Genomic DNA, 115,343 nt, shown 5'->3' with positions numbered 1-115,343 from the left:
GATGAAGATAAGCAATATCGTGTTATTTAAATGTAGGATGGGGGAGATAATTCATATCAAAAATATAAATTTGAGAGTAACCACCAGCACTTTTTAACTTTTTATACAAGAAATTTTAGTGTTTTGTGCTTGTCGGAAGTATTTTGAGTACTAATTATGTCACTTAAGAAAGAAGAGTGCATGAAATGAAAGAGTTAGATGATATAAAGCTAACGATTCTTCCGTTAATTATTTTGCTAATTCTTATACTTTTTTGGAAACTGACCGAGTCTGTTGGTGCAGGGATGATGGTCATTATTTTCTGGATAGGCTGGCGCCGCCTTGTAAGAAAATTAAAATAAATTGAAAGCGAGATATCTTTCTAGCTTTACGTAGACCCAGTTCTGACGCTCCTCATAAATGCCTGATTTATCTATAAAACTCCCATACAGCTTTATGAAAAACATAACGTTTATCTACTGTCAGACTGTAGCTTTGTAATAATTTTTGATTAAATTAACGATACCAACCTTGATATAAGGACAAATTCAAAGAGCCTGTTTTGAAAAAAAGATTGATCAAAACAGGCTCTTATTTTATGTGGCAGATAAAATTCATTATAAAAAAGTTTGATTATTTTTGACACCTTTGTTGCAGTAAAGACTCTGTTAATTAATGGGAAATTAAAACAATTTTTATGTGTTCATACAATTTAATCGTACCCTGAAAAATTTAAGTATGTTTATACTACACACAATTTAGTCGAAGTGATTTTTATATAAATTTTTTGCAGATTAACAATCTTTTTTAAAAGCTACACGGACATCGATAATGGAATCAAACGATGTTTTTATTGCTTTCCTGATGTGATTGAAAAGGCGATATTCCATAATTAAAGATCTAAATATATTCAAGACATATATATAATGAAATTTTTGTTAAATGACTATGTACTAATAATTATAATTTTGTTACGATTTATTAATTAATGATACAACAAGGAGATACAGCATGTGGCGTAATCGGAATGTATGGATAATTTTATTAGGAGAATTTGTTGTAGGTCTTGGGTTGTGGGCTGGTATTATAGGAAATCTAGCTTTTATGCAAAAGGTCGTTCCCTCTGACTTTCACAAATCATTAATTATTTCTAGCGGTATATTGGCTGGTTTAGTTGTAGGTCCGTTGGCAGGGCGTATTATTGACAAGTCATTGAAAAAAACAGTTGTACAGTGGGCTAGTGTAGGGCGCATTTTAAGTGTTTTATTTATGTTTATGGCGCTTTATACAAATTCGGTTATTTGGATGATTCTTTTTTTAATTACGTTGCAAATAGCAGCCGCGTTTTATATGCCTGCTCTACAATCTATTATTCCAATGATCGTTAAGGATAAGGATTTAATTACATTAAATGCTTGGCAAATGAATGCTCGAACGATTTCAAGGATAATTGGAACTGCTGCAGCTGGATTCATGCTGAGTTTCTTTGAGCTGAAATGGTTGTACATCATTTCATTTATTGTCTATATGATGATGTTTGTTATTACGAACTTCCTACAATTAGATGAAATGGCAAATCAATCGTCAGCAACAAAAGAAAAGGGGGACTTTAAAGAAGTGTTACCGATGGTTAGAGAGCACCCTGTAGTTTTAATGACACTTGTCTTAATGTTAATTCCAACATTATTTTTAGGTTCCTTTAATTTAGTTATTATGAAAATTTCTGAGATTCATCATTCAACGACAATATCAGGATTATTATATACAGTTGAGGGAATAGGTTTTATGCTAGGTGCAGCTGGTTTGAAGTTTATTACAGAACGGCTGAACACTGGAACACTACTTTTTATATTAGCGTTTATAATTGGTTCGATGGAGCTAATGCTAATATTCTCGGATATTAAATTTTTGGCATTAGTAGCTTTTGGAGTTTTTGGTTTTTCAGTAGGCTGCTTTTTCCCGACGACAATGGTGATTTTTCAAAAGCAAGTGCCAAAAGACTTTCATGGGCGATTTTTCTCATTCCGTAATATGATCGATTCTGTCATCTTTCAAGTCGTCTTATTGTCAACAGGCATGATGCTAGATGTAGTTGGTTTAAGTGGGTTGGGACTTGTTTTTGGTATTATTAGCTTAAGTTTAACCATCATTTTTTTACTCTATTCAAAGAAAAAGAATGTTGTTATGCATGCTCATTAAATATAAACAAAAAAGAACTGTCAAATTTGTAAACTGTATTTGGCAGTTCTTATTTCTTAATTAAGTCTACATTTTTATTGGTTTTCTGAACGGGAAAGCCCAATCCTTCAGGTGTGGAATGAGCGTGAACTTGGAAAGGAAGTGTCACTAAAACCCGAAAGATTTGTGATGCATCAAGTATCCGAAAATTCCACTCTTTTTGTATGTATGTTGCGGTTTTAAAAAAACTGATACATTGTGTATATGAACGAATATAGACGAACAAACACAATCGTATCATTAATTAACTATCATTTCGTTATTTGTCCCCGGTACAGAAGAAAGATTTTTCTTCATGCAGATGTAGGGGAAAGTAGAAAGAAGGTGTTGAAAGATGCTTGGAAAAGCACAAGAAATCACAGACAGTTATATTGAGTCACCCGAAAAGCTAAAGAGCTTATATAAGCGAGTGCTAATCGTAGTTAGTCTCTCACAAGTTTTTGGTGGCGCGGGGCTAGCAGCAGGTATTACGGTAGGGGCTCTTTTAGCCCAACAAATGCTAGGAACGGATGCTTATGCAGGAGTACCGTCCGCTTTATTTACTTTAGGGTCGGCAGGAGCGGCTTTAATTGTAGGAAAACTATCACAACGTTATGGGCGTCGCACAGGTTTATCAACAGGTTTTATTGTCGGTGGACTCGGTGCAATTGGTGTAGTAATTGCTGCCATGATGAATAGTGTTATTTTATTATTCGCTTCTCTAGTAATCTATGGTGCAGGGACTGCAACAAATTTACAGGCTCGGTATGCAGGGACAGATTTAGCCAATAATAAGCAACGAGCAACGGCTATCAGCACAACAATGATGATGACAACGTTCGGGGCTGTGGCAGGGCCAAATTTAGTAGATATTATGGGGAAATTTGCAGTTTCCATTGGTGTTCCAGCGCTTGCGGGTCCATTTATCTTATCTGCAACAGCATTTATTTTAGCAGGTCTTGTCCTTTTCGTTATGCTGCGTCCTGATCCGTTAGAAATAGCAAAAATGATAGAAGCGAACAGACGAGAGAATGAATATGGAAATAAGATGGAATCTCTTAGTGAAAAAGCTATCAATAAAAGAGGTCTTACAGTCGGTGCAGCGGTTATGGTTCTTACTCAGATCGTAATGGTTGCTATAATGACGATGACACCAGTACATATGAAACATCATGGTCATGGTTTATCGGAAGTAGGAATTGTTATAGGATTTCATGTAGGTTCCATGTATCTTCCGTCGCTCGTAACAGGCGTTCTTGTTGATAAAATTGGACGAACAGCCATGAGTATTGCTTCAGGAGTGACTTTGTTACTTGCTGGTTTATTGGCGGCATTCGCACCAAGCGATTCTATGATTCTACTAATCGTAGCTCTTTCTTTACTTGGGTTAGGGTGGAACTTTGGTTTAATTAGTGGGACTGCCCAAATAGTTGATTCGACTGAGCCTTCTACTAGAGCAAAAACACAAGGGAAAATAGATGTTTTAGTTGCATTAGCAGGGGCTTCTGGTGGTGCTCTCTCAGGCATGGTAGTAGCTAATGCAAGCTATGCGACATTATCTTTAGCTGGAGGTCTATTATCTTTAATCCTTATTCCAGTTGTCATTTGGTCAAGAAAATCTTGAGATAAATTATTGATACTAAAAATGGTTACTAAAATAGTTTCAAAGTAACCAATGCAATCTTTTTTTAAACAGGCAGTAAAATCAAGAATTTAGGGTGAATTTAAATAAAATTTTATTCAAAAATAACTTAATTTAAGGTTCTTTTGTGGGCATTCGGTACTCCGAGATGTAAATCAAAAGAACCTTTTCCTCTTAATAAAGGTTCTATAAAATTGGACTTGTGAATATCGTCTGCAAGTTTTATTAGCTGCTAGAGTTAAAATTGAAGGCTATAATGTTGAACGGTTAAATACTGCTTTTAATATGCAAGTGGAAAATGCAGCTCCTACTGACCAGATTGGAAAGGGGGAGTTGAAAAATACTCTGACGTTTTTCAAGGAGTAATTAAAAAAGGATTACAAAACCAAAATAACATAACATTGACATTCACTTGACCGTATAGTAAGATTTTCATTCTTACTTGTTGCGAGAAGGGGGGAATTGACTTTGTTAATTGAAGGTGTAATAGACCACATATCTAGCCTTAAAGGGTATTCATCTATAAAAAAAGTCGAAAAAGGATACTCACCAGATGAAAAATACATAGTTACCGTTGATCAAAATCAATACTTTATACGATTATCTGACATACAATATCACGAAAAGCGAACCATCGAATTTTCATTGCTTCAAGCATTAGAAAAACAAGGTGTACAAACACATAAAGCCATAGAATGTACTTTATTGATTGAGGCTAATCTTTCTGTCATGGTATTAAGCTATATTGAAGGATACCCTGCTGATGAATTCATGATGAATCTTTCTGAGGTGGCACAATTTAATATAGGTTTTGCTGCTGGGAAAGAATTAAGAAAAATTCATCAACTACATGACTATGCCCCGCAAACGATACATTGGGAAGAAGCCCAAAGAAAGAAATTCAGCTTTTACTTAAATGAATATAAAAAAGGTAGCTATCAACTGCCAAAAGAGCATAAAATATTAAACTTTATTGAGAATAATTTCCACCTTCTTAAAGATCGACCTATAACCTTACTCCATGATGATTTTCATCTGGGCCATATCATCGTTTTAAATAACTCGTACAATGGTGTAATTGATTTTAATGGCTATGATTTTGGTGACCCCTATCATGATTTTTATAATCTTTCTTTATTTAGCAGAAGACATAGTATTCTATTTTGTATTGGACAAATAAATGGTTATTTTTCAGAAACTCCAGACGATACATTTTGGCGAATATATGCCCTTTATGCAGCGATGAATATCGTCTCTACAATTGTGTGGACTAAAAAATATGATGAACAATCTTTTGATGATGCATTGGAAAGAATCCATCTCATTTTAGCGGATCATGACTATTTTAATTTGGATCAACCATTATGGTATAAGTCCATACCTATTGATAATGTTACAGGTTTATAAACGGGGATATGTCTGCTATTGAGTATTTTTAAACTGAACTAATATTTATTAAATTTAGTTCAGTTTTTATTTATGAGCAAAATCTACTCTTAAGTTATTCAACTAACGACGTAGGATTGTTAAAAATGGAATGAAATCTATAATAGTGATTTATTAAAGGGAAGTGAAAGTAACAATGAACTACATAATAAGATTAGCGAATGAAAATGACTTATCGGGTTTATGTGATATTAGAAATAATAAAGATTTATTCACGAATTATTTAAAGCAATTTGCAAAAAGGGAGGTATATTTGGCAATCGCTGAACAAGACTCGCTTATATTGGGTTTTGGAGTTCTTAAATTAAAAGGCACTTTGCTTCCTAAATTAAGTGACCTATATGTAAAAGAAAATTATCGGGGTAATGGTATAGGTTCAGATTTAATTAGATATAGAGAAAATATTGCAAAGAGTTTAGGTCATTCTGAGATATTTGTGAGTGTTGACCCAATAGAAAATCCCAAAATGATAAAGTTAATTAGCAAACACGGTTACCAACCTGTCTCCGATCCATATTTAAAAAAAGCCATATTTTATAATGATAATGGTACGACCTATAATAAAACTTACACAAGAATTGATTTAAAGAAGTTGTTGAACTAACAGGTGTGATTGTTTAATAGAGCAGTCATGGAATTGATTCTTCTTCAACTATCTTTGCAGTTTAATGCAAGAAGGGACATGTTTTATGAAAGAAATTAAATCGACATCTATTCAACCTAATGTAAGAGAACTTTTATCCTTCGCGACCTCTGAAAAGAATGTCGATAAAGAATATGAATTATATATGCAATCTCCAGTAAGAGCGTTATATGGATATGACCTTGAATCTGAGGTTGCTGGTTGTATTGGAATAGAATTTTTAAGTCCGAAGCATTGTGAAATAAAACATATCGCAGTATCTCCAAATCATAGAGGAAAAGGTATTGGGAGTAAAATGATTAGCTTTATCTTGGAAGAATATTCTTTATCTTTTATGTTTGCTGAAACCGATAAAGATGCTGTGAATTTTTATAAAAATTATGGATTTAAGATAACAAGTTTAGGTGAAAAATATCCAGGTGTGGAACGATTTCAATGTATTTTAAAAAGTTAATAGGATTAAGTATTCTTCAACTATGGGGTGCTATATTTGAAGATCATTGAGTTGTATAGGAGCTTTTGAATTAAAGGTGCAGGGTGGTTGAAGAAAGGTCAAATTTATTTTAAGGTTATTTTTGGGAGGAGATTAGCAATGAGGGCACCTTATCAAGTTTTGGTATTTCCTTATATAATCACTGACAATTCTATTGAATATGCAATTTTTAAGAGAAGTGATTTTGGATATTGGCAGGGATTAGCTGGTGGTGGAGAAGAGGGTGAGACTCCTATTGAATCAGCTAAACGAGAAGCATTTGAAGAGGCTGGTATTACAAGAGATTATCCATATATTGAATTAGATTCTATGTCTTCACTACCAGTAGAAGATGTAGTTGGGAATTTCCTTTGGGGAGAAGACGTTTATGTATTAAAAGAATTTTCTTTTGGTGTTAAAGTTCCTACAAAAGATATATCTTTATCAAAAGAGCACCTCAACTACAAATGGTTATGTTTTGAAGAGGCAGTAACGCTTTTGAAATGGGATAGCAATAAAACGGCGTTATGGGAATTGAACAAAAGGTTATTAAATCGGACTAACACCAAGCAAAAGTTTGTGAAAGAAAATACTTAAGCTAACGGGTGCGTTCGTATTATAAGGTTAACCAGTTTTTTAAAATGTACCCTTTGTAAATGACATTTAAAAATAGGTTAGGCAACTATTTGAAGCTGCTCTGTTAAGGGGTAGAGCCTTTTTCTACTTAAACTAAAGACGCAGTTTAGTTGAATAAGAAGGACATATATATGGTAATATTTGTTTAATTATATGGAGGGAATTATGAGTAATTTTATTAATTATAAAATGTGGACTGTTTGTATGATTCAAAAAGAAGACAAGGTTTTACTACTTGATAGACAACACGATAATTTCAAAGGGTTTATTCCACCTGGTGGCAAAGTTGAATTTCCTGAAAGTATAGTTGAGAGTGCAATTAGAGAAGTAAAAGAAGAAACTGGATTAGAAGTAAGCAACCTTATTTTTAAAGGTCTCTATGAATATGTAAATCCAGTTGCTATGGATAGATACATGATTTTTAACTACATCACAAAAGATTTCAAAGGAGAATTACTTGAAGATGCACCAGAAGGAAAGGCAGTTTGGGTAAATATAAGAGAAGCATATAACCTTCCGATGCAGGAATCTATTCGAAGAAGATTCCCTTTATTCTTTAAAGAAGGGACATTTGAAATACAAGTTGAATGGAATCATGAAGAAAATAAAGAGGGAAAAGTTACTATAAAGAAGACTTAACTCCCATGAAAGAACTTAATCATCTTTCATTTTCTGTGGTGAAGTGCTGATTTTGGTGCTTCATGGATGGCTAACGGGTGCTTTAATTGAAGAAGATAGCAAAACCAGAAGCAACAAATTTTGAGAAAACAGCCTATTAAATTAACGAAGCAGTTTAGTTTTATACTTTTTGGATTTAAAAGATATAAGGGGGAAAAGGCATGCAAATACTATTAATTCGCCACGGAGAATCTGAAGCAGATATTTTAAACGTACATGAAGGAAGAGCTGATTTTGAATTAACGGAAAGAGGTAGAAAGCAAGTGGGAAGTTTATCCCAAAAAGTAAAAAATGATTTCCCACCAGATTTTATATGGGCAAGTACGTTAAAAAGAGCACGTGAAACTGCTGAAATATTAGGAGAAACTATTGGGTGCCCAGTGCAATTGGAAGAAGAATTAATGGAGTTTAATAATGGTGTACAAGCTGGATTATCCTTTGAAGAAGCGAAAAAGTTTCCAGAGCCAAAATTTTTTCATGAACGTTTTGAAAATGGAGAATCATTTATAGAATTTCGAATGAGGATTGAAACGATATTTTCTAAGATTGTGACAGGAAATACATATGAACGAATTGCGATTGTTGCTCATGGTGGGGTAATTAATAATATATTACGTGCTTTTTACCAAATGCCAATCAACATGGATTATTATTTTAAAATTGGAGATACAGGAATTAGTTTAATTGAACTTACTGATAAGGAAAAGGTAATTCACTTTATAAATGATACGAATCATTTAGGGAATATATAGGATAAACTTTGATAAAAATTTTGTCCAGCCTTTAAAAAAACACGCTATTAGATCAATAATATCCCACCGTTTAGATCAATCTTTTTTTCAAAACGGTGGTTTTTTTATAACGAAAATCAACGTTTGCAGCATATTTTTAATCAAATTTTATTTCAAAGCTACGAGGAGGACATTTATATGAGGACAGATATAGATAATTGGGAATCAATCACCGTAACAGAAATATATAAGCTCTTTTCTACTATTCCAATTAAATGGGGTATTGCAGGGGGATGGGCTTTAGATTTACATTTAGGCAAACAGTCAAGGGTACATGATGATATAGATGTAATAATACTTCGAGAGGAACAATTGACTGCCTATAATCATTTGTCAGGTGATTGGATGTTATACAAAGCAGAGAATGGAAAACTTGTTCCTTGGCAAGAAGGCGAGTTTTTAAAAACCACAAATGACATCTGGGCTACTAAAAGCAGTAGTTCTCCCTGGGCTTTTCAAATTATGTTAGTAGAGACAGAGCAACAATCCTGGATATACAGGAGAGAAAAATCTATTCGAAGAAGATTAGAGGATATATTTTTAAGAACAGATGATGAGATACCTTACCTGAGACCCGAGATCCAACTCCTTTATAAAGGTGGCAGCTCAAAGGTTAGAGAAAAAGATTTTAAAGATTTACAAACTATGCTTCCATATTTACTGCCTGAACAAAGGGATTGGTTAAAAATGACTTTGAAAAGACAATTTCCAACTGGTCATTCGTGGCTTGATTATATCTAAGTGTGAAATATGATTCAAAACATAAATTGAACCAAATGTTAAGTGAGCTGTGTGGTAACAAACAACAATATATAAAGATACTTTAATGTAATCTTGAGAGATTTAGTAAATAAGGTAATCAACTACTTAACTCTAAGGAGATATAAAATTGTACCTACTAATAAAAAAAGCACTTGAACCATACTCATTAGGGAACAAATCACTAATTATAGAAAAAGAGCTACACATAGGAAGTTGGAATAATGACCTGCATTATAAAATAGTTGCTGATGGAAAAAAATTTCTGCAAGGTTCATTAAAAAGGAGCGTTCCCCAACACTGTATTTGGAGAAATCTCAAATAATATTTTATTTGAACAAACCAAAATTTGCCGCTTTCTTATAAATAATCAAGTTCCGTTTATGCATTTATTCCCCGTTTCAGTAGATTTACCGTTCACAACAATTGAAATAGAAAATGAAAGTTATCGTTTTATACTATTTGAATGGATTGAAGGAGAACATATTACTCATTGTGATAAGTACATTGCAGAGGAATTTGGTAAAATGGCAAGAAAGTTTCATGATATTTCAAGCTTATATAAAAGTTCTGCCTTTTCGAAACAATCTCAACTTGTTGGCTACTCCCAATTTGTTGATAATCTTCGAAAAAAAGTTGAGACGTCTTACATATTATTAGAAAATTTCGAAATGGTAGATAATTATCTTGAAACAACTGAATATCACATAGAAAATGCAAAAACGAAGCAATTTGATTTTATTATACAATCAGATTTAAATCCACTTAATATTATCTGGGATAAAAATAGAAAAATAAAGGGAATTGTTGACTTTGAATCAATTGGCTACAGTGATAGGATAGAGGATTTAGCTTGGCTAATCAAATGGTATTCCCGAACAAACCGGAATATCTTCAAATGAAATGTCTCCTATTGTCGCTAATGCCTTTATAAAAGGTTACAAAATAGATGATTTTCTTTGTGAAAATGATTTTGACCGTCTATCTTCACTAATATGGTTAGCTGGTTGCATAAATTGGAACTTCGTAAGAAAAACAATTAACTTTTTAGAAACTAATAATGAAGAAATATTAAAAAATCATTTGGATGCTTATAAACAGCGTGGTGAAAAATTACTGAAATTAATTCCGAATAAATAGGATCATTATAAAAAATAACAGGGAGGAAAACTATTTGAGATTTACAGAAAGAACGCTAAGAATTCTAAAATATGCAGAAACAGAAGCTGAAAGGACAACCAAGGTTGTTTATCCTGTACACTTACTTTTGGGGTTATTGCTCGAAAGAACAGGTGTGTGTGCTGAGTTATATATTAATTATCCAAATCTTACAGAGATACTAAACGAACGAGTCAGGGACATGCAATTTGAAATGGAAGATGAAGGTATTAGTTACGGACCTTTTCAATCAAATATTACGCAAACCACGAAAACGGTAATATTGAACGCAAATAATCGTATGAAACGTTTCAAACAAAATTTTATAAATGAAGGTCATATAGTAGATGCAATTTTTAAAATTGATGACCCTTTAACAAAAGCAATACTTTCTGGACTCGATATTTCTCGTATACTTGAAATCGTGTCTTATCCCAGGGATATGATTGTTTCTTTAAAAGATTATTCGTTTTCTCCTATTCCAGCAAGCAATATCAATTTTAGAAAAGCAGAGCAAAGTGATAATGCCTCCTTGAAAGCTTTTGTAGAAAAAGAATTTGGAGAAGGATGGTTAGACTCTATTGAAAATGGTTTTTTACAAGTAGATATTCCTATTTTTATCGCTTTAGAAGACCAAGATATTGTAGGTTTCTCTTGCTTTGATGTTGTTCGAGGAAAAAAAGGATTATTCGGTCCAATGGGTACATCTTTTTCAAATAGAATAAATGGGATAGGAAATACTCTGCTGCATTTATGTTTAGTTGAGATGAGGGAAAGAGACTATGAATACGCTATTATTGGAGAAGCTGGTCCCGTTGAGTTTTATGAAAAATCTTGTAATGCCGTTGTTATTTCTAAAAACTTTTTAAACTCTGAAGGGAAATAAGAAATGGATATAAAAAATTATGACCAATTTTATTCAAATGCAGAATACCACTTTGGTATAGAGCCAAACAAACTTGTGATTAAAATGCTTGATTTCCTACCTTCCGATTCCTTTAAAGATAAAGTTGTCCTTGACTTAGGATGTGGTGAAGGCAGAGATAGTGTCTTTCTCGCTAAAAAGGGTTTTAAGGTAATAGGGGGTAGAAATCTTAAGAAGTGGATTACTTAAGGCCGAAAAACGGGCAAAAGAAAATGGATTGAATATTAATTTAGTTGAGGGAAATGTAAACGATTTAGTTATTTCTGAAAAAGTGGATGTCCTTCTTGGTATGGGCATTTTACAATACCTTAAACCTGAGAATAGGTTAAAACAAATTCAGCGTTTTAGAGAGGTGACTAACTCTGGTGGAGTACACGTTTTATTTGCCTTTACGGAACATCCAGAGATTGAGGAAGCTCCTGATTGGGGCGAAGAAGAGTGTGTTTATAAACAAGGGAACTCCTCAGTTACTATGACGATTGGGAGCTGTTATTAAAAAAAGAATATATAATGAAGGATATTACGTTCGATAAAATTCCACACTCGCATTATAAAACCGTTTTAATTGTTAGGAAACCCTGATGCTGTAAATTTATAAAAAATTGTACTTAAGCTAACGGTGTAATTGTTCAGTGTGCCGACGGTCCAGGTTAGCTATAATAACTATTATTTGTATAGATGGTGAAATAATGAAACAATTGCTAAAGGAAATTCTGTCTCCAAGTAATCAATATAAAGTTCAAATTATTGATCGTAAGGATGGTCTCTACACCCCAGAAGTATATATGTGGAAAGAAGAGTACGGATATGAGTATTGGAGTCCAATAAAAAAGAATTGACTTTGGCTCAGACATACACAAAACGTCTCTATTATAAAATGAAACGCTTTTTTCAACGGAACTGGATTGTTGAATAAGGAATTGAATATTTATAATAGTGATTTATTGAAGAATAGGGAAGTGGAAATAACAATGAACTACATAATTAGATTAGCGAATGAAAACGACTTATCGGGTTTATGTGATATTAGAAATAATAAAGATTTATTTACCAATTATTTAAAGTAATTTGCAAAAAGGGAATTATATTTGGCAATCGCTGAACAAGACTCACTTATATTTGGTTTTGGAGTTCTTAAATTAAAAGGCACATTGCTTCCTAAATTAAGTGACCTATATGTAAAAGAGGATTATCGGGGTAATGGTATAGGTTCAGATTTGATTAGGTATAGAGAAAATATTGCAAAAAGTTTAGGTCGTTCTGAGATATTTGTTAGTGTTGACCCAATAGAAAATCCCAGAATGATAAAGTTAATTAGCAAACACGGTTACGAAACTATCTCTGACCCATATTTTAAAAAAGCCATATTTTATAATGCTAATGGTACGCCCTATAATAAAACCTACACAAGAATTGATTTAAAGAAGTTGTTGAACTAACAGGGCTTTACTTCAAGATGGGATTCCACATCCCATCTTTTTTTTATTAAACTAACGGAGCAGTTTAGTGGAAGAAGGATTTTTTTAATATATTAGCGAATAACAAGTTAAAAAAGGGAAATATGGATATAAGGGAGGACTATATGAGTATATACAAAACACAATCCGGAAGAGAAATGTCACTAAAGCTTTATGATGCTCAATTAAAGAAATTGGATTATTCATGTAAGGATGTTTACGTTCATACTCGTTTTGGAAGAACTCATATCATTGAAACTGGCAATCTATTGGGTGAACCATTGTTAGTATTTCGTGGTGGTAATAGTACGACTGCCTATAATTTACTAACGTACAGATTCCTGCTTATGGATTTTCATATCTATGCGGTTGATATTATTGGCCATCCCGGAAAAAGTGATGAAGTTACTCTCTCTCCTAGCAATTATGATTATGGAAAGTGGGCCAGTGACGTTATTTCAGGGCTTGGATTTGATAAAATAGCTTGTTTTGGGGTTTCGTTTGGAGGCGGAGTTTTGGCAAAACTGATGTGCATTGCACCGGAAAAAGTAAAAAAATCCGTATAAATTGTGCCATCAGGTATTAATAATGCCTTTCCAATCAGTACTGTGGAGATGATGATGCCATTACTCAAATATAAACTAACAAAGATAGAAAAATATATAAAAGAAACGGCTTTATTTATGGCCATTAACGAAGAAATTCTTGATAAAGATACTTTGGATATGGTGAAAGATAGTTTTGATCATGTAAAAACAAAAGTAGGGATGCCCTCCAATGTGAGTGAAAAATTAATGCAACAGTGTAAAGCACCCACACTTATTATGGCAGCAGAAAAAGATTGTTTGTTTCCAGCGAAAAAAGTATTACCAAGAGCAAATAGAATCATACCAAACAACACGACTCATATGCTAAAAGGATGCGGACACATACATATGTTGCCAGAGCGTGAAAAGAAAATGATAGTTGATTTCTTAAGTGTTTAGAACTTCAAAGTTCTATAATTTACATTATCAAGACCTAAATTAAAAAAAGTCATAAAAAATAAGGAGTAATATATATTAGTCATAACTAATATATATTACTCCTTTACTTCTTCTTCAACAATAGCCCCCGTTTTGTTAGCTTGTTATTTACTTTTTTTATTTGGATACACTCTTTTGTATTATTGATTTAAAATTATTTTGACTAAGAAAAGTAAAACAACCCCCAAACGAATAAAGTTTGAGGGTTGTTTTATATGAAAAATAAATCATTCATCGTATTGCTGGAAAAAAGATGCAATAGTGTGTAAAGAAATTTGTTCAATAGCATTCGCTTCAATTTGCTCATTGGAACAGCAAGCTATAGAATACTGCTGTTCAACACTGGTAGTCAAAAAATATAGAGAATCCAATTGGTTTGTAGCATATAAATGAATGCCGCCACCATTAATTTTAAAAAAGAAGGATTGGAGTGGCAAAGACAAGCCTACACCACAATATTTAATATAGGCTTCCTTCAATGTCCATAGTTTATAAAAATAATCAAATTGATGTTTGTCAGATAAAGCTATTAAATCTTGATATTCCTCGGGAGCAAAAATATGTTGAGCGAGGTTGAGATCCAGTATTTTTTGCTTTTCAATATCGACACCCAATTCCATATTACTGATACCACAAAGAACATAATTTCCTGAATGTGAAATATTAAAAAACGCGTAAGGTAGATTTTTTACATATGGTTTACCATATGGATTATTGTCAAATTCAATAGCTGATGGAGCTATATTAAAAGTCGTTGAAATTAAATATCTAGCCAATATGTCAGCTAATAAACCGCGCTTATAGTCATCTTTAAAATGGAATTGCTGAAGTTTGTTCTGTTTGTCATTTGAAATGAAAGCTGTGAATTTTGAATGGTATTTATCGAAATGTGAATCTGTAATGGAAAGTAGAGCAAGTTTTATGATGGTCAGTAACCCCCTATTATGTTTAACCTCTAAATATTTGCTGCCTATATTCTTTCGGTGTTAAATCGGCATAGCGTTTAAATAACTCTGAAAATCTACCTGCACTTTGATAGCCTACTGTTCGAGCAATTTCGTTAATAGGGAGCTCTGTATGAGCTAGTAATTTCTCAGCCTGATGAACACGTTGTTTTTGAATATATTCCGTAATTGTGCAATGATACACTTCTTTAAATAATTTTTTTAATTTTGTAGCACCCATACAAGAAATTTTAGTTAAATGATCTAAAGTTAGTTGTAGGGCGTAGTACTTTTCTATATGAGTGGCTACATGCTCAATTTGGTGAATATCTTCTTTAGAAATTTGTGAGCAATGACAAGTTTCATTGAAAAGTACACGTTCCATTATAAGGGCTAATGCTTCATATACTTTCCCTTCATAAAAAAGTGCAGAGGTCAGATCAGCACCACGATAAGCCGCTATTTGTCGAAGCAGGATTACCATTTCCGGAAAAGTAGTTGTGGCTTTTAGTGTTGTTAATGCTTGACGTGGATTCACATATTTTTCACCATATTTATGTGCTAGAAATTGATCACAAAAAATAGGGGTAAACTCAATACCGATTGATTGTACTGGAATATTTTTATGAATAATAGCGCTATATTTTTCTCCTTTTCCCCAATAACTCCTTATATAACCTGGCTTTAATTGCTGATAAGGGTTAAGCTCCTCACCTGAAATAGATTCATAGTATGAGACGGTTAAAAGTTCAGGCATTGTTAATTCTAACTGATAATCCTCAAAAAAATAAAAATCATGAATAAGAATAGAAAACATTTCCTTGTAATGATATATCCAATAATAACCTTTACCTAAAGTTGGATCGATTGTATATGTAGTACCCACTGAGTTATATTTGCTCATTTGGTCAAATTTTGAAAAACCATTCTCTAATAATAGAGGTTTAAAATGATGAGACGTCATCTGTTTTCTCCTTTCCTCAATTAGACTTTCCTCTTCCTTGATTAGACGTAAACATAGTGTAGTTATTTTTTTATGTACTACTATTCATTATAATGGTAAATGATAATCATTATCAATAGAATAAAGTAAATATAGTAATAATTACTAGAGGAAGGAAGAGAAGTATAAAAATGTATTCGCAAACAATACAACAAAAAACTTTAAGTATTAAAGATTTAATTACAGTCGGTATTTTCTCAGCACTGTTCTTTATATTCATGATGATTGGATCAGCCCTTTTTGCCCCCAATCCTGTATTAACGTTTTTAATGCCAGCTGGTGCAGCTCTATTAACGGGACCTATTTATTTATTAATGATTGCTAAAGTACCAAAATTTGGTCCTATTCTTATTTTAGGAATATTGTTAGCGATTATTACATTTGTTACAGGGATGTACTGGTTATGGTCATTAGCTTGTATAGGAGTAGCTATAATTGGTGAATTAATAGCAGCGATTGGTAAGTATAAAAATATTTCAATAAATATTTTAAGCTATATTGTTTTTGCACTTCATCCAATGGGTTCTTACGTAATGTTGTGGCTTAATCAACAAGCGTATAAGGAGTATTTGGTAGGTCAAGGAACAGAACAAGCTTATATGGATACGATGTTAACAACTGCCCAAAATTGGATGTTACCAACAATGTTTGTTGGCACAATGCTATGCGCTTTGATCAGCGGTTTATTGGGAAAAAAATTATTGAGAAAACAGTTTAAAAAATCAGGAGTGCTTGCATAGGTAGGGCGGTGAAATTATGAATAAGGGAGAAGAATTGCAGGGCAATATGCATATGCATGTTTACACCGTCAAACTTGATCCAAGAACGAAAATATATCTACTACTGTTAGTAAATGCAGCGGTTTTTTTGTCACCTTCTTTTCAATTTGAACTCATATTAATGGCCATAATATTTAGTCTTTGCTTTCTAATGGGAATGTTTTCCTTTTCGTTGAAAATGATGCTTGGTTACGGGTTAATTCTAGGAGTTCGCTTAGTAAGTGAAATGTTTTTGTCAGGTGCGTGGGAGCTAATGTTTGTATCATTTACAATGTTTATTAGGAAAATATTCCCTTGCGTTGTAATGGGTGGATTGTTAGTTGGAACAACAAAAATAAATGAATTTATGACGGCTTTAGGAAAAATAAGAATTTCCAAAAAGGTAATTATTCCATTAGCTGTAATGTTGCGCTATTTTCCAATGATTGGTGAGGATTGGCGATATATAAAGGATGCTATGAAGTTAAGAGGTATCTCACCCTCCATAATAGGTTTTCTAAAAAATCCTGTGCAAACGGTTGAATGTATTTACGTTCCTTTATTGATGGCAGCCTCAAAAATTGCTGATGAATTATCTGCTGCAAGCATAGCGAGAGGGATTGAAAACCCGAAAGAGCGTTCTTGCTTTCAACATGTGTCATTCCAATTCAGTGATAGTATTGTAATGTTTATATTTACATTTTTTGTGTTTGGAGGAGTGTTAATATGTTGAAAATCGAGCAATATTCATTTCATTATACAGATGAGAAAAGTGAAGGTATAGAAAATATAAATATTCATGTCAAAAAAGGACAGTGCATTTTACTGTGTGGTAAAAGCGGCTGTGGTAAAACAACTATTATCCGAGCAATTAACGGTTTAATTCCTTATTTTTATTCTGGAAAGCTAAAAGGACAAGTGTTGTTAAATAATCAACCTGTAGAAAATAGGAAAATGTATGAATTAAGCGAACAGGTTGGGACGGTGTTCCAAAATCCGAGGTCACAATTCTTTAATGTGGATACTGATAGTGAGATTGTATTTGGAATGGAAAATATGGCATATCCAAAAGAAATGATGGAAGAACGAATGCAGCAAATTACGTCTGAGCTTCGATTAGAAAATCTTCGTCGACGCAATATTTTTCATTTATCGGGGGGAGAAAAGCAAAAGATTGCTTTTGCAAGTGTGTATGCTGTAGCACCCGATATTTTTGTATTAGATGAGCCTTCCTCTAATTTAGATGCGGCTGCTATTGAGGATTTAAAAGACATGATTGCATTACTAAAAATGCAAGGTAAAACAATTATTGTATCGGAGCATAGACTTTACTATTTAAAAGAATTAATTGATAGAGCCATTGTATTAAATAAGGGACAAATTGTATCAGTTTACTCACAAAAGGATTTTTTACAACTTTCAGATCTTCAACTGAGGCAATTAGGACTCCGCACACTTTATTTAGACAATGTACAGTTTCAACATAAATCGCTACCTGCTGAACAAAAAGTTCATGAGCTTGTTGTGAAGGATGTCACTATATCGCACAAAAAAAGAAAGGTATTAGAAAATATTCAATTCACAGCAAAAAGCGGAGAAATAATTGCAATCACAGGACATAATGGTGCAGGAAAAACGACATTTGCTAGAGCGATATGTGGTCTACATAAACTATCATCAGGAAATATTTATTTTAATAAACAAAAACTAACATTGAAAAAACAGGCTCAGCTTTCCTATATGGTAATGCAAGATGTCAATTATCAGTTATTCGCAGAAACGGTTGAAAAAGAATGTGTATTTGGGGTGAAAAATCCCAATCCGAATTTAGTACGAAAAGCATTGGAGGAAATGGATTTATTAGAACTGGTCAATCGACACCCGAATACATTATCAGGAGGACAAAAACAGAGACTTGCTGTAGCTGCAAGTTTAATAAGTGAAAAAGAAATTATAGTGTTTGATGAACCGACAAGTGGATTAGATTTTGACAGTATGCAAAAGGTTTCTAGTATTTTACAGAATTTAGCGGAGGCTAATAAAATTATTTTTGTCATTACACATGACTTAGAATTTATAGCATCTTGCTGTCATCGTATACTTCGCTTCGGAGATGGAAAGAAGCAAGATGATTATAAGTTAAATAAAGAAAATCATCAGTATACAATTGAAACTTTCACTAGATAGCAGGGAATGGATCTAACGTAACTGACCTGCAATGTGCAGAGAAATGTACGATACAAAATTACGATGCAAGGGAAGGGCTGAACGATAATGGGGAAAGTTGTAAAACAAAATAAAAATCCGATCTTTATGCTTCTTTCTTGGGCTGGAAAGGATAAAAAATATTTATATTCGTCTGTTTTATGTTCTTTAATTAGTGGTCTTTCGACAATTGTACCTTATTTCATTATTTATCAAATAATTGAGCAAGTCTATCACAATAATTTAACAGAAGCTTTGTTAATTCAAAATTTATTGATTTTGGCTATTTCGATAATTGTTCGATTTGGGCTCTTTGCTATTTCTGGTACCTTATCGCATAAGGGTGCCTATCGAACATTATTTAAAGTGCGTTGTCAAGTAACAGAGCATATGGCACAAGTTTCACTAGGTTCTTTAAATGAACGAAATACAGGAGAAATTAAAACACTATTAAATGAAGAGATTGAAAAGCTAGAGTTATTTTTAGCACATCATTTACCAGAGTTAGTGTTTTACTTGAGTGGTCCAATTGCTGTCTTCATCTATTTATGTACAGTTAACGTACCGTTAGCGCTTATTTCGTTTATTCCATTAATTGTTGCAGTGGCAGTAATGGCAATAATGTTTCGGGGGACGAATCAATTAATGGATCGAGGAGCACGTTCCATAGCCAATCTAAATGCAATCATTATCGAATATATTCAAGGAATGCGTTTAATTAAGGCATATAACATGAGTAGTTCATCATTTAAAAAGTTTACAAACGCAGTAGATGATGAATTTAATATCTGGAAAGAAATGTCTTTAAAAATGGGTCCACCATATGCGAGCTTTGTCATTATTATAGAATGTGGCTTACTCCTTATGGTACCTATTGGTGGAATGTGGTTTTTAAATGGTAGTTTAACAGGAAGTGTCTTTATTCTTTTTGCATTTGTAGGCTCATTGTATTTAACAGAATTACGACCTTTACAGGAATTAGGTTCAAACTTTGCACAGGTTTTAAATGCTGTAAAGAAATGCGTAGCCTTTTTAGAAACACCTGTTTTTGGGCAAGGGCAAGCATTTCCGAAGAATTACAATATCGAACTAAGTAATGTCAATTACTCTTATGATGGGCAAAAAGAACATTTAAAGAATGTGAATCTGTCTATTGCTGAAAATGAAAAAATAGCTATTGTAGGTGACTCAGGTTCTGGGAAAAGCACCATTGTACAGTTAATTTCACGCTTTAATGATGTTCAGCAAGGAGAAGTTTTGATTGGTAATCAAAATGTGAAGGATATTGATTATGAGGAATTATTAAAAAATATAACAACAGTTTTCCAAAAGACCTTTTTAACAAGTGGTACAGTGTTTGAAAACATTGTCATGGGTTCTAATGCCACACTCGATGAGGTAAGAACTGCGGCGAAAAAAGCACAAATAGATAATTTTATTATTTCATTACCTGATGGTTACGATACAAGGGTAGGGAGTTTTGGAACTAGATTTTCTGGTGGAGAAAAGCAGCGAATTGCTATTGCACGTGCCATTTTAAAAGATGCACCGATTTTAATATTAGATGAAGCAACATCCGCAGCAGACCCAGAAAATCAGGCCGAGATTGATCAAGCCATTGCTGAACTTTGTGTTGGTAAAACAGTAATTATCATTGCACACCGTCTTGGTATTATTAAGCATTGTGATCGAGTGGCAATTGTAGAAAATCAAACACTACAAGCATGTGGAACGCATCAAGAAATGCTAGAAGAAAACCCTTCATATAAAAAGACTTGGCAGGATTATAGTAAAGCTAGAGAAATTACGTATGAATTTTAACGATGTTGTACTTGTAGAAAAAGAAGGGTCTTTCAAGGGAAAGCCTATTTATGAAGGAGACTTAAGTATGGACAAAAAAAATGCATTTACAAAAAATGCTTCTTTTTATCTTTCTATTGTTTTCAATGTCATCGAGGGTATGCTAGCTGGTTTTAATTTTATCGTACTATATTACATGATTAATGCTTTAATAACAGAGCAATTAACGATGAACTTGTTAACTCGAAGTCTGTCATTGTTAGGCACTGTGTTTGTTATTCGTTTAATCATCTACGCGTTTGGTTATACGAGAGGGCAAATCGGAGGTGCCCAGATTAGTAGAATTCTTCGCTTGACAATGGGCGATAAAATGAAAAAAATACCGCTTTCCTCCTTTACGAAGGCACAAACAGGAGAGTACATTAATGCGACGACAACAAGTGTCAATAATTATGAAAATATTTTGACTCATAAAATAGGTGATATTATAAAAAATTCTTCATTTACTTTACTGCTAATTGGCTTTATTTCGACTATTTATATACCTGCTGGAGTAGTTCTGTTATTTTCAGGTTTATTGTTAATACCAACTCTTTACTTGTCCTTTTTAATGGTAAAAAAATACGGAAATCAAAAGAAAAATATTATGACAAGTAACACAAGTGCTGTAGTTGAGTATATAAATGGTATTCAAACGTTGCGATCATTTGGTTTGGGTGGTGTTAAAAATAAAGCAACAACCTCATCAATGAAGGACTATAGTGATGTTAGTTATTTATATGAGATTAAAGTAATTCCAATTGGTACAACGTTTAGTATTTTGTGTTGGCTAAGTTTACCGATTGTTCTTTATTTAGCAGGACATCAATGGCTGGAAGGGGATTTAGATGCGTCTTCTTTCTTTCTAATTAGCATTTCCCCTTTATTTACATGCAAATTATTTGGCACACTTTTTATTGATTTAACCTCTTATAAAAACTTAATGATTGCAAAAAGACAAATTGAGTGTGTCATAGAAGAGGTGGAGGAGTTATCAAATGAGACTTCTTTTGAACCTGAACAGTATAGTATAGCTTTTCAAAATGTGAATTTCGCTTATAACCAAGGGGAACCTATACTACGAAATGTCAATTTTGAAATTGATTCTTCACAGTTTGTGGCGATTGTTGGACCATCGGGTTCGGGAAAATCAACTATTTTAAATTTAATAACAAAATACTATGAGCCTGAACGCGGTGATATATTAATCGGTCAGCAAGTTATTCAATCGATTGCTTCTGAAAAAGTATTACAGAAAATTTCACTAGTCGACCAAGATATATTTTTGTTTAATGATACGATTTTAAATAATATTCGCTATGCAAAGCCAGAAGCGACAGAACAAGAAATTATTAATGCTGCGAAAGAAGCAAACTGCCATGATTTTATTGAGAAATTAGAGTATGGCTATGACACAATTGTTGGAGAAAATGGTAATAAGCTATCGGGCGGTGAAAGACAACGTATATCCATTGCACGTGCTATTTTAAAGGACAGTCCAATACTTTTATTAGATGAAGCAACAGCGTCGTTAGATATCGAGAATGAGCTGGCTGTAAAAGAAGCGATTAAAAATCTTTTGAAAAAGAAAAAAACGGTTGTGATGATTGCCCATACGCTTTCCATTATAAAAAATGCAGACAAAATCCTAGTTGTTAATGAAGGACAAATCGTAGAAGAAGGTTCACATGAAAAGCTCATTGCTAAAGAAGGCAAATATGCAGCAATGTGGAGAAAGGAACATCAATTAAGTAGCGTATAACAAAATGTATTTTGTAGATAAGAGGATGGGAGCGAAAAGCATGTCTTCACAAATGGATTGGTATTTACATGAGGTTGAACGATATGAGCAATTGGGTTTCTTAAGAAAGAAAACATTAATGGAAGAGCTAGAAATTATCGCTGAACAATTTCCTCATAACATAGCAGTTGTGGAAGGAAATCGACGCCTAACTTATCAAGACTTGCTTCAAGAAATTGAGCAATTATCGACAGGCTTTTTGTCATTAGGTTGGCGGCAGGGTGATCGGGTTTTATTACAATTACCAAATACAATTGAGTTTATTACTGTATTATTTAGTCTACTAAAAATAGGTGTGCAGCCTGTTCTGATGTTACCTTCTCATAGAGAAATAGAAATTGATACAATCGCAAAGATGGTACAGCCAACAGCTTATATATGTTGCAACGCTCATCTTGGTATTCAGTATGAGTGCATGGCTGCACAAATCATCCCTCTGCATAAAAGTATTCGATATATTGTGACGGTTGGTAAATCTACCGTACAGTGGCCAGCAACTTTTACACATGTAACATTAGATCAGCTTAAAGAAAGTAGCTATTCATTAGTGGTTAGTGATTTACCACATTATAGAGATACTGCGTTATATTTATTGTCTGGTGGCACTACAGGTATTCCGAAAATTATTCCGAAAATCCATGAGGCGTATGCTTACAATGCACTAGCCTCTGCTGAAAAATGTGGGATGGCTCCTGAAACTGTATACATGGCAGTACTATCTATTTCACATGATTATCCGTTATGCTCTCCAGGCATATTAGGCACTCTTTTTACAGGAGGCAAAGTGGTATTATGTCAAACTTCTAGCTTTGATGAAGCATTTCAAGAAATAGAAAAGGAACGTGTGACACATACCTCAATTGTACCAACAATAGCTAGCTTATGGTTAGAAGCTTTTGAATGGTATGAAGAATTGGATATGTCGAGTTTAGAGGTTGTTTTAATTGGTGCTGCTCACATAGAGCAAAAAACAGCTGTTCATTTTATGGATAAATTTCAATGTAAAATACAACAAGGATATGGATTAGGGGAAGGAATAACTTGCTTCACAGCATTAAATGATCCTTTAGAAACTGTTACGAGCTGTCAAGGGCGAGCAATTTCTTTAGGTGATGAAATAAAGATTATAGATGAGCTAGGAAGAGAAGTTCCTCAGGGTGAGCTTGGGGAATTGGTGGCAAAAGGACCGTATACATTTGGGGGCTACTATCAAGCACCTGCTTTAAATGCTGATATTTTCACAATAAATTATTTTTTACGTACTGGTGATAAAGCACGTATAACACCAGAGGGGAATATACAAATTGTTGGTAGAGTAAGGGAACAAATTAATCGTGCAGGTGAAAATATTATACCCTCTGAAATCGAAAGCTTTCTACAAGCACATCCAATTATTAAAGATGTAGCTGTTATCGGTTTGCCAGATAAAGAGTTAGGAGAGAACATTTGTGCATTTTTAGTTACGGATGGACAAAGAATTGAACGAGATGAGATATGTAGTTTTCTAATCCAACTAGGCGTTGCTCAATATAAACTTCCAGATCAAATCATATATGTAGAGCGGTTACCATTTATAAATGTAGGGAAGGTTGATAAGAACAAATTAAAACAGATTACTATAGAAAGAGAGGCGTCAAAGTATTGAGATTAAAGAATGATCTAGATAATATCCAAAGTCTAGCGTTGGAAGTCAATCATCTACTCGGTATACAGAAAGAAATACATGAGGATCAAAATTTATTAGAATTAGGCTTAAACTCCTTACAAGTGATGAAATTAGTTGGCAAACTAAAAAAAGTTGGGGTAACAATTACCTTTAAAGAATTAATATCCGAGCCGTATTTAAGTGCTTGGAATAAATTAATAAATAGAGATTATGTATATACAATTAATAATGATAACGAACTATTAGAAAATCAAGATAAGACAGTAGCTAATATGTATGAACCTTTTCCATTAACAGATGTACAGTATGCTTATTGGGTTGGACGACAAAGCGGTCAATATTTAGGTGGAAATGGCTGTCATGGTTATATGGAAATTGATGGGCGGAATATTGATATAGAGCGGCTTAAAGCAGCATGGGCATTAATAATTCAGCATCATCCTATGCTCCGTGTCAAATATACAGAAGATGGTCAACAGCAAATTTTAAAAGAATCACCTTTTACAACTATTGATGTCCACGATTTTACAACTTGCCCGCAAGTCGAGATTAGCAAAAAGCTAGAAACTATTCGCGCTAATACCTCACACCGGCTATTGGCAATTGATCAAGGGGAAGTAGCTTGCTTACAGTTATCTCTATTACCAAATGGTAAAACTCGTCTCCATTTTGATATAGACTTACTTGTAGCTGATGTTCAAAGTTTCCAAATCATTTTAAGAGATTTAGCGGCAGCTTATTCTAGACAGCAAAAACCGAAGGCACCTGAAAATTGGAACTTTGCAAAATATCTACATGATAAAGCACTAGCAATTGCCAATGAAGAAAGCAACGCAGAGGCTTATTGGAAAAACAGGTTAACTACTTTGCCATTAGGTCCAAAACTACCGTTATCAAACAATGCTGAGTTGATACAACACACCCCTAAATTTACAAGAAGGGAGCATTTTTTAGAAGAACAATCTTGGAGTGAGCTTAAATTGACTGCCTCACACCATAACGTCACACCTGCAATGGTATTGTTAGCAGCTTATGCCTATACATTAAGTAAATGGAGCAGTGAATCTCGTTTTATTATTAATATTCCATTGTTTAACCGAGATACTTTGTCTGAAGAGATAGAGCAAGTTGTAGCTGATTTTACTACGCTACTATTATTGGAAGTCGATAGTGAATATCGACAACATTTTTTAGCATTTACGAAAAGTTTACAACAGCAATTTCATCAAGATTTAAACTATACCGCTTATTCAGGTGTGAAAATTCAACGGGATATGGCTAAGTATTTCCCAGATGAAAAAGTGTTTGCTCCGATAGTTTTTTCATGTAATTTAGGCGTACCACTTATAAATGAGGAGTTTAAAGATGCATTTGGTACTATTCATTATATGATTTCACAAACGCCACAAGTTTGGTTGGATTTCCAAATGTTTGATATGGATGATGGTTTGTTATGTATTTGGGATGGTTTAGATGAATTATTCCCTTCAGGTTTGTTGGATGACATGTTTGAACTGTTTATCAAAACTATTGATTGGTTAATTGAAGATGAACAGCATTGGCTTCAACAGCCAGCTATCGAAACAAAAGCACAAGAAGTAAGACGTCAATTAATTGATAATGCCACAATAGAAGATCATGCTCAAGGCTTGCACACGTCTTTCTTCGAAAAAGCAAAGCAACAACCACAAGTTATAGCGCTTATAGATGGAATAAGTCATAAAGAAGTTAGTTATGAGACGCTGTCATTACAAGCGGAAAAGGTTGCTGCGGCCCTGTTACATAATGGTTTTAAACAAGGTGATCGAGTAGCTATTTCATTGCCAAGAGGATTAGAGCAAATACAAGCGATTTTAGGAGTACTAGCTATTGGAGGCTGTTATGTTCCTGTACATGTGACACAGCCGATTGAACGTTATAAAAAAATTATTGAGAAGGCAAATGTTTCGTTTATTCTAACAACGGCCTCCTACGAAGAAAAGTACCAAGATATTGAACAAGTACAAGTTATTATGATTATGATGGAACAGATACATCAATTTGGTCATGTGAAGTTTCCTAAAGTAGATGTAAACAGTTCTGCTTATATTATTTTCACATCAGGTTCAACGGGAGAACCAAAAGGTGTAGAAATTAGTCATAAGGCCGCTTGGAATACAATTGCAGATATTAATAAAAAATATGATATTAGCAAAGAAGATCGTATTCTAGCATTATCATCATTAGATTTTGATTTATCTATATATGATATATTTGGTCTTTTAAGTGTTGGTGGTAGCCTTGTCCTTATATCAGACGATACGGCTCGAAACGCAGATATTTGGTTAAAGTTAATATGTAATTACCGTATTACATTATGGAATTCAGTACCTGCTTTATTGAAGATGTTATTAATAGAAGCCGAGAGCGTAAAAATGATTTGTCAAAATTTACGTATTGTGATGTTGTCAGGAGATTGGATTAGTTTAGATATTCCTGAGAGACTGTTAAAAGTAGCACCGAAAGGGCTATTAGTAGCAATGGGCGGTGCGACAGAAGCGGCAATTTGGTCCAATTATTATGATGTCAATCATCCAATACCAGCAAGTTGGCGTTCAATCCCTTATGGAAGACCCCTGAAAAATCAGTTTTATAGAATTATTGATACAAGTGGGGAAGACTGTCCGAGTTGGAAAGCAGGTGAGCTGTGGATAGGAGGTGCCGGTGTAGCCAAAGGATACGTAGGAGAGCCACAATTAACTACTGAACGCTTTATTGAAGAGAAAGGTATTCGTTGGTATAAGACAGGGGATATCGGTCGATTTTGGAACAACGGCCTTATCGAGTTTTTTGGAAGAAATGATTCACAGGTAAAGGTACGGGGTCACCGTATTGAATTAGGTGAAATCGAAAGTGCTATTAGAAGTTATGAAATAGTTGAGGATGCTGCTGTCACGGTCAGAGGAGAGGAAAACCAATATTTAGCCGCTTATATTGTAAGTAGTTCTGAAAAAGAGCAAGCACAAACTATTAAATATAATAAACCAATGATTGATTGGTCTTATATTGTTCAATTAAAAGCGAATGGGGATTTTACTAAAACTTACAATGAGAATGAAAATCGTTATCGGTTGTTAAAGGATTATTGTGAATATCTTACTGTGGAAATGATTGGTAAAATAATTTCCAAATTAGGATTTCCGCTAGAAAAAGATGTTCGTTACAATATTTTAAAAATAATAGAGCGAGAAAAAATTAACAGCAGATATCAAAGTTTAATATATCAATGGTTTAGTTTTTTAGAAAAAAACAATTTAGTTTCTTGTGAAGGATCTACTATTCATAATAAACAATGCTTAATCGTTAATAGTGACGAACAGTTTAGTAGTTTAGAGAAAATGCAAACAACATATATAAGGGCGTTTGTTTCTGACTTTTTTGAAAAAAGCTATGCACTTTTAACGGGTGAACTAGAGCCTTTAGAATTATTGCTTCATCATAACATACATCCTTTAGAACAATTGACTGAAAACATGTCTGATGGAAAAAAACAGCAGGATTTAATAGCGACTCTGATTCAAACTGTTTTAAGTAATCGAACAGAACGCCAAGCACCACTCAAAATATTAGAGGTTGGGGTGCGTCATACGAACACACTTCGTATGCTAGCAGAGACTTTTTCAAAAGATGAGATTCATTATACTGCTACAGATGAGTCCAACTACTTTATAAATCGTGTTCAAAAAATAGTAGGTTTACAGCCCAATATCCATTTTAAAGTACTTGATATAAATAAATGTCCAATTTCTCAAGGCTTTATAGATGGTGAATATGATTTGATTGTGGCGTCGCACTCTTTGCATAGAGCAGTCCATATTAGAAATTCACTTAAAGATTTAAAGAAGTTATTAAAGCATGGTGGGCTATTCGTTAATTTAGAAATGACGGAGAATAATCCTCTGCAATTAGTCAGTACAGCATTTTTAGAAGATGGTTTTACACATTATAAGGATGAACGGGAAAAGACATGTCTTCCATTACTATCGGAAGATCGTTGGCTCTCTATTTTTAAAGAAGAGGGCTTCACAAATATTACGCTTCAGTCTATTGATACAGCCTTTACTCAGTATTTATTTGTAGCTCAAGTTGAAAGACAATCATTTTCAGAATTCCAGCTAGAGCCACTTAAACATTATTTAGAAAAACGATTACCAAGTTATATGATTCCTCATGTAATTATTCCATTAGAGGAGTTACCTATTACGGCCAATGGCAAAGTGAATCGAGCAGCATTACCAATCCCTGAAATTGAGCAAGTCAATTTAGCTACAAAAGAATTTATTGCACCAGCAACCCCAATCGAAATAAGGTTAGCAGAAATATGGACCGAAGTATTAGGGGTAGATGCAATTGGCATACGTGATCATTACTTTGAGCTAGGCGGGGATTCATTATTAGCTACTCAGCTTAGTGCAAAAATAAAAGAGCAATTTGCTGTCAAAATTAGCTTAGAAGCAATCTTCAATCAACCTGTTTTTCAACAGATGGCACTGTTATTAGGGGAATTAGTGCTACAAAAGACAAACGAAGAAACGGAGAAAAAGCTACCAACTATAGTGCCTAATGAGCGGGATCGTTTCGAGCCATTTCCATTAACAGAAGTTCAACAAGCGTATTGGCTAGGTCGTAGTGGTATTTATGCATACGGTGATGTATCCACTCACTGCTATTTTGAAATGGATTGCCCAGCTCTAAATCATGTAAGAGTGGAACAAATATGGAATCGTCTCATACAACATCATGATATGATGAGGGCCGTCATTTTAAATGATGGACAACACCAACAGGTTCAAGAGTTTGTAGAGTACTATTCTATTGCATCGTACAATCTTACAAATCTTTCAACAGAACAGCAAAAAGAACAGCTTACAATAGTGCGAAGTGAGATGGAGCATCAAACATTTAATCCAAGTGAGTGGCCATTGTTTGATATTCGAATGTCGACTATAAATGAACATAAAACAAGACTACATATTAGTTTTGACAATATTATTTTTGATGGTTTTAGTATGTTCTATTTATTTAAAGAGTGGAAGCGCCTATATGATGATTCTTCTGCAAAACTACAAGTGCTTCAAACTACATTCAGAGATTATATATTGGCTTATGAAAAAATTCGGGAAACAGAAATGTATGAGCAGGATATGCAATATTGGAATCAACGCATTGATAATATGTACCCTGCACCAGATTTACCACTACTTGATTATAAAGGAGATTTATCTAACTGTAAGTTTACGAGATATGAAGAGAAACTATCTTCACAGCAATGGCTAGCCTTAAAGCAATTAGCTACCAAAATGAACTTGTCTCCAGCATCCTTGTTAATCGCTGCTTATGCTGAAACTTTAGCAAGATGGAGTAGTCAACCAAAATTTACAATAAATCTTACTCGTTTCCATCGTGTGCTATTTGAACCGGATGTAGAACAGCTTATAGGTGACTTTACATCGCTTAATCTTTTATCTATTGATATGTCAAAAGGAGAATCTTTTTTAGAACGTGCTAGAAATGTTCAAAAGCAACTATTGCAGGATTTAGAGCATCCTTATGTGGGTGGTGTATATGTAGAGCGTGCAATAGCTAAAAAGTGGAATCGTCAAATGGGCATTATGATGCCATTTGTCTTTACGAGTGGATTAGGGCTTGAAAAAAATAATGGGGCAACAACAATGGGTGGCTATTTAGGAGATATTGTATATGGATTATCTCAAACTCCTCAAGTTTGGCTTGATCATCAAGTTTCAGAGCAAAAAGGTGAACTATGGCTAAGCTGGGATGCAATAGAGGAGATTTTCCCACAGCATTTAGTCATTGGCATGTTTGAGGCATACATCAGTATTTTAAAAGAGCTTTCTACGAAGGAAGATTTATGGAAAAAAAGAATTGGAAGTCTTGTGCGTTTACCATCTCAAGAGCAAGTAGGAAAAATTAAAGGGCAGGACACAGAAATATCAAATGAGACGTTGTTAAGTCTTGTTGAAAAACAAATAGCTGAAAATCCTACTAATATCGCAGTGTTCTCAGAAGAAAAAACTATTACGTATCAACAGTTATGTCATTTAAAAAATCATACTGCTCAATCATTACTTGAACGGGATAGTACTAAAGGGAAATTAGTTGCTATTGTTATGGAAAAAGGATGGGAACAAATAGTTGCTGCATTGGGGATTATTAAAGCAGGGAAGGCATATTTACCGATTGATTGTACAATGCCTATTGAACGAATGGAATTTCTTTTAAAAGAAGGAGAAGTTCAATCCATAGTAACACAAGCACATATACTCACACAGCTACCCTTCCTAAATGATTATCATGTGACGGTCGTTGATGCTAAATGTGCACATCAAGAATGTCTAGTCGATAGTCCTGACTTGTTGCCTTCAGATTTAGCGTATGTCATTTATACTTCGGGTTCTACTGGTAAGCCGAAGGGTGTCATGATTGATCATAGAGGTGCAGTAAATACAGTATTAGATATTAATCATCGACTTGCTGTTTGTACGGAGGATCGTATTCTTGCGTTATCTAACCTAACGTTTGATTTATCCGTATACGATATTTTTGGCATACTTGCTGCTGGTGGTGGAATTGTTATACCAAAAGCGGAGCATGTAAAAGAACCTGCATATTGGAAAAAATTAATACAAAATCATCACATCTCCATTTGGAATACAGTGCCGGCCTTTATGCAAATGTTAACAGAATATAGTAGGAATATAGAGTCTGCTCAGTATCCAACACTAAGGGCTGTGTTATTGAGTGGTGACTGGATTTCATTAAGCTTGCCTACAGATGTTTGGGAAATTGCGCCAAAGACTCGAATATTGGGATTAGGTGGTGCGACGGAGGCGTCTATATGGTCAAATAGTTTCGATATACAAACAGTAAATAGGGATTGGAAGAGCATACCTTATGGCAAACCTTTAGCCAATCAATATTACTATATACTAAATGATCAAATGGCAGCTTGTCCTGTGAATGTACCAGGGAAATTGTATATCGGAGGATTAGGACTTGCTATGGGGTATTGGAAAAATGAAGAGCGGACAAATGACCAATTTTTACTTCACCCAATTACAAAAGAACGTCTATATGATACAGGAGATTTAGGACGATATTTACCTGATGGCAATATTGAATTTTTAGGGAGAGCAGATTCACAAATTAAACTAAATGGCTATCGGGTTGAAATAGGTGAAATAGATTATCACCTAGCTAAATTGCCTACTGTGAATGAAGCGGCAACAATTGTTCATAAACGTAATGGAGCAACAATATTAGTGGCATATGTAGTATTAGAAGATGAACAAAATGGTCTAACTATTGAACAAACCAAAAATTTATTGGCACAAAAATTACCTAATTATTTGTTACCTACTGTGTACAAATATATTGATAAAATGCCACTGTCAGAGAACGGAAAAGTTAACCGTAAACTTTTACAACAGTTACCTCTAGAGCAAGAGGAGTCATCTGAATATAGAGAGCCTTTTACAGAGATGCAAAAAGAAATAGCGAAAATTTGGGAAGAAATATTGTCTTATTCACATCCTGGAATTGATGATGATTTCTTCGCATGTGGAGGTAATTCTTTAATGGCCATTCAAATCATCGGAAAAATAAAGGAGAAATTTAATATATCGCTTTCTATTCAAACATTATTCACTCATTCACGTCTTGAACAACTAGCAGCATTCGTTGAGGAAAACAGTGTCACTATGGAGGAAGGTGCTCTATGAGACAATATCACCTTTCTCGAATAATTTTTATGATTGTCATTTTGGCTTGCATAAGTGGGTGTAGTGAAGATACAAAAATGACCAAGCATTCTTCACTAAAAATAGGTGTGTTGCGTATCGATGATAGTCTGCCTCTTTATGTTGCAGAGAAGGATCAGCTTTTCCAAAAATATGGTGCCGATGTTGAGCTTATAGAGTTTGGCAGTGCCTCTGATCAATCGAAGGCGATGGAGGCTGGTGAGCTAGATGGCATGATGACTGATATGATCGTTCAAAATTTAATAAAAAAGGGGGGCATTGATGTTAAAACGATTGCATTAGCATTAGGTGCGACGGAGAAGGAAGGAAGATTTTTAGTCGTTTCTTCTCCACATAGCTCTATTGTTGAACCGAAGCAGCTAGTAGGGCAATCTGTCATGATCTCTGAGAATACAATGATGGATTATTTAATGGAGCAATATGAACGACATTTGAAACTAGATTCTTCTGAAATAACGAAAATTCATCTTCCGAATCTTTCATTACGTGTAGATACAGTATTAGCTGGAAAAGAAGCGCAAGCAGCTATATTACCTGAGCCATTGGCAAGCTATGCTGTTGCACAAGGTGCAAATATTGTCATTGATGATACAACACTTGGAGAGAACTTTTCCCAATCAGTCATCGTTATGATACAAAAAAACATAACAGAAAATAGAGCTGTGATTGAAAACTTCCTAAGAGCTTACAACGAAGCGATTAAACAGTTAAATCAGCACCCAGAAAAATACTTTGAACTTGCTCTAAAAGTGGCAAACGTACCGGAAATTTTAAAAGGGCATTATGCAGTTCCAGTTTTTACTCCTAATTGTGTGCCAGTACAAGAAAATGTCGAGCGTATATCTGATTGGTTAGTTTCTAGAGGATTATTGGACAAAGCTTTTCCATATGAAGATCTAGTAGAAACGTCATTGGAAGAACAATAAAAAGGGGGATATGTCGTGTATAGAATTCAGCATGTAGACTTAGCGTACAAGACAGCCTCAGGTAAGGTTAATGTTCTGCAAAACATTAACCTTCAAATATCTTCTGGTGAATGTGTAGCTATTGTTGGTGTTTCTGGTAGTGGGAAATCCTCTTTATTAAAAATTGTAGCTGGTTTGGAAAAACCGAGTAATGGAACCGTTTATTTTGATGGAAAAGAATTGAAAGGACCACAGCAGGAGATAGCGATTATTTTTCAAAATTACGGCCTGTTCCCATGGAAAAGGGTGAAAGATAATATAGCTCTCCCTTTAAAGCTTGCCAAACGACCTAAGCAGGAACGGGAAAAAGAGACACAATTTATTTTATCACAATTGAATATTCACAATCAGCAGTACAGTTATCCTTTTCAACTATCCGGGGGACAGCAGCAAAGGGTTGCAATAGGGAGAGCTTTAATCCAAAAGCCAAAAGTTTTGTTAATGGACGAGCCATTTTCAGCGTTAGATATTTTAACGAAGGAGCAATTAATACTAACATTGCAGAAAATACGTCATGAAAGAAATTTAACGCTCCTATTTGTGACACATAACATTGATGAAGCGTTGATGATGAGCGATCGCATCGTCGTCTTTCACGCGAATGGAAAAACAATTGCAGGCACCATTGAGAATGATTATCAGATAGAGGAGCGACGTAATCCTGCTTTCATGTATCGTCAACAACAACGAATTAAACAATTACTAAAGGGAGAGCCATGTGAAGAAGACATATAGTATAGTCATCGCTACCATTATCATTATTTTATTATGGCATCTATCTAGCATCTCATTGAATAAAGCTTTTTTACCTACACCTTTTGAAGCGGGACAATCATTTTTAACAGTAGTAACTAGTGGTGAATTAACACAGCATTTTTTCATAAGTAGTTATCGAGTAGGTATCGGTATAATCTGTGCTCTCTTTTTCGCGATTCCTACAGGTTTACTTATGGGGTGGAATAAAAAGATAGATCTTTTATTAAGTCCTTTATTATATGTGCTTTATCCTATCCCAAAAGTTGTTTTTTTACCAATTATTCTCGTGCTATTTGGATTAGGGGATGTCCCAAAAATCATGTTAATTGCCTTTGTTCTTTATTTTCAATTGGTAGTAGTAATTCGTGATGCCGCAAAAGGAATTCCTTATGCTCAGAAACAAGTTATTCAATCATTGAACGCTACAAAACTACAAACACTGTGCCATTTGACACTACCCTATTGCTTACCGAGCGTAATGACTTCCTTGCGAGCTTCATTAGGAACAGCATTAGCAATCCTATTTATAGCTGAAACCTTTGCATCATTTAGTGGATTAGGTTATTACATTTTAAATCGAATGGATAGTAGAGATTACTTAGCTATGTATGCAGGTGTAATAGGGCTAGCTTTATTAGGAGGAGGGCTATATGCCCTTATTAATATCGTAGAAAATACTATTTGTAGATGGTATAAATTGATGGCAGATAGCAGCAGTAATTAATAAGGAGATTAACTATGGATATACAAGAAAGTATGATACGTTCAACTATTCAAGGCTTTTCTACTTCTTATTTGCTATATACAGCTTGTGAATTAGGAATATTTGATGCCTTATTCGATGAACGAAAGCATGTAACGTTATTGGCACAGGAATTAGCGCTTGACGAAGAAATGCTCTTTCGTTTTATGCGACCATTAGTAGCTTTGAAATATATGGAGGAAGAAAATAATTATTTTAAATTACTTCCTTTAGGAGAGAAATTATCAGGACAAGCAAGTGATTCATTAAAGGATTTTTTATTATTCACAGGCAGACAGGCAATGCCTTATTGGTCGAAGCTTTATGAATCGATGAAAACGAAGAAAATCCCTTATCAATTAGTAGAACAACAGTCTTATTTTCAAGCGCAAGTACAGCAAAATGAAAAATTTGAAGTGTTTAATAAGATGATGAGTAAAACAAGTGAACGGCTTCAACTAGAAGCATATTTTGCAGAAAAAAAAGATTGGTACTGTATCAAAAAAATTATCGATGTTGGTGGAGGATCTGGAGAGATAATTGCGAAATTTTTGGGATTTTACCGCAATGCTCAAGGGATTGTAATAGATCTGCAACATGTACAACAAAAGGCAGAAGGAAAATTGGAGCTTTACGGCATCAACAGTCGATGTACATTTCAGGCAGGAGACTTTTTTCAAGAGGTACCTAAATTGGGTGATCTTTATATTTTATCTCGAATCCTTCATGATTGGGAGGATGAAACAGCAATTACAATTTTACGTAATATCGCTCAAAGTATGGGTGAAAATTCTACACTAACTATCATTGAAAAATTATTACCAGAGGTTATTGAAGGAAATGCCTCGCATTTATATATGACTGATTTAAATATTTGGACGATGTGTGGAGGTAAGGAAAGAACACAATCCCAATTTGAGGCGCTATTTCATCAAAGTGGATTAACGATCAAAGCACTTTATTTATTAAAAGAAGATGACTATCTAATAGAAGTTGTGAAAAAGGACTTCGAATATCAGGAGGGAATATTATAACATGAAAAAATTATTAGAGGAGTATAGCGAGCTGGGAGTGAACCTTTGGGTAGAAGATGGAAAATTACATTTTAAGGCTCCAACTGGTGTACTTACAAATGAACGTAAAGAGCGATTGAAAGAATATAAAGAGCAACTCCTTGATTATTTACAGAAGGAACAACAATCAATTATTCATGATACTGAAAAACGCTATGATACCTTTCCGCTTACTGATATTCAATCAGCCTATTTAGTAGGTAGAAGCAACAATTATCGTTATGGAGGAGTAGGTTGTAAAGTATATGCAGAACTAGTTGGCACTACTTTTGATCCTACACGGCTTGAAAAGGCATGGCACCAAGTCATAAAGCGACATGATATGCTCCGTGCGATAGTGTATCAGGAGGGTTATCAGCAAGTATTAAAAAACGTAGAGCCCCCAACTATACAAGTTATTGATTTATCAGATGAAGTACCTGAAGTAGCCAATCAACGATTATTACATGTAAGAAATGAGTTATCTGTTAAGCAATATGCTCCTGATAAATGGCCGTTGTATGACCTAGTTCTTACACAGCAAAAAAATCAAAGTGTTATTCATCTATCTATTGATATGTTAATTGCTGATTTTGTCAGTATCAATGTATTAATAGCAGAATTAGAACACTATTACTATACAGAAAATACTCCATTACCAGCTTTAGAAATTCAATTTAGAGATGTCATGATACAACAATATGAACAACATGATCGCTCGATTGCCAATGAAAAAGCTAAAAATTATTGGACTAGTCGTTTAGAGACTTTCCCAGAGGCGCCAGAGTTACCCGTTCAAAGCGACAAAATTGATAGCAATACAAATCGTTTTGAACAATTTAATTTCCTGTTACCTAATCATAAATGGCAATTTTTAAGTCAGAAGGCACAAGATCATCGGCTAACTCCTTCCAGTATTATTTTAACAGCTTTTGCTGAAATTATTGGCTTATGGTCAAAACAATCTCACTTTTGTATGAATATAACGATGCTTAATCGACCTAATATTCATGCTCAAATTCATGATGTAATTGGAGATTTTACGACCATCAATCTGTTAGAAATACATGCAAAAAGAGATAGAGCATTTTATGAGCATGCGGCTGAAATACAACAGCAGCTATGGACAGACTTAGAGTATCGTGATTTTTCAGGAATTGAAGTATTGCGTGAATTAAAGCGACATCGTAATCGTGATGTTATTATACCGGTAGTTTATACAAGTACATTAGGTGCAGACGCGAATAGTCATATGTCTGAAAATGAGCCTAAGTTGAAATTAGCATATAAAATTAGTCAAACACCTCAAGTATGGATTGATTGTCAAGTATCTGAACAACCGGATGGAATATTAATAAATTGGGATGTACGTGAAGGTATTTTTCCAAGTGGGCTAATCGATTCAGCCTTTCAATTTTTTGTAGATCACTTAACAAAACTTGCAACTAACGAAACAGCATGGACAGAACGTCAATTATTAGGTTTACCTGAAGCAATGCAAAAGATTAGAAATGAAGTAAATAAAACAACGATTGATTTACCTAAGGGGTTACTCTATGACAATGTGCTAGATGCTATTGCACAATATGCTAAAAATATAGCTATTTACGCAGATGGTAAATATTTTACATATGAGGAGCTCGGTCGTTATGTTTATGCCATTCAACAGGCATTGATTAATAAAGGTGTTCGGCAAGGAGATTTTGTAGCAATTGACTTACAGAAGGGTATTTGGCAAATTGCTGCTGTAATAGGAACATTAACAGCAGGTGGCGTGTATTTACCTTTAGATATTGAGCAACCGATTGCTCGTAAAAAAAATATTATAAGTGAATCACAAACCACTTTTATTTTAGGTCATGCTAGCCATAGTGATTTATACGAACAAGAATCTCTTTCCTTTATTGAAGTCGAGCAATTAAACACTGCTTTAGAAGCACAGTTAATTCCTGTACGTGTAGATGTAGAACAGCCAGCTTATATTATTCATACGTCTGGCAGTACAGGAAAAGCGAAAGGCGTTATTGTTAGTCATAGGGCAGTACTGAATACAATAATGGATATGAATCATCGTTTCCAAGTAACAGAGCATGATCGAGTTTTAGCAATTGCCAATTTAGCTTTTGATTTATCGGTATACGATATTTTTGGATTATTAAGTGTTGGTGGTAGCGTTATATTACCAGAGCATAAACGTCTTAAAGATCCAAAACATTGGTTGGAGCTTTTAACATCTCATCAAGCCACTATTTGGAATTCAGTACCAGCCCAATTGCAACTTCTTCATGCATACATGCAGGATACGACAACAACTCTTCATAAAAAATTACGTTTAGTATTTTTATCTGGAGATTGGATACCTGTTACATTACCAAAACAAATGGCACATTATTTTGAACAAGCGAAATTTATCAGCCTTGGTGGAGCAACAGAAGCAGCAATCTGGTCTATTTATTATCCAATAGATATAAATACTACCTATAAGAACAGTATTCCTTATGGTAAGCCATTAGCAAATCAATATTTTTATGTGTTGAATAAGGAGCTAGAGTCATGCCCTGATTGGACAATTGGTGATTTATATATTGGGGGAGAGGGGCTTGCCACCGGCTACCTACAGGATGAAAAAAATACTACAGCGAAATTTATTGTCCATCCTTACACTGGAGAGCGTTTATATGCAACTGGAGATATAGGGAGATTCCTACCAGATGGTGTGATTGAGTTTTTAGGGAGAGAGGATACTCAAGTAAAAATTAATGGGCATCGCATTGAGTTAAGTGAAATTGAAAGTTCTATGCAACGTATGCAGCAGATAGAGCATGCAGCGGTTATTGCAAGTAAAGATTTGGCAAGTAAAGAATTTAACATTTCAGCATTCGTGCAATCAAGGAAAAATGCAAATCAAATAAAAACATTGGTTTCTTCAGAAAGATTAACAACTGTAGTTAAAAACGCTGGAGATCAAGCGACCCATAATGTAGATCGAGAGTTATTTGCACAATGGTCTACAATTTCAAATTGGACAGCCGTACTAGATATTATGAAAACATTCCAAGACTTAGATATTTTTATAGATGATCGAGAATTTTCTATAAGTGAAATTCAGCAAATAGTCAAAGTACATCCATACTACCATCAGCTACTAAGAAGATGGCTGAATGTTTTATGTAAAGAAAATCTTATAAAGCAAAATCCAGCAACGTCAAACTATTATCTAGTCAATAAAGATTTACCACACAATGCATCAGAAATCTCTTGGCTAAAATGGAGAGACATTGAAGAAAAAATGCAGTATGGAAAAAAACTTGTGGATTACTTTGAAGATTCAAGTAAGCATCTTTTAGGTTTACTTCGCGGGGATATTGATTCATTAGATTTATTTTTCCCTAAAGGAAGCTTTGATATTGCTTTAGCGGCATATAAAGACAACCTAATTAGTCGTTCATTAAATCAAGTTACAATTCAAGCTGTCCATACAATTGTAGATGAATTTAGAAAGGCTTATCCAGAGAAAACGTTCCGAATTTTAGAGGTAGGAGCTGGCGTAGGCGGTGTAAGTTTAGAGTTAATACCAACATTAAATCATAAAAATGTAGAATATGTTTTTACAGATTTATCACAATTCTTTTTAAATGAAGCGCGAAAATCGTTTGAACCTTATAAGTGGGTTACATATGGTTTGTATGATATCAATCAATCCTATTGGTCTCAAGGAATTCAAGCATCTTCCTTTGATTTGATTTTATGTAATAATGTTTTACACAACGCTAAGAAAGCTCCACAAGTGTTACAAACATTTAAGGAAATGACAGTTGAAGGAGGAGCGTTAATAGTAGCAGATACGACTGGGGAAAACTATTCACTTCTTACATCAATGGAATTTCATGCTGGTCTAAATGATTTTGAAGACTTTAGAAAAAACAATGATCAAGTATTTTTCAATCGTGAACAGTGGCATGAGTTATTTGCAGCAACAGAGGTGGAGATAGCCGGTGTATATCCTACAAAAAATGATCCATTATCCGCTGCAAATCAGGCAGTATTTGTCGGTCAATTTATAGGTGAACGTAAGAGACTTTATGCGAGTGAGGTTCAGCAACATTTAGAAAGACAACTACCAAAATATATGATACCAGCGCATATTGAAGTGCTTCGTGAACTACCGTTATCTGAAAACGGCAAGGTGGATCGAGGTGCATTACAAAGTCGACTAGAAGCATCCAATCCATTTATTGCACAATCCGGTGAATCTCCGCAAGGTGACTTAGAGAAAAGAATTGCAGAAATTTGGGCGAAAGCACTAAATAGAGAAAGTATTTGGCGCAATGAAAACTTCTATCAAGCAGGTGGCGATTCATTACTAGTTGCACAAGTTGTGGCAGCAATGAGAGATACAATTTCAGAAGTGGAGCATTGGGAGTGGGATCAATTAATGGTAGAGATTTTACAAACACCGACTATTGCAGAAATTGCAGAAAAGATAAGTCACTCGCTTGAAAATCATCAAACAATGCAGGATGAAACTGCCTCAGATACGAAAACATCTTTCGTTATATTAGCTGAAGGAGAGGTTGGCGGAAAAATTAAAGTACTATTCCACGATGGAACGGGAACACTTACACCTTACAATCAATTGCTCCCTTATTTAATAGATGAACCTAACCGCAAAGACACGATAGCAGGATTTATTTTTGGTGATGAAGCAGATTATTTAGCCTATACACCTGAAACACTTATTCAAAATTTAGGGCAAAAATATGCGCAACAATTGTTAAAGCTAAACGCTTCAAACTTTGTATTAATAGGGTACTGTATGGGAGGGCTTATTGCTGTTGAAACGGCAAAGGTGTTACTTGCAGAAGGTGTTCAAGTTGAACCAGTCATTACAATAGATACTACGCCTTGTGATGCAAAGCTTCGAAATGATCTATTAATGGAAAGAACATTTGGTTTATTAATAGGCGCTGATCTTGTAAAAAGTGGTCACGATGTCGAGGATGAATTACTTAAAAAAGCACTACATGATTTAATCAAAAAAGAAGCGAATACCATTACAATTGAAGATTTATGCAATCTAACCGGAGAGTTTGCACCAATTGCACAATGTTATCAAAAGCTTGCTAGCAAGTCTCCTAAACAGAGATTAGTAGATTTATATACTACCGTCCCAGCTTTGCAAGGTGATATTTCAGCTTTTCAAAAGCAACGAATGGTAACGCTATATCAAATCTTCTGTCAAAGCTTTAAAGGTGTTGTATCGTATGGAACCGAGCCTTTCATGGGAGACGTAGTTGCATTTAGTTGTATTGATAAAATATCATCCTTTTTACCGGTAATTGGTACAAGAAACGAAGAATTTTGGAGAGATATTACATTTGGTCATTTAAATATCATTCCTATAAATGGTAATCATATTACGTGTTTGCAGGAGCCTAATGTGAAAGAGACTGCTCAATTACTGCTTAAAGGAGTAAGCCATGAACCATCAATTTAAAATAGGAATTATTGGCTACAATGGGGCTGTTGGACAAGCGGTTGTAAGATATTTAAAAGATAAATATCCATTACGCTGTGGGAGTAGAAGTGAGCATAAAGAACATTCTCAATTAGACAAATTTATGGAATATATGCAGGTAGATATATATGACCAAATAGCGCTAGAGACATTTTGTGCAGGTTGTACAATCGTGTTAAATTGTGCAGGCCCCTCGTATAGCATTATTGATAGAGTGGCTCAAGCTGCCATAAAAGCTGGGGCCCATTATGTCGATGCATTTGGGGCAGATTTGTTGGAGAAGAAATTTATACAACAGGAGCTAACAAATATAATGATTCTTTCAGCAGGAAGTTTTCCCGGTTTATCGGGGATTCTTCCTCGCCTATTAGCTCAAGAAGGATTTGATCAAATAGATAAAATAAGCGGCTATGCAGGAGGAGAAGAAGCATATAGTAAAGGCGCAGCAGCTGATATAATGCTTAGCTCCATCTATGGTTTTGGTACTGCGAATGCCTTTTATAAGGATGGAAAAATAGTACGTGATATAGCACAGACAGAAAAAATAAATGTGACAATTAATGGTGAGGAAAATACAGTCTATGCTCAAAGGTATATAACAAATGAAACAATTCACCTTGCAAAAAAGCTACATATAGCCGAAGCACATTGGCATAATATTTATCCAAATAAAGATGTTTTTTCATTATTACAACAAGCATGTATACAATTAGCAATGAAAAATACGCCTGAACATTTACATCAAATTGTAGATGACCTGATGGAAAAACTTATCATTTTCCCTGTTCGACAAACATGGTACACACTCGTCATAGAGATGATTGGAAAATTTAAGGGACAATCGATACGACGACAAGCTCAATTACTTTGTCAAAATAGCTTTACGATTAGTGGAATTATTTGTGCGTTATCTGTAGAAGCCATTATAGAAGGGATAATTCAGGAAAATGGAGTTTATTGGGCTTGCGACATATTGAATCCAAATAATGTCATGCGAGAATTGCATGAACAGAGTGTGATAGAAGATTTTATCATTACTTCACAGACAGAAAATCACCTAGACTTGGAGGAAGGGATATTATGATGCCATTAAGAGTAGTCGTTTGTGGTACGAAGTTCGGTGCTTATTATTTGCAGGCAATCTTAAATTTACCATCTCTTTATAAGCTTGTAGGTATTTTATCTAAGGGTAGTAAACAGTCGCAAGAACTCGCCAATACATTGAATGTTCCACTTTACACAACAGTAGAAGATATAACAAATGAGCAGGTGGATGTTGCGTGCGTTGTTGTTAAATCAACGATCGTGGGTGGAGAAGGGACAAATATAGCACAAGCATTTTTAGAGAAAGGTATACATGTTATACAGGAGCATCCTGTTCATGAGGATGACTATGTAAAACTAATTAAAAGTGCGAAAGTAGGTAATTGTAAATATCACTTAAATAGTTTTTATCCAAATGTCGATGCTGTACATTCCTTTATACAAACGGCGAAAACATTAAGAGAAGTTAGTGATATTATTTATTTAGAGGCGGCTTGTAGTATCCAAGTATTATTTCCAATGCTAGATATTATAGGGCAAGCCCTTGGTAATTTACAATCCTGTATATTTGAACCAGTTAATGACCCTACAGAGCATAATCCTTTCTATATGCTATCTGGACAAATACGGGACACCCCTGTGACATTACGTATTTTCAATCAAATGGATTTAGCTAATCCAGAAAGTAACATTTATTTATTGCACAGAGTGACTTTAGGAACGAATAGAGGAACATTGTATTTACCGGACACGCACGGTTCAGTGCATTGGATGCCGTGTATGAGTTCGTCATTAAACGAATCTCCTATATTAAATAAGAGAATAGACAATAAATTTCTAAGCTATCCAGTAGAGGAGATTGTCTTTACTGCACAAAACAATAGCTTCGAAGATCACTATAAAAAAGTATGGCCTAAAAGCGTTGAACGTTCTCTTCTAACATTTTATGAAGATATTTGGAATCGTTCTTACTTTAATCAAACAACACAATATTATTTAACAGCTTGTAAATTATGGAATGATATTGGCAGAAAAATAGGACCCTCTCATAAAGTTTACATACGGGAACGAGAACCATTAAGAATGAAGGATATCAAGGAGGATGAAGAATGGGTGTGGTAGACGTTAAAAAGTGGTTTCCTTTTGTGGACGAGTTAGATTACGAAAATAGTAATAAGCTTTTCTGCTTCCATCATGCTGGAGGCAGTGCCGCCGCTTTTAGAAATTGGAAAACATGGGAGCAGAACTTAGCTGTATTTCCGATAGAGCTACCTGGTAAATCAACAAGAATAAAAGAACAGTATATTACAGATTATCTTCATGTGATGCCACAAATTGCAGAAGCAATTAACAGAGTAACAAACCAAACGCGAATATATTTTTATGGTCATAGCATGGGAGCTATTCTTGCTTTTAAAACAGCCTGTTTACTAGAAGAAAAATATAAAAAAAAAGTGAATTTATTAATAGTAGCAGGTCGCCATGCACCCCAAGATCATTTCCCTGATGACTATCAAACATATATGGATGATAGTGAATTAGTTAAAGAATTAATACGAGTAGGAGGTACACCGAAAGAGTTATTGGAAAATAAAGAAGTTTTACAACATATTTTACCAATAGTGAAAAATGATTATCGTTTGAATGAGTCTTTTGATTATCGTAATGAATTATTTCATGGTCCGATTGTTGCTCATTGCGGAACTAATGATCCAGATGCACCAGCAAGTAGTATGAAAAATTGGGGAAATGTCACGACAAATTCTTTTAATTTGAAAGAGTTTTCGGGAAGTCACTTTTTCCCATATGAAAATAAACAGGATTATTATAAGAGTTTGGAGCAGAACTGTACACAGAGTTCTTCTAAGATTTGTATTAAGTAAAAAAATTTTAAAATGAGGGTATCTTAAAATTAGAGATACCCCCGTTTTGTATTCATATAAAGTATTTATTGAACCTGTAAAAGCTGTAATATATCCTTACCAATTTGCTCAGGGTTTGTCTACATCTACCCATTTAACTACCTCAATATTTTTCTTAGCAAGCACACGTTTTTTGTTATAAAAATCGTTTCTTAAGTCTTTAAATAAACCATCTACAACATTTAAATAGACCTTCGACATTTTTAAATTTTCAAGCGATGAATAGTCTTGTTGTAATGACTGAATGGCCATGTCTAATTTTATATAGTCGTATAAGATTGGTCGATCTTCGTGATTAATCATCAGTGTCCATCAGCTTTGCATCTTGTATATCATTAAATGCAATACGTTTTACTGATATATCTGTATCCAGTAATAGCTCCCTAAACAGGGTTAAATGTTGAATTAGAGGGAGTTCTTTTTTATAATAATTTCATACTTAGTTAGAACGATTGACACCATTTTAGTCATCGAATACTTCTTGAAGTGGGAGACTGCAACTGAATAAATATAAATATCTATTGGATTACTGTTGACAATTTAATTGATAATGATTATCATTATCGTATAAAGAATATTCCTTGACTACAATACAATGTAGAGAGGATGTACTTTAGCTACTTTTCTCCAGAGATTGGCTAGTTCATGATTACGAACCTGAAACCCCCCTTATATTTCGGGAACGTGAAAATTTCAGACGACTCACCTATGATAGGTAAGTCGTTTTTTTATGTACTTGAGCGCTCGAAATCTAACAAATTTAAAAGAAATAGATTGGTTATCAACTGAAGATTTAAGATCCTTAAAAGGAGTAGCTGGCTCAAAGGTTTTAGCTAATGAAATATTAAATTGTTTAAAAATCTAAAAAATGAATCTGCTGGAATGTCAATTATTATGAGTAATCCAGTACTAAAAATTTACCGGAATCGTAATAAAAAATATCTTTTTATATTAGAAATGCCCTTCTTAAAAATAGAAGGGTATTTTATTTGAGTATATTAACTTATTGGAATAATGATGTTTAATTTTTACCCCATGTAACTCCTAAAATAGTAATAGACAATATTACTTTTTTTGTACACAACTTAAATAATCATTGAGATTTTTAACTATCTTTGATAACATAATTGATATTGAAAATCATTATCAATTAAACGGAGGAACATTAATATGAAAAAAATGGCTCACTGTCAGTACTTTGGCATTATCACTAGTTTTAGTTGGCTGTGCAGATAAGGAAGAGAAAAGTGCTGACAAAGAAATTAAGGAAGAAAAAACAACACAACAACAAAAAACAGCAGATGCATCTGCTGCACAAAAGGATGAGTTTCAGGATGGGGTAGATGAAGAGGCCTTTCAAAAAGCATTAGCAAGTTTCCCTCCGACAGTACCAGAAAAAATTGTTACAACATCGGTTCCTTTAACAGAAATGTTACATCTTATTGGGATAACACCGGTTGGGGTACCAACATCAACAAATCCAATACCCACAGACTTTGATTCAATTACTAAAATCGGCTCACCAATGTCGCCTGATTTAGAGGTCATTTCAAGCTTACAAACAGATCTAATACTTGGAGCTTCTTCTCTTAAAAGCTCGCTAGATCAAGCACTTCAGGGAATGAATCTACCAACAGCTTATTTACCAACAGATTCATATGATGACTTGAAGTTAAGCTTTAAAGTGCTAGGTACGTACTTTGGTAAAGAAGAAAAAACGAATGAGATCTTACAAAATCTTGTAACAAAAGAAAAAGAGCTAGAAGCAAAAGCGAAAGGAAAGGAATTACCATCTGTGATGCTTGTCATCGGTACATCTGATTCCTTTATGGTAATGAACGACAAATCGTACTTAGGAAGCTTAGTCGAACGATTAGGTGCAGATAATATTGCAAAATCGGTATTAAAAGCGGAATCAACATATTCACCGATGAATCTAGAAGATATTGTTGTAGCCGATCCAGATAATATCTTTGTATTAGCATCAGGTGATCATGGGGCTAATGAAGATAAATTCAAGCAAGAAATTAAAAAGAATAGTGCATGGCAACAATTATCGGCTTATAAAAATGACAAAATCTATATGCTTGATTACAGTACATTCGGTGTTACATCGATTACAAATGCTGAGACAGCACTGACAACAATTTCAGATTATTTCTATAAATAAATTCGTGAGGTAGAGGTATGATTCATACAGCAAGAAGTCGCATGATTATTATCACGACCTTTGTGGTAACCATCTTAGCTGCAATTATAGCGATTGGTTTAGGCAGTGTTCATATTTCCATTCCTGATATTTTATCCACCCTAATCAATGGCCGTGATAAAGAGGGGGTTTATACAACCATTATATGGGATATACGCCTTCCTCGCGTGTTGTTGGCATTAATCATTGGTGCTAGTATTGCCATTTCGGGTGCTTTATTACAGGCTGTTATGGGTAATCCATTAGCCGATCCAGGCTTAACAGGGGTAACGAGCGGTGCAGCTGCCTTCGTTTTGCTAATTCTTTTAGCGAACCCTGAATTAACACATTTGATTCCATTTGCTGCCTTTATTGGTGGTTTGATTGCGGCTGCAATAGTGTATGCCCTAGCTTGGAGGCGTACAGGCATTACGCCAATCACCATTATTTTATCAGGGGTTGCTGTGAATGCATTGTGTGGTGGTGTCATTGGATTCTTGTCGATCCTTTATAGTGACCGTCTACCATCAGCGGTGCAATGGATGAATGGTAGTCTCGCCGCAAAAGGGAATGCATCTTTGCATATGATTTATGTGTATGCCATCATAGGTTGGATACTCTCTATTTTTGCGATCCGCAAAGCCAATATTATTCGTTTAGGCGATCAGGTCGCAACCAATTTAGGGGAAAGTGTAACCCGTATTCGGATTATGTTATCAATTTTAGCTGTCTTTCTTGCAGCGATTTCAGTTGCAGCAGTGGGCATGATTAGCTTTATTGGATTAATCGTCCCACATATGGCTAGATTACTAGTTGGCTCAGATTATAAGTACATGCTACCCATGAGTATGGCTATGGGGGCGATTGTCTTATTGATTGCCGATACTGGTGGGCGTACATTATTTGCACCACTAGATATTCCAGCAGGTATTTTAATGGCGGTGATTGGTGGACCTTACTTCTTATATCTAATGAGAAAGAGGGCGTTCTAATGTTAAAAATTGATCAGCTATCCATCAGCTATGAACAAAAGGAAGTTGTCCATAATTTTTCATTTGAAGTTAAACAAGGCGAGATTCTATCGATTATTGGTCCGAATGGCTCTGGTAAATCGACGATATTAAAGGCGATTGCACGAATGCAGCCGTACAATACTGGAGATATCCTGTTTGAGGGAGAAAATATGCGTCGACTATCCTCAAAGGAAATCGCACGCAAAATGTGTATGCTGAGTCAACAAAACCAAGCACCAACCGATATATCTGTTAAAAATTTAGTGGCCTACGGTCGTTATCCACATAAAAAGTGGTTTGAACGTCTAAATGCAGAGGATAAGGCCATTATTGATTGGGCATTAGAAAAAACCTATCTTTCACATTATAAAGAAAAGCCAATTGCTGCTTTGTCTGGTGGGGAGGCACAACGGGCATGGATTGCCATGGCTTTAGCACAACGGCCCCGAGTGCTATTATTGGATGAGCCTACGACCTTTTTAGATATTGCTCATCAGCATGAAGTGCTTGAATTAGTGCGAGAGCTTAATCGTGATATGGGTATGACAGTTGTGATGGTGCTTCATGATTTGAATCAAGCCTCTAGTTATAGCGATAAAATCGTGGTTGTAAAGGATGGTAACCGAGCACAAATAGGGACACCCGATGAAGTCATGACTGAACAGATGATCCAACAAATATATCGCATGGAAGCTGAAATTCAATATGTATCTTGGGATAAAGCTCCGAGAATTCAATTAAAAAATACTGTTAGAGTATAAGGGGAATTAATATGCCAAAAGCAATCGATGTTGAACAAGTAAAACAGGATTATGAAGCCTTTATACAAAGTAAAAAAAATTGTGTGTTAAGCTTCGTGAATGGGGAAGGTAAGCCTTTTAGCAGTACCACACCATTTGTGCGCCTTAACGGAAAGTTTTATGTTTATATTAGTCGAGTTGCGGAGCATTACCAACTAATGGATCATTCAGAAGTAGTTGACTTAATTTGTGTAGCGGATGAGGCCAAAACAGCTAATCCATTTGCCCTAGAGCGAGCACGTTGGCAATGTTTGCCTAAAAATTTAGGGAATGAAGGTAATGAGGAAATATTTGCCACATTCGATCAGCTGTTTAATGCCAAAATGATGGAATTATTACGCTCACTTGATTTTTCTTTATTCGAATTAACGCCATTAGAGGGACGTTATGTTGTTGGATTTGGGAAAGCTTTTACAATTGATATTGAAAATGACACACTCATTCATGTAGTTATTGATAAAAAATAGTTTAACTATTTTTTTATATGTAAGTGTTATTGATATACACCTTGGAGAAGCAAAGCAGGGTTTTACTATAAGGGCTAGCACCACATTGCCATCAAGTTAAGAAATACAGTCTTCCCCAAACGATAAAAACAAGAAACTTTTGTTGTGAGGGTATTATAAAATTTTAACTTGTTGGCCATGGGATGGCACCCAATTTCTTTATGCAAGTCTATATTAATCATAAAAAGAGCATTCGAACATTAATTCGAATGTTCTTTTTTATTTTTTACCAAAGGCTGATGAATGATAAATTTTTGGTCCTATTTTAGTTTGTCGACACTCTGAAGCCTCTCCCGCAGAAGGTTTTTTTATTTAAATTTTATGCTTGATTACGCAATTTAAATGTATCTAATAGCTCTTTTTTTCTTTATGGTTTAAAAGCCTTAGTGAGTATAAAAACTTCTTCTCTTCTGAAGAAAATGCCGTTAAGAAAAACTCAGAAAGATAAATATTATAAACTTGATCTAAAAAATTTCTTGTTATATTAAATTTTTCTAGTATTTCGTTTTGATTTTTTAATATCTGCTTAGGGATTAGATCTAAAATGCCCTTTAATCTTTCTGAATTAGTTGGATGTATTATAGATGAGTGGACATACCTCGGTAAATTAATAGAATTAAGCATAAGAGAGGACGTGTCCGACCATGAGTCAAAAAAAGTACAATAAAGAATTCAAACAAACAGTAGTCGAGCTTTATCGCTCGGGTACACCGGTCAATCAACTAGCTAGCGAATATGGTGTGTCAGAAGTCACGATTTATAAATGGATTAAACTTCATTCTCCAATTGAAGGAACTGGGGAGTTAACCGCAGCTGAAATAGCCGCTATCCAGAAGGAAAACCTTCGCTTAAAACAAGAGGTAGATATCCTAAAAAAGGCTATGACCATATTCGCGCAAAAATAGAAGACCAAGAGCTGATCGACCACATTACGAAAGAAAGCGGAAGATTGAAAGAGGCTGGGACATAACTAGCAAAAACCTTTAAAAGCGCAAGAAATCAATATTAAGAACGTTGATTTCTTGTGCTTTTCTGATGTGTAATTTTATAATTTTGCTTTAAAAATATACTTATGTCTCAGCCTTTTTCTGTTTACTTCTTATTAAAAATAGACTTATAACGAAGATCTTAGCTTTACTGTATTGGTTATTGTAAGAATTTCTTTTCAAAAAAATCTAACTGATATTCTAATGTTTTTGCATCATTAAAGTAAAATGTGTTTGCATTCACTTCATATAAATGACCATTCTTTACAGCTTTTATATCTTTAAACCATGCTGTATTTGTAAATGAAGAATCTTGGTCTTCTGGTACACTTAAAATGATATAGTCACCAGCGTATTCACCTAATACTTCTTGTGAAATTGCATAATACCCTGGCTTTAAGGCCACTTCCTTGACTTTTTCTGGCATTTTTAAGCCCATTTCTTGATATAAAATTTCTGTTCCACGGGCCCAGTTATCTCCAAAAACATATAACTGTTTATCAAAACTTTCTGCAACAGTAACTGTGGCATCCTCACCAATTTTTTCTTTAATTTGCTTACCTACTTCTGAAGCACGTGCTTTAAAATCCTTTACCCATTTTGTTGCTTCTTTTTCTTTATTAACAACTTTTCCAATTTCGATAAATTGCTGTAAATAATCCGCTTTACCGTATGTAAACAGTACAGTTGGTGCGATTTCAGCTAATTTGTCTCCATTTTCAATATTATTTAATCCAATAATTAAATCTGGATCAAGTTCAATAATTTTTTCAATATCCGTATTTTCAACTACTTTCGCATTTTTAAGGTCATCATGGAAGTTTGGATTATTTGCCTCCCATGCATCAACACCCACAACTTTAACTCCAAGCTGCAACAAATCCCCTGCATATGAGGATAATACTACTACACGTTTTGGATGAGTTGGTACTTCGATCGGACCTGTTTCTGATTGATAGGTAATCGTTTCCGCTGAAGAAGCTTCTTTTGTACCCTCATCATCTTTCTTCGAATTGTCTTCCTTATTGCCACACGCTGCTAGCACTAGTATGACCACCATCATCATTGGTAATAACCATTTTTTCATTGATCAAATCTCCTTTTAATAAAGTTCTAATGTAAAGCACATTGGCTTATTGGTACGTGAGTTCTTGCCAATAAATGCTTCAATATGAAAATCGATAGTAGAATACAAATCCTTCTATATAAAAGTGTATAGTTTCAGTTCCAATCGATTTAGCTTGTAAAAAACGTGACCTCACTTTCCAAGGTAATCGCAAAACTACGATAATGATAATCATTATCAATAAAGTTAGTCTAGTTATTCGAGAAGGTTTTGTCAAATACTTTTTTAGGATGTTTCACTAATACCTTCAGAAGTTTTCACCATTAGCTTTATGTGTCAATACACATAAAATAGACTAATTTCCCCATTAAGCACCCCCCTTAACTTAAATATTTTTACAATTGAATCAATTTCATAAATCATATTTTCCAAGAGCTTAGACTGCTCCTATTAAGACAAATTACGTTTTTTAAAATTATGCTGCTTGATTTTTTGTTTGTAATAAAGCATTGAGACGGTCCACTGCTAATTTGCAGGCATTATAAATAAACGTCATCAGGTTGAAAATGAAGTTTGGATTTTCTTCCTGTTCCATGAGGGATGTTGTTTAACTGAAAATATTGTTTTAAATAGGCATTCAGACGTTCTACGGCGGTACGTTTTCTTTATAAAAGTGTTTCTAGATACGTGAATTTTCGTAAATCAGCGTCACGTTTAATTTTGAAAATCTTCTGACAGAGGGAATCATCACGTTACGGACAGGTGCACATTCCTTTGGTCGTGTGAATTTTAGTGTTCGATACCATAACAGTAGCTGTGTTCACGTACACATGTCGGTCTGAATGCTTATCAAATTTAAGTTACTCGCATTCATTGCGGACATTATAGGGAATGACTGCACGCATTTGATACTCGTATGATTGACAAAAAATGGGTTCGAATCCCACGGAGTTCACCCAACGCCACGGCCTTTTAAGTGCCAGAAGATTTTTTTAGTTTGTTAACAATACTAAAGAACAACATTTGGAATAGTTATAAAGTAAACCAAGTTTGCTTTGGGTAAATGAAATCATTTCCTACAGTTAATCGATGGCAAGGAACATTTAACTGGTAATAGATATTGACCCAATCACAGATAGAGATATTTGCGAGTGTTGACCCAATAGAAAATCCCAGAATGATAAAGTAATTAGCAAACACGGTTACGAACCTATCTCTGACCCATATTTAAAAAAGCCATATTTTATAATGATGATGGTACGACCTATAATAAAACCTACACAAGAATTGATTTAAAGAAGTTAATGAACTAAAGGGGGGTTTTACTTGAAGATCATAATCGATGAATTCTATTCAGAATTAGCTGAAACGATTGATACCGCTATCATTGCATGTACAGATTTAAATGTTGTTACAGATAGAAAATCCAATGATATTTCCTTTGTTGATTCATCAACTTTTCTCGCTCAAGCCGTTGTACATAAATATTTATCATTAATGGACAGAGGTTAGTCTTTCCTATGATAGTTTTTTCGTTACTTTTTCACTAACTAGCGCGATCGAAGAATAACATAGGTAGAAATAATCAAACTTTTTTATAAAAGCCAAACTTAAATCAATCTGCTAGAGAAGAATCCAGTTTGATTAATCTTTTTTCAAAATGGATTCTTTTTATTTATCGTAAAACTTGGGATTGCGAGGTATTTTTGATTAAACATTATTTCAAAGCTACATATGTAAACTGCAGTGAAAAAATAATTTCACCAATTTTAAAAACGCGTCAAACCGTTGATATATCAATGTTTATAGAGGGAGGTTGATTTTTTCGTCAATAAGAATTGACTTTCATTCTTGTTGTAACTATAATGGTTACAACAAGTTGTAACAGCGCTTGTTACAGGTGGAGGAGCAATGTATATTCAAGCACGTGCAATTCTACGAGCAAAAAATAGGTGAGGATTTATAAGTAACAACGAGATTGGTTAATAATAAATAAAGGTAGGCGTTTTTAATGGAGACAAAACAAGACACCCTTATATATGTATGGGATGCATATTGTGGATGGTGCTATGGATTTTCAGAAAGTATTAGAGGTTTTTACAAAAATCACCCTGAAATGCCGTTAACTGTTTTATCCGGAGGATTATTTTTAGATAATCTACCAATAAAAAAATTCTCATATATATCAGAAGGTAATAAAAGAATTAATCAACTTACTGGTACAGAATTTGGTCCTTCTTATCAGGCTTTGTTGTCAGAAGGTACTTTTACTATGAATTCAAAAGATGCTGCAATTGGCTTTTCAGCTTTACGTTCATTAGCACCGAACCGCTTGTTAGAATTTACTTCAGCTATGCAAAAAGCGTTTTATTATGATGGGAAAAGTCTGAGCGATCCTGAAACATACCGTAAGATAGCTATTGATCATCATTTGGATCCTGAACAAGTACTAGAGCGACTAAAATCTCAAGAAACTATAATAGATGTTCAAAATGATTTCAATAAAGTTCAACAACTTGGTATAAATAGTTATCCTTCTTTACTTCTACACAAGGATAATCAATTAATTCCTATTGGTGGCGGAATAATGACATCGGATAAAATTGAAGCGCGTTTTAAAGATTTGTATTAAAGATGGTTCAATTTTAAATTTCTATAGATTTAATACTTTCTCACAGAAAGAGGATAAAATGTAATGATTTTATGAAGTAATGGTATTTATAACTCATTTGCATCTAATAAAACTACATTGCTTATTAAATAACTTCATCAAAAAGGAGATAAAATTCTATGTTTAAAACAATCGAAATAAATCAAAATGATGTGAAATTGACGATATTTAGTTCTGAAGAAAAAAGTTTTATGGTGACTGCAACTTTAGTTGAAAAAGCAGGACATGCATTCTTAATAAATGCGAAATTTACTCAATCCGATTCGAAAGAAATTGTTGATTATCTGAAAAAAAATAACGTATCATTAGATAAAATTTTTATTATTCATGGAGATCCTGACTACTACTTTGGATTAGAAAGTATTAAAGCAGCGTATCCAGAAGCCATTGCGTATGCCACAGAATCTACTGTTGAACATATTGTTCATTCTGTCTTAGGGAAATTAAAAGTTTGGAAAGATGCACTTGGGGAAAACGCACCAAGTAATGTTGTATTGCCTCAAGTGTTAGCAGAAAAAACTATTGACTTTCAAGGTTTGACATTTGAACTTGTAGGCTTAGATAATTACAGAACGAGCTTATTTAACAAGGAATTAAAATTATTGATTGGTGGCATTGATATATTCAACGAAATACATGTTTTCTTAGCAGATACTAGCTCAAAAGAAGCAATGGAATCTTGGATTGAGAACTTGAAAGTGTTACAAGGATTAAATGCTAACATAATCGTACCAAGCCATGGTTCAATTGAAAAATCTTTAGATAATCAAGCACTTATTGCAACTATCAATTATCTAAAAACTGCAATTAAATCTTCTGAAGTAAGTAAAACTTCTACGGATTTTGTTGCAAAGCTTGAAGCAGCATATCCAGGCTATGCAAATAAAGGCGTATTAGAATTAAGTGCTAAAGTTGTAACGAAAGAAATTTCTTGGGGGTAATGTTATGAATAAATATCAAAAATTATTACATGAAACATATGTATTAACTGGTGAAGGCAAATTGGATGCCTTCAAAACGTATTTAAGCGATAACGTATCTTGGACAGAAGCTGCTGGATTTCCTTATGCGGGTACTTATGTAGGTCCAAATGAAGTAGTGAAAAACGTACATGAACGCCTTGGAACCGAATGGGATGGCTATTCTGCAAAAGATGAAATCTATGCGTTTAATAATCACACTGTTATCGTCTACGGAAAATATAGTGGGACGTATAAAGCAACAGGAAAATCATTTATAGCAGACTTTTGCCATCTATATGAATTTGATGAGAATGATAAGGTTAAAAAATTTATTCAAATCGTGGACAGCGCAACTGTCAATAATGCATTAAGTTCAAATTAGTTGTTTGTAACTTAACTTGTTAGACACTATAAGAAGGTGAAAGGCTTAGGAGATGTTCCTAAGCCTTTTTGAAGGTTTTCAATGAAAGAAAAATTATGAGAATCTATTTTTCACCAAAAACTACAATTCCCTATATGTAAAGGAAATTGTAGTTTTCATTTTATACATCAATTATTTTGTTTTTTAACATCGAAATGATACCAATAAACAATATCAAAATAATTCCAGTTAAAACTAATAAACCTCCAAATGGAAGTAAGTAGAACGGTTCTCTCAAAGTACCATCTGGTTCCACTTTTGTTCCAACCATGACATAAGTAATTAAACTTACAATACCTAAAATTATTGGTGTAGAAGCTAAAAAATATTTATTTTTCATTATACAATCTCCTAGTTTTAATCATCAAGACTCTTTTTTATATTCTAAAATATCACCTGGTTGGCATTCTAGAACTTCACATATTTTTTCTAGAGTTGAAAATTTAATCGCTTTTGCCCTTCCATTTTTTAATATTGAAACATTCGCCATTGTAATTCCTAATCTTTCAGACAACTCTGTAACACTCATTTTTCTTTTTGCTAACATTACATCAAGATTTACTACAATAGTCATATTTAATCACCTCAAATCGTTAAATCATTATCCTGCTTTATTTCACTTGCTTGTCTAACTAAATGAGACAGCAAAGAAGTAAAGACAGATATAACGACTGAGAAAAATAGAATCAATAAAATAATCATTAAAAGATCAGTTTGGTAGCTGTCAATTATGAAAAGATACATTAACGCAACAATATAAAAAATCCCTTCAATGATTGATAAAATACCAACATACTTCAATCTATCCGCATTTTTAATAGTAAAGACTTTGTCAGAAGCAATATCTGAACATATTCGCCACCCTAGAAATAGAGCAATAAAAAACGGAATCCCTGTGATCCAAATAAATCCAATAAAAGAATTATAAAAGTCCTTTAAAATTTTTGAATCCTTTAAAAAATTTTTTCCAATTTCAGGTGCAATATAGACGCAGAACAATACACCAAAAATTCCACATAAAATAATGATTAATTTTAACCACGCTGATAATTCTTTCTGTTTCATAAGATTTCTCCTTCTTAGTAGCTTACAAATATACAATAAAACAATGTATATTTAAAGTCAATAAAACTTTATTGTAAAACGATATATTTTTGTTGTAGAATATGTTTGGGTTTGAGTTTTTATTCTAAATTTATTCATATTGAGTACCTTGTTTTAATTTGCAAATAAAAGCATCCGAAATCATAGTGGTTTATAGTTAAATGATAAAAATTTATTGTTTTACGATAAAAAAACATTGACTAAGGATGTGTTGTTAGTTATTCTAATGTTAGAAAGCTGAGAAGGCGGTGAATCATGAAACAAAGGGAATTAACAAAGCGGTAAAAATGGGTGTTAAAGAACTAGCGGAAAAACTGGGTATCATAATGGCAAACATCACAATATTAAAAATGAAAAAGAAAAAGTGCCAACCAGGTGATATCTTGGAAAATAAAAATAATTAAACTAATAATTTGGAGGATAATATTATGAAAAAAAAATATCTAATCGCATCTACACCAATACTTATAGGAGTAATCTGTCTAATTGCAAAAGCAATCATTGGAACTGAAGTAGGTCCAGATGGTATTTTACAAGAACCTTTCTTCTTGGTTCCACTTGGATTTTTATTATTCTGTTTAGGAATAATATCTTTAATGTTTGTCGCATTAATTTCAATGTTTAAAAAAACACAAGTTTCAAATTAAATTTTGAATAACAGGCTACCAACTATATAAAAAAACGACCAGGCGCTCATCAAAAGGTGAGTACCTGGTCGTTTATGTTTATTCCTCTGCTTTTGGACTAAATGTTAATCAATTCATATCGTAGGCGTTCGGTACACCGAGAGTGCGGGCACATGTACCAAGAGACTACTTAAAAGTCTACAGTAGAAGAATTATACTTCTATTTGCAGACCAACAACACTTGGAATAGTTTCGGAGTAACCAATGGCTTTAAGAGGTTGCTTTGAAATGAACCCCATTTTCTACAGTCATTTTGATGAAATTGAATACATATCTCAAAAATTATTATTAATATAATAAAAAAATGTCTGCTTATGGTGCAAAGCAGACATTTTTTTGTGAAGGATTTCTAATGTGCAATAAAAAATGCCTTAGTTTAATTGTAATTTCAAACTGACCTTTGTGAGGATATCAGCCGAAAGAAAATGTTTAGCAAGGAAGGAGGAATCTTTCTGAACATTACTTTAAATATAATGAATAATAATTTTACTGAAGGTTGGATATTTTATTAATTAATGAAATCTTGAGGAACACATTCACGAACACCTGAATTTCTCATGGAGTTAAATAAAGCTGCACCGATTCTTAATAAAACATTGTTATCTGTTCCATTTTCTAAATCATAAATTACGTAGTATGCATTATCAACTGTAAAAATACATTTTCGTTCTAATTTAAATCCAGGTGGTACAGGTGGAAGAGTAATAACTGGTCGAATTACAGGTGTATCTCCTTCATCTCTGATAAAATTGAAAGTTTGTTGGTCAATCTCATAGATATTAACTGGATCAATCTCCACACCTTCATCTGGAATTGTAATTTCATCTTCAACTAATAGAAAAAAGCGTTCGTTTCGAAAATTAAAAAGACTTCTCGCTCCAATTTCAAATGATGCCATTTTATATTCACCTCCTCTTCTATTCAATATTTTATTCATATCGAATACAGTTGTTTGGACAAAAAGGAAGGCGGAGTGAAGAATAGTAAATATTATTTTTTCAATACTTATAATTATCCATTCTGTTTCTAGACTGAAGTCTAACCTATAGTGTACTTTTGAGTAAAGTAACTATAAAAAGGGTCACTTGGGATAGGAGTGACCCTCAGTAACAGAATCGGAGGTGTAAGGCTAAATTAGCTTTACCTTACTACTATTATGATGTGATAGCTATGTTTGTATAGTGAATTGTCTGTGAAATAGATTTAAAAATAAAAAAGTCGTCACGTCGTCACATGCTATATTAAACTATTGAACAATATGTGTATTAAATGAAAAAAAAGAGCGACTATAATATCGCTCTAAAGAATTCATAAAATCCCATGTCCATAGGAATAGCCCAAATTAGGAGTCAAAAATTTAAAATACATTAGGCATTAACATTTTTTCTTTAGCTTCTTTTTGCTCACTTGCTGAAGTTTCTTCTTTAGATGCAGCTTCATCCTCACTACATGCAGTTAGACAATACTCCTAGATAAAATATTTTCTTCATTGTATAACCTCCCTAGTATTATCATTTTGGTGAATGTATCCTACAGATAAAAAAACAGACAAATGTAATTAGTTATCTGTTTTGGTATCTGTACAAAGTTGTTTATCTGTATTATTTACTTCCTCAAAAGCTGCTTTAATTTGTATAGTAGAGGACAACTTTTGAAGAGTCCAGTACCGATTTTGGAATGGTAGGAGTAAAATAGCCGCTATAAATGCTTAAATGCTCTGAGTTATGTGAACTAGTTTAGTAAGAGAGTAACTATTTTTTATGTAGGGATAATGTCCTAGTTCCTTTCTAAAATTAGTTAGAGTATCGAAATAAAAAAATAACCCCAAAAATGTTCAGTATAATATTCGCTTAATTTCCAATACTAAACCTGTATTAAAATAATATTAAATTAAGGAAGGAGGCTTTTATTAGTGAGATTTCTAACATGGGGTGTAATTGGAGCTGTTATTTTGGGGGTAGCTAGGGGATTTCAAAATGGTACACTTCAACAGTTCACAAAAAATATTTCGAATAAATTAAATCTACAGAATGCTCAACAAATGATGCAACCAATACAACAAATGGCACAACCATTGCAGCAAATGTCTCAACCTTTACAACAGATGAACCAATCTTCACAACAGTCGAAGCAACCTCAACAACAAGCAAACCAGTCTTCACAACAAATGAATCAATCATTACAAAATACAGCCATTAACTCTTCAACTGGTAATTCATCAAAATAATAATATTTACAAATAAACAATTGCTATGAATGGAAGGAGTCTGACGGAAAAAATTTATTCATCAGAATGTATTCATAGCAATTGACTCTACATATTTTTTTAGTATTCACTCTAAAATCTGGTGGCTTTCGGTACATCGAGTGCTGGCAGACATAATCTTAACTCAACAGGCAAGAGACTACCTAAAACTAAAAGTGCCACAGCAGAAGATATTTTTCATTTTTAAAATGGTTACTAAACAACAACAATTGGAATAGTTTCGGAGTAACCAATGGCTTTAAGGGATGTTATGTGAATGCAGCAAAAGCAATAGCAAGTCAAACTAAGACAGCTAAATTGACTAAAATTCTGTAGATACATTATAGAAGAAGGGGCTGGGACATAACTAAATGGTTCCTTCATAAAGCCGAATAATCTCTTAATTAACAAAACGCGATAAATAGAAAAACCGAACTATTCTGAAACACTTCATGAGAGTTTCATTGGATAGTTCGGTATTTTTGTTGGCTGAAACACATTTGTCCCAGCTTCTTTCTTTATGTTTTAAGGTTGGTAGTGGTGTTGTTGAATTGTATACTCAAGGTCTTTGAGTTTAGCTGTCAACAGAATTTATGTTTTGGCGTTGGATTACAATATTGTTCCATTAAGCCACCCATTAATAGCAATAAGGTCCATAAGTACATGTAGTTCAGTACCAACTAGAGCGGAAATAAAAATGACCTTATATGATATGCTTTGTTTATAAGTAAATAAGAACATTGCTTTAGGTACTGTCTTAAGACAAAACATTATTATTAAAGATAAAAATGCTGCACAAATCAAACCTCCTATGAAACTTTCATCTAAATTACCTATAAGAGGTACTTGACTAATTAGCTCAGTTACAATATCTGGAAATGCCATACCTGAAAATAGAGTTGCGATATTTAATTTTTTTCTATATGCTAAAGCAGCTGTTGTGGTAACAACTGTATGTCCTATAATACCAGCCATTTAAGATTCTCCTTAATAAATTATTTTATAATTGATAAACCTTTTGAAAATTTTATACCATCGGAATGGGTTAAAATTTGTGTAAATTCATTCTCTGTTTTTACTGATTTGGCATCATTCATATCAACAATTCCATTATTATTTCCATAGACCTTATTAAGTTCTAATATCCCCATATCTATTTCTTCTACAGGAATTTGATTAAATATAGAATTGTTTACAATTAGAATAACCTCTTCATTTGCCATATCCCGACTGTGACCAAACCAAGCATTACCCCCATAACTTACTGTTATCTCTTTATCAGCAATTTTTATCTCTTTCTGATTTTGATATTTTTTATCTGCAAGTAACACCGCATCGTTATTTTTTATTTCAGGTAATGTGTGAATTGGTTCTGATACTGGAATATTAGAATTTTCCCCTTTTCGGAATACTCCTTTTGTTACTATATCTTTCGCTGTTTTTTGATCCATAATTAATACTGGATGGCCATTTTGTTTTGTTATCTTGACTTTATATAAATCAGTAGATTTAACCTTGTTTTTTTGGTCTACTTTTATTTCTTCTATTGTTTGTTTGTCACCTAAGATTAAAATTGCGTTTCTTGGTTCAGTAAAGGTAAATGCCAAATATAAACCGAATAATACAGCACCAAATACACAAAGATTTTTTATGATATTCATTTTTTCCCTCCATATTTAAATAGATAAATTTGATCTAAATTCTTCACTACTATTTAATTTATTTTGTTTTTCTAATATGGAGTTTAATATTAGTACCTACTATTTCCTATCGAATTACCTATAACGTATCTAACAAAAATTTTAGATTTCTAAAAGTTTCGTTATAGTAGGTGATTGCTCTAAAAAAAATCTGCTAATTTAAAGGAGGTGATGTCTGTATCGTGCAGTCGTCATCTTTTTTAAGTTCCATTGGTCAATATAATGGTTGTAATAGGACAAATAAACTTCTTATTTTTTTATTACATCTTCTAATGTTTAATATTTGTTTCATCTTTAAAATACCCAAAAAACGATTCTTGTGATGGGTTATCCCAACAGTTGCCTCGTTGTGACATGGATTGATTTAGTCCCATTTTCTGTACAAGCTTTTGGAATTGAGGTTTGGAATAGTGGAAGCCTTAATCCGAGTGGATAAATATACACTTTCCGTTAGTTTGATATCATTCTTCTTCAAATTCCTTATTGTATTCAGGGCGGTATGTAGGGGCTCTATTTTCACTTGAATGATGAAGACATGCAAAAATAGAAGGTTTTATGTTAGAAAAATCAAAAAAATGAAATAGGGGTTTTGGATTTAAGTATTTCGTCCGATAAAAGCTTTGGGTGGAAATTTAAACGATAAAAGAAGGGAAGGTTGTGAACAGAATAGGGGTGGTATTCTTTTTGCGTCTAAAAAGAAACCACAAAATTGTACAAAATACGCATCTTAAAAACTAATAAAAACAAAAGGAGAACGGTTTATGAAAAAAATATTTGGAACATTTAAGGGTAAGCTGTACACATTATTTGCTCTTATCTTACTGGTACCAGTTATTTCTGTAGGAAGTTTATCGTATCTTTCAGCAAAAGATTCAATAAAAGACGAAATACTTTTTAGTGCGAATGAAAGTGTAAAAATTTTAAATACACTAATCGATCAAACCATTAGTGAAAAAATAAATGATATCACTGTTTTTAGCGAGGATATTGATTCTTCTAAGTATGAACAGCAGGGGTTTGCAGTACAAACAAAATTTCAACAATATATAAAGCTGCATCCGGATGTTCAGAGCATTTATATTGGGACAAATGAGGGGGCATTTTTTCTAGAACCAAAAACGAATAGCGCCGATTATAATCCTTTAGAACGAGACTGGTATAAAGAGGCTACAGCATTAAAGGGAGAAGTCTTAATTACGAATCCTTATATAGGTGCAGGAACTGGAGATTTAGTCGTAACAATTGCTCGTCAGTTAAAAGATCAATCTGGGGTAATAGCAATTGATATAAAATTGACAAATCTCCAAAAAATTGCTAGCTCTATCGCTATCGGAAAAAATGGATATCCTTCTATTTTTGGTGAAGATAAAATGGTCATTTCACACCCTACTATAGAACCGGGTAGCGAAATAAAAGAAAGCTTCATCGACAAAATGTACGACAGCAAATCGGGTACGTATGATTATGTCTTTAACGGTGATGACCGAATTCTGTTCTTTACAACGAATGAACTAACAAACTGGAAAATCACTGGAACTATTTTTGCGAAGGAAATTGACCAATCAGCATCATCTATTTTGTATCAAACGTTTCTCGTACTAATCGCTGCAATTGTAATCAGTGCGATTGTATTCTTCTTTGTCATGAAGGCAGTTATAAAACCGATTAAATTGCTCAAGGATAGTGCAGTAACCATAAGTAAGGGTGATTTAACTGAGAAAGTGACGGTAAAATCTCATGACGAGATTGGACAGCTAGGGCAAGCCTTTAACGATATGCAAGACAGCTTAAGAACTCTTATTCAAAAAATTGAACAAAATGCTGAAGAAGTAGCCTCGTCAGCAGAAGAGCTAACAGCCAATGCTAATCAAACAAGCATTGCTACAGAAAAGGTGGCTATATCGATTCAAGATGTTGCTTCGAGTGCAGACACGCAAACGACGAGTGCGAATAAGAATGCAGAATCGTTACAGGAGCTTTCGAAGGCTATTCTTCATATCGCGGAGATCTCATCTACTGTGACGGATCTTTCACAGCATGCAACGCTACAGGCTGATGAGGGTGGAAAGGCAGTCCAAAATACAAAAGATCAAATGCATTCTATTCATTTATCGGTAACAGATTCTAACACGAAAATTCAATCATTACATGAACGCTCTAAGCAAATTACATCCATTTTAGATGTGATTACAAGTATTGCAGATCAAACGAACTTACTTGCTCTCAATGCAGCGATTGAGGCAGCAAGAGCAGGGGAGCATGGTAAAGGTTTTGCAGTAGTTGCTGATGAAGTAAGAAAGCTTGCGGAGCAGTCGCAGGAATCTGCACAACAAATTTTCGAGCTAATCCATGGCATTCAGTTAGAAACAGAACAATCTGTAAACATTATGGCAAAAGTTACAGAGGATGTTCAAAATGGACTACATGTATCGGATGAAGCCATCTCGAAATTCCAAGTCATTAAGACAAGCATGGATAAAATTACTCCTAAAATGGAAGAGGTATCTTCTGCCTCAGAACAGATGTCAGCAAGTGTACAAGAAGTGACAGCTGTGACGGAGGATTTGGCATTCTCAGCACAAGGAAATTCAGCTGCTTCAGAGGACGTTGCAGCGTCTACAGAGGAACAATTAGCTTCGATGGAAGAAATTAATGCTTCTGCACAAGCTCTTGCGCATATGGCAGACGTATTAAAACAGCTAATTAGTCAATTTAAATATTAACAGAATCAGATATAACATTCTTTTTTACATCTTCTAATGTTTTGCGTTTAAATAAAAGAGGCTGGGACAAATGTGTTTCAGCCAACAAAAATACCGAACTATCCAATGAAACTCTCATGAAGTGTTTCGGAATAGTTCGGTTTTTCTATTTATCGTGTTTTGTTAATTTAGAGATTATTCGGTTTTATGAAGGAACCATTTAGTTATGTCCCAGCCCCTTTTATAAGGATGGATTTTTATTTTCTAAGCTCAATTAAAAAACTACATAATTTCTTTATAAAGATAACGAAGGTAGCGCCAACGAACGATAAAATAGTACATAACTTGTAGAGATAAAAAGAATGTTAGTAAGAAGACAGAATCCATTACAATAGAAAATGAGACGAGCTTCTGTAGTGCAATAAATGCAATAATACTATGAAGTAAAGCTATTACAATTGGTAAAAAGAACATGATACAAAGTTGGCGTGTAATTACTTTTTTTAGTTCATTTTTTGTTAATCCAATTTTCGCGATACTCATGTATTGATGTTTATCTCTTTCTAAATCAGTATATAGACGTGAGTAAAGGAAACTTGCAGCAAAGGTGAAAAATAAAATTCCAACTAGTGCACTTGTAATAATTAACATTCCATTTTCCTGTTTTTCAACTAACCATTGTACTACCAAAGCTTTAAAAGCATATTTTCCCGCTTCATATATAGGAAAAGCATTCTCTAATTGTTTAGTGACTGCTTCTGATTTCTCCCAATCCTTGATAGTAAACAAATGATAATTCAATTGTGTACCCTCATTCTGACTTGGTAGGATTTTTTCAAACATTTTATCAGAAACAACTATCATTCTTTCACCAGCGTCTTTTCCATCCCATCCAAGGTAGGGAACTGTTTTTTTGACACGTAAATGAATATCTGTATCTTTTTGAACTAAGTCGATGGTTTTATTAATATTTTCTTTATCTTTGAATTTCTTTAGCTCAGCAACTGTAGTAGGAACTAATATGGTTTGATTGTCATCTTTAAGAGCTTCTTTAGGTTGTCCAAGTATAGTAGCGATATGGTTAAAATCCGTTAAACTAAAAACAAGGAGATTGTTTTGAATTTCTTTAGGAGCAACTGTCACTGTACGATATGAAAATTCAGCTTCTTTTAACTTTTTATTAATTTCTAAAAGATGTTTTTCTTCTTGTTTATTTTCAGGAGAAGAAATGTAAGTGTAGGAAAAGGGATTAGTCATCTCAGATAACCCTGGATTTCCGAGAGACATAAAGGTGCCGATTCCTGTAAAGGCAATAGCTGAAATAATGGAGGGATGAAGGGGATCAATGAATAACATGATAGGGTCATTTAAGATTCTTTTGTTGGGCTTTCGCTACTCAGAGTGCCAGCAGACTTGAACGTAACTCAACAGGAAAGAAACTACCTAAAAATCCCACAGCAGAAGATTTTATTTTTAAATATGGTTATTAAACAGTAACACTTAGGAAAGTTTCGGAGTAACAAATGGCTTTATAAGTGGTGGTAATTAGTGAAATATGAAACCCTTCTTAAATTCCATTAGATTCTTATGGGGTAGTTGATTTCTTATTGGATATTTATGTTAATATCACTATAATGATTGTGAAGAAATGTACTTAAACTACCGAAACAGGTTAGTTCAAGAAGGAGTACAATGATTTTTTTGAAGAATATAGTTCTTCAAATGGAAAATAGGGGGGAATTGTGATTTATGGATAGAACTGAAGAACTTTTAAAAAATTTTGGTTTAGTACCTGAGATTGATTTTGTGGATAGAATCCGAAATTTATTAAAAGAAGAAATAGAGAACGAATCATCGGAAAATAATGAATACATAAAAACACTATGTATTCAATTATTTGCTTTAGGATATGTTGACGATACTCTGTTAATTTGGAGAGCAAAGGAAAAGGACTTTGATACACATAGTTATATTGATGTTCAACTATTATGTGGTGCAGGATTAGAAAAGACACTGGGGTATCTCCAAAAAATTGATACTTTAGAGGCAAAGAAAGAATTAAGCTATTTATGGAAATGTAAAGAAGATTTTGAGGATTTTAATGTAGAAGAAGTCTTAAATTTTTATAAAAAGTATTACGGGATTTAGGGATTTTTGTATAAGGTCATTATAATTCCTTGTTGAAAGATTGGAATAAGGATTGATAGTTACTTTACCATATTTAGATGATTTCAATTCAAGTGTTACACAATAATGAAAGAAATATAAAAAAGGCTGGAACTTAAGTATTTTCAAAATGAATTCGTAAAGCGCGAAAAATCAATGTTTCTAAAATTGATTTCTCGCGTTTTTTAATGTTTTGAGCAGTTATATATTATCCTAGCCATTTTTGTGCTAGGCAAAAGTAAAATATGTGTAAATTTTCAGAAGAAAAAACTTTCTTTCGAGAAAATTTTGTAAAGGGGTTGATTTTTTTTCGTATTGGGCATATATTTTTCTTTAAGGAAACAAAATATCATCAAGGAAATAAAAATGTGTAAATGAAAGAATTTGGTAATTTGAAGCTTACATTTTTTTCGTGAGATATTTCACCGATTTTAACATTTTGTAGAAAACGTTCGAGTCTGTCGAAGCGGGAATGATGATAATTGATAAGCTGGCGACAGCTTGTAAAAAAATCAGATAAAATAGGCTACTGGTGATATGAACTAGATGTTGACAGCATGCGATTTGGGGGTATAGCAAACAATTGACCTTCTGAAAAAAGTGATAACAGGAAGTAGCGCGATATTGCCCTTTAAAGATGTCTAGTTGTCAGATTGATCATATCAACTACGGATTATGCCTAAAATATAAAGAGAAAGAAGAGGTATTGAAATTTATGAAACGCTTTTTAGGAGTACTTGTTTTATCATTTTCACTATTGCTATTTGGTTGTTCTACTGAAGTAGAGGGTGAAAAGAAAGGAGTTGTGGTTGCAACAACTGGTCAAATTGCAGATGCAATTAAAGAAATTAGCGGCGATCATTTAAAGGTAACAGCTTTGATGGGACCAGGGGTAGATCCCCATTTATACAAAGCTACACAAAGTGATTTGTCAAAATTAGATAAAGCAGAAGTTATTTTTTATAACGGATTACATCTAGAGGGGCAAATGCTTGATATTTTTGAGCAAATGTCAAAAAACAAAACTGTGCTCGCTGTTGGTGAAAAATTAAATAAGAAGGATCTACTCGTTAGTGATGATGAAACTTTGATACATGATCCACATATTTGGTTTGATATTGAACTTTGGAAAGGAGTCGTACAGGCAATCGGAGACCAACTTCAGGAAGAATATCCGCAATATAAAGAGGAATTTGAAAAAAATGAGGAAGCTTATTTGAAAAAGCTTGATGAATTACAAACATATGCAAAGGATCGAGTAAACGAAATCCCAGAAAAGCAGCGTATATTAGTAACAGCCCATGACGCGTTTAATTATTTTGGTAGAAGTCAAGGATTTGAAGTGCGTGGCTTACAGGGGCTAAGTACAGATTCAGAATATGGTGTGAAAGATGTGCAAGAAATGGTGAACTTTTTAGTGGTAAACAAAATTAAAGCCATTTTTATTGAATCAAGTGTCTCCGATAAAGCAATGAAAGCTGTTATTGAAGGTGCAAAAGAAAAAGGTCATGACATTGTGATTGGTGGAGAATTGTTCTCGGATGCTATGGGTGCTGAGGGAACAAAAGAAGGTACATATATCGGTATGTATCAACATAACATCGATACAATCGTCAATTCATTGAAGTAGGTGAAAAAATATGAATGCATTAACAGTTGAAAATTTATCAGTCGCATATGATAAGAAAACAGTATTAGAAAATGCCTGTGTTTCAGTTCCTACTGGACATCTCTCAGCGATTATAGGTCCAAATGGAGCGGGGAAATCTACATTTTTAAAGGCCATCTTAAATCAACTACCGAATAAGGTAGGAAGAGTTGAAATTCTCGGGAAAATTTTTGAACCAAAAAGCTTAGTAGTTGGGTATGTACCTCAACGCAATGCTGTAGATTGGGATTTTCCAACTAATGCTCTTGATATTGTACTAATGGGACGTTACGGACATACTGGATTATTTAAAAGACCAACTAAGAAGGATAAAACTTTAGCACAACAGGCTCTTGCTAGTGTAGGCATGCAAGATTTCGCTGATCGTTCTATCGGTCAACTTTCTGGCGGACAACAGCAACGGGTGTTCTTAGCAAGAGCGCTAGCCCAAAATGCAGATATTTATTTCTTAGATGAACCATTTGCAGGGGTAGATGCTGCTACAGAAAAAACGATAATCGATATTTTAAAAGATTTAAAAACTCAAGGCAAAAGTATTTTTGTCGTACATCATGATTTACAAACAGTAAAAGAATACTTTGATTATACAATTCTTTTAAATAAAACAATTTTAGCATCAGGAGCAACAGAAGATGTTTTTACACCGGAGCAATTACAAAAAACTTATGGTGGTAAACTATTCATGCTGCAAAATGTATAAGGAGGGAGAATATGTTAAGTGGTAACTTGCTGTGGGTACTAGTCGGTACGATGTTACTTGGAATAGCTGCAGGTATAACTGGGACCTTCTCCTTCCTGCAAAAGCAAAGTTTGGTAGGCGATGCGGCGGCACATGCTGCACTACCAGGAATCGCACTTGCCTTTCTATTAACAGGGCAAAAAGAATTACCTATTTTAATGCTTGGAGCGGGCATTACATCTGCTTTGTCTGTGTATTGTATACAATGGATTGTTTCTTTTTCGAAATTGAAAGCAGATGCAGCGATTGGGTTAGTTTTAACTGTATTTTTTGGGATTGGCGTTGTATTTTTAACAGTTGTCAATCGTAGTCCATTAGGCAATCAAAGTGGTCTAAATAATTTTATTTTTGGGAAAGCAGCGACGATGACAAAAGCTGATTTAATGTGGTTGCTTTTAAGTGCAACCATAATTATTGTGGTCAGTCTGCTTCTTTATAAAGAATGGAAGCTCCTTATCTTTGACCCTGTTTATGCCAAGGGAATTGGCTTACCGATTGAAGCTTTAAAAGCTACCCTAACTGTTTTAATTGTCATGACTATCGTCACAGGCATACAGGCAGTGGGTGTAATTTTAATGTCGGCATTATTAATCATTCCAGCCGCTAGTGCTAAATTATGGACAAGAAAGCTGAGCTCAATGCTTGTACTTAGTGCAGCAATTGGTGGAGTGTCAGGTATTACTGGAACCTTTATTAGCTCAATACGAACAGGATTATCGACAGGTCCTATTATTGTATTAGTAGCAGCTGTCATTTTCTTTATTTCCTATTTCATTAGTCCAGCTGGGCAATTTAATAAATATCGTAGGAAAATGCAGTTTAGAAAGCAAGGTGAGTTAGGTTGATTGAATTTTGGGTTGTTTTTACCGGCATATTAGTCGGCATTACATGCGGGATTGTAGGTGTCTTTCTAATTTTACGAAAAATGTCGATGATAGCAGATGCGATTAGTCATACAGTATTGTTTGGCATCGTCATGGCTTATATTATTACCCAAACATTAAATGGTTTTTGGATGCTTATTGGTGCGGCGATTGCGGGCATACTGACAGCCTACCTTGTACAATTGCTACATTCATCTGGCATTCAAGAGGATGCCGCAATTGGAGTAGTCTTCACTTCTTTGTTTGCTGCAGGTGTTTTACTGATTACATTATTTGCTGGCAATGTTCATTTAGATGTTGAACATGTATTGATGGGTGAAATTGCATTTGTACCTTGGGATAAATGGACATTGCTGTCGATTACAATGCCAAAGGCTGTCTGGATGCTACTATTCGTGTTAATGATTAATATAGGTTTTCTTCTTCTATTCTTTAAAGAAATGAAGTTAGCAACATTTGATCCAATTTATGCTGCCTCTATTGGTATTCCAGTTATGTTCCTTCATTATGGATTTATGACCTCTATTTCTTTTACCACAGTTGCTGCATTTGATAGTGTAGGTGCCATTTTAGTTGTAGCGATGTTGATTGGACCAGCAGCAACTTCCTATTTAATTAGCAAAACGATTAAACAAATGTTTATTTATAGTATGCTCTTTGGTGCTTTAGCATCCGTAATGGGATACTATTTAGCGAAGCTTTGGGATACGTCTATTGCAGGAATGATGGCAACAACTGTAGGTTTAATATTTATTTTTACATTAGTCACTCAAAAAATCGTTGAGCATAATAGAAAATCGCACATAAGTAAATTAGAAGTTATGTAAGAAGGTGTTGGGACAAAACCTCACTAAATAACAAGAAGCCCGGAAAATTTTACGAATAGTAAAGCTATCCGGGCTTTGTATTTAAACATATTTGAGTTGGATATGGAGAAAGGTCAAATTCAGGTGGCAAATATGGATGTTTCTGAATCCAAATCAAAAGACTTAGCAAAAATAAAATTGCGCCAATACATTTCCCAATAAAGTATTATTATATGATTTAGAAAAATGTCTGCTTATTGGAAAAGTAGACATTTTTATGTGAAATTTTGGATATAACAATGTACCTCTAATTGTAAATGGATAACATTTTCTAGATATTATATGTTTATATTGCAAATTTTAAAAGAATCTTAAAAAATAAAATGCATGCCGTAATAGAACAATGGTAAAATTTCTAATTATTTTTTAGTATTTTCTGTAGAATTTAAATTTAATATATCTATAACTCATTTTGATACAATGAATTTAGAGGAAAAGCATAGTAAAATTTATAAATTGAAAAGTATAGAAATAAAAAATAATGTAATTATAAGAGAAAGATTGGAGAAAAATAATGCAAAAAACAATTTTAATTGTAGAAGACGAAGATATTTTACGTGAAATAGTTAAAGATTATTTATTAAATGAAGGTTACGATGTGTTAGAAGCAGCAGATGGAAAAGAAGCTTTAACCATATTTGAAGAACACGAAGTACATTTAATTATTTTAGATATTATGTTGCCAGAGTTAGATGGATGGTCTGTTTGTAGAAGAATACGTAAATCATCCGATGTACCCATTATTATATTGACGGCTCGTGTGGATGAAGATGATACATTACTTGGTTTTGAGCTGGGGGCAGATGATTATGTTACAAAGCCTTATAGTCCACCAATTTTATTAGCAAGAGCGAAACGATTAATTGAAAGTCGATATTCTTCTGCAGATAATGGATTAAATGAAGATATTTTAACTAGTAACGGCATCCATGTACATTTTCCCTCTCGTACAGTAACTGTAGATGGGGGAACTATAAATCTGACACATACCGAATTTGAAATATTAACGTATTTAATGCAAAATCGAGGGATTATTATTACGAGAGAACAATTAATAATTAAAATTTGGGGTTATGAATTTGCTGGGGATGATCGTACAGTCAACAGTCATATCCGTAATTTACGTCATAAATTAGGACATAAAGCAACTTGTATTGTAACTGTTGTCCGGGCTGGTTATAAATTTGAGGGGAATGTATGAAACAAGGAATTGTATTAAAATTATTTTTGCTAACAACAGCATTATGTACACTTATATTAATTACTATTTTTATTGGACAAACCCTGTTTTTTAAGCAATATTATGCTAACAGAAAGGTCAATGATATTAAAACAAGTATTGAGTCTTTTGAAAAAGCATATGTAAAGGCTGAGTATGATTCTAAAACGATTCAAGAATTGGAACAAAATTTCTACCAAGAAAATACATCATGGATAACAACGTTAGATAGTTTAGGAAATATTAAAACTGCAAATGATTTTTCTTTAGAAATACAATTAGATCCTTCTCAAAACAAGAATTTCTCTAATCGTGTAATTCATATCCCATTGTATAGTTTTATCGATTTAGAAGATATACATCGAACTGTGTTTCTTTTAGAGCAGGGGAATCAAATCGTTATTGATGGAGTACAAAAAGGTGAAACAATAGTTCCTGCAATTTTAACAGTTGAAAATGGGAATGTTGTTCTAGAGAATAAGCAACTATCAGAAATGTTATATGGAAAACAAACTGCAGAAACTACTCCAAAATCAGACTCACAAATATATTTAGTAGGTAGTATTAAGAGAGTACAATTGCCACAGGGCACTGTAGGGACAAACTTTCTTTATACCAATCGCTTATTGCTAAATAGGGTAAAACAGTTTCAAGTGAATTTAATTATGAATGAAAATCATAATAATGTTGATTCTACAGAAATAATGGATTATGAGGAGAATGGTGTTAAATATAAAATAATAATTAAACCGACAAAAGATTCAAATGGTAAAACAAATTATATTTTTGCTATGACATCATTACAACCAGTTGATGAAGCTGTACAGATGATTCAAGATTATTATGTATATTTAATTATATTTGTATTGATTCTTATCGTTTTAGTATCATTCTACTACTCCAAAAAAATTGCTAAACCATTGTTACAAATAAATAATACTACAAAAAAAATCGCGGATTTAGATTTTTCGGAAATGATACCTATTACTACCAAAGACGAAATTGGCGATTTATCGCACAATATTAATACACTTTCAAAAACTTTGAATTCGTATATTATTCAGCTACAAGAAGATATTGAGAAAGAAAAACAATTAGAAAATACACGTAAAGAATTTATTGCCGGTGTTTCACATGAATTAAAAACGCCTTTAAGTATCATGAAAAGCTGTATTTCCATTTTGGAAGACGGAGTCGCTAGTAATAAAAAAGATTATTACTTTAAGGCAATGTCAAAAGAAGTAGATAAGATGGATACGCTTATTATTGATATGCTGGAGCTAGCAAAATTTGAGTCCGGTACGTATAAGATGGAAATGGATGTTTTCTTTATTGATGAGATTATAGAGTATATATACGAGCAAGTAGCTTTAGACATAACAAATAAGCAATTGCATGTTCGTAAGTATCTTTCTAAAATTGAAGTAGTTGCAAATCAAAATAGAATTGAACAGGTTATTACGAATTTTATTACCAATGCTATTCGATATACACCAGAAAACGAAAATATTATTATTTCAACTATTGAAGAAGAAGAACGTGTGAAGGTGCGTGTAGAGAACAAAGGAACACATATCGCTCCAGAACATTTAGAGAAAATATGGGATCGTTTTTATAGAGGGGATACCTCCCGTCAACGTTCTAAAGGTGGGACAGGATTGGGGCTTGCTATTTCAAAAAATATTTTAGAGTTACATGGTGTACAATATGGTGTATCAAATACTGAAGATGGAGTATTATTTTACTTCTATTTAAAGAAAAACGTGTAGATGTTAATTTTACACGTTTTTTAATTTTAAACAAAATCGATCTTATCTGCATTTTATCTTTATCAGTATTCATTAATATTTTCATTAGAAAATGAATTGAAAACTGATAAGGAGATTGTTGAAATGAATAAAAGAGCAATATTGTTTATAATAATAATGTTAATAATAGGGACAGGCTTTAGCTTGATAAGTGCTAAAGGACAGAAAAATATATCAAAAGAAGATTTGCGCTTGAGTGGAAAAACAATTGTAATTGATCCGGGGCATGGTGGAAGAGATAAAGGGACAGAAGGAAAGTTCCTAGGAACAATTGAAAAAAACCTTAATTTAAAAGTAGCTCAAAATATAAAAAAAGAGCTAGAAGATAGAACGGATGCAAAAGTTATTTTAACACGTGAACATGATACTAGTTTACTTCCAGAAACGAATCAAAAAGAAGAATTACAAACACGTGTCAATGTAGCGAAAGACCATTCAGCGGATCTTTATATCAGCATTCACCATGATGCTTTTGAGGATACAAATGTAAAAGGAATAACAACTCATTATGGAGCTAATAAAAGAAAAGATAAGCAATTAGCTAAAATTGTGCAAAAATCTATTTTTAATAAAAAAATAGATACTCGGGACAGAGGTGTTCAAGGTAGTGATTTTCTTGTTTTAAGGGCAAATTCTTCACCAGCAATTTTAATTGAGTTAGGATTTACTTCTAACGAGGATGATGAAAGAAGAATGAATTCACCAGAATTTCAAGCAAAAACACAACTGGGTATTGTTGATGGTATTATTGAGTATTTTATTAGTTAACAAAATAATTAAATTAAAAATACAATTCTTTCTATGATTTAATCAGAAAGAATTGTATTTTTTGTATGTTGAATATTATATTGCTCAAATGAAGAAAATTAATAGTAGAGTTAACTGCACAGTCACTTAAGGAAATCTTTAATCTCCATGATATTCTGATTCGATTTCAGCTAGGATAGATTGTGCTTCATTTTCAGCTTCAAATTTACCCTCGAATAAATTTAAATAGTGCATTGATAGAGAATCGAGGGTATTAAAGTATAAATGTCTGTATCGAAATGTACATTTTTGCTTGTCTAAGCATGTACACTTTCGCTCAAAATGCGCTCCTCTATACATATGTATGAATAATTACAACTTAACATGGAGACCTCTACTCACATGATTCGGCAGCCAAAAGCCCGCTATTACAAGGGCTGGCTGACCGAACAAGGTTATCATGCTCGCCCCTCCATGTAAAGTTGTAATATACAGTAGGAATCAAAAATGTACATAGTTAACCGAGCGTTTTTGTACATACTAATAAGCGCATTTATATTAAAAGTTTCTTTAAAGAGTTTAAGGAAGTTTTCTAAATCCTCTACTACGTTATCGAATGTATTGATATAAAATTGTGGTTTGTTAGAGTAAAGACAAAATGTAATACCATGAAAAGTTTTATTGTTTCCTTTCTTATGTTTAACTGTTCATTCGATTTTTCCATACAATTCATCTATATAGGTATATAGGTAGGTTATATAACATATTATAAATACTGTTTTATCATTTGATTTATTTCTTTTTTTAAACTCGACTACCTTTGTAAATAACCCTTTTAAATTATGAGTATTGTACGGAATATTTCCTTCACTTGTCAGTCATTCTCTTAATTAGTTTTCGCCGTCTTAACATTTTTAGTTATTCATTGTTAACAGGGCTTCTTCTTTATGAGTGAATTCACATAAAGAAACCTCATTGATTAAGTCCGTTAATACCGATGGATTGAAGAAATACCATTAAAACTGGGGAAGAGAAGGCATAAAAAGCAGTTGATTAAAAAGGAATTCAAGTGGTCAGGCTGTATAGTAAAAGAAGCAAAGATGAATAGCTATATAAGCATTTAAATACATTATCGCTGTGGTAAGTCCTTAATACAAGAAAAAATAGAGAGTGGGGAACACTCTCTATTTTAGTCAATTTTATTTAAGGGCTTTATCAAAGGTTTTTTCTATTTCATCAGAGTCTTTTGAAATAGCTAAGAGAATATAGCTATCTTTGGTTTTTAAAACATGTTTTTCTATTAAGAAATATTCTTCTGGTAGATAGTCTTTAAAGCTTTTTGATTTTTTTTCGATTCTATTTAAAATTTTCTCTTTCATGTTGTCTATATTTTTCATATCTTTCACTTTAATCACAGCAATTTCATCCGCTTTAATGTTTGTAGGGGCAGTAAATAGAACAAAATTTTCAACTTCATCAGTATTTATGTTATATAACTTTTGAAGTTTTTTATTATCTCCTTCTTTCATTTCTTCTAAGTTAGTAGCGTGACCAATTTGTTCTCCTATTTCTATAGCAGAAAGATTACCAGATGTTTCTTGTTTTCCAGAACAACCACTTAAAACTACTAGAGTAATAGTACAAATAAAAATAGTTATAACAGATTTTATATTAAAAGATTTTATTAAATTTCTCATAGGTTTAATTCTCCTTGTCGTTTATTCGGATAAATCAGTTATAGATGAATCCTCAAAGAAAGTATTTGCATTGTAAAGCAGTAGCATTTCATCGATTTTGTTTTTTTGTATAAACATATTTAGGTTATCGTTATAGTATCTAAGATCAATTACATAAATTTCACTAAAATGAGATAGTAAAAAAGGAAGTAAGGCATTTGCATAAGAATCTTTTACAACTAATAAATTTTTTCCATTCGTATTGTCAGTTGTTATCTTCACTAATGGATGATTTCCGTTGAAAAAGACAGTATATTTATCTTTTTTCTTGATGTTATTCATCTCATAAAGGGATCTAGAGGTTTTATCTTCATCGACATATTCCACTTTGTAATTGATAGCTTCCTTAGGCTCGTATAATTCAATGCTATCAGGATCTATATGTCTAAAACCTGCTTTTGAATATAGTGAACCATAGAAACTATTAGTAATTTTTTTTATGTTGAAAGACTCTTTTGGGGTAGGAGTAAATTTCATATTTTTACTCAACTCTAGGTATGCATAATACGCGCCTTTAGTAGTCCAATGATGATCGGTTTTATAATATATATATTCATTCTTTTTTGAACTCAATATAGGATATACATCAATAAAATTGATTTCCTTATCCAAGGATTTCTTTACTTTATCAATATACGTAACCTCATCATCATGAGAAACATAATTAGGAAGTTTATTATCTAAAATACTAATTGCCGTAGGTACCAACATGACGTGCTTTTGCACATTTGGATTTGCAAGATGAAAATCATTTATTGCTTCAATTTTACTTTTCATATCTTGATCTTCAGGTTTATTAAATTTTTGAAGTAAAAAACCATTCTTACCGATATATACTCCGTTATTTTCTTTTTTTCCTATTGTTCGATCTATATCAGATTTCATGCTTATCCAAAGATCTCTAAATGCAAACTGATCAGAAATATATTTTTCATAGTTAGGAGTGAATTTTTTATCTAAAAGATTTTGAACAGAGAACGTTGGTAACTGTTCTAAGTTTCTATTCTCTGATTCTGAAAATGATTTATTTGGAGTTAATAAATTAATAATGAACATGCCACCTATAAATAGCGACAACAAACCCGCCATTGTGTATTTGTATATTTTTTCGTACTGATTCAAGCAATTCACCTCTTTCAAACTAAATATGATATCTATGTTCTATAGATAAAAATTAAAATCTAAAATATAGGAATGGATTATATGTGTCGTTTACTAAATATGCAGTTGACAGACCTACTAGTATTACATAAAAGATTGGAATACAAATAGCACCTGGCAATTTCAATTTTTCTCTTAAATATACAAATGCTTTTTTGGGGAATGGTGTTGAACAAATTGCTAAGATACAAAATAGTGTAAAATTAGTTGTTAAATAATAGAGTGTAGTCTTATCCAAGAAAGCAGTTTGATTAAAGCCAAACATTGTTCCAATGTAACTAATTGCTACTGATAAGTTATCAAATTCAAAAAATACCCATCCAATTAATACGATGATAAGTGTGTACACATGTGCAATAACACGCATTCTATTTTTAAGCCATTTTAAAAGAAATAGCTTTTCTAATGTTACAAATAATCCAAAATACAGCCCCCAAACAACAAAATTCCAGCTAGCTCCATGCCATAATCCTGTTAAGAACCAAACTATAAACAAATTTCTAAGCTGTTTGAGTAATCCTGACCGATTCCCCCCAAGAGGGATGTATACATACTCTCTAAACCAAGAGCCTAATGAGATGTGCCATCTACGCCAGAATTCGGTGACACTTTTGGATATATAGGGATAGTTAAAGTTTTCCGGAAAATCAAAACCAAACATTTTCCCTAAACCTTGAGCCATAGCTGAATAACCTCTAAAATCAAAATAAATTTGGAAGGCGAAAGCAATAATCCCAAGCCATGCTGTTAGAATAGTAAGTTCTGACATAGACGTTGTTTTAACACTTGTCCAAAGAAGTCCTATATTATTAGCTAAAAGTACTTTTAGTGCAAGTCCTCTAATAAATAGTTCCATTCCTTCGCCAAAACGATCTAATGTTACTTTTCTATCTTGTAATTGTTTATCAATATCGCTGTATTTTACAATTGGCCCAGCGACAAGTTGTGGGAACATCGTTACATAAGTACCGAAAGAAATAATATTTCTTTGTGCAGGTACATTACCTAAATATACGTCTATCACATAAGACATGGTTTGAAATGTATAGAAAGAGATTCCAATTGGGAGTGGGAGAGTCTCAACGTGAATATTTAAGTTAAAAATGGTATTGATGTTGTCCACTACGAAACCATAATATTTGAAGAATCCAAGTATTCCTAAATTTATTATGATTGAATTAATGAATATAGCTTTTGAAATACCCTTATGACTTCTATATTTGTCTATAAGTACTCCATTTACATAGTCAAATAGGGTAGAGAATATCATAATTACTATATATACTGGCTCACCCCATGCATAAAAAATTAGACTGACTCCAAATAATACAAAGTTCCGAAGAACCTTAGGGGATATATAGTATAAAAGAATTGCTAATGGTAAAAATAGATAAAGAAAAATTAAGCTACTGAATACCAAGATTCGTCACCTCCTAAATAGTTAAACTTTACTTTTGAAAAAATTTACAGTCCCTCTAATAGAACTGTAAATTTTTTATCTATGGCCACTACTTAACAGAAATCTTTAAAAGGTCGAGTAGCTGCGTATAATAATTAGCTTTAAAGTGTACTCCATCTTCATCATGTAAATCTGTGTTTTTGTCAAAAATTGGGGATAAATCAATGTATTCTGCTTTTTCAGCTTTTGCTAATTCTTTAAGTTTCGTATTATAATCATTAATATATTTATATTGTGGATACTCCTGTAATGCTTTATCTGTAACAGGTGTTACAGATAAAATGTGGATATTTGCATTTGGAAGTTTTTCCTTTACTTTTTGTATTAGTTTGGAATAATTATCTATTGAATACTTGACTGGATTATCGATAGGGTTACCCTTAAGATCCATTCTCATCAGTAAATCATTAATACCAAAACTCATAAAAATGTGTTCTGGCTTTTTTTCTACTACTTTTTCAACATCTTCTTCTATGGCTATAACTGTAACTTTACCTGCATCAGCGATAACATTTGTATCATCGATTAATTCTTGGTAATTAATTCCTTCTGTAATAGAATCTCCAAAAAATAAACTATTTTTAAAAATAGATTTATATATGTCATCCGATTTTTTTTCATGAGCTGTATTTTGTGTGACTGTATTCGAAGTTTTTTCAGTCCCATTATCTACACAAGCTGCGGAGGTTAGTGCAATAGCCCCCATCATTAAACAAGTACATACTTTCTTTAACATTTTTTTCTTCCTCTCAAATCCTATATTTTGTAAGCGATAGTCACTTGCATAAGCATGTCGTTTACAAAATATAGATTAATTGTTAGGGGTAAAGATAAGATGCAGATAAGATATAAATCATTTAAAGAATAGACAAAGTGAAGGAAGGGAACTTTAAAAAATATAATGTTGCTATCTCTAAATAATTATTCGGAAGCTAATCAATTTAGAGAATTTGAGTTGTGATAAATAAAAAGGAAGTGAATTATTGCTTGTAGCATTAGTTCGCTTCCTTTTGTATTAGTTTTAAATAATACACACTGTATTTTGTATGCCTTTTAGGGTTTATTTCAATTTATTTTTTAAGTAATCCAACCAAATTGAGTAAAATTCAGGCTTAAAATGTATGCAGTCCTTCACATACAGATCTTTTGAATATCGGAGATAAGTCGATGAAATTTACTCGTTCGTTTTTCGCTAACGCTTTAAAACCTTCATTAAAATCATTAATATTATGATAGCGCAATACATTATGCGCACGTTCCTATGTAACGGGTGTAAGCGATAGGATATTTATCTTCGTTCGGCTTTTGGTTAACTACTTGCTCAACATCTTTATGAGCATCTCCAATTGATTTCCCCATAGCACTTACTACATTAGCCTCGTCCAATAAAACAAGATCATGAGTAATTGAATCTCCTAAAAATACACTTGTTTTAAAAACGGATCTAAATGTAGAAGAATATATATTTGACACAGAGGAGGATTCTTTTTTCAGTTACCTAGATAGGCGCATTAGGAGTTAAAATACGCTATTGTAGCAACTTTGGCACTTTCCCGAGCACAGTCAAGCAAAATGGAAGATGAATAAAAAAATCATATCCCTTAGTTATTTATAAAGAAAAAAAGTGAAATATTATTTATGAGCGGGGAATTATGACAAGTGATTAATAGGCATAAATGATGTGATTAATCCAAGGGAAAAACGCAAATTGGTATAGTGAATGGCATTAATTATTGCTTACTAACAAACACACTATTCTTTCTATAGTATAACAAGGAAGAATAGTATTTTTTTAGTATAGATATATTAAATGTAACGCAATACACATATATTTATTGGAAATTAATTAGTGATTTTTGAATTTGAGAATAATTTAAAAGTGTAAATACAATGGATTATTCTTTAACTGATTTCGACATTATCTACATTTTATCTTTATCTTTCTCTATTAAGCTAATTATTGTAATAAACGGTTGAAAATAATGAATCCACGAAGAAAGGGTTAGCGTTATTAACAATTAATATTAATAGTCAATAGAGAAAGGATAGACAAATAATGAAAGAATCAAGGAATAAAATAAATGTAATAACTAAGGTGGTAATATCATTAGGAATTGCTCTAGCAATATCTTTTTTCATATTCTCTTTAATTGGAAAGAGCAACTCTATTCCAACGGATACGCAACTACATGAAAAGCTAAATGAATCATCACCAAAAAAGCAAGAAATACCGGATGGAAAGCCAGTTGGGAAAGTTGTTTATTTAACATTTGATGACGGTCCTACTGCATTAACAAGTCAATTTTTAGAAGTACTAAAGGAACAAAATATTAAGGCAACATTTTTTATGATAGGTGGTAATTTACAAAATACGAATTATCAGGAAAATGTAAAACGAGCAGTAATAGAGGGACATTATATTGGAGCACATAGTATGTCACACAATAGTGATAAACTATATAAAAAAGGACAATTTGTATCAGAGATGAAAGAAACGTTAGCTCTTATACATGATATTACAGGTACAAATCCTAAACTAGTTCGCCCACCGTATGGTTCTGCACCAGGATTGAAGAGTAAAGAAATTCGCAATCAAATTGCAAAATCTGATATACGAGTATGGGATTGGACAATTGATTCTCGTGATTGGGAATTAAAAGATAATCCAAATCAGATAATAGAAAATGTAAAAAGACAAACAACAGAAGATGTAGAAGTTGTTTTGATGCATGAAAAATCACAAACATTACAAGCGCTTCCTGAAATCATTAAATTTTATAAGGAGCAAGGATATAAATTTGGAGTATACAACGATGCAAACCATTTTTATCTAAACTTCCAAAAGGATCACAGAATATAACATAGAAATATTATTTTTAAACAGTCGGTCCTAATAAAAACAAAGGCGAACTTTTAATCCTAAATCAATAATTAAGTCTAATGTTAGCATTGATTGTTTTATGTATTTAAAAAGATTCCTTTGTTAGCGTTCGGTTTATAAAATGGTTACTTAAGGGGGTGTGGCAGGGCCAAACTTAGTAGATATTATGGTGAAATTTGCTGTATCCATTGGTGTTCCGGTACTTGCATGTCCATTTATATTATCAGCAACAGCATTTATTTTAGCAGGTCTTGTCCTGTTTGTTATGTTGCGTCCCGACCCATTAGAAATAGCAAGAATGATAGAAGCGGACAGACGAAGAGAATGAATATGGAAATAAGATGGGATCCCTAAGTGAAAAAGCTATCAATAAAAGAGGTCTTACAGTCGGTGCAACGGTGATGGTACTTACTCAGATCGTAATGGTTGCTATCATGTTGATGACACCAATACATATGAAACATCATGGTTATGGCTTATCGGAAGTAGGAATTGTATACAAGTCTGGCGGATGCCACGGAATTATGCTGAGTATAATTGATTGGTTTAAATCACAAAAATGATAAAACTTTTTATACACATATAAAACGATAAAGTAAAAATCCATTTTGATCAAAGTTTTTTCAAAATGGATTCTTTTGATTTGCCGTAAAATATAGGCATATGCAATATTTTGATCAAACTGTATTAAAAAGCTACACCAAACAATAGATTATTTTATATATAGGATTCCTGTCTGAAAAATCGCTATTTCCCATTTCGTTGTGGTTACAAAATATTCTTCTAATTCTTCTCTTGCAATTCCTTGTTTTTCAGCCATCTCTGTAATTTAGGTTCTTGAGGCAGGCAATTTGAGCACCTGCTGAATCGCCTCCAATAGTTAGTTGATTCATATCGTGTCTATCCAGCCTTAATCTATTTTTACTTAAAGATAAATTCCTAATCCTTTCACAAGTAACGGATGCAATTAGTTTCTTCTTTCCTATAAATATAAATCTATTGAATAGAAAATGAGGGTGACTAACATGAAAAATAACTACAATTCAGACTTAGCCTTCATTTTGCATTTTCCTAATCTCAACAATTTTCTTCCAGATCGCCTTATCAATTTTGGCAAAGCTACTTATGCTTGGCGTTGTATTTACTTCAAATAATATAGGTTTTCCTTCAAGATTTATTCCGAAATCAATGCCATATTCTCTACAAGGAAAGTAGGATGCTATTACTTCAGATGCTAAAATTGAATTTTCTTTTAGAGAATCTATTGTTTTATCTTTCTTTGTATTATCCATCATCATATAATCAGATAGTAATTCGTCAATCGGTATTACTTGAGAACCCCGATTTGAATTGACAATCCCATGATCCTCAGTTGCGATCCTTCCGTAAATCCCACCAATTCTCCATTCTCCCTTTAGATTTTGAACATGAACACGAATGGATATTGAATGCCCATCAGGGGTTAGACTCATGACTCCCTCCTGTATAATATAATTTCCGCTTAATTTATTGTGTTTCTCATATGGATGTAGAACTTGATGGAAATCCTCAATTGCCGCCACACACATATTTATTTCTTCACCTTGCATGGTAAATCCGTTAAAACAATAGTGTCCATCTTTTCTTTTGTAGACTTTATAAATTGCTCTTCCTTGTCCAGTGCTAGTATGTTTCACATAAACATACTCATACCTATTTAATATATCGATTAGGTTTTCAAGACTGTAAAGTGTTGATTCTGGAATGAAGTTAGTTGTTAAAGGATTTTGATTTAAAAGTAAGAATTGCTCCCATTTTCCAAGTCCCTTTTTCAATGAATTCACCTCATTTAGTAAGATATTTTTATTTCTTTTGTATTCATAATGTAGCCCTCACCACTTATGGAGGTTACTGTATTGTATGTAAATAGATTTATCTTGCATGGGTGAGTGGGACTTGGTTACGCGATTAATCTCTCCCATTTTTCTGCTAGAGTCCCAAAAAAAATTTACTACACTAGAAAAGTAGCCTTATGATTGTTCTTTATATATCCATTTTCGATTTCAAAATCATTAGTTTCTAATGTATTTGCCCTGTTAATCTTTACTTTTAGTCATATGATAATATGACATGTTGGGTAAGGAGATGGAAGATATTGAAAAAAACGACCAAATTAAAAAAAATAATATATTCAGACAAACTTGAATTTTTAATGGAAGCCCATAACGGTCTTTCCGCAAAAATTGTAGAGGAAGTCGGTTTTAAAGGGATTTGGGCGAGTGGTCTATCGATATCAGGATCATTGGGTGTAAGAGATAATAATGAAGTATCATGGACGCAGGTATTAGATATACTTGAATTTATGAGTGATACGACAACAATTCCCATTCTCTTAGATGGGGATACTGGATATGGAAATTTTAATAATGCCCGGAGGTTAGTTAGAAAACTAGAACAATTGGATATTGCTGGAGTCTGCATCGAGGATAAAATTTTTCCGAAAACGAACTCATTTATTAATGGAGAAAAACAGCAACTCGCATCGATTGAAGAATTTTGCGGGAAAATAAAAGCAATGAAAGATACTCAAGAGGATGAGGACTTTATGGTTGTAGCTAGAGTCGAGGCTTTTATTGCAGGCTTGGGATTAGATGAAGCCCTTAAACGTGCGGAAGCCTACAGGAAAGCGGGTGCTGATGCAATTCTTGTGCATAGTAAAAAGTCAGATTTTAAAGAAATTGAAGCATTTATGAAGGAATGGAGTGGAAGGCATCCAGTGGTTATTGTGCCTACAAAATATTATACAACACCAACTAATGAATTCAGAAAAGTAGGAATAAGTACGGCAATCTGGGCTAACCATAACTTAAGAGCTTCAATCACTGCTATGCAGAACATCTCAAAACAAATCCAAAAAGATGAAAGTCTCATTCAAGTAGAGAAATCGATCGTAAGTGTGCAAGAGATTTTTAGACTCCAAGATGCTGAGGAGCTTCAAAAAGCAGAAAAGAAATATTTGCCACCAACTAATAACCAATCACAACCCGAAACGGAGTGATGATATGTTAAATACAAAAGAATTTGGAAATGAGCTTAAAAGACTTGGTTTTGATTTTTACAGTGGGGTCCCGTGTTCATTTTTAAAGAATCTTATTAACTATTCCATAAATGAGTGTGAATATATTGCTGCAGCCAACGAAGGTGATGCTGTAGCAATTGCTTCAGGAGCATACCTTGGGGGAAGGAAATCAGTTGTTTTAATGCAAAACTCTGGTCTAACCAATTGTATTTCTCCATTGACTTCCTTAAACTACCCCTTTCAAATACCTGTACTTGGGTTTGTTAGTCTACGTGGAGAACCCGGGTTGAATGATGAACCCCAGCATGAATTAATGGGACAAATTACGACACAATTATTAGATCTCATGCAAATAAAATGGCAATTCTTATCTGAGGATGATAGTGAGGCAAAGAGACAGCTTGAAGAAGCTAACAAGTGGATTGAAGTAAACCAACCATTCTTTTTTGTAGTGAGAAAAGAAACATTTAAAAGTGAGAAATTGAAGATAGAGCAACGTCTTAATCATAAAAACATGATAAAAAGTGAAAAAACAGACATAGACGAACTGCCAAGTCGTTTTGACACTTTAAAAGTGATAAATGGACTCAAAAATATGAAAACAGTACAAATGGCGACAACCGGTAAAACAGGAAGGGAACTATATGAGGTCGAGGATTCGGATAATAATCTATATATGGTGGGCTCCATGGGCTGTGTTGGTTCTTTAGGATTAGGATTAGCCCATACGCGAAAAGATATAGATGTAGTTGTTATTGATGGAGATGGTTCCCTCCTTATGCGAATGGGAAGCTTATCTACAAATGGCTACTATCAACCTGAAAATATGCTCCACATTCTTCTAGATAATCAAGTTCACGATTCAACTGGAGGGCAAAGTACAGTTTCCCACAATGTTAATATTGTCGATATTGCTGCAGCTTGCGGTTATGAAAAGTCATACTATATCCATAATTTACACGAATTTGAAATGTGTATTCAAGAATGGAAAATGACAAAAGGGCTGACTTTTATTTATTTGAAAATCTCAAAGGGATCTAAACAAAATCTAGGACGCCCAAAAGTAACTCCAAGTGAAGTTAAAACTCGTCTACAAAGATTTATTAAATAATTGTTCTGAAAATGTATATTAGCAGGTTGGTCTTGCCTATAAGAAGCCTCTTTACAGTACTAAAACTTAGTTGGAGGGAGATAATTCGAACGACGTATAAAAGTGAAATAAAATTAAAGGGAGGAGTACCGTGAAGAAAATCAAAAGAAATATATTACTGAATCCCGGACCTGCTACTACAACAGATACGGTTAAATACGCACAAGTGGTACCTGATATTTGCCCTCGTGAAGATGACTTCAGCCAATTATTGCAATTTGTTACTTCTGAAATTACTAATTTAGTTTCAGAAGAGAATCAATACACAACCGTTTTATTCGGTGGTTCAGGTACTGCTGCTGTAGAGTCAATCTTGAGTTCAGTTATGACTGATGGGGTTTTAGTAATCATTAATAATGGAGCCTATGGGAAAAGAATGTGTGAAATTGCAGAAGCTTATCAGCTGGATTGGATTGAGTTTTTAAGTCCACCTGATCAACCTATTAAATTAGATCAGTTACATTCATTCATTCAAACAATTCCACGAAAAGTTTCTTTTCTAGCTGTCGTGCATAATGAAACAACAACGGGATTATTAAACGATATAGAATCGATTGGCTCCATTTGTGAAGAAAATGAGATTAATATGATGGTAGATGCAATGAGTTCGTTTGCAGCTATTCCTATTGATATGAGTAAAATGAACATAAGTTATTTGGCGGCTAGTTCCAATAAAAACCTTCAAGGAATGGCAGGAGTCTCTTTTGTTATAGCAAAAAAAAGCGAACTAGAAAAAGGAAAAACGAAAAAGCCGACAAATTATTACTTGAATCTTTATTCTCAATATTACCATTTCATCGAGACAGGACAGATGCGTTTTACTCCACCTGTGCAAACTATCTATGCGCTAAAACAGGCGATTGTAGAATTAAAAGCAGAAGGAGTGAAAGAAAGATATGAACGATATTCTAAATGTTGGGAAACCTTAATAGAAGGCCTCTCTAGACTTGGTTTAAGATATCTCGTCCCTGTGGAGCACCATTCAAAAATTATTACAGCAATAGTAGAGCCCGAAAGTGAAAATTATAATTTTCAAGAAATGCATGATTATTTATATGCTAACGGAATAACGATATATCCTGGAAAACTTAATCAATTAAATTCTTTTAGGGTAGCCAACATTGGAGATCTTAGCAAAGATGATATCGAGCTCTTTTTAACTTTATTAGAAAAATATCTTCAAACCTGAATTATTCATGGAACAGTGGAAACTACAACTTATGTAGGTGATAGTAATTACTTATTTTTAATACTTTTCCTTATTCAACTTCCATGAAAGAACGAAATAATCTTTCATTCTCTGTAGTGTAACGCTGGTTTTTACGCTACATGGACGGCTAACAGGTGCGTTAAAAATTGTAGTAAGGCTCTTACCTTTTTTTAAGTTGGTCTGATGTACGTTAGACACTATAAGGAGATTGAAAGGCTTAGGAGATATTCCTAGGTCTATTATCCTTCGTACTTATTCCAGTTGTCATTTGGTCCAGAAGGGCTTGAGATAAGTTATATGAACTAAACTCTATTCCTATTCATTTTCGTTTAGTACTTCCGTTTTAAATTGACAGCGAATATCGTTGTAGCACCTTGAATTTCCATGCCAAATAGACCCGCAGTCGATGCCGTATCGTACCCGTGTCTGTTTTTTAATTCACTATTCTCCGCTTCTACTTTGTAGCGATTTGCGGCTAATTGCTTAAATGCTTCCGTATTTTGAAATGCCTCTTGTTCGGCATGTGTATCCGACTTTTAATAATAAGTACTTAAACATACGAATTGGAGGAATGGCATTACGTCCATTGTCTACACAATATTTTGTTTTTAACTCTTCTAAAATGAATGAAAAATCAACAAGTTCATTGATTTTGCGAAGTATATTATCTTTTGGCACAACAATATCGTAGATTGCCATATATGGACTTAAATGAAGGGTCTCTTGATTTGAAATCATCGGGGGCACCACCTGCACATTTATTCTTTAATTATAAAGGAAAGCGTGACTAAAATAATAGTGTAATACATTGCGTTGTTTGGAGAAGCATCACTCGACTCCTGCGGGAAGCGAGACAGACGAGTCCCCGTACGAAGCGAAGCGTAGGAGGAGGCTCGGCGCTCGCCCGCGGAAAGCGAGCGGAATGCTTCGGAAAACAACAGTAGAGTCACAGTGCCAAATGAAAAAAGCGGGGTATTCAACGATTTAATCATTGAATACCTCGCAATGTGAGAAGATATAGACTTTTTCAGTGCACTCCATTTTTGGCGGCTGTTTTTATTAAGCTAACAAAGCAGGTAAGTTATTACTTTAACGTTAAGAATTTGTCTATGATTTAAACTTTACATAGAGGAATCTATATGATATGGTACTCATTACTAATATTGACAGGAAAGAGGTGGAAGCAATGATAACAGTTTTTAGAATTTTGTATGGTAAAAATGCAAAAATTGGAAATCGCTTGGCGTACAAAGGGAGTAGTCTGTCCTTTTTTAAGCCAAATAACCATACAAAATCAGTTATCGGAGCTTTTTCTCTACGGCAAATAAACTATAATTCAATGACATAATGTCCTTGTTTATTTGTGCATGATTTTATTAAGCTAACACCGATAATTGTGTCGGTGTTTTTTTTGTGCCTAATTTTTATAAAAAGGTTAGATGATAACTCCCTTCTATTTACTCAAACAAACGAGAGTTTTATGGAAGGATGAGAAAACATGCAACAAAAAAACAAGTATATAAGAATTCAAGAGTTCTTGAAGCAGCATAAATTTCCTAATTTTAGAATGAATCAAATCACAAATGCTATATTCCAAGGGAGAATAAATAATTTCAATGAAATAGCGGTTCTTCCTAAATCTTTAAGAAAAATGTTAATTAAGGAGTTTGGAGAGTCGATTTTAAATATTGCTGTTTTAAAAGCACAACATTCTGAACAAGTTACTAAAGTCTTATTTGAAATTTCAGGAGACGAAAAAATAGAAACGGTAAATATGAAATATAAAGCTGGTTGGGAGTCATTTTGTATTTCCTCGCAGTGCGGTTGTAATTTTGGCTGTAAATTTTGTGCAACAGGAGATATTGGTTTAAAACGCAATTTAACATCAGATGAAATTACCGACCAAATTTTGTACTTTCATTTAAATGGACATTCAATTGATAGTATTTCTTTTATGGGAATGGGAGAAGCATTGGCTAGTGTACAAGTATTTGATGCTTTAAAAGTACTTACAAATCCGGAGTTGTTTGCTTTAAGTCCTCGCAGGTTATCTATTTCGACTATAGGTATTATTCCGGGCATTAAAAAAATGACTCAAAACTATCCACAAGTCAACCTGACATTTTCATTACATTCTCCTTTTAATGAACAGCGAAGTAAGTTAATGCCAATTAATGAACGCTACCCATTATTGGATGTAATGGACACATTAGATGAGCATATACGTGTGACCTCAAGAAAAGTTTATATAGCATATATTATGTTGCCTGGAGTCAATGATTCTATTGACCATGCGAATGAAGTAATAAATCTTTTAAGAGGTAGATATAAAAGAGGGAACTTGTTCCATGTAAACATCATTAGATATAACCCAACTGTTAGCTCACCTATGAGATTTGAAGAAGTAAATGAGAATCAAGTTGTAAACTTCTATAAAAAATTAAAGTCAGCAGGAATTAACGTTACCATTAGAAGTCAATTTGGCATTGATATAGATGCTGCTTGCGGGCAATTGTATGGAAACTATCAAAAAACAATAACCAATAAATAAAGGTGAGAGTAATGTTTAGAACGTGGGAAGTACCCTAAGAGCTTATTACTAACAATAAATATTAAAATTAGTAGGAGGATATTTATGATAAAAGGAATCTTAGGAAGAAAAATAGGCATGTCTCAAGTGTTTAGTGATAGTGGAGATCCCATAGTTGTGACAGTTGTTGAAGTAGAAGAGAATGTTGTGTTACAGAATAAAACATTGGAAAGTGACGGATACGAAGCAATTCAAATTGGATTTTCTGATAAAAAAAATTCTAATAAAGCGGAAATCGGAAGAAGTCAAAAGGCAAATACCAATCCTAAAAGATATGTTAAAGAAATTCGAGGAGCATCATTAGATGTTGGAACACGTATTAGTGCAGATATATTCCAAGAAGGCGACATAGTAGATGTTACTGGTATATCTAAAGGAAAAGGATTTCAAGGTGTTATTAAAAGACATGGATTAAGTGGAGGTCCTGCATCTCACGGTTCAAGATTCCATCGAGCTCCGGGTTCCATCGGTGTAATCGCCAAAAATGATGGCATGAAAGTAGACAAAGGGAAAAAAATGCCCGGACGAATGGGTGGAAAACAGACCACTATTCAAAATCTTACAATCATAAAGGTTGATAGTGAACGCAACTTTTTGTTAATTAAAGGAAATATCCCCGGAGCTAAAAAGTCGTTTGTAATAATAGAAACTGCAGTTAAAAAATTGAATGAAAAATGGTGATGATTCGTGTTAAACAAAAAGAATAATTCCAGCCAAAGTATTAGTAGAGATAACGTAGTCATGACGGATTTTTTTATGTTAACTGACAATGAGACAATGCAATTACCGTCCATCGTGGCAAGAGTTAACGATTATGAAATAAGTTTAAACTATTTAAATATTGAGTTGATTAACGACATGAAGCTGGGTATCATACCTTCTGAAATGTCTTCATCAGATCTTCTTGAGAGTTATTATTATGCTCTTGAATCAGTCATTGAACATGAGCTTATTGTACAAAAAATGAATGACGATAGAAGCATTTCTAAATGGGAACCTGATAAAGAACAAATTACTGATTGTATGCAAGAATTATTTGACGAGTTTGGAATAGATGTATCAGAAGAATACTCTAAACAGGAAATTGAAGAATTAGTATTGCAAGAATTACGTATGCAACGATTTATTGATAATCAGTTGGGTGACTATAGTGTATCCAAGGAAGAGATTGAACGCGAATACCAAAATTCACCTGAAAATGGGGAAATGCAAAAGGCATACATTCGAGTTATCCTTGAATATGAAAAGCGAGACGAGAAATATAAAGCCTATGTTCTCGAATTGAAAAAAATAGCTTCAATTGAAACTTATTTATAATTGCACTTTTCTAAAATTGAGTAAACTTCCTAAACCTTAACTACATTCTAATGAAGACTAGTATTATCCCCTTTAAGTAGACAATGAACCTACAGTAAGTAGATAGCATTTTATTTAAAGGGGATTTTTTAAAAATGCCCTACAAGTAATCCAGACTATTGAAAATTAGGATGATTCCAACAATACACATTATCCAAGAAAGGGTTGCCCCTGTATTATTAGCTATTTTCACCCGAAGTTTCTTCAGAGGTTTTTGCATCCTCCGACCAAACAGGAGGTAAAAGAGAAACAGCAAGAGGGAAGGCATCACCATGATAAAATTGTATCCAGCTAAAATAGAAGACCATTCCATCCATGATAGATTAGAAGTAGTCATTATTCCGATTGCTGCAAAATAAGGGAACGCCATACCTACTTCAATTAATGAAGTAGTGAACCCCAGAGCCACAATGGAAAGAATGCTTTTTGATTTTGGAGAAGGCAGGTCTGAATTTTTCTTTGCTGGAACATAAAAACTTGCGATGAACAAAATTGCTCCAATAATAAAGACTATCCAGCTTACAATTCGATTTTGAAATACACCAGAAATAATCTCGAATAAAAAACCTAATCCTAACATAAGTGAAACTCCAACAGCAAAATAAAATCCTGCAACCGTCAATAAATAAATCAATAAACGTTTGGTTAGTTTCTCTTTATCTGTTAAAAGTAGATACACCGTTACACCTAATGTGGCAGGGCTTAATGTATCCAGTATAGCCAAACCTCCTATCAGGAGAAGTAGTTCTGTACTCACCATTCTTTCCCCCTTATTCCGGTTGAGGCTTATTCTTTTCGGCCATAAAAACTACATATGCCTCGTTCAACAACTTAAGTACATCCTGATCAATCGGATATAATCCCAGTTTCTCTGACTGCTTTTGCGACATCCTTATTTCCCACAGCTTATCTAAAAATTCATCCTCACCATCAAATTCCTCTAAACGCTTTTCATCCATTCTTCTAATGATATTTTGAACTTTGGTTGATTTAGGACCGTCCTTAATATAACGCTTTAACTGACCTATCAGAGCAATCCATTCCAGTGAATCAGAACTGTCACTTGTCATATTGGGAACCTTTTTCCATAGCTTTATTTCTTTTTCTTTAAATATAGATTCTCTATAATTCTGCTGTATTTCTTTATCTTTACTGGATAATTGCATGATCTTCTGAATCGCAACCCAGTTTTCTTCACCTTCTATAGCAATTCCATGTATCAATTCCCGTAAGGATTGCTCTATTTTCTTTAAGTTTTCCTGTTCTTTTATGACAAAAGATAATTGACTCTTTAGACTATCCGACCAATCCCACTCACTGGAAGCGAGCATGTTCTGAATCTCATTTAAGCGAAATCCAATCTTTTTTAAAAATTGAATCTGCTGTAGTTTTTTTATTTCATTATTCGTATATAAACGATGACCACCTTCTGTTTTGGATGGTGGTTTTAATAATCCGATTTTGTCGTAGTGACGTAGTGTTCTTACTGTAACACCTGTCAGCTCTGCCACTTTGTTAATGTGTATCAACTAATAAACCTACCTTTCTGTACGTTAATACCTTATCGTTAACAACTGTTATATTGATTCCACTTTTATTCTTCTTTACTAAAAAAAGATTTAAGTAAGTACCCTGCTCCCAAGCCAATCAGTACACCAGGAAACGCATGATCCATAGTCAGTCCAATACCAGCACCTATAATGACACATCCATAAATAATTATATCTCCCTGTTTCATCTAATCCTCCTTATTTTTCTAATTTATTTAGATATTGCAAAAAAGTAGTTACTTAACAGTATACAAAATGACGTAACGTAAGCTTCAAGGTTTTTTTAGCTTTTATTAATTAATTTATAGAAACCTTGAAACTGACGAGGGGTCACCTTCTATAATGGAATCCAAAGAGAGGAGTGCTGAAAATGAAGAAATACTATATGGTTATGTCGTTTATTCTTACTATTGTGTTTTTAAGTGCCTGTTCGGGAGGGGAGGAAAGAGAAGACATTCAAATGGCTTCCCTTAAAGATATAGATAGCATTTATATAGAGAATGGAAGCACCAATATAGATGTAGTATCAGCGGAAATAGAAGAATTGGAAGCATACTTACTTTTATATGACAATGGTCCGGGAGTTGTAATGGAAAAAGGGAAACAAAAATTAACGATTCGATTAAAAAATGATATAAGCCGTTTGTTTAAAATCGACCGAATGCCTCATTTGGAAGTTCGAGTTCCAAATGAATTCAAAGGGAAAATCATTGTAAAAGGCTCTTCTGGTAACGTCGTTGGTAAGGATCTGCAAACGCACGATCTCCAAGTTAATGGTAGCAGTGGTAACGTAAAACTTGGCTTCCTTGACTTTCATAGCGAGGTTCACGTTACTACAACAAGTGGAAATGTGGACATTGCATTGAATGAGGATGAACCTGATGCTACGCTCCTTCTTAAATCCAACAGCGGAAGACGTTCAGTCGGCATTGTATTAAAAGATAAACAACAAAGTAAAAAAGAAACAAAAGGGGTATCTGGGACCGGAGATTATGACGTGCAGCTGGAAACCTCTTCAGGAAATATATCATTGAAATAAATACAGAGACTACTTCAAAATGCATAGTTAAATAATCACAAAGTATAAGTTAATAAAATGTCTGCTTAGGGCGTAAAGCAGACATTTTTATGTGGGAATTCTACATAATGAGTCACTATGGATGTATCACCGTAAGTGTTGCGACTATGGTGATTAAAATTGATATGAGAATGTATCATATTAACTATTCCTTAACTTTTTGATAAACTGAATGTAGAACTAAACAACTATGTTTGAATGGGGTATTTTTGTGGTATAATTTCCTAAAAAAGGAGTGGTGTTTTTGGGAATTCGAAATTATTTTAAAGTAATAAAAGTTCTAGTATGTTTATCTGTTAGTTTATGCATCATAAATTATCCGATTATTTCCTTTGCTGAAACACTTGATACTAATGTTAGTGAAAAAAGTAAGTCTAATGACATTGATACTGGTATAGGAAACTTAAACTATAATAACAGCGAAGTTTTAGCAGTGAATGGTGACAAGGTTGATAGTTTTGTCTCAAAAGAAGGTGTTAACTCAAATGATAAATTTATAGTGGTTGAACGTAACAAAAAATCACTTACAACTTCACCTGTAGATATTTCAATTATAGATTCTATGGCGAATCGTACATATCCAGGAGCATTACAACTTGCCAACAAAGCTTTTGTAGACAATCAACCTAGTTTATTGGTGGCCAAAAGAAAACCGCTAAATATTAGCATAGATTTACCTGGCATGAAAAGGGAAAATACTACGACTGTGGACAATCCAACATATGGTAATGTATCCGGGGCAGTAGATGAGTTAGTATCTACTTGGAGTGAAAAATATTCAACAACCCATACTTTACCTGCAAGGCTACAATATTCAGAATCTATGGTTTATAGTAAATCTCAAATTGCAAGCGCTCTGAATGTTAACGCCCAAGTTCTTGATAATTCACTAGGAATTGACTTTAATGCAATTGCGAGTGGAGAGAAAAAAGTGATGGTTGCGGCATATAAACAAATATTTTATACCGTAAGTGCAGAACAACCTAACAATCCATCAGACCTTTTTGATGATAGTGTTTCTTTTGAAGAGTTAACTCGTAAAGGGGTAAGTAATAATGCTCCTCCCGTTATGGTATCAAATGTAGCGTATGGCAGAACAATTTATGTGAAATTAGAAACAAGCTCTAAGAGTAAGGATGTACAAGCTGCTTTTAAAGCCTTACTGAAGGATATCAATACTAATGTAGAAACTAGTGGGCAGTATAAAGATATTTTTGAAGAAAGTTCCTTTACTGCTGTAGTATTAGGTGGAGATTCACAAAAGCATAACCAGGTTGTTTCAAAAGACTTTAATGATATTAGAAAAATAATTCAGGATAATGCAGAGTTTAGTCTTAAAAATCCAGCATACCCAATATCATATACAAGTGTTTTCTTAAAGGATAATTCAATTGCTGCTGTTCATAACAATACAGATTATATTGAGACGACAGCTACAGAATATTCTAAAGGCAAAATTATCCTTGATCATTATGGTGCATATGTTGCTCAATTTGAAGTAGCTTGGGATGAATTTTCATATGATGAAAACGGGAAAGAAGTACTAACCCATAAAACTTGGGATGGAAGCTGGAAAGACAAAACAGCTCATTTCTCTACAGTAATACCACTTCCGCCTAATTCAAAAAATATACGAATTTATGCAAGAGAATGTACAGGTCTTGCATGGGAATGGTGGAGAACGATTATTGATGAATACAATGTTCCATTATCTAATGAAATAAATGTTTCAATTGGAGGAACTACATTATACCCAACAGGTAATATTAATTAGGTATAAACTTCCGCCCTGGAAAAACAAACGGCTGAGACTCTTGTTACACAAGAACCTCAGCCGTTTTTATTTGCTCAAACATCTAGCCTGATTTATGAACACCAATGACTCCATCAAGTGCAATGCCACCATAATGGCGACAATAAAATGCAGTCCAACTCTACTGTGAACGGATTGCATCTGATAGTATCTTCACTATTTAATGATTGTTATTTAAAGCAAGGGGAATTTAAAAGTGCCGAATATTGTTTGAAAATAAGAAAATTGCTACCAAACCTATTACTATAATCATTAACATATTTTTAAAAGAATCTTTAATACGTATCTGTGCCAAAACACCGCCGATAGCTGTACATGTTTTTAGAAGCGCACCAAATGCAAGCCAACTTGCATCCCAATAACCGATAATTAGAGCGACTGCGGATAGGAGTTGAAACCATGCTTTTACCATTTATGTACTTATTATTAAAAGATTTACTCGGGGATATAGTTAACATTCAATGCTCAATAACACTTGTTTAAATTTATTGAAACTAAAACTTACAAAATTATAAGTTTCATGTAACCAAAATCATATTGTTAAAACTAAAATTGTGTTTTAAAATTGCTATTGTTGAAAAAATCCTTTATACAACTTAAAGTGACCCGTAACTAAACACAGGTAAGAGCAAAGTTGAACAATTATATTGAAGATTGCAATCCATAGAAGAATGTAATAATTAACATAAAAAACCGGAAAATACTGCCGTCGCAACGTTTCCTTTATTTTCGAGTTTAGGATGAATTAAATGAATACTGTATATTAAGCAGAAAATATGAATAAACTTATGGTTTAAAATACCCCGTAAAAAAACTCATATGCGCACGGTTTTTATGAAAGTTGGTTTACAATAATAGGAAGAAATGTACTTGCTGTCTTCAATTATATTTAACACCTTGACAGAAGTCTATATGGAGAGTAGTATACAATAGTTACGAAAAAACTACTGTGAAATAATATATTTTTAAGTGCAATATATACTTATAATCTTAGTTAATATACATCTAGATTTAATATAAGTAAGTAAAAGAGGTGCAAAAATGAAAAATTTATTAAGTAAAAAAGATAACCTATTAAACAAATTTTTAGGGATATATTTATTAGCGGTTTTAATGTTATGGATTAAAACATACATCACTCAAACAACACAATTTAAACTAGGAGTAGAAGGATTTCTTCAACATTTCCTTTTACTAATAAATCCACTAGGTTCAGCAATGCTGTTTCTAGGAATATCATTTTTATTTAGAGGAAAGAGAAAATATACATCACTAGTTGTAGTTTACACTCTGATGTCTATTCTTTTATATGCCAATGTTGTATATTACCGATTTTTTAGTGATTTCATTACATTACCTACAGTTACCCAAACGCAGAACTTCGGAGATTTAGGTGGTAGTGTTCTTACTTTAATAAAACCTATTGATTTATTGTTCTTTGTGGATGTATTTGTAATGTTTTACTTACGATTCTCAAAAAAAATACAAATAGATAGTAATCGTTTTGGATATAAAAAAGCAACGGCAATCATTACTTTTGCATTAGCAATATCAATCCTAAATTTAGGACTAGCTGAAGCTGATCGTCCGCAACTTTTATCTCGAGGTTTTGATAGAAACTATATTGTGAAATATCTAGGAATGTATAACTATACGATTTATGATTCAGTAGAAACGATGAAAGCATCTTCACAGCGAGCTTTGGCAGATAGTAGTGATATTACAGAAGTGTTGAACTATACAAAATCTAACTACGCCAAACCTAATGCAGAATATTTTGGTAAAGCAAAAGGGATGAACGTCATCTATTTACATTTAGAATCATTCCAAAACTTCCTGATCAACTATAAATTAAACGGTGAAGAAGTTACACCATTTTTAAATTCATTAACGAAAGATAAGAATACATTGTATTTTGATAATTTCTTCCATCAAACAGGTCAAGGTAAAACTTCCGATGCAGAATTTATGCTGGAAAATTCTTTATTTGGGTTACCACAAGGATCTGCTTATATTACTAAGGCACAAAATACGTACCAAGCAGCGCCTAGTATTTTAAAAGATTATGGATATACATCAGCAGTATTCCATGGTAATAACGGAAGCTTCTGGAATCGAAATGAGATTTATAAATCATTTGGATTCGATCACTTCTTTGATGCTAGCTATTATGACACGGGTTCTTCAGAAAACATGGCTGAATATGGTTTGCTAGATAAACCATTCTTTAAACAATCTGAAAGTATGTTAAGTTCGTTACCACAACCTTTTTATACGAAATTGATTACAGTAGGGAACCATTTTCCATATAAAATGGATCAAAGCTTAGTTACAATTGATAAAGCTAATACTGGAGATTCAAGTGTAGATAATTATTTCCAAACAGCACGTTATGCAGATGAAGGGATCAAACAAGTATTCGACCAATTAAAAGAATCAGGATTATATGATAATTCGATGATCGTTCTTTATGGTGACCATTACGGTATTTCAGATAATCATAATGATGCGATGGAACAAGTCATTGGAAAAGAAATTACACCGTATGAAAATGCTAATTTGCAACGCGTACCATTATTTATCCATGTACCAGGAATGCAAGGTGGAACTAACCATACTTATGGTGGTCAAACAGACCTACTTCCAACGTTATTACATTTACTAGGAATTGATACGCAACAATTTGTTCAATTTGGTTCCGACTTATTATCAAAAGACCATGATGAAGTTGTACCATTTAGAAATGGCGGTTTTGTCAGTCCTACTATTTATTCGGTGAATGGGAAATTTTATGATAATAAAACAGGTTTACTACTAGATGATAATCAATTAGAGTATGCGAAAACTCTTAAAAGTAATGTAGATCGTAAATTAGAATTATCTGATAAAGTCGTGAATGGTGACTTATTGAGATTCTATACGCCAACAGGTTATACTCCAGTTGATCGTTCTAAGTATAATTACTCCAAAGATAAGTAAACTTTTAAAGAAAAATTAGAAAATTTCACATCAGAAAAGCGCGAGAAATCAACGTTTCTAAACTTGATTTCTCGCGCTTTTTAAGGTTTTTCCTACTCATCCTATATATGTTTTACCACCAATCAATTAGACTTGTTAATGGGCTTCCTCTTTCAGGATGACGAAAGAAACTTTGTGTTCAGTATGTCTCTTTGGGAGCGAAATGGCCGATTCCCTTTAATTCAAAGTCAAAAAATTTAAGAATTAATTCATTTTCAGTCTCAATACAGTAATATTTATCAATATCGGCTTTTCCTCCTTGTAGAATAAATGTCAGAATAGGAGAGAAAAGCGATAAATCGGTCAAGCTTAAATGTTTTGCCCCTTTGAAATGAGTAATATATGCTCCTTCGAACTGTTTATTGTTGAGTTTGTTCGCTACATAAGTAGGAGTACGATCCAGTTGAACCCAAACATCGTCCGAATAAATGTTAAAAAGAGGGGTTGTGTAGGCTTTGCTACTTGCCATAAAAGTATCATCAGCTTTGTTATAAACAAGTTCACTAAAGAAAGGGGCATCGATATTTACTACTGCACTTACGTCATCGCGTGCTCTACCTAGCCACACACTTGCAGCACCTCCCATTGAGTGTCCAAACACACCAATTTTCTCTGTATTGATATGTTGATAAATAGGGTCATTGTCACTTTTAGCTTTTGTAAGTATTGTATCAATGACAAAATTCATATCGTCTGTTCGCAGTTTCATCCATTTTTGGGTAATTTTGTACCGTTCTTCATTCGAATAAACACCTTTATTCGTATTTTCGACTTCATTTTTAAAATCTGAACTGATCATAGTTACTATTCCATCCTCTGAACGAGTATAGAAGGAATGATAAGGATGGTCGATGGAAACGACTATATAACCATGGCTTGCCAGCTCAGTATAAGTAGAACTGTTGCTTGTCTTGATACCATATGCTCCATGTGAGAATACTAATAGAGGGTATGTTCCATCTGCGTTTTTTGGATACCAGAATTCCACATTAACAATTCTGTTGTCCACCTTGTCAGAAAACTCCTCAATACGATTTTTGTCAATAAATGTGTCAGTAGCGGTTGCGACTTCATATTCTCCTGTCACTTTTGGTGATGGATACTGTGGAAAAATAATAACAGGTGAAAGAACAAAGACAAATATCAATATCATCATAATGGACTTCCACACAATGTTAGAAGTTTTGTATTGTTTGATATTCGTTTTCTTAAGGATAAGAGAAACTGTCCCATTTACGGCTAATATGAAAAGTAGGATAGCAAGCATTACCCAGCTAAAACTCCAGACAATCACCGATGAAACAGTAAGTATTGCAAATACAATAAATACAGCAATCCTAATCCAATTCTTTAATTTTTTATGGTTTTGCTTAGTTGCTATGCAGTAGATTGCAAAAGCAATCTCGAAAATAAATGCCATGAATAATAGTAAAGTTCCCATAGTTGTTTCCTCCACCTCATTGGAAAAATTTGTTGTGAAATCATCATAATAAATGGATGGAAGGATGTATAGGGAAAAACGGTAAGTTGTATTTATAAGCCAATAAGATGCAAAAAAACGGTAAGCTCAAATGCTTACCGTAAAATAATCTATCACAGCCAACTACTGTACTGTGTATTGATTTTCTGACTACTCACCAACGTCTTTCTTAAATATCTTAAGTTTTTCATTGATTTTTTTTGCATCTTTTTTATCATTTTGCCATGTCAGTAGATGAACAATGATATAAATTACCGCAATTTGCAGTGCAAGAATGATTATACCCGAACCAGTTACAAGATTCATAGCGCTGCCAAGGACAATCAATAAAATCTCCAAAGTGAAGAAATGAATAATAATCCTTATACGCATTTTCTTCTCACTTAGATCATTAGGAGAATATAAAATAAATCCCGTTAATGCACCTAAACATGAAAATGCCATAAGAATATAAATCGACTTCAAATCAAAGGCCATGTCAGGATAAAACATTTGTCGCAACAAAGTAATTATCATGATTATGGATGCGAAGATGATAAAGAAATTCTTAATTGTCTTTTGTACAAATTCTAAAAAATTCATATGTATCCCTCTTTACAAACCAAGCATATTTTTAAGGACAGGTACATACTGCCTTGATATAACAGTACGTTCTCCGTTATCCAGCACCGCTTCGAATCGACCACTTATGGTCGGATAAACAGATGAAATTTTCATGATGTTCAAAATTGTTGATTTCGATGCGCGAAAACAGTTTTTTCGTTTGCATAATTCCTCTAACTCGTAAAGTTTTTGCTTTACCTCAAAAACGTTATCCCTGCAGTAAATAAACACTTTTCCCTCGACCGCCTCGAAATAATAGATATCACTAAGCTTAATGCGGTGTATACTATCATTTTGATGTCCGAGTAAAATAGGGTTTTCAGTTTTCAGCTTGTTTATGATTTCATTTATTTCGTGATCAACTTCATGACACCTAATAAGAATCTCTTCTTCTAATTCTTGGCTTATTTCTTCTATTGAAATTTTCAAATCATCACCCACGAAAATTCAAATTATTTCAGTTTCACTTGAATTCTGTATAAACTTGCAAATGAAACATGGCTAAAAAGGTTTGTTGAACCAAATGATAACATCTCCATATACCGATACTTTTTTACATTTTATACCGTTTGGATTTTATTTTATAATAGTATCCAGAATCTCTCCTAGTCAAGTGCGGGATAAAGGGCTCATTAATAGATAAAACTATAATAAAGATAAAGAAAATTTCACTCGTTATGATTAGTATCTTTTCTCTCCAAGTTCTCCATTTTCCTTTTTAATTGCTCTATATCTCTTATTTTATTTATTAAGAATTTAATTGATAAATAAACAGCAAATATTAATAAAATCAGTATAATAGCGATAATAATTGACCCCAACATTAAATCACTTACCTTTCTTGTTTTCCGCTTTTCTAAAAACCCATTAAGTAATGACTCCTCACAATTCAATATTACTAAACAAAAACATGCTAGTAAAATGAATAAAAAGGGAATTTTCTGTAATTATGAAAAGTCACGATATTTTCTATTTTGAAAAGCAAAACGAGAAATTATGGAAATTAGACAAGTTGCTAAATTAACCTCCAAGACTCTATTAAATGAAATATTGTAATTTGTATATAGCAATTGCTATAAATGAAAATCTAAACAGCCTATAACCGAGTTTAAACATTTGCTCCTCCTCCTTGATTGATGGTTTTTATTACATAACAGATACCGATACTTATATTTATAGTTAAAGGATATCTTAGTTAATAAGTATTTAGAATATTGAATCAATTCGATCGCTGAATACTCTGAGCTTTAAGTGTTTAAGTGGTATAAGAACAAGTATAAGAAATGACTTTGAATTATCTGTAAGTAAATTGAAGTAAATTGAGGTGAAGATGATGCTTGGATTGTATTTCAGGAAAAAATTTGTTATTATACAATTACAATGATGAGAGGACTGATGGATGGACAATGATTAACTAATCTGTATTTTTATTTGAAATGAAAAACTTCAAACTACAAAATATAGGATTAGTCTGTCCATTTTTATAAATCAGTTTCCACTTTATTTGTCATGGTTCCAATGGCAAATAAAGAGCTTATTTACTATAAGTGAAAGACTAATCCTTCCAATTTACAAATTGGGAGGATTTTTTATTCTCTCATGGTTAATCTTATTATCAGTAACTTTTAATAAAGAAAGGAGAGTTAAAAATGAGCGATTCAGATACGATTGTTACGCATGTATTACTCCGTACAAGTCGTTAATATCCATCAAACTTATACGGAGAAATTTAAAATGGATGGATATGCCGACTTTGTATAAAAAGTAAAAAGTATTGATATACAAAGGAGGAATTATTATGTCAATGATACAAGTTCAAAATTTAACTTTTTCTTATCCAAATAGCTTTGACAATATTTTTGAAAATGTAAACTTTCAAATAGATACGGATTGGAAACTTGGATTTATCGGTAGAAATGGACGAGGAAAAACAACATTTTTTAATTTATTATTAGGGAAATATGAGTATAGTGGGAAGATCAATTCTTCGGTGGAATTTAACTATTTCCCTTATCCAGTTTCTGATAAGAACAAGTATACTCATGAAATCATGGAAGAAATTTGCCCCCAAGCAGAAGATTGGGAAATTCTTCGTGAAATATCCTATCTAGACGTTGATGCCGAGGTCATGTATCGACCTTTTAAAACATTGTCTAATGGAGAACAAACAAAGGTGTTGCTTGCTGCACTTTTTTTGACGGAGGGTCAATTTCTATTAATTGATGAGCCAACCAACCATCTTGACACGGAAGCACGAAAGATGGTCTCTGAATATTTAAGGAAGAAAAAAGGGTTTATATTAATTTCACATGACAGAATCTTTTTAGATGGATGCGTTGACCATATCCTATCCATAAATAGGGCCAATATTGAAGTTCAAAGTGGTAACTATTCTTCTTGGAAATTAAATTTTGATAGACAGCAGGAACACGAAGAGGCAACTAATGAGCGACTACAAAAAGACATAGGGAGATTAAAACAGTCTTCAAAGCGTACATCAGGATGGTCAAATCAAGTGGAAGCTTCCAAAAATGGAACAACGAATTCAGGTTCTAAGTTAGACAAAGGTTTTGTAGGACATAAAGCAGCAAAGATGATGAAGAGGGCAAAAAACCTTGAATCAAGGCAACAAAAAGCTATTGAAGAAAAGTCAAAATTGCTAAAAAATGTGGAAAAAACGGAGTCATTAAAATTAGAATCATTGGCGTTTCATTCAAATGAATTGATTGTTTTGGCTGATGTGTCTGCTAAGTATGAAGACCAAATAGTGAATAAGCCAATAAGCTTTAAACTGGAACAAGGTGACAGAATTGTGCTTGATGGAAAGAATGGAAGCGGAAAAAGTAGTATCCTCAAACTAATTCTAGGAAGTCCGATACAGCATACAGGCTCGATGTATGTAGGTTCAGGTCTCGTTATTTCCTATGTCCAACAAGATACTTCTCATTTGAAGGGAATGTTATCGGACTTTATTGAAGAGCATGGGATTGATGAAACGTTATTTAAATCTATCCTACGTAAGATGGACTTTGACCGAATTCAATTTGAGAAAGATATATCTCATTATTCTGGTGGACAAAAGAAAAAGCTGCTTATAGCCAAAAGTTTATGTGAAAAAGCGCATATCTATATTTGGGATGAACCGTTGAATTTTATTGATATTTATTCGCGTATGCAAATTGAAGAGCTTATTCAAAAATTTAATCCCACGATGGTGTTTGTTGAGCATGATCAAGCATTTCAACAAACAGTTGCAACCAAAACTATATCTATGTAGTTAAATTTGAAAAATTAATATGTAAGTGTAGAATCCATTTTGATCAGTCTTTTTCAAAATGGATTCTTTTATTTGTTGTACTTTACTTTAAAGCAACAATGAAAGGAATGGGTGACAAAAGTATCAAATCAGCTACAACTCAGTATGGTGAGTAATTGGTTTGCCTAAAAGGTCATGGAGATCCATTTTTAACGATGTTTTACGACTTGAACATTATTCAACTGTAATACAAAAGAAAAGTATTTGAAATTCAAAAACGAATAAGAACGGCCGAAGCTGAGCAAAACCTTAATATGAGGATAGACTTTCTGCTTATTACCATTTCATTTCGATAGATAAACTTTACAAACGAATGATTGCATTATATAATCAATAATCATATTAACAATATTCATATGATTATTGGTTATATTCATTATGTGAGGTGTTTATATTGAAAGGAAGAGACGTTGTATTAGGGTTACTGATGGAAAAAGAATTATCTGGTTATGATATAAAGATTGTTTTTGAAGATGTATTTACGCATTTTTTTGATGGTAGTTTTGGAATGATTTATCCAACTTTAAGACAGCTGGAAAAAGAGGGGAAAATAAAAAAAGAGGTTGTCATGCAAGAAGGTAAGCCAAATAAAAAAATGTATTTCATAACAGATGAAGGAAGGGAAGAGTTTTTTCAATACATGAACACAGATGTAGAGAAGGATGTTCTACGTTCTGACTTTTTAATGCGGATGTATTTTGGGAATTATAGTGATACCAATACAATGAAAAAGTGGATTAAAGAAGAAATTGAGAGAAAAGAGGCGTATGTTACAGATCTCCATTTAAAATATGAAAAGTGGAAAGATGGCATTACATATGCAGAAGAGATTTCATTAGATGTTGGGATTGCATCTTATACTGCACAAGTTGAAACATTAAAAAAAAAATTAGCGCAATTAACAACATTAGAAATAAGAGATAAAAAGTAAAGTTTCATGAGAGGGAGGAATTTATGGAACAACCAAAAGGAATCAAAATCGTTTTCTTAATGTGTTTAGGGATTTTCTTATGTATGATTGATACGACAATTATGAATATTGCCTTACCAGCAATACAGACTGATGTGAACACATCTTTGGAGAAAATGTCTTGGATATTGAATGTTTATACGATGTCAATTGCTGTATTAGCGATACCACTAGGGCGAGTCGCTGATATCTTTGGAAAGGCAAAATTATATATTATAGGTTTAATAGTTTTTGGAGTTGGTTCAGCGTTATGTGCATTTGCAAATACGGGGGGTTTTCTTATTTTTTCTCGTTTCATTCAAAGTATTGGAGCTGCCGTTTTGTTTCCAATAAGTATGATTATTGGAGTATCCGCAGTTCCAATGGCAAAAAGGCATGTTGCGTTGGGGATTTTAGGGGTGACACAAGGGTTATCGGCAGCCATAGGACCTGCACTAGGAGGAGTTATTACACAAAATTTAGGATGGAGATGGGTATTCTTTGTCAATATTCCGATTTGTGTAATTGGTATTGTTTTATGTTTCATTATGTTAAAGATAAAGAATGAGGAACGAGTAGTATCTAAAATTGATTGGACTGGATTAGTTCTTTCTAGCTTAGCTATTTTCTTTTTTACACTTATTTTAGTGAAAGGGAATACCTGGGGTTGGTTGAGTAACTTTGCATGGGTTTGCTATTTCATCAGTGCTATTTCTTTTATTCTATTTATCTTAGTTGAAAGAAAAGTTACATCACCGATGGTAAATTTACAGCTATTTAAAGATCGAACTTTTGTTGGAGCTTCTATTGTCGTTATACTTAGTAATTTGTTTTTAATTGGTGTAACAGTTTTACTTCCAACGTTTCTCACAAAAATACAACACCGAACAGAAATGGAAGCAGCTTTTTTAGTGACACCTATTTCTGCCATGATATTTTTAGTTTCGCCTTTCGCTTCACTGGTTATGAAGAAACTAGGCAAGGTTCAGGTTATTTTAGTCGGGTTTATAGTTATGAGTTTTGCTTATTATTGTTTACAGATGATAGGAGCTGAATCAACAAGTAGAGAAATTATCATTCCGTGTATGATTTTAGGTGTTGGATTTGGTTTAGTTGTTGGGCCAATTACTATGTTAACAGCTTCCACATTTGAGGGAGAATTACTAACCGCCTCCCAAAGTGTTGTGTCCATGCTCAGACAAATTGGAATTGTATTGGCTGTGGCTATTTTTGTATCAGGATTAACTCATAATTTATCAATAAATAAAGAAAATGTTTATCACTATGCTGAAAAAAAAGTGCATGAACTTCATGTTGATCAAGCGGAGCAAGAGCAAATTTTAACAGTAACAAAGGAAAAAATACAAAGCGAAGGCTTAGAGTCTAATATAGAAAATAAACAAGGAACTAATAATATTGGCATAAGTCAACAACAAAAGGAAAGCATGATTAATGAGAAAGTAAACAATGCTTTAAATGAAGTTCCGGTAGAATATAGAGAAATAAAACGGGTAGAAATTACAAACCAAGTAACGAAAGCAGTTGAAGAAAAAATAGAGGACACAAAGAGAGAAATGGATGCATTCTCGGATATTATTAGTCATTATGCTGAAAAAGAGATGGCAAAAAGTTTTACAGATTTATATAAAGTGAGTGTACCAATTATTTTACTCTGTAGTTTAGTTGCTTTTGTGTTTCGTAATAGAAAATTTGAAGTTGATAAGAAGATAAGGCAAAATGTATAGTAAATTTCTTATAACTTCTAAAGGGGTTCCTTCAGGTATTAATATGGCTTTATATTTTGGTGAGAAAATTATGGTGGAATCTGCAATTAATGAACAGCTAAAACTATCGAATTTGTACTATAATTTTTTTTCTTCTTACTGCAAAATCATGTAAACCATGACCAGACGCTCAAACACAATTGAGCTCCTGGTCTTTTTAGTTGTAAATTGAAAGGTTGGATTTATTCTTTAATCTACACACTTGAAATTAAATGTTCCAACAATTAATAAAATACCACGCCAAGGCGGTAAGATCTTGCTGCTAGTTATTAAGATTCCGAATAATAACATACCTATGACGAAAATCAGTGATCCACTTTTAATTATAGTTGGAACATTTGAGTTAAACACTTTACTTACGTCAACACCAGAAGCTCCAGCAATCTCGACATATACGACTGCACAGACAATGATTGTGCCTATTATTCCTAACAACATTCCTAAAACGCTCATTAAATTTCTTTGTTCGCTCTGGACTTCGTAGAGTCCAATGAATACAAATACGGCGAGTAATTGCGTTTAGAAACCATGTATTTTATGGCAGCTATATAAAAAACTAAACTTTCGTATCTAACCAAGTGTAATCTTTCGCTTGTTGATGAAATAAGGGGTAAATTGAGTCATTGAACAAATACTAACTGTGAAAAGACTATATTTTATTGAACAGCAAAACCTTATTTATTTATAATTAGTAGGATAAAATAGGTTGACCTTAAAAAACAATATTTCTTAGAAAAGGAGGTCGTACATGGAGCTCTTAATATCGATATTAATTCTACTTGTATTATTATTAGTGACCAATGTCCTGGCACATTATATTTCTTTCATCCCGATTGCTTTAATTCAAATTACAGTTGGAATTATAGTTGCTTTAGTAGCAAAGAATTTTACCATTGAAATCGAAGCGGAATGGTTTTTGCTATTGTTTATTGCACCGTTACTTTATTATGATGGCGCACATTTTCCTCGTGAACAATTATGGAAAATGCGATTACCGATTTTAGGCAACGCTATTGTATTAGTGTTATTAACAACTATTATTGGTGGTCTGGTTGTACACTGGATGATTCCGTCGATTCCTTTAGCGGCTGCCTTTGCTTTAATGGCTATTTTATCGCCTACTGACCCAGTGGCGGTAAATAGTATCGCCAAACGAGTTCATATTCCAGATCGTATAATGAATTTAGTTCGAGGGGAATCATTAATCAATGATGCATCGGGGTTAATCGCGTTTAAATATTCAGTAGCGGCGATTGTAACCGGTTATTTTTCATTGAAAACAGCAACAAGTGATTTTCTATATATGTTTTTTGTTGGTTTACTTATAGGGATTTTCGGTGCATTAGCAATATTTTGGATACGACTTCATCTTCGCCGTATAGGGATAGTGGATTCAACATTTTACGTCTTGCTACAAGTTCTAACACCTTTTATTTTATATTTGATAGCAGAAGAAGTGTTTCATGCTTCAGGAGTAATTACAGTTGTAACAGGTGGAATTATTGCGGCAATTGTTAAAGAAAAGACCGAAAGTTTCATTGCACAGGAACAGGTGGTAACAGAACATGTTTGGTCAATTGTGACTTTTATATTAAATGGGGTTATTTTCCTTCTGCTAGGGCTAATGTTACCTTCTGCTACAAATTCTATACTAGTAAGCGAGGAAATTCACAATAGTATCCTGATTTTATATGTGCTAGGAATTGGCTTGATGGTGTTAGTCATCCGCTTTGCTTGGGTGTTGTTCTTTCATGTAGTAGATAAAAAAATATTTAAGAACGAAGAAATAGTGACCATGAAAGATCATATTGTGACAACGCTTGTTGGCGTGCGTGGTACGATCACGATGGTAGGTATATTATCATTACCTCTCGTAACAAATCAGGGAGAATTATTTCCGGATCGTCAATTACTCATCTTTTTAGCTGCTGGTGTTATTTTATTCACCTTGGTAATGGCAACTATATTTTTACCTTTATTAAATGAACAAGAAAAAGCCCAACAGCCAAATTTAATGAATGAAAAAAGAGAAATGTTAAAACATGCGATTCGTAGTATTCAACGTGAAACAGTTGAAGAAAATGCTGCTATAGCGCTAAAGTTAATGAATCAATATAACGCAATGTTATTGAATATTGAACGAAAACAGTCAGAAGAAGCATTTCAAGCATACAGACAGCAAATGTTGGAAGCTAGAAAAGTTGGGATGGAATTAGAATTAATTTATACGAAGCAATATATGGCTGAACTTGGATTAAACGAATCAATTCAACAGGAAATTGACTATATTCTTAAAGAAAGAAAAGATATGTTAAATAACCGAACATTTACTTTGTTAAAACGTCGTTTACGTCATTTTTTACGCGAACGGAAGATGAGCAAACTACCAGCCAATGTTGTAGAACAAATTAATCATGTAAAAAAAGATTTAAAAGATTATGTGACATCATCAATTATCAAGCATGTTCAAGAAACGAATGAATATTCTTCAGATATTGCGCAAAAAGTGGAAATTTATTATCGTCACTTCCAATATTCATCTTATAAAATGGATTCTTCAGAGCGGGAAGAACAAAAAGAATACTTAGCTTTAATAGCTATTGAAGCACAAAGAAATCTTATAAATGAATGGTATCAAGCTGGAGAAATAAATAATGAATTAGCTAAAGAATTAAGGAGATTTATAAATAATCTGGAAAGTGTTATTTTACTTGAAGAGGAAGAATAAATGGTGGCTGCCCAGCATAATTTGCTGGGCTTTTTATTTGCTTTGGTACTTTGAGTTAGCTTAGGCTAATCAGTCAAAAAAACAATTGGCAATGGCTGCTGGTACAACTATTGGTGGCATTTTTGTTGAGAAAGTATCACTATCTTCAGTTACCTGGATAGGCGCATTAGGAGTTACAATAGCTATTGTAGCAATTTTTAGTACTTTCTCGAGAACAGTCAAGCAAGATGTCAATAGAGAAAAAAACAAACAGTAATAACGAAAAGTTATTGATAAGCATAATGATAGGCTTAAATCCGAGGCATTAGTTCACCGGAATTCCAGAACGAAACGGAAATAGAAATAGTTAATGGTGTAATTACTAATAGATAAATGAAAATACTATTCTTTCTAATTATAAATAAGAAGAATAGTATTTTTTATTTGTTTGTATTGATTTATCAATTGGAATCTTCTACACATTTACTTATTGGAATTGTTACTTTAAATCATTTCTCACAAAATGTAGCACTGAAATTGCTTCACGTAAACTACCGTATTTCTCTAGATAAACTTCGTAGTATCTCCATATAAACTACAGATTACCCTTCTATAGTTGAACTATCAAGGAGGTAATGAAAAATGAATTTTATCAAACGTGCATTTTTAAGTGTTAAAGCAAGGAAGGGAAAATCGCTAATATTATTTACTGTATTTTTAGTAGTTTCCAATTTAGTATTAGCGGGTTTTGCAATTCAAAATGTCGCACAAAAGGCGAATGATCATGCTAGACAAACATTAGGTGTAGACGTAAGTCTTAGAATCGATGAAGAGAAGCTTATGGAAAATGTGGCGAAACAGCGAGAAGAGAATCCGAATGGAAAAATAAAGCATCCAGAACTTTTAGTAGAAGAGGCAGACCAGTTAGCTAAATCACCTTATGTAATAGACTACAACTATCTTAAAAGTGAAATGCTAGTAGCAGATGATTTTGCACCTATTAATAGTGAAAAAGATGATGAAGGGGTTGTTGGAACAGTAGGTGGCGGTAACTCTGGAAATATGAAAATGCCTAATACATTTATCCAAGGTGTAAGAAGTTCTGATTTAATGCAAGATTTTACAGATGGAACGAATGAAATTATTGACGGTCGTCCAGTTACATCAGAGGATGCGAATAAGAAAGTAGCTCTGATTGAAAAACGATTAGCTGAACAAAACGAGCTTCAAGTTGGTGATAAGTTAAAAATTAAATCACCCGAAGAAACATCGGAGGTTGAGTTAGAAATAATAGGGATCTACAAAAATTCCGGGATAACTGACTTCGAGGAAAATTTACCAGCTATGATGCATCCATCGAATAAAATATACACTACTTATGATTCGACGAAAGAAATGGATGAAGAAAATGATAAAAAGGATGTATCTATTAACGAAGCAATTTACTACTTAAATGATCCAGAAAATATTGAGGGTTTTAAAGCAGACGCAAAGAAGACAAAGATTAATTTCGATCTATTTAAGTTAGATGCGCATGATGCTTTATATCAAAAAATGGTAGGTCCTATCGAGAATATTGCGGCTACTTCCAAAATGATTGTCTATTTAGTATCCATTGCAGGCTCAATTATATTAGGTCTTATTATTATGTTGACCATAAAAGAGCGACGTAAAGAATTAGGTATTCTATTGGCCATCGGTGAAAAAAAGAGGAAATTAATAGGACAACTGTTAGTGGAAGTACTATGTATAGCTGTTCTAGCATTTGGCATTGCTATCATTACAGGTAAAACAGTGTCTCAAAAAATGGGCGACAGTTTATTACAGCAAGAAGTTATTGCTGCCGAAGATCAACAACAAGAATCAAATACTTTAGGATTCTCGTTTGGCATGATAAATAAACAAGATAAAGATGTGGAACCGATCGACAATATTGATGTAAGTATATCATCACAAGATGTGTTGAATTTAGGCGGTCTAGGGTTATTAATTGCGATTTTATCAACACTTCTACCAGCATTATCAATTCTTCGCTTAAATCCAAAAGAAATACTATTAAAAGATGAGTAGGAGGAGTCATATGGACATCATATTACAATTTAAAAATCTAAATTACTATTATCAAAATAATAATGGAAAGAACACTTTATTAGAGAATGTTAACTTTACTTTTGAAACAGGTTGTTTCTATAGCATTTTAGGTCCTTCAGGTTCAGGAAAAACAACGGCACTTAGTTTAGCAAGTGGATTAGACAATCCTAAAGAAGGACATGTGCTATACAAAGGAAAAGATATACGGAAAATTGGTTTAGATAAATATAGAAATAAATATGTTTCGATAATCTTTCAATCTTATAATCTCATTACGTATATGACGGCTTTTCAAAATGTCGTCACGGCAATGGAAATTACAGGAGTGAACATAAATGATAAAAAGAGAAGGGCGCTTGAGTTATTAGAAATGGTGGGCTTGTCGGAAATCGAAGCAAAAAGAAAGGTTTTACAGCTTAGTGGTGGTCAACAACAGCGTGTAGCCATAGCTCGTGCTTTATCTTGTGAAGTAGATTTATTAATAGCGGATGAACCAACCGGTAACCTAGACGAGAAAACTTCGGATGAAATTGTTAAATTGTTCAAGGAACTGGCTCATAAAGAAAATAAATGTATCATCGTTGTTACACATTCCCAGGAAGTCGCTAAACAATCTGATAAGGTAGTTTATCTTGAACAACGAAATTTGGTTTGTAAAAATTTGAAGAAGAAATAGTTTGTAAAAATGTGAAGAAGAAATAGTTTGTAAAAATGTGAAGAAGAAATAGTTTGTAAAAATGTGAAGTCAAATATTAAAATTGGAGTGGAAAAAATGTGGACGAAAATAGCAGCATCCATTGGCTTGGTATCTATCGGAATAGCAATTGGTTTATTTGCGAATTTGATTAATTTCGGTGAAAACCTGGATCAAAGTGGAGCCAATTACCAAAAGAACAACACATATTCAGAAGAAAAGATTCCCGATCAGCGGCAGTGGGAATCTCCAAATCCAAGAGGAGAAATGACGCCAGAGCAGTGGGAGGAGTTCACATCAAAACCAAATGAACGGTCACCAGAACAGTGGGATCCTTTCTCATCTAATTCAGAAGAAGATATGATACAAGGTTCTACAGCTCCTAATTGAAATTCTTTGATGCATTAAATAAATTCTATGATACTTTAGCTCGTCAGATTGACACCCAGGCATAAATGAACAGTTACGAATAACATATGTCCCCCTAGGATAAACAGGTGAAATTAAAACATGTTTATCTTAGGGGGAACTTTGTTTCTTAATCAAGATTTTTCTAAGAAATCTACCAGTAGAGATTTTTAGAATTGAAGCTCTAAAACGACTAAATCCTTATTGGTAAGAAAGTAAATGAAGGAGGATGTATAAAAATCTAACGCTTAAGGCTGAAATTATTATCCGTTATTAACTTAATAAATAAATCTTTAAACGACAAAAGAAGAATCCATCTTTTTCAAAATGGATTCTTCTTATTATATTAATAATGCTTTTAAGAGATTTTAATCATTATCATATTAATAAGGGACTTCATACTTTTAAAGAAGATATCCTCTGCTCCTAACGCTTTAAGCGATACGTATGTTAAACACGAACACAATAACAATGTAAAAACGACCAATAATATCAATGGGCGTAAATCAATTTTATACATAAAACCTTCTCCTTAGTTGAGTAAGTTGAAAGAAAACTGCTGTATAGACATATAAATCTAGTCGTTTCCATCCTATTGAAAGTACACATATAATAGAATCAATTTTCTTCCTAACAACTAATGTACATGACCAATATGGTATCTGTGTGAAGATATTGAGGTGTTTATGTAGAGAAGTTGAACCCAAAAGCTTTCCTTCCAGTCGATTGAGTTGATCTCATTGATGTTACAAAACAAAGTCGTAAAGAACCTCCATATTTGTAAATGAGATTGTCTAATATAATTTTAAAAGGTGAGATATCTTCACATAAACTACAAATTGAACGGTTATAATGGCTACGAGGGGGATCTATCGATGAACTATCATATTCTTGTAGTAGAAGACGATTTAGAAATTCAAGAATTAATTAAACAGTTTTTAATGACACAAAATTATACTATAGAGGTTGCCTCAGATGGGCTAGAGGGAATGAAACGATTTAATTCTCAAGCCTTTGATTTAATACTTCTTGACGTCATGATGCCAAACCTTAACGGGTTTGAAGTTGCCAAAATGATTCGTAGTGAGTCAAGTATACCAATTATTATGTTAACGGCTTTAGAAGAAGAACAAGATCAAATGAAAGGCTTTGATCTAGGGATTGACGATTATATAACAAAACCTTTTTCGTTTCATGTGTTGATTAGACGAGTACAAGCGGTTTTAAGAAGAAGTTATGGTAATAATAAGGAGAATCATTTAAGTTTTAATGAACTACATGTCGATTGTGATGGATATAAAGCTTATGTAAATAAGATTGAAGTACCATTAACAACAAAAGAATTCGAAATTCTACAACTACTACTTCATAATGAAAAAAAGGTGCTTACTAGAGAAATCATCATTGAAAAAATTTGGGGCTATGATTATGCAGGAGAAACACGAATGATTGATACACATATAAAAAATTTAAGAAAAAAATTAAATATACCCTATATTAAAACAGTAAAGGGTATTGGATACAAAATCGATGAATAGGCTTGTCAACATCATAAGGATGAAAAAAATAACCTATAAGCTCTTCATGATTACGTCTCTCATATTGTTATCTTTTGCAGTCTTGATTTATTTAACTTTATATTTCTTCCTTCCAACATTTCATGAACAATATAAAACTAATCAGCTCCAATCGGGAATCGAGGAAATAATCCATAATTCTAAAAATTTAACATTGACAAATGCGATACCGCTTTTTGACGACTACATCAAAAATAATAATGCCTTTATTTACCTACAAACTAAAGAAGGAACTATTATATATTCGCCTAATTTTATGATGCAGGGAATTTCACAACTGCCGAATGCTACTGCAAAAACAGCATTACAGAATCAAGAAACACCTAGAAATGCATATTTTGTTACTTTGCCGATTCAATTTCTAGATGAAGGTAATTTAACGGTTACTGTATTCGCGACATTTCAACCTATTGATGAAGCGTCGCAGGTCTTAGTACGTTTTCTACCTTTTATAAGTATGATTGTAGTGGTTATTGGATTGGGGAGTGCCTATTTATATTCAAGGTTCATTACAAAACCGCTCATTTATATTAATGAGGGTGCGCAAAAGATGGCGAACCTGGATTTTTCCGAAAACATCGTAGTCCGTTCAAATGACGAATTAGAGGAACTATCTAATAGCTTGAATGAGATGTCGAATAATTTGCAACAAACTATGCTCGATTTACAAAAAGCAAATGAACAATTAAAAGACGATATTGAAAGAGAACGAAAAATTGAAACAAAACGAAGAGAATTTTTTGCAACTATTTCACATGAATTAAAAACGCCTCTCACTGTAATGAAGGGATATTTAGAAGGGATGATTTATAATATCGGCCCTTATCAAAATCGTGACTTCTATTTAGAAAAAAACCACGAAATAATCGAAAGAATGGAGCAATTGGTTCGAGAAATTTTGAGTATGTCTAAACTAGAACAAGATACCTTCAAACATCAATTGGAGGAAGTTGGTCTTTTTGAATTATTTGATACAATAACGAAAGATCTCGGTTTTTTTGCATCTCAAAAGGACATTCAGATAATAACACAAATTTCTCCTTACATGAATGTACGTACAGATCGTGATTTATTAGAAAAAGCCTTTAAAAACATAATTCATAATGCAATTATTTATTCACCTCAAGGAGAAACAGTATTTATAGAGGTAACTGAGCTTCCTAAAGAAAGTCAGATTGAAATAAAAGTAATTAATTCAGGTGTTAAAATTAAAGAAGAAGAAATCCAACAATTATTCGAGCCATTTTATCGAATCGAAAAGTCAAGAAATCGAAATACAGGTGGAAGCGGTCTCGGTCTATATATTGTAAAACAAATTTTTGAATCTCTATCTGTTACCTATTCAATAACTAATAGCGAAAATGGCGTCCAATTTTTAGTTAATATACCTTGTTCCCGTTGTAATGGTTAAAACGTAAATAGAGGACTCTTTATCAAAATGACTAGGCGCTTATAAAATTCCGAACTGCTTTTTACATGTAGACAACGGAAATAATAAAATTGTATTAAACGGCTTGAGTCCTATAGAATTAAGGCTCAAGCCGTTTAATCGTTTCTGGTAGCCACAATGAAGGTAAGGCGGGGGAGTTTACTCTTCTGATTGAAACAATGATTGTTTTAAGATGTCTTCTAATACTCTAGTTAAAAAATCCAATTCATTAGAGTGGTATTGATTTAAAAAATGAATTACATTCTTATCTATATGCTCATGAAGTTCCTTGTGAACCTCAAACAATTCATATCCGAGTGGTGTAATAGAAAAGAGTATTTCCTTTTTATTATCGGGCAACTGCTCTTTACTTATGAGGTTTAAACTCTCTAACTTACGCGTAATTTTTGAAACAGTTCCTTTGGGAATTTCCATTTCTTTAGAGATCGTAATGCCGTTGACGGGCCCGAATTTTCCAATTGCATCTAAAACATGTAACATCATTATCGTTATATTCGGCAAAAGTTGTCTTAAAATTGGATTTTTAACCTTTTGGGCCATCCACTGTTTTTCCTCGTCATCTCCGTCTGTAAATTTTTTCGAAACTTGCTCTGTTAATTTAATGATTTGAAAAACAAGGGCATCCTTTTCTCTGCTATCGTACATCGTTTATTCACCTTTTCATTAGTTTATTAAGAAATAGCTCTGTTTCTATAGTATACAAGAAATAAGTACTCTCACAAAGTTTCTTAGAAACCATATTGACATCGATTCCTAAAATGGTAATATGGTTTCTAGGAAACAATATTGAAGGAGAGGATAAAATGAGAAATCAAGAAAAGATGCAAGTCGTTCGTATTTATGAATATGGTGGTCCTGAAAAAATGCAGTTAGAATGGCTGGATGTCCCTAAAGTAGGTAAAGATGAGGTGCTCGTCAAAGTAAAGTTTGCCTCTGTGAATTTCCTTGACATTCAGATGCGTCGTGGTGATCTGGTAAAGCAACAATTTTACGGAAAGGAAGCAGGTTTCAATAATAGCCTGCCAATTACGATTGGTAGTCAATGTATGGGTGTTATTGAAGCGGTAGGTGAAAATGTTGACCATTTAAAACCTGGAGATAGGGTAATCTGTGGAGGTGGGGGAACCTATGCAACCTATGTAGTTGCTTCAGCAAAGAGAATGGTTCCAATAAATATAGATATTCCTGATCAACAAGCAGCAGCCGGACTGAC

Annotated in this window: 98 protein-coding genes and 10 pseudogenes (2 of these 108 cut by a window edge); 79 read left to right on the top strand and 29 right to left on the bottom strand. The window is 33.4% G+C overall.

Annotated elements, in window-relative coordinates; translation table 11 throughout:
* The 19 genes and pseudogenes from ACYQ73_RS17320 to ACYQ73_RS17230 all read left to right on the top strand — a co-directional run.
* A protein-coding gene (locus tag ACYQ73_RS17320; RefSeq protein WP_460013637.1) for a hypothetical protein crosses the window boundary here: on the top strand, positions 1-30 show its final stretch. 105 nt of this gene lie to the left of the window's left edge; the window shows 30 of its 135 coding nt (coding positions 106-135); its start codon lies off the left edge, out of view; it ends in the stop codon at positions 28-30.
* Between the two features lie 155 nt (positions 31-185).
* Positions 186-341, top strand: coding sequence for a hypothetical protein (locus ACYQ73_RS17315; protein WP_460013636.1), 156 nt, complete (start codon positions 186-188; stop codon positions 339-341).
* Positions 342-990: 649 nt separating this feature from the next.
* Positions 991-2,178, top strand: a complete 1,188-nt coding sequence (locus ACYQ73_RS17310; RefSeq protein ID WP_460013635.1) for an MFS transporter — start codon at positions 991-993, stop codon at positions 2,176-2,178.
* Positions 2,179-2,421: 243 nt separating this feature from the next.
* A pseudogene (locus ACYQ73_RS17305) lies at positions 2,422-2,553 on the top strand (IS200/IS605 family transposase); the annotation flags it as partial.
* On the top strand, positions 2,552-3,820 hold the full coding sequence (locus ACYQ73_RS17300) for an MFS transporter (protein WP_460013634.1): 1,269 nt from the start codon (positions 2,552-2,554) through the stop codon (positions 3,818-3,820). The pseudogene ACYQ73_RS17305 and the gene ACYQ73_RS17300, both read left to right, overlap by 2 nt.
* A 486-nt stretch (positions 3,821-4,306) precedes the next feature.
* Complete coding sequence (locus tag ACYQ73_RS17295; RefSeq protein WP_460013633.1) at positions 4,307-5,245, top strand: aminoglycoside phosphotransferase family protein; 939 nt, start codon at positions 4,307-4,309, stop codon at positions 5,243-5,245.
* Positions 5,246-5,408: 163 nt separating this feature from the next.
* Entirely contained in the window at positions 5,409-5,888 is a 480-nt protein-coding gene (locus ACYQ73_RS17290) for a GNAT family N-acetyltransferase (protein ID WP_460013632.1), read from the top strand.
* 85 nt (positions 5,889-5,973) lie between these two features.
* Positions 5,974-6,381: a GNAT family N-acetyltransferase gene (locus ACYQ73_RS17285; RefSeq protein WP_460013631.1), complete on the top strand. Its 408-nt coding sequence runs from the start codon at positions 5,974-5,976 to the stop codon at positions 6,379-6,381.
* A 138-nt stretch (positions 6,382-6,519) separates the two neighbouring features.
* On the top strand, positions 6,520-6,996 hold the full coding sequence (locus ACYQ73_RS17280) for an NUDIX hydrolase (protein ID WP_460013645.1): 477 nt from the start codon (positions 6,520-6,522) through the stop codon (positions 6,994-6,996).
* Positions 6,997-7,200: 204 nt separating this feature from the next.
* Positions 7,201-7,674, top strand: coding sequence for an NUDIX domain-containing protein (locus tag ACYQ73_RS17275; RefSeq protein ID WP_460013630.1), 474 nt, complete (start codon positions 7,201-7,203; stop codon positions 7,672-7,674).
* A 200-nt stretch (positions 7,675-7,874) separates the two neighbouring features.
* Positions 7,875-8,465 carry a histidine phosphatase family protein gene (locus ACYQ73_RS17270; RefSeq protein ID WP_460013629.1) on the top strand — a complete coding sequence of 197 codons (591 nt, stop codon included), beginning with the start codon at positions 7,875-7,877 and terminating at the stop codon, positions 8,463-8,465.
* Between the two features lie 177 nt (positions 8,466-8,642).
* Positions 8,643-9,245, top strand: coding sequence for a nucleotidyltransferase domain-containing protein (locus ACYQ73_RS17265; RefSeq protein WP_460013628.1), 603 nt, complete (start codon positions 8,643-8,645; stop codon positions 9,243-9,245).
* A 148-nt stretch (positions 9,246-9,393) separates the two neighbouring features.
* A pseudogene (locus ACYQ73_RS17260) lies at positions 9,394-10,403 on the top strand (phosphotransferase).
* 34 nt (positions 10,404-10,437) lie between these two features.
* Positions 10,438-11,307 carry a GNAT family N-acetyltransferase gene (locus tag ACYQ73_RS17255; RefSeq protein ID WP_460013627.1) on the top strand — a complete coding sequence of 290 codons (870 nt, stop codon included), beginning with the start codon at positions 10,438-10,440 and terminating at the stop codon, positions 11,305-11,307.
* A 3-nt stretch (positions 11,308-11,310) separates the two neighbouring features.
* Positions 11,311-11,535: a hypothetical protein gene (locus ACYQ73_RS17250; RefSeq protein WP_460013626.1), complete on the top strand. Its 225-nt coding sequence runs from the start codon at positions 11,311-11,313 to the stop codon at positions 11,533-11,535.
* A gap of 28 nt (positions 11,536-11,563) precedes the next feature.
* A complete protein-coding gene (locus ACYQ73_RS17245; RefSeq protein ID WP_460013625.1) occupies positions 11,564-11,842 on the top strand; it encodes a hypothetical protein in 279 nt (92 codons plus the stop codon).
* A gap of 589 nt (positions 11,843-12,431) precedes the next feature.
* A pseudogene (locus tag ACYQ73_RS17240) lies at positions 12,432-12,785 on the top strand (GNAT family N-acetyltransferase); the annotation flags it as partial.
* 143 nt (positions 12,786-12,928) lie between these two features.
* Complete coding sequence (locus tag ACYQ73_RS17235; RefSeq protein ID WP_460013624.1) at positions 12,929-13,369, top strand: alpha/beta fold hydrolase; 441 nt, start codon at positions 12,929-12,931, stop codon at positions 13,367-13,369.
* A 3-nt stretch (positions 13,370-13,372) separates the two neighbouring features.
* The gene (locus ACYQ73_RS17230; protein ID WP_460013623.1) at positions 13,373-13,789 is read left to right on the top strand and encodes a hypothetical protein; all 417 of its coding nucleotides are present in this window, start codon (positions 13,373-13,375) and stop codon (positions 13,787-13,789) included.
* A gap of 266 nt (positions 13,790-14,055) precedes the next feature.
* Here the strand turns inward: ACYQ73_RS17230 and ACYQ73_RS17225 are convergent, their stop codons facing one another.
* Both ACYQ73_RS17225 and ACYQ73_RS17220 read right to left on the bottom strand, forming a co-directional pair.
* Complete coding sequence (locus tag ACYQ73_RS17225) at positions 14,056-14,730, bottom strand: 4'-phosphopantetheinyl transferase family protein (protein ID WP_460013644.1); 675 nt, start codon at positions 14,728-14,730, stop codon at positions 14,056-14,058.
* A 46-nt stretch (positions 14,731-14,776) separates the two neighbouring features.
* Positions 14,777-15,736 (bottom strand): helix-turn-helix transcriptional regulator, encoded by a 960-nt coding sequence (locus tag ACYQ73_RS17220; RefSeq protein ID WP_460013622.1) that lies wholly within the window; start codon positions 15,734-15,736, stop codon positions 14,777-14,779.
* Positions 15,737-15,906: 170 nt separating this feature from the next.
* Here ACYQ73_RS17220 and ACYQ73_RS17215 point away from each other — a divergent pair, with 170 nt between their 5' ends.
* From ACYQ73_RS17215 to ACYQ73_RS17145, 15 genes are all read left to right on the top strand, one after another.
* Entirely contained in the window at positions 15,907-16,515 is a 609-nt protein-coding gene (locus tag ACYQ73_RS17215; protein ID WP_460013621.1) for an MptD family putative ECF transporter S component, read from the top strand.
* Between the two features lie 16 nt (positions 16,516-16,531).
* Positions 16,532-17,266 carry an energy-coupling factor transporter transmembrane component T family protein gene (locus ACYQ73_RS17210; RefSeq protein ID WP_460013620.1) on the top strand — a complete coding sequence of 245 codons (735 nt, stop codon included), beginning with the start codon at positions 16,532-16,534 and terminating at the stop codon, positions 17,264-17,266.
* Positions 17,260-18,720, top strand: a complete 1,461-nt coding sequence (locus ACYQ73_RS17205; protein WP_460013619.1) for an ABC transporter ATP-binding protein — start codon at positions 17,260-17,262, stop codon at positions 18,718-18,720. Before ACYQ73_RS17210 ends, ACYQ73_RS17205 begins: the two co-directional genes overlap by 7 nt.
* 87 nt (positions 18,721-18,807) lie before the next feature.
* Positions 18,808-20,559, top strand: coding sequence for an ABC transporter ATP-binding protein (locus ACYQ73_RS17200; RefSeq protein WP_460013618.1), 1,752 nt, complete (start codon positions 18,808-18,810; stop codon positions 20,557-20,559).
* Positions 20,560-20,626: 67 nt separating this feature from the next.
* Positions 20,627-22,339 carry an ABC transporter ATP-binding protein gene (locus tag ACYQ73_RS17195; RefSeq protein WP_460013617.1) on the top strand — a complete coding sequence of 571 codons (1,713 nt, stop codon included), beginning with the start codon at positions 20,627-20,629 and terminating at the stop codon, positions 22,337-22,339.
* Positions 22,340-22,379: 40 nt separating this feature from the next.
* Positions 22,380-24,023, top strand: coding sequence for a (2,3-dihydroxybenzoyl)adenylate synthase (locus ACYQ73_RS17190; protein ID WP_460013616.1), 1,644 nt, complete (start codon positions 22,380-22,382; stop codon positions 24,021-24,023).
* A complete protein-coding gene (locus tag ACYQ73_RS17185) occupies positions 24,020-31,825 on the top strand; it encodes an amino acid adenylation domain-containing protein (RefSeq protein ID WP_460013615.1) in 7,806 nt (2,601 codons plus the stop codon). The genes ACYQ73_RS17190 and ACYQ73_RS17185 overlap by 4 nt, the downstream gene beginning before the upstream one ends.
* Entirely contained in the window at positions 31,822-32,790 is a 969-nt protein-coding gene (locus tag ACYQ73_RS17180) for an ABC transporter substrate-binding protein (RefSeq protein WP_460013614.1), read from the top strand. Before ACYQ73_RS17185 ends, ACYQ73_RS17180 begins: the two co-directional genes overlap by 4 nt.
* Positions 32,791-32,805: 15 nt before the next feature.
* On the top strand, positions 32,806-33,564 hold the full coding sequence (locus ACYQ73_RS17175) for an ABC transporter ATP-binding protein (RefSeq protein WP_460013613.1): 759 nt from the start codon (positions 32,806-32,808) through the stop codon (positions 33,562-33,564).
* Positions 33,548-34,309, top strand: a complete 762-nt coding sequence (locus tag ACYQ73_RS17170) for an ABC transporter permease (protein WP_400941074.1) — start codon at positions 33,548-33,550, stop codon at positions 34,307-34,309. Before ACYQ73_RS17175 ends, ACYQ73_RS17170 begins: the two co-directional genes overlap by 17 nt.
* 14 nt (positions 34,310-34,323) lie before the next feature.
* Positions 34,324-35,361, top strand: a complete 1,038-nt coding sequence (locus ACYQ73_RS17165) for a methyltransferase (RefSeq protein ID WP_460013612.1) — start codon at positions 34,324-34,326, stop codon at positions 35,359-35,361.
* Between the two features lies 1 nt (position 35,362).
* Entirely contained in the window at positions 35,363-40,876 is a 5,514-nt protein-coding gene (locus ACYQ73_RS17160) for an amino acid adenylation domain-containing protein (protein WP_460013611.1), read from the top strand.
* Positions 40,860-41,981, top strand: coding sequence for a saccharopine dehydrogenase NADP-binding domain-containing protein (locus ACYQ73_RS17155; RefSeq protein ID WP_460013610.1), 1,122 nt, complete (start codon positions 40,860-40,862; stop codon positions 41,979-41,981). The genes ACYQ73_RS17160 and ACYQ73_RS17155 overlap by 17 nt, the downstream gene beginning before the upstream one ends.
* Positions 41,978-43,063: a Gfo/Idh/MocA family oxidoreductase gene (locus ACYQ73_RS17150; protein WP_460013609.1), complete on the top strand. Its 1,086-nt coding sequence runs from the start codon at positions 41,978-41,980 to the stop codon at positions 43,061-43,063. The genes ACYQ73_RS17155 and ACYQ73_RS17150 overlap by 4 nt, the downstream gene beginning before the upstream one ends.
* The gene (locus ACYQ73_RS17145) at positions 43,051-43,824 is read left to right on the top strand and encodes a thioesterase II family protein (protein ID WP_460013608.1); all 774 of its coding nucleotides are present in this window, start codon (positions 43,051-43,053) and stop codon (positions 43,822-43,824) included. Before ACYQ73_RS17150 ends, ACYQ73_RS17145 begins: the two co-directional genes overlap by 13 nt.
* A gap of 108 nt (positions 43,825-43,932) precedes the next feature.
* Here the strand turns inward: ACYQ73_RS17145 and ACYQ73_RS17140 are convergent, their stop codons facing one another.
* Positions 43,933-44,166, bottom strand: coding sequence for a hypothetical protein (locus ACYQ73_RS17140; protein WP_460013607.1), 234 nt, complete (start codon positions 44,164-44,166; stop codon positions 43,933-43,935).
* A gap of 895 nt (positions 44,167-45,061) precedes the next feature.
* Between ACYQ73_RS17140 and ACYQ73_RS17135 the strand changes: the two genes are divergently transcribed.
* From ACYQ73_RS17135 to ACYQ73_RS17115, 5 genes are all read left to right on the top strand, one after another.
* Positions 45,062-46,033: an ABC transporter substrate-binding protein gene (locus ACYQ73_RS17135; RefSeq protein ID WP_460013606.1), complete on the top strand. Its 972-nt coding sequence runs from the start codon at positions 45,062-45,064 to the stop codon at positions 46,031-46,033.
* A 17-nt stretch (positions 46,034-46,050) separates the two neighbouring features.
* Positions 46,051-47,043: a FecCD family ABC transporter permease gene (locus ACYQ73_RS17130; RefSeq protein WP_460013605.1), complete on the top strand. Its 993-nt coding sequence runs from the start codon at positions 46,051-46,053 to the stop codon at positions 47,041-47,043.
* On the top strand, positions 47,043-47,825 hold the full coding sequence (locus ACYQ73_RS17125; protein ID WP_460013604.1) for an ABC transporter ATP-binding protein: 783 nt from the start codon (positions 47,043-47,045) through the stop codon (positions 47,823-47,825). The genes ACYQ73_RS17130 and ACYQ73_RS17125 overlap by 1 nt, the downstream gene beginning before the upstream one ends.
* Positions 47,826-47,836: 11 nt before the next feature.
* The gene (locus tag ACYQ73_RS17120; RefSeq protein WP_460013603.1) at positions 47,837-48,331 is read left to right on the top strand and encodes a heme iron utilization protein; all 495 of its coding nucleotides are present in this window, start codon (positions 47,837-47,839) and stop codon (positions 48,329-48,331) included.
* A 683-nt stretch (positions 48,332-49,014) separates the two neighbouring features.
* Positions 49,015-49,275, top strand: coding sequence for a transposase (locus ACYQ73_RS17115; RefSeq protein WP_460013602.1), 261 nt, complete (start codon positions 49,015-49,017; stop codon positions 49,273-49,275).
* Positions 49,276-49,516: 241 nt separating this feature from the next.
* On the opposite strand, the gene ACYQ73_RS17110 is transcribed toward ACYQ73_RS17115, so the two are convergent.
* The gene (locus ACYQ73_RS17110) at positions 49,517-50,443 is read right to left on the bottom strand and encodes an iron-hydroxamate ABC transporter substrate-binding protein (RefSeq protein ID WP_460013601.1); all 927 of its coding nucleotides are present in this window, start codon (positions 50,441-50,443) and stop codon (positions 49,517-49,519) included.
* A 1,320-nt stretch (positions 50,444-51,763) separates the two neighbouring features.
* Between ACYQ73_RS17110 and ACYQ73_RS17105 the strand changes: the two are divergent.
* The 4 genes and pseudogenes from ACYQ73_RS17105 to ACYQ73_RS17090 all read left to right on the top strand — a co-directional run.
* A pseudogene (locus tag ACYQ73_RS17105) lies at positions 51,764-51,934 on the top strand (amino-acid racemase); the annotation flags it as partial.
* 499 nt (positions 51,935-52,433) lie between these two features.
* A complete protein-coding gene (locus ACYQ73_RS17100) occupies positions 52,434-53,054 on the top strand; it encodes a DsbA family protein (protein WP_460013600.1) in 621 nt (206 codons plus the stop codon).
* A 158-nt stretch (positions 53,055-53,212) separates the two neighbouring features.
* Positions 53,213-54,034, top strand: a complete 822-nt coding sequence (locus ACYQ73_RS17095) for an MBL fold metallo-hydrolase (protein ID WP_460013599.1) — start codon at positions 53,213-53,215, stop codon at positions 54,032-54,034.
* A gap of 4 nt (positions 54,035-54,038) precedes the next feature.
* Entirely contained in the window at positions 54,039-54,437 is a 399-nt protein-coding gene (locus ACYQ73_RS17090) for a nuclear transport factor 2 family protein (RefSeq protein WP_460013598.1), read from the top strand.
* Positions 54,438-54,597: 160 nt separating this feature from the next.
* Here the strand turns inward: ACYQ73_RS17090 and ACYQ73_RS17085 are convergent, their stop codons facing one another.
* The 3 genes from ACYQ73_RS17085 to ACYQ73_RS17075 are packed head-to-tail and all read right to left on the bottom strand — an operon-like array spanning position 54,598 to position 55,541.
* Positions 54,598-54,816 (bottom strand): DUF3955 domain-containing protein, encoded by a 219-nt coding sequence (locus ACYQ73_RS17085; protein ID WP_460013597.1) that lies wholly within the window; start codon positions 54,814-54,816, stop codon positions 54,598-54,600.
* A 24-nt stretch (positions 54,817-54,840) separates the two neighbouring features.
* On the bottom strand, positions 54,841-55,050 hold the full coding sequence (locus ACYQ73_RS17080) for a helix-turn-helix domain-containing protein (RefSeq protein ID WP_460013596.1): 210 nt from the start codon (positions 55,048-55,050) through the stop codon (positions 54,841-54,843).
* 11 nt (positions 55,051-55,061) lie between these two features.
* Complete coding sequence (locus tag ACYQ73_RS17075; RefSeq protein ID WP_460013595.1) at positions 55,062-55,541, bottom strand: DUF2975 domain-containing protein; 480 nt, start codon at positions 55,539-55,541, stop codon at positions 55,062-55,064.
* A gap of 287 nt (positions 55,542-55,828) precedes the next feature.
* Between ACYQ73_RS17075 and ACYQ73_RS17070 the strand changes: the two genes are divergently transcribed.
* Both ACYQ73_RS17070 and ACYQ73_RS17065 read left to right on the top strand, forming a co-directional pair.
* On the top strand, positions 55,829-55,984 hold the full coding sequence (locus tag ACYQ73_RS17070) for a hypothetical protein (protein WP_460013594.1): 156 nt from the start codon (positions 55,829-55,831) through the stop codon (positions 55,982-55,984).
* A 24-nt stretch (positions 55,985-56,008) separates the two neighbouring features.
* On the top strand, positions 56,009-56,227 hold the full coding sequence (locus tag ACYQ73_RS17065; RefSeq protein WP_460013593.1) for a DUF3955 domain-containing protein: 219 nt from the start codon (positions 56,009-56,011) through the stop codon (positions 56,225-56,227).
* Between the two features lie 547 nt (positions 56,228-56,774).
* Here the strand turns inward: ACYQ73_RS17065 and ACYQ73_RS17060 are convergent.
* On the bottom strand, positions 56,775-57,164 hold the full coding sequence (locus ACYQ73_RS17060) for a spore coat protein (protein ID WP_460012042.1): 390 nt from the start codon (positions 57,162-57,164) through the stop codon (positions 56,775-56,777).
* A gap of 1,014 nt (positions 57,165-58,178) precedes the next feature.
* Between ACYQ73_RS17060 and ACYQ73_RS17055 the strand changes: the two genes are divergently transcribed.
* Positions 58,179-58,493, top strand: a complete 315-nt coding sequence (locus ACYQ73_RS17055; protein ID WP_427559481.1) for a hypothetical protein — start codon at positions 58,179-58,181, stop codon at positions 58,491-58,493.
* A 627-nt stretch (positions 58,494-59,120) separates the two neighbouring features.
* On the opposite strand, the gene ACYQ73_RS17050 is transcribed toward ACYQ73_RS17055, so the two are convergent.
* From ACYQ73_RS17050 to ACYQ73_RS17040, 3 genes and pseudogenes are all read right to left on the bottom strand, one after another.
* On the bottom strand, positions 59,121-59,486 hold the full coding sequence (locus ACYQ73_RS17050) for a hypothetical protein (RefSeq protein ID WP_460013592.1): 366 nt from the start codon (positions 59,484-59,486) through the stop codon (positions 59,121-59,123).
* Between the two features lie 20 nt (positions 59,487-59,506).
* On the bottom strand, positions 59,507-60,172 hold the full coding sequence (locus tag ACYQ73_RS17045) for a lipoprotein BA_5634 family protein (RefSeq protein ID WP_460013591.1): 666 nt from the start codon (positions 60,170-60,172) through the stop codon (positions 59,507-59,509).
* Positions 60,173-60,370: 198 nt separating this feature from the next.
* Positions 60,371-60,648: pseudogene (locus tag ACYQ73_RS17040) on the bottom strand (IS3 family transposase); the annotation flags it as partial.
* 324 nt (positions 60,649-60,972) lie between these two features.
* Between ACYQ73_RS17040 and ACYQ73_RS17035 the strand changes: the two are divergent.
* Complete coding sequence (locus tag ACYQ73_RS17035) at positions 60,973-62,934, top strand: methyl-accepting chemotaxis protein (RefSeq protein WP_460013590.1); 1,962 nt, start codon at positions 60,973-60,975, stop codon at positions 62,932-62,934.
* Positions 62,935-63,195: 261 nt separating this feature from the next.
* Here ACYQ73_RS17035 and ACYQ73_RS17030 read toward each other — a convergent pair whose 3' ends face one another.
* Entirely contained in the window at positions 63,196-64,269 is a 1,074-nt protein-coding gene (locus ACYQ73_RS17030; RefSeq protein WP_460013589.1) for a hypothetical protein, read from the bottom strand.
* Between the two features lie 393 nt (positions 64,270-64,662).
* On the opposite strand from ACYQ73_RS17030, the gene ACYQ73_RS17025 reads away from it, so the two are divergent.
* The 9 genes and pseudogenes from ACYQ73_RS17025 (at position 64,663) to ACYQ73_RS16985 (ending at position 73,032) form a co-directional block, all read left to right on the top strand.
* Positions 64,663-65,061, top strand: a complete 399-nt coding sequence (locus ACYQ73_RS17025) for a hypothetical protein (protein WP_460013588.1) — start codon at positions 64,663-64,665, stop codon at positions 65,059-65,061.
* 733 nt (positions 65,062-65,794) lie between these two features.
* The gene (locus tag ACYQ73_RS17020) at positions 65,795-66,709 is read left to right on the top strand and encodes a metal ABC transporter solute-binding protein, Zn/Mn family (protein WP_460013587.1); all 915 of its coding nucleotides are present in this window, start codon (positions 65,795-65,797) and stop codon (positions 66,707-66,709) included.
* Positions 66,710-66,719: 10 nt separating this feature from the next.
* Complete coding sequence (locus tag ACYQ73_RS17015; RefSeq protein WP_460013586.1) at positions 66,720-67,448, top strand: metal ABC transporter ATP-binding protein; 729 nt, start codon at positions 66,720-66,722, stop codon at positions 67,446-67,448.
* Positions 67,449-67,459: 11 nt separating this feature from the next.
* Positions 67,460-68,332 (top strand): metal ABC transporter permease, encoded by an 873-nt coding sequence (locus tag ACYQ73_RS17010; RefSeq protein ID WP_460013585.1) that lies wholly within the window; start codon positions 67,460-67,462, stop codon positions 68,330-68,332.
* Positions 68,329-69,198, top strand: coding sequence for a metal ABC transporter permease (locus tag ACYQ73_RS17005; RefSeq protein ID WP_460013584.1), 870 nt, complete (start codon positions 68,329-68,331; stop codon positions 69,196-69,198). Before ACYQ73_RS17010 ends, ACYQ73_RS17005 begins: the two co-directional genes overlap by 4 nt.
* 96 nt (positions 69,199-69,294) lie before the next feature.
* Positions 69,295-69,372: pseudogene (locus tag ACYQ73_RS17000) on the top strand (siderophore ABC transporter ATP-binding protein); the annotation flags it as partial.
* A gap of 379 nt (positions 69,373-69,751) precedes the next feature.
* On the top strand, positions 69,752-70,438 hold the full coding sequence (locus ACYQ73_RS16995) for a response regulator transcription factor (RefSeq protein WP_460013583.1): 687 nt from the start codon (positions 69,752-69,754) through the stop codon (positions 70,436-70,438).
* Entirely contained in the window at positions 70,435-72,225 is a 1,791-nt protein-coding gene (locus ACYQ73_RS16990) for a HAMP domain-containing sensor histidine kinase (RefSeq protein WP_460013582.1), read from the top strand. The genes ACYQ73_RS16995 and ACYQ73_RS16990 overlap by 4 nt, the downstream gene beginning before the upstream one ends.
* 123 nt (positions 72,226-72,348) lie before the next feature.
* Entirely contained in the window at positions 72,349-73,032 is a 684-nt protein-coding gene (locus ACYQ73_RS16985) for an N-acetylmuramoyl-L-alanine amidase family protein (protein ID WP_460013581.1), read from the top strand.
* A gap of 1,178 nt (positions 73,033-74,210) precedes the next feature.
* Here ACYQ73_RS16985 and ACYQ73_RS16980 read toward each other — a convergent pair.
* From ACYQ73_RS16980 to ACYQ73_RS16960, 5 genes are all read right to left on the bottom strand, one after another.
* A complete protein-coding gene (locus ACYQ73_RS16980; protein ID WP_460013580.1) occupies positions 74,211-74,708 on the bottom strand; it encodes a DUF4358 domain-containing protein in 498 nt (165 codons plus the stop codon).
* 21 nt (positions 74,709-74,729) lie between these two features.
* Positions 74,730-75,869 carry a DHHW family protein gene (locus ACYQ73_RS16975; RefSeq protein ID WP_460013579.1) on the bottom strand — a complete coding sequence of 380 codons (1,140 nt, stop codon included), beginning with the start codon at positions 75,867-75,869 and terminating at the stop codon, positions 74,730-74,732.
* 52 nt (positions 75,870-75,921) lie between these two features.
* Positions 75,922-77,328, bottom strand: coding sequence for an MBOAT family O-acyltransferase (locus ACYQ73_RS16970; RefSeq protein WP_460013578.1), 1,407 nt, complete (start codon positions 77,326-77,328; stop codon positions 75,922-75,924).
* Between the two features lie 88 nt (positions 77,329-77,416).
* On the bottom strand, positions 77,417-78,103 hold the full coding sequence (locus ACYQ73_RS16965) for a GDSL-type esterase/lipase family protein (protein ID WP_460013577.1): 687 nt from the start codon (positions 78,101-78,103) through the stop codon (positions 77,417-77,419).
* Between the two features lie 509 nt (positions 78,104-78,612).
* Positions 78,613-78,753: a hypothetical protein gene (locus ACYQ73_RS16960; protein ID WP_460013576.1), complete on the bottom strand. Its 141-nt coding sequence runs from the start codon at positions 78,751-78,753 to the stop codon at positions 78,613-78,615.
* 670 nt (positions 78,754-79,423) lie between these two features.
* Here ACYQ73_RS16960 and ACYQ73_RS16955 point away from each other — a divergent pair.
* Entirely contained in the window at positions 79,424-80,227 is an 804-nt protein-coding gene (locus ACYQ73_RS16955) for a polysaccharide deacetylase family protein (RefSeq protein WP_460013575.1), read from the top strand.
* Between the two features lie 154 nt (positions 80,228-80,381).
* Positions 80,382-80,745: pseudogene (locus tag ACYQ73_RS16950) on the top strand (MFS transporter); the annotation flags it as partial.
* Positions 80,746-81,297: 552 nt separating this feature from the next.
* On the opposite strand, the gene ACYQ73_RS16945 reads toward ACYQ73_RS16950, so the two are convergent.
* A complete protein-coding gene (locus tag ACYQ73_RS16945; protein WP_460013574.1) occupies positions 81,298-82,062 on the bottom strand; it encodes a YheC/YheD family protein in 765 nt (254 codons plus the stop codon).
* Between the two features lie 320 nt (positions 82,063-82,382).
* On the opposite strand from ACYQ73_RS16945, the gene aepX reads away from it, so the two are divergent.
* From aepX to ACYQ73_RS16930, 3 genes are all read left to right on the top strand, one after another.
* The gene (aepX, locus tag ACYQ73_RS16940; RefSeq protein ID WP_460013573.1) at positions 82,383-83,285 is read left to right on the top strand and encodes a phosphoenolpyruvate mutase; all 903 of its coding nucleotides are present in this window, start codon (positions 82,383-82,385) and stop codon (positions 83,283-83,285) included.
* A 4-nt stretch (positions 83,286-83,289) separates the two neighbouring features.
* Entirely contained in the window at positions 83,290-84,417 is a 1,128-nt protein-coding gene (gene aepY / locus ACYQ73_RS16935; protein ID WP_460013572.1) for a phosphonopyruvate decarboxylase, read from the top strand.
* Positions 84,418-84,547: 130 nt separating this feature from the next.
* On the top strand, positions 84,548-85,645 hold the full coding sequence (locus ACYQ73_RS16930) for a 2-aminoethylphosphonate aminotransferase (RefSeq protein WP_460013571.1): 1,098 nt from the start codon (positions 84,548-84,550) through the stop codon (positions 85,643-85,645).
* A gap of 350 nt (positions 85,646-85,995) precedes the next feature.
* Here ACYQ73_RS16930 and ACYQ73_RS16925 read toward each other — a convergent pair.
* From ACYQ73_RS16925 to ACYQ73_RS16915, 3 genes and pseudogenes are all read right to left on the bottom strand, one after another.
* Positions 85,996-86,202, bottom strand: a pseudogene (locus tag ACYQ73_RS16925) (transposase); the annotation flags it as partial.
* A pseudogene (locus tag ACYQ73_RS16920) lies at positions 86,192-86,404 on the bottom strand (IS5/IS1182 family transposase); the annotation flags it as partial. The pseudogenes ACYQ73_RS16920 and ACYQ73_RS16925, both read right to left, overlap by 11 nt.
* A gap of 20 nt (positions 86,405-86,424) precedes the next feature.
* Entirely contained in the window at positions 86,425-86,658 is a 234-nt protein-coding gene (locus tag ACYQ73_RS16915) for a hypothetical protein (protein ID WP_460013570.1), read from the bottom strand.
* 506 nt (positions 86,659-87,164) lie between these two features.
* On the opposite strand from ACYQ73_RS16915, the gene ACYQ73_RS16910 reads away from it, so the two are divergent.
* From ACYQ73_RS16910 to ACYQ73_RS16900, 3 genes are all read left to right on the top strand, one after another.
* Positions 87,165-88,217 carry a Cfr family 23S rRNA (adenine(2503)-C(8))-methyltransferase gene (locus ACYQ73_RS16910; protein ID WP_460013569.1) on the top strand — a complete coding sequence of 351 codons (1,053 nt, stop codon included), beginning with the start codon at positions 87,165-87,167 and terminating at the stop codon, positions 88,215-88,217.
* Between the two features lie 84 nt (positions 88,218-88,301).
* On the top strand, positions 88,302-88,937 hold the full coding sequence (rplC, locus tag ACYQ73_RS16905) for a 50S ribosomal protein L3 (protein ID WP_460013568.1): 636 nt from the start codon (positions 88,302-88,304) through the stop codon (positions 88,935-88,937).
* A 60-nt stretch (positions 88,938-88,997) separates the two neighbouring features.
* A complete protein-coding gene (locus ACYQ73_RS16900) occupies positions 88,998-89,573 on the top strand; it encodes a hypothetical protein (RefSeq protein ID WP_460013567.1) in 576 nt (191 codons plus the stop codon).
* 139 nt (positions 89,574-89,712) lie between these two features.
* Here the strand turns inward: ACYQ73_RS16900 and ACYQ73_RS16895 are convergent, their stop codons facing one another.
* The 3 genes from ACYQ73_RS16895 to ACYQ73_RS16885 form a co-directional block, all read right to left on the bottom strand.
* Complete coding sequence (locus tag ACYQ73_RS16895) at positions 89,713-90,372, bottom strand: GAP family protein (RefSeq protein WP_460013566.1); 660 nt, start codon at positions 90,370-90,372, stop codon at positions 89,713-89,715.
* A 10-nt stretch (positions 90,373-90,382) separates the two neighbouring features.
* Entirely contained in the window at positions 90,383-91,141 is a 759-nt protein-coding gene (locus ACYQ73_RS16890; RefSeq protein WP_460013565.1) for a MerR family transcriptional regulator, read from the bottom strand.
* Between the two features lie 65 nt (positions 91,142-91,206).
* The gene (locus tag ACYQ73_RS16885; protein WP_460013564.1) at positions 91,207-91,350 is read right to left on the bottom strand and encodes a hypothetical protein; all 144 of its coding nucleotides are present in this window, start codon (positions 91,348-91,350) and stop codon (positions 91,207-91,209) included.
* Positions 91,351-91,532: 182 nt separating this feature from the next.
* Between ACYQ73_RS16885 and ACYQ73_RS16880 the strand changes: the two genes are divergently transcribed.
* Positions 91,533-92,201: a DUF4097 family beta strand repeat-containing protein gene (locus ACYQ73_RS16880; RefSeq protein ID WP_460013563.1), complete on the top strand. Its 669-nt coding sequence runs from the start codon at positions 91,533-91,535 to the stop codon at positions 92,199-92,201.
* Positions 92,202-92,484: 283 nt separating this feature from the next.
* Positions 92,485-94,014 (top strand): thiol-activated cytolysin family protein, encoded by a 1,530-nt coding sequence (locus ACYQ73_RS16875; protein WP_460013562.1) that lies wholly within the window; start codon positions 92,485-92,487, stop codon positions 94,012-94,014.
* Between the two features lie 229 nt (positions 94,015-94,243).
* Here the strand turns inward: ACYQ73_RS16875 and ACYQ73_RS16870 are convergent, their stop codons facing one another.
* On the bottom strand, positions 94,244-94,465 hold the full coding sequence (locus tag ACYQ73_RS16870; RefSeq protein ID WP_460013561.1) for a hypothetical protein: 222 nt from the start codon (positions 94,463-94,465) through the stop codon (positions 94,244-94,246).
* A 629-nt stretch (positions 94,466-95,094) separates the two neighbouring features.
* On the opposite strand from ACYQ73_RS16870, the gene ACYQ73_RS16865 reads away from it, so the two are divergent.
* Positions 95,095-97,032 (top strand): LTA synthase family protein, encoded by a 1,938-nt coding sequence (locus ACYQ73_RS16865; RefSeq protein ID WP_460013560.1) that lies wholly within the window; start codon positions 95,095-95,097, stop codon positions 97,030-97,032.
* Between the two features lie 178 nt (positions 97,033-97,210).
* Here ACYQ73_RS16865 and ACYQ73_RS16860 read toward each other — a convergent pair whose 3' ends face one another.
* The 3 genes from ACYQ73_RS16860 to ACYQ73_RS16850 form a co-directional block, all read right to left on the bottom strand.
* The gene (locus ACYQ73_RS16860; protein ID WP_460013559.1) at positions 97,211-98,512 is read right to left on the bottom strand and encodes an alpha/beta hydrolase family protein; all 1,302 of its coding nucleotides are present in this window, start codon (positions 98,510-98,512) and stop codon (positions 97,211-97,213) included.
* A 189-nt stretch (positions 98,513-98,701) separates the two neighbouring features.
* Positions 98,702-99,133, bottom strand: coding sequence for a DUF3021 family protein (locus tag ACYQ73_RS16855; protein WP_460013558.1), 432 nt, complete (start codon positions 99,131-99,133; stop codon positions 98,702-98,704).
* Positions 99,134-99,145: 12 nt separating this feature from the next.
* Complete coding sequence (locus tag ACYQ73_RS16850) at positions 99,146-99,583, bottom strand: LytTR family DNA-binding domain-containing protein (RefSeq protein ID WP_460013557.1); 438 nt, start codon at positions 99,581-99,583, stop codon at positions 99,146-99,148.
* 1,369 nt (positions 99,584-100,952) lie between these two features.
* Here ACYQ73_RS16850 and ACYQ73_RS16845 point away from each other — a divergent pair.
* From ACYQ73_RS16845 to ACYQ73_RS16795, 11 genes and pseudogenes are all read left to right on the top strand, one after another.
* Entirely contained in the window at positions 100,953-102,431 is a 1,479-nt protein-coding gene (locus tag ACYQ73_RS16845) for an Lsa family ABC-F type ribosomal protection protein (RefSeq protein WP_460013556.1), read from the top strand.
* Between the two features lie 433 nt (positions 102,432-102,864).
* Positions 102,865-103,401: a PadR family transcriptional regulator gene (locus tag ACYQ73_RS16840; RefSeq protein WP_460013555.1), complete on the top strand. Its 537-nt coding sequence runs from the start codon at positions 102,865-102,867 to the stop codon at positions 103,399-103,401.
* A gap of 23 nt (positions 103,402-103,424) precedes the next feature.
* Positions 103,425-105,164, top strand: coding sequence for an MFS transporter (locus ACYQ73_RS16835; RefSeq protein ID WP_460013554.1), 1,740 nt, complete (start codon positions 103,425-103,427; stop codon positions 105,162-105,164).
* A 295-nt stretch (positions 105,165-105,459) separates the two neighbouring features.
* Positions 105,460-105,687 carry a hypothetical protein gene (locus ACYQ73_RS16830; protein ID WP_460013553.1) on the top strand — a complete coding sequence of 76 codons (228 nt, stop codon included), beginning with the start codon at positions 105,460-105,462 and terminating at the stop codon, positions 105,685-105,687.
* Positions 105,688-105,951: 264 nt separating this feature from the next.
* Positions 105,952-107,931 (top strand): cation:proton antiporter, encoded by a 1,980-nt coding sequence (locus ACYQ73_RS16825; RefSeq protein ID WP_460013552.1) that lies wholly within the window; start codon positions 105,952-105,954, stop codon positions 107,929-107,931.
* 67 nt (positions 107,932-107,998) lie between these two features.
* Positions 107,999-108,187 (top strand): annotated as a pseudogene (locus tag ACYQ73_RS16820) (MFS transporter); the annotation flags it as partial.
* Positions 108,188-108,552: 365 nt separating this feature from the next.
* Positions 108,553-109,980: an ABC transporter permease gene (locus tag ACYQ73_RS16815; protein WP_460013551.1), complete on the top strand. Its 1,428-nt coding sequence runs from the start codon at positions 108,553-108,555 to the stop codon at positions 109,978-109,980.
* 10 nt (positions 109,981-109,990) lie between these two features.
* Positions 109,991-110,677: an ABC transporter ATP-binding protein gene (locus tag ACYQ73_RS16810; RefSeq protein WP_460013550.1), complete on the top strand. Its 687-nt coding sequence runs from the start codon at positions 109,991-109,993 to the stop codon at positions 110,675-110,677.
* 96 nt (positions 110,678-110,773) lie between these two features.
* A complete protein-coding gene (locus tag ACYQ73_RS16805) occupies positions 110,774-111,085 on the top strand; it encodes a hypothetical protein (protein ID WP_460013549.1) in 312 nt (103 codons plus the stop codon).
* 893 nt (positions 111,086-111,978) lie between these two features.
* Positions 111,979-112,641 (top strand): response regulator transcription factor, encoded by a 663-nt coding sequence (locus tag ACYQ73_RS16800; RefSeq protein ID WP_460013548.1) that lies wholly within the window; start codon positions 111,979-111,981, stop codon positions 112,639-112,641.
* On the top strand, positions 112,634-114,091 hold the full coding sequence (locus tag ACYQ73_RS16795; protein WP_460013547.1) for a sensor histidine kinase: 1,458 nt from the start codon (positions 112,634-112,636) through the stop codon (positions 114,089-114,091). The genes ACYQ73_RS16800 and ACYQ73_RS16795 overlap by 8 nt, the downstream gene beginning before the upstream one ends.
* A 177-nt stretch (positions 114,092-114,268) precedes the next feature.
* Here ACYQ73_RS16795 and ACYQ73_RS16790 read toward each other — a convergent pair whose 3' ends face one another.
* Entirely contained in the window at positions 114,269-114,775 is a 507-nt protein-coding gene (locus ACYQ73_RS16790; protein WP_460013546.1) for a MarR family transcriptional regulator, read from the bottom strand.
* A 158-nt stretch (positions 114,776-114,933) separates the two neighbouring features.
* On the opposite strand from ACYQ73_RS16790, the gene ACYQ73_RS16785 reads away from it, so the two are divergent.
* Positions 114,934-115,343 carry the 5' end (the start) of a quinone oxidoreductase family protein gene (locus ACYQ73_RS16785; protein ID WP_460013545.1) on the top strand. Its footprint extends 601 nt past the window's final position, so only the first 410 of its 1,011 coding nucleotides appear in the window; its start codon is at positions 114,934-114,936; its stop codon lies off the right edge, out of view.

This window comes from Lysinibacillus sp. CTST325 (assembly GCF_054665055.1).
Note: the sequence above shows the minus strand (reverse complement) of the source record. Positions and strands in the feature narration are given on the sequence as shown.

What these genes read in the sequence shown, in the direction of transcription:
- ACYQ73_RS17220 (WP_460013622.1), bottom strand. Translation starts at nt 15,736, where the DNA reads ATGACGTCTCATCATTTTAAACCTCTATTATTAGAGAATGGTTTTTCA.
- ACYQ73_RS16810 (WP_460013550.1), top strand. Translation starts at nt 109,991, where the DNA reads ATGGACATCATATTACAATTTAAAAATCTAAATTACTATTATCAAAAT.
- ACYQ73_RS17010 (WP_460013585.1), top strand. Translation starts at nt 67,460, where the DNA reads ATGTTAAGTGGTAACTTGCTGTGGGTACTAGTCGGTACGATGTTACTT.
- ACYQ73_RS16790 (WP_460013546.1), bottom strand. Translation starts at nt 114,775, where the DNA reads ATGTACGATAGCAGAGAAAAGGATGCCCTTGTTTTTCAAATCATTAAA.
- ACYQ73_RS17270 (WP_460013629.1), top strand. Translation starts at nt 7,875, where the DNA reads ATGCAAATACTATTAATTCGCCACGGAGAATCTGAAGCAGATATTTTA.
- ACYQ73_RS17190 (WP_460013616.1), top strand. Translation starts at nt 22,380, where the DNA reads ATGTCTTCACAAATGGATTGGTATTTACATGAGGTTGAACGATATGAG.
- ACYQ73_RS17195 (WP_460013617.1), top strand. Translation starts at nt 20,627, where the DNA reads ATGGACAAAAAAAATGCATTTACAAAAAATGCTTCTTTTTATCTTTCT.
- ACYQ73_RS17085 (WP_460013597.1), bottom strand. Translation starts at nt 54,816, where the DNA reads ATGAAAAATAAATATTTTTTAGCTTCTACACCAATAATTTTAGGTATT.
- rplC (WP_460013568.1), top strand. Translation starts at nt 88,302, where the DNA reads ATGATAAAAGGAATCTTAGGAAGAAAAATAGGCATGTCTCAAGTGTTT.
- ACYQ73_RS16795 (WP_460013547.1), top strand. Translation starts at nt 112,634, where the DNA reads ATGAATAGGCTTGTCAACATCATAAGGATGAAAAAAATAACCTATAAG.
- ACYQ73_RS17205 (WP_460013619.1), top strand. Translation starts at nt 17,260, where the DNA reads ATGTTGAAAATCGAGCAATATTCATTTCATTATACAGATGAGAAAAGT.
- ACYQ73_RS16990 (WP_460013582.1), top strand. Translation starts at nt 70,435, where the DNA reads ATGAAACAAGGAATTGTATTAAAATTATTTTTGCTAACAACAGCATTA.
- ACYQ73_RS16800 (WP_460013548.1), top strand. Translation starts at nt 111,979, where the DNA reads ATGAACTATCATATTCTTGTAGTAGAAGACGATTTAGAAATTCAAGAA.
- ACYQ73_RS16845 (WP_460013556.1), top strand. Translation starts at nt 100,953, where the DNA reads ATGTCAATGATACAAGTTCAAAATTTAACTTTTTCTTATCCAAATAGC.
- ACYQ73_RS17035 (WP_460013590.1), top strand. Translation starts at nt 60,973, where the DNA reads ATGAAAAAAATATTTGGAACATTTAAGGGTAAGCTGTACACATTATTT.
- ACYQ73_RS17015 (WP_460013586.1), top strand. Translation starts at nt 66,720, where the DNA reads ATGAATGCATTAACAGTTGAAAATTTATCAGTCGCATATGATAAGAAA.
- ACYQ73_RS16995 (WP_460013583.1), top strand. Translation starts at nt 69,752, where the DNA reads ATGCAAAAAACAATTTTAATTGTAGAAGACGAAGATATTTTACGTGAA.
- ACYQ73_RS17115 (WP_460013602.1), top strand. Translation starts at nt 49,015, where the DNA reads ATGAGTCAAAAAAAGTACAATAAAGAATTCAAACAAACAGTAGTCGAG.
- ACYQ73_RS17180 (WP_460013614.1), top strand. Translation starts at nt 31,822, where the DNA reads ATGAGACAATATCACCTTTCTCGAATAATTTTTATGATTGTCATTTTG.
- ACYQ73_RS17160 (WP_460013611.1), top strand. Translation starts at nt 35,363, where the DNA reads ATGAAAAAATTATTAGAGGAGTATAGCGAGCTGGGAGTGAACCTTTGG.
- ACYQ73_RS17155 (WP_460013610.1), top strand. Translation starts at nt 40,860, where the DNA reads ATGAACCATCAATTTAAAATAGGAATTATTGGCTACAATGGGGCTGTT.
- ACYQ73_RS17140 (WP_460013607.1), bottom strand. Translation starts at nt 44,166, where the DNA reads ATGATTAATCACGAAGATCGACCAATCTTATACGACTATATAAAATTA.
- ACYQ73_RS17050 (WP_460013592.1), bottom strand. Translation starts at nt 59,486, where the DNA reads ATGGCTGGTATTATAGGACATACAGTTGTTACCACAACAGCTGCTTTA.
- ACYQ73_RS16965 (WP_460013577.1), bottom strand. Translation starts at nt 78,103, where the DNA reads ATGTTAAAGAAAGTATGTACTTGTTTAATGATGGGGGCTATTGCACTA.
- ACYQ73_RS16895 (WP_460013566.1), bottom strand. Translation starts at nt 90,372, where the DNA reads ATGGTGAGTACAGAACTACTTCTCCTGATAGGAGGTTTGGCTATACTG.
- ACYQ73_RS17150 (WP_460013609.1), top strand. Translation starts at nt 41,978, where the DNA reads ATGATGCCATTAAGAGTAGTCGTTTGTGGTACGAAGTTCGGTGCTTAT.
- ACYQ73_RS16855 (WP_460013558.1), bottom strand. Translation starts at nt 99,133, where the DNA reads ATGAATTTTTTAGAATTTGTACAAAAGACAATTAAGAATTTCTTTATC.
- aepY (WP_460013572.1), top strand. Translation starts at nt 83,290, where the DNA reads ATGTTAAATACAAAAGAATTTGGAAATGAGCTTAAAAGACTTGGTTTT.
- ACYQ73_RS16980 (WP_460013580.1), bottom strand. Translation starts at nt 74,708, where the DNA reads ATGAGAAATTTAATAAAATCTTTTAATATAAAATCTGTTATAACTATT.
- ACYQ73_RS17095 (WP_460013599.1), top strand. Translation starts at nt 53,213, where the DNA reads ATGTTTAAAACAATCGAAATAAATCAAAATGATGTGAAATTGACGATA.
- ACYQ73_RS17060 (WP_460012042.1), bottom strand. Translation starts at nt 57,164, where the DNA reads ATGGCATCATTTGAAATTGGAGCGAGAAGTCTTTTTAATTTTCGAAAC.
- ACYQ73_RS17285 (WP_460013631.1), top strand. Translation starts at nt 5,974, where the DNA reads ATGAAAGAAATTAAATCGACATCTATTCAACCTAATGTAAGAGAACTT.
- ACYQ73_RS16900 (WP_460013567.1), top strand. Translation starts at nt 88,998, where the DNA reads ATGACGGATTTTTTTATGTTAACTGACAATGAGACAATGCAATTACCG.
- ACYQ73_RS17075 (WP_460013595.1), bottom strand. Translation starts at nt 55,541, where the DNA reads ATGAAACAGAAAGAATTATCAGCGTGGTTAAAATTAATCATTATTTTA.
- ACYQ73_RS16835 (WP_460013554.1), top strand. Translation starts at nt 103,425, where the DNA reads ATGGAACAACCAAAAGGAATCAAAATCGTTTTCTTAATGTGTTTAGGG.
- ACYQ73_RS16915 (WP_460013570.1), bottom strand. Translation starts at nt 86,658, where the DNA reads ATGATTAAATCGTTGAATACCCCGCTTTTTTCATTTGGCACTGTGACT.
- ACYQ73_RS17200 (WP_460013618.1), top strand. Translation starts at nt 18,808, where the DNA reads ATGGGGAAAGTTGTAAAACAAAATAAAAATCCGATCTTTATGCTTCTT.
- ACYQ73_RS17235 (WP_460013624.1), top strand. Translation starts at nt 12,929, where the DNA reads ATGAGTATATACAAAACACAATCCGGAAGAGAAATGTCACTAAAGCTT.
- ACYQ73_RS16870 (WP_460013561.1), bottom strand. Translation starts at nt 94,465, where the DNA reads ATGGTAAAAGCATGGTTTCAACTCCTATCCGCAGTCGCTCTAATTATC.
- ACYQ73_RS16825 (WP_460013552.1), top strand. Translation starts at nt 105,952, where the DNA reads ATGGAGCTCTTAATATCGATATTAATTCTACTTGTATTATTATTAGTG.
- ACYQ73_RS17275 (WP_460013630.1), top strand. Translation starts at nt 7,201, where the DNA reads ATGAGTAATTTTATTAATTATAAAATGTGGACTGTTTGTATGATTCAA.
- ACYQ73_RS16805 (WP_460013549.1), top strand. Translation starts at nt 110,774, where the DNA reads ATGTGGACGAAAATAGCAGCATCCATTGGCTTGGTATCTATCGGAATA.
- ACYQ73_RS17065 (WP_460013593.1), top strand. Translation starts at nt 56,009, where the DNA reads ATGAAAAAAAAATATCTAATCGCATCTACACCAATACTTATAGGAGTA.
- ACYQ73_RS16880 (WP_460013563.1), top strand. Translation starts at nt 91,533, where the DNA reads ATGAAGAAATACTATATGGTTATGTCGTTTATTCTTACTATTGTGTTT.
- ACYQ73_RS16985 (WP_460013581.1), top strand. Translation starts at nt 72,349, where the DNA reads ATGAATAAAAGAGCAATATTGTTTATAATAATAATGTTAATAATAGGG.
- ACYQ73_RS16885 (WP_460013564.1), bottom strand. Translation starts at nt 91,350, where the DNA reads ATGAAACAGGGAGATATAATTATTTATGGATGTGTCATTATAGGTGCT.
- ACYQ73_RS16865 (WP_460013560.1), top strand. Translation starts at nt 95,095, where the DNA reads ATGAAAAATTTATTAAGTAAAAAAGATAACCTATTAAACAAATTTTTA.
- ACYQ73_RS16860 (WP_460013559.1), bottom strand. Translation starts at nt 98,512, where the DNA reads ATGGGAACTTTACTATTATTCATGGCATTTATTTTCGAGATTGCTTTT.
- ACYQ73_RS17030 (WP_460013589.1), bottom strand. Translation starts at nt 64,269, where the DNA reads ATGTTATTCATTGATCCCCTTCATCCCTCCATTATTTCAGCTATTGCC.
- ACYQ73_RS17120 (WP_460013603.1), top strand. Translation starts at nt 47,837, where the DNA reads ATGCCAAAAGCAATCGATGTTGAACAAGTAAAACAGGATTATGAAGCC.
- ACYQ73_RS17250 (WP_460013626.1), top strand. Translation starts at nt 11,311, where the DNA reads ATGGATATAAAAAATTATGACCAATTTTATTCAAATGCAGAATACCAC.
- ACYQ73_RS17315 (WP_460013636.1), top strand. Translation starts at nt 186, where the DNA reads ATGAAAGAGTTAGATGATATAAAGCTAACGATTCTTCCGTTAATTATT.
- ACYQ73_RS17310 (WP_460013635.1), top strand. Translation starts at nt 991, where the DNA reads ATGTGGCGTAATCGGAATGTATGGATAATTTTATTAGGAGAATTTGTT.
- ACYQ73_RS17215 (WP_460013621.1), top strand. Translation starts at nt 15,907, where the DNA reads ATGTATTCGCAAACAATACAACAAAAAACTTTAAGTATTAAAGATTTA.
- ACYQ73_RS17145 (WP_460013608.1), top strand. Translation starts at nt 43,051, where the DNA reads ATGGGTGTGGTAGACGTTAAAAAGTGGTTTCCTTTTGTGGACGAGTTA.
- ACYQ73_RS16910 (WP_460013569.1), top strand. Translation starts at nt 87,165, where the DNA reads ATGCAACAAAAAAACAAGTATATAAGAATTCAAGAGTTCTTGAAGCAG.
- ACYQ73_RS17080 (WP_460013596.1), bottom strand. Translation starts at nt 55,050, where the DNA reads ATGACTATTGTAGTAAATCTTGATGTAATGTTAGCAAAAAGAAAAATG.
- ACYQ73_RS16815 (WP_460013551.1), top strand. Translation starts at nt 108,553, where the DNA reads ATGAATTTTATCAAACGTGCATTTTTAAGTGTTAAAGCAAGGAAGGGA.
- ACYQ73_RS17300 (WP_460013634.1), top strand. Translation starts at nt 2,552, where the DNA reads ATGCTTGGAAAAGCACAAGAAATCACAGACAGTTATATTGAGTCACCC.
- ACYQ73_RS16955 (WP_460013575.1), top strand. Translation starts at nt 79,424, where the DNA reads ATGAAAGAATCAAGGAATAAAATAAATGTAATAACTAAGGTGGTAATA.
- ACYQ73_RS17130 (WP_460013605.1), top strand. Translation starts at nt 46,051, where the DNA reads ATGATTCATACAGCAAGAAGTCGCATGATTATTATCACGACCTTTGTG.
- ACYQ73_RS17110 (WP_460013601.1), bottom strand. Translation starts at nt 50,443, where the DNA reads ATGAAAAAATGGTTATTACCAATGATGATGGTGGTCATACTAGTGCTA.
- ACYQ73_RS17045 (WP_460013591.1), bottom strand. Translation starts at nt 60,172, where the DNA reads ATGAATATCATAAAAAATCTTTGTGTATTTGGTGCTGTATTATTCGGT.
- ACYQ73_RS17165 (WP_460013612.1), top strand. Translation starts at nt 34,324, where the DNA reads ATGGATATACAAGAAAGTATGATACGTTCAACTATTCAAGGCTTTTCT.
- ACYQ73_RS17125 (WP_460013604.1), top strand. Translation starts at nt 47,043, where the DNA reads ATGTTAAAAATTGATCAGCTATCCATCAGCTATGAACAAAAGGAAGTT.
- ACYQ73_RS17210 (WP_460013620.1), top strand. Translation starts at nt 16,532, where the DNA reads ATGAATAAGGGAGAAGAATTGCAGGGCAATATGCATATGCATGTTTAC.
- ACYQ73_RS17025 (WP_460013588.1), top strand. Translation starts at nt 64,663, where the DNA reads ATGGATAGAACTGAAGAACTTTTAAAAAATTTTGGTTTAGTACCTGAG.
- ACYQ73_RS17100 (WP_460013600.1), top strand. Translation starts at nt 52,434, where the DNA reads ATGGAGACAAAACAAGACACCCTTATATATGTATGGGATGCATATTGT.
- ACYQ73_RS17280 (WP_460013645.1), top strand. Translation starts at nt 6,520, where the DNA reads ATGAGGGCACCTTATCAAGTTTTGGTATTTCCTTATATAATCACTGAC.
- ACYQ73_RS17265 (WP_460013628.1), top strand. Translation starts at nt 8,643, where the DNA reads ATGAGGACAGATATAGATAATTGGGAATCAATCACCGTAACAGAAATA.
- ACYQ73_RS17090 (WP_460013598.1), top strand. Translation starts at nt 54,039, where the DNA reads ATGAATAAATATCAAAAATTATTACATGAAACATATGTATTAACTGGT.
- ACYQ73_RS17020 (WP_460013587.1), top strand. Translation starts at nt 65,795, where the DNA reads ATGAAACGCTTTTTAGGAGTACTTGTTTTATCATTTTCACTATTGCTA.